Below are 115343 nucleotides of genomic sequence, written 5' to 3'. Positions count from 1 at the left end.
CCACGTCATCGACAACCACACGCACGTCGCCTCCGTCGTGCCGTTCGCACGCGCGATGAGCCACGAGGCCGTCGCCAAAGGACAGCCGGAAGTCCCCGTCTACGACGTCGACGAGCTGCTCGCGCAGGCGGCGGCGGTCGGCGTGACCGGCATCATCGACTGCGGCTGCGAATACCCGAACCTCGCCAAAGCGGTCACGATGGCCGTCGAACACCCCGGACAGGTCCACGCGGCCATCGCCATCCACCCGAACGAGGCCGTACGCCACGGCCATCGCGCCGTCGCCGGACCCGACGGACTCGACGTCACCTACAAGCCGTACCACGACGTGCCGTTCGACGAGGCCATGGCCGAAGTCGAACGCCTCGCACGCACGCACCCGGACCAGGTCGTCGCCATCGGCGAAACCGGCATGGACCTCTACCGTACCGGCGAAGGCGCGCTGGAACTGCAACGCGAAGCGTTCCGCGCGCACATCGCGCTCGCCAAGGAACTCGGCCTGCCGATGCAGATCCACGACCGCGACTCCCACCGGCAGGTCATCGAGACGCTGCTCGCCGACGGCGCCCCCGAACGCACCGTCTTCCACTCCTACTCCGGCGACGCCGAAATGGCCGAAATCGCGCGCGAGAACGGCTGGTACCTGAGCTTCTCCGGCACGGTGAGCTACAAGGGCAACGAGGGCATCCGCGAATCGCTGCGCATCGTCGGCCTCGACCACGCGATGGTCGAAACCGACGCGCCGTACCTCACGCCGATGCCGTACCGCGGCCGCACGAACGCGCCGTACATGATCCCGTACACGCTGCGCGCGATGGCCGACACGCTCGACCTGCCGCTCGCCGAGGTGGCACGCGGCACCCGCAGGACCACGAGGACCGTGTACGGGGTGTGAGCCGCAGGACGCGAAGCCGCGTGGCCATGCGCAGGGATAAGGTGGCCTTGAGAGAAGTTGTGACGATTTCGTCAAGGTGCTACCATGTCTTTTCGAAATCGCGAGTGTGACGCATAAGGAGACAACATCGAGGGCGGTCGGTGGGACGCCCCGCATGGAGGACTGAGCGCATGGCTGATTCGAATCCGAAGGGCGGACGCATCCGCAGATCGGGAGGGAAGACCACATCGGGCGAACAGGCGCGGCAGGCCGCAGCAGCCAAAGCCGCCGCGGCGAAGGCCAAGGAGGAACGGGCCAAGGAGGAGAAGGAGGCGCTGCTGCGCGCCGACACCTTCACCAACGCGCCGAAGGTCTCCCGCCGGACCCTCACCCGGGAGGAACGCGAAGAGCTCGTCAAACGGGCCGAAGCCCGCAACAAGGAGGCCGAAAAGCTCTCCACCGCCGCCGCCAAGGGACGGTTCGGGCGATGGTGGGCCAAACTGCAGTCCGGCCCCAACAAGATCACCTGGACGATGGCCATCGTGGCGCTCGGCGTGGTCTACGGCGACATCGGCACCTCGCCCCTGTACACCGCGCAGACGTTCCTGTCCGGACAGGGCGGCATCGCCAACGCCGACCGTGAGGCCGTGCTCGGCATGCTCTCCCTCGTCTTCTGGTCCATCACGCTCATCACCACCGTGAAATACGTGTTCATCGCCATGAGAATCGACAACAACGGCGAAGGCGGCATCTTCGCGCTGTACTCGCTCATCCGGCGCCGCGGGGCGTGGCTCGCCATCCCCGCCATGGTGGGAGGCGCCGCGTTCCTCGCCGACTCCGTGCTCACCCCGGCCGTGTCCATCAGCTCCGCCGTGGAAGGCCTGCAGACGCTGCCGCCGCTCGAGCACGTGTTCGACGAGAACCCGAGCCTGACCCTGATGATCACCGTATGCATCATCGTGGTGCTGTTCATGGTGCAGTCGCGCGGCACCGAAAGCATCGGCCGCGTGTTCGGCTCCATCGTGCTCATCTGGTTCACGTTCCTCGCCGTGGTGGGGATCGCCAACCTCTCCAACGACTGGACCGTGTTCGCCGCGCTCAACCCCGTGTACGGCGTGCGGTTCCTGTTCAGCCCGCACAACGCCGCCGGCATCGCGCTCATGGGCACCGTGTTCCTCTCCACCACCGGTGCCGAGGCGCTGTACTCGGACATGGGACACGTGGGGCGCGGCAATATCTACTTCACCTGGCCGTTCATCAAGATCGCGCTCGTCTGCAACTACTTCGGACAGGGGGCGTGGATCCTCGCCCACCACCATGACGCCCGCTACATGAAGATGGCGTCGCTCAACCCGTTCTTCCAGATGATGACGCCGAACGTGCGCTACGTGGCCGTGGTCCTGTCCGTCACCGCGGGCGTCATCGCCTCCCAGGCGCTCATCACCGGCGCGTTCACCATGGTGTCCGAGGCGACGCGCCTCAACTGGATGCCGCACCTCCAGGTGCGCTATCCGGCCCGCACGCGCGGCCAGCTGTACATCCCCGTCGTCAACGGCGTGCTGTGCGTGGCCACGCTGCTCGTGCTCGCCATGTTCAAGGACTCCGAACACATCTCCGCCGCCTACGGTCTGGCGTTGACGATCACCATGATCACCACCACCATCCTGCTCGCCGTATACATCTGGTACACGGGGCGGCGGCTCGGCGCGATCGTGTTCCTCCTGGTGTTCCTCGCCATCCAATGCATGTTCTTCATCGCCTCCATGGCGAAGTTCCTCCACGGCGGCTGGTTCACCATGCTGCTCACCGTGGCCATCCTGTTCGTCATGTACACGTGGGACGAGGGCACCAAGCTGGAACGCGCGCAACGCCGCCACATGCGCACGAAGGACTTCCTGCCCACCCTGGAGAAGCTGCACGGCGACTTCCGCATCCCCTACTTCGCGGACAACATCGTGTACCTGACGTCCGATAATGAGACCAAGCGCCTCGACACGGACATCTTCTTCTCCATCTTCGCCGACCATCCCAAACGCGCCCGCGCCTGGTGGGCGGTGAGCGTGGAGACCACCGACAACCCGTTCACCCGCGAATACGAGGTGGAGAACTTCGGCACCGACTTCCTGTTCCGCGTGCGCATCCGCCTCGGATTCAAGGTCTCCCAGTCCATCCCCGCCTACCTGCACCAGATCATGCACGACCTGTCCAAGAGCGGCGAACTGCCCCAGCAGAAATCCATCTACCCGAAGGTGGACGCGGATCCGAACATCGGCACCATCCGCTACGTGCTCATCCACAAGGCACTCATGCCGGAATCGAAGGTGTCCGCCCGCGGGGCGCTCTCGCTGCAGACCAAGTACGCCATCCGTCATCTGGCCGGCTCGCCGGTCAAATGGTTCGGACTGGCTCCGTACAATCCGCTCGTCGAGGTGCAGCCGCTGTTCGTCTCCACGCGTCGGCCTCCGCGGCTCAAGCGCATCGGCGAGCCCGTCGAGCTCTCGCCCGGGCGGGGCCGGGGCACCGGATTCGGCGGCGGGCGCGACGGGCGCAGTGGTCGCGATGGACGCGACGGGCGCGACGGGCAGCCGACCGGAGGCATCCCCGCCGTCACATTGTGAGGATCGGCGTCGGTCGTGGTGGTCGGTGTCGGCGGGAGCCGTCGGCAATCGTGGCGGTCGGCGTCGTCGCGCGGCTGTGCGTCGACAACCTGTGCGTCGAGGCGCTATAGGCAACACTTATAGCGAAAAAGGCGCGTCGCGACGAGACCGCATTATGGTAGCCAACTATGTGCAGATTACTGGGATACGCCACGGCCGGGTTCAACCTCAGTCTCGACGCCATCCTGGGCACCGAGGCCGTCGGCGACTACCGCGACATGAGCGAGATCCACAACGACGGGTGGGGTTGCGCCATGCTGTACGAGCCGGTGGAGACCCCCGGCACCGAGGACGGCGGCGCCCCCGCGCCGGAGACCGGCACCAAGCTGTACAAGACCACGGTGGCCGCGCGCTTCGACCCTGTGTTCCCTGAACTCGCCTCCGAACCGGCCCGCGGCGCCCTGTGGCACCTGCGCCTTGCCTCCTCGAACCTGCCGCTCATCCTGGAGAACCAGCAGCCGTTCTTCGCCAACGGCCTGAGCTTCATCCACAACGGCGACATCTCCGATTCGCACGGCCGCAACATCGTGACCAACAAGCAGTATCCGGTGAACCACAGCGTGTTCCTGTCCACCGGCGGTCGCTCCGACTCCGCCATCTTCTTCGCCGTGATCCTCGAATACATCGGCTTCGGTTACGACCTCGACGAGGCCGTGGCGCAGGCGGTACGCGAACTGCGCCAGGCCTACCCGCGCTCGAGCTACAACTGCATGATCCAGTCCCAGGATCAGTTCATCGCCCTGAACGCGGCCGGACGCGAACGCACTTCCTCGCGCATCGTCGAGATCTACGAGGAGTACGGTCAGGGGGAGAAGGCGCAGGACTACCGTGTGATGCGCTACCGCGCGCTCACCAACGAGGACGGTGCGCCTGCCGGCATCGTCGTCGCATCCTCCGGCTTCGAACAGGCCGAGGCCGACGGCTGGGAGGAGCTCGGCAACGACCAGATGATCGTCGCCTCCAACCGCACCGGCGAATGGTCCATCCGCTCCATCGACTGAGCGCCCAGCCTGGGAGTCGGCGCGTGCCGGCCGGAGCGTTCCGCGCCCGCCCTATGCGCGCCATACAATGGCGGTATGGTTCCCACGCTTGAGCAGATCGAAGAGCTCCACCACAAGATCGCGCCTTCCGAGGAGGCGTACAACCTAATCCACACGCATTGCGTGATCGTCGCGCGCATCGCCCGCATGCTCGCCCACCGCCAGAACATGCTGTTCGCCCGCCGTTGCACGCTGCCGAAGGATGCGGCGGAACTGGGTGCCCCGTCCGCGGCCGGTGCGGAGGCGGTGCTCGCCGGGCTTGGGACGGCTGCAGGACCGTCCGACTCGCCCGCAACAGCTACCCCTGCAACAGCCGCCCCTGCGACAGCTACCCCCGCCGCGGCCGCTCCTGCAACAGCCACCCCCGCGAACCTGCTCGCCGTGCCGCCGTCCGACGGCGTGACCGGCGGCCATGTGCCGCCGCGGCTCATCGACGAGCATCTCGTCACGATCGGCGGCCTGCTGCACGACATCGGCACGTACCGCGTGCTCAAGCACGACGGCACAGACGGCGAACCGTTGAAGTTCGCCGGCAAGAAGTACATCAAGCACGGGCTGCTCGGCTACGAGTACCTGCTGGAGAACGGCGTGGACGAGGAGATCGCCCAGTTCGCCCGCAACCACACCGGCGTGGGGCTCACGCGCGAGGATGTGATCCGTCAGGAGCTGCCGCTGCCCCCGGCCGACTACGTGCCGGTGAACCTCGAGCAGGAGACGGTGATGGTGGCCGACAAGTACAACAGCAAGTCGCTGCCGCCGAAGTTCGTCACCGCCGCCTCGTACACGAGGCGCGCCGCGCGTTTCGGCGAGGAGAACAAGCGCCGCTGGCTCGAACTGCTCGACCAGTACGGCGTGGTGGACGTGGAGCCGCTCGCCGCCGAATACCACATGGTCGTCATCTGACCGTCATCGCCGGATACGGTGAAGCCCCGGAGGGATTCTCCATCCCTCTGGGGCTTCACCATGCGATGCGTGCGGCGGCGCGTGCGCCGTTGTGCTCAATCCTCCAGCGCGTACACCTTGTCCGCTGCTTCGGCCACGTCGTCCTGCGCGGTGACGATGATGACCGCGCGCTTCGGATCGCGGCCGTGCGCGATGGTGCGCAGCAGCGCGAGGATGGCCTTCGCGTCCTGGTCGTCGAGGCCCTTGGTGGGCTCGTCGAGGATGAGCGTGTCCGCCTCGCAGCTGATGGCGCGGGCGATGGCGACGCGCTTCTGGTCCAGCGGGGACAGCTCGCCCACCTTCTTGCCGTTTGTGGCTTCGCCGAAGCCGGTGCGCGCGAGGAACTCGCGCGCCGCGATGGGCTTGGGCTTGAGGTAGGTGCGTCCGGACGCGTTCATGGCGTACAGCACGTTCGCTTCGGCGTCGAGGTCGCCGCGCACCGCGTAGCGCTGCGGCACGAGGCCCAGCCGGTGGCCGCGCAGCTCGTTGATCTCGAGTTCGGCGAGGTTGGAGCTCTTCGTCATCGCCGCGCCGGAGGTGGGGATGACGAAGCCGCCGAGCACCTGCATGAGGGTGACGCGCTGTTCGGGGTCGTCCTCGTCGTCCAGCACGCGGATGGCGTACAGGGAACCCGCGTAGAACGCCATCGACACGTTGTCCAGCACGTGACGGCCGGACTTGCGGTTCGTGGTGGTGGCGTGGTTGAGGGAGAAGTTCGGGTACGACTTGAGCAGGACGCGGTCGTCCACCTGGCGGCCGAGCCGTGCGTGCGACTGCGCGGCGGCCACGTGGATGTCATGCGTGGAAGTCGCGTTCGCCTTCGTCGCCGCGGGGATCTCGTTCGGGTCGGCCGGCTGTTTGTCGGCGAGATTGTCCGCCGCGAGGGCGATGGTCGCGTCGACGCGCTTCGCGTTCCGCTTGGCCGTCTCCACGCTGGTTTCCTGCGGGACGTGCGGTTCGTCGTCGGCCGATGCCGTGGTCTCCGACGCGTCCGTGTCGTCCTCCGTGTCGGCGGCCGTGTCGGCGTCCGCGTCGGCGTCCGCGTCCGAATCCGTCTCGTCCGTTTCGGCCTCGAGCGCGTCCTCAGGCAGGGCGACTGCGGGGTCGTCGTCGAAGACGACGCTGAAGGAGACCTGCTCGTCGGCCTGATCCTCGGCGGCAGCCTCCGTGGTGTCTTCGGCGGTGTCCGCCGCGACCTGTCCTTCGGCCTCGGCCGTCAGGTCCTCGGTGTTCTCGGTCTTGTCGGCGTCGCTCATGCCTGCTCCTCCTCGTGCTGTGCGTCCTTGTCGTCGGCCTCGTCCGCAGCGTCACCCGCGGACGGGCGTTCGGTCTTGTCGTCGCTTTCGGTGGTCTCGTCCGCGGAATCGGTCTTCCCGACGGAACCCTTGCCGGCGTCGGCCGCCTGGAACAGGGCCGCGTTGCGGAACGTCGCCGGACGCAGCATCGCCACCACGGCCAGCACCACGACCAAAGCGAGGCCGTCCCACACCATCGTCCACACGATGGACGACGTGACGGGCGTGGCGTGACCGGACGCCAGCGCCGAACCGATGGCCTTCGCGCCGAAGCCGCCGGCCAGCAGACCCACGGTCACCGGAATCACGGTGAGGATGAACGATTCGACCATGAACTGCCATCCGAGGCGCGGCTTGGTGACGCCGGAGACGAGCGCCATGCCGATCTCCTCGGTGCGGCCGAACCAGCTGCGCGCCACGGCCAGGGCCAGCAGGGCCACGCATCCGCCGATGGCCAGCACCCACAGGGCGGGGCGCACCTTGGCGGCGAGCGAGTCGAGCGGCGCGACGGACGCCTCATAGGATTCGAGGATCGGGGAGGTGAGCTCGTAGCCCTTCGGCAGCTTCGCCTTCTTCGCGAGCTTGACGAACTTGTTGTACGTGGCCACGTCGGTGAATTGGAAGATGACGTTGAGGTCGGGCTTGGACCAGCTGCCGTCCTTGACGTCCTGCGGGTCGAGGCCCTTGCCGTAGACGGCGGCGTACGTCGTGTAGATCACGTTCTCGCGGTTGTCCTTGGCGAGCTTGGGCAGTGCCTTGGAGTAGGTGCCGTTGCCGCCGTCGGAGTCGTCGTCGTACTCGTAGATGCCGCGGACGGTGAACTCGTAGGTCTTGGAGGAGTCGGAGGGGTCGCCCACCTTGAACTTGTCGCCGGGCTTGAGGTTGTTCTTCTCGGCCACGGCCTTGGAGATGAGCGCGCTCTGGGAGGTGGTGTCCTGGAAGCCGTTGAGCTTCTTGCCCTCAACCACGGTGTAGTTGCCGTACTCGTTGGCCTTCTTGGCCTGGCCGGTGTACATGCTGAGCAGCGTGAACTCGCCGCCGGTCTTGTCGGCGGATTCGTCCGCGCTGCCGGGGATGGCCTTGATGCTGCCGCTTTGACGGACCGGCACGCTCTGGGCGAGCGTGTACGTGAACGAGACGCCCTGCGTCTGTGCGGCGGTGGCGTAGGTGCCGTAGTCCTCGATGGTGAGGTACTTCGATGTGATGGAGGCGTCGTCGCCCTTCATGTCGGCCTTCGTGGCGGCGGTGGGCCTGATCACGGCGTTGGGGGTCTGTGCGTTGTAGTCGGTGCCGTGGGCGTCGGAGTGCTCCTGCAGCACGGACAGCGAGACGATGCTGCCGAACGAGACGAGGAGCGCGACCACCACGGTCAGCGCTGAGGTCACCCAGCGTCGCGTCACGGCGCGCCAGGCGTTGGTGAGAACGAACATGCGTTACTTCTCCAGTTCCCTAGTTCCGGTTCTCTGCATCCGCGGCTTCGCGCGCGCCTGATGCGGTGCGTATGGCGATGGCGGCGGGCACTGATGCAATCTTCAGTTCAACAGTAAGACACTACGTCGGCAATCGTGTGCGTTGTCTTGCCTGAAGCTGGGAGCATGCTGTGAAAACAGGACGATGCCGGCGGTCGTCGCGTCCGCCGGGAGCCGTTCTCCCGACTGGCGTCGCGTGACGTCGGCGTGGTCCAGTCCGCGAGCCGGGGAAGGGCGGCGGGAGGATGCCGTACCGGTTCGATGCGCGATAGAATGGCCGCAGAGAGAACCAGACGTTGGGACGACCAAGGAGCGAGCCATGTTGGAACCGTATGTGCGTCCGGGCATCGATGACAGGCCCGATTACGACAAGGCGCTGAGCAAGGAGGACAAGAGCGCCGTCGCCCGCTTGGCCGCCGACCCGAAGCGCCTGCCCCCGGAGGCCTCGGCCGACCAGCCGGGCGTTCAGACCGCCCGTCTCGCCGCCGACGGCACCGCGTCCGTCGCGGCCGCCGCCGCGGTCGACACCGCCGTGCCCGACTACGCCTCCTCCTTCCTCGACATGCGCGACCCGATGGTCGCCGCGGACGGCGAACGCCCCGACGCCGCGCAGGTGACGCGTCTCAAGTGGGCGTTCGCCGCGGGATCCATGCTCATCGCCGCGCCGTGGGCCGCCCTTAATCTGGTGGCCATCCCCAACCAGGTGGCGTTGGCGTTCGGCATCGACACCAAGGCCGCGTTGGCCGGCATTGTGTCCGGCGCGTCCAGTGTGTCCGGCGCATCCGGCCCGGCCGCCGTCTCGGCCGCCTCCGTCTCCGCCATTCATCTGGCGCCCGCGCTCGCCTCGATCGTGTGCCTCGGCGCCATCGCCTCCGTGTTCTTCACGCCGCTCGTGGCGGCCCTGTCCGACCGCACCCGAGTCCGGTTCGGACGCCGCACCCCGTATCTGGTGGTCGGCGGCGTGCTGAGCGCCCTGCTCACCCTGGCCCTCGGCGCACTGCAGAACGTGGCCGGCCTCATCGTCTTCTGGGTGGCGCTCCAGTTCTCGTACGCGATGCTCGTCGCACCGCTCGCCTCCGCGCTGTCCGAACGCGTGCCGGACAAGTTCCGCGACGTCATCGAACGTTGGAACGCGATCGGCGTGATCGCCGGACAGGCGGCCGGCGGCGTGATCGGCGGCCTGGCCATCGCGTTCGGCGCGTTCAACCCGTTCCTGTGCGCCGCCGTGCTGTTCGCCGTGGCCGGCTTCGCCACCGTGCTCGTCTGGCCGCGCGAACCCTCCAGCGAGGAGCAGCCGCACACCCCGTTCAGTTGGACGATGGCGCTCGCCGCCGTGCGCATGCCGTCCGGCCCGGAGTCGAAGCCGTTCCGCAGGCTCGTCTGGTCCCGCATGTTCATGATGGCCGCCGTGGGCATGACCGGCGCCTACCTGTGGTACATCGTGCGGTTCGCCGTCTACGGCGACGACCCCAAGCTCACGTCCGCCCCGATGACGCTGCCCGCCGGCATGCTCGTCGCGCTGATGGCGCTCGCCACGTTCGCCGGAGCGCTGCTCGCCACGTTCTCCGCCGGCGCCATCACCGACAAGCTCGAGGAGGGGTTCGGCGCATGGTGGCGCGATTCGCGCGTGGCCGTGATGATGGCCTGCGTGCTGTACGTGCTGGGATTGCTCGCCGGCCTCGCCATCGTGGCCGTCGGCGGGGAGCGCAGTCTTATGGTGTTCTCGTTCATCACCGGATTCGCGTTCGGCCTCATCGACGTGCTCGTCCAGCCGCTCGTGGTGGCCGCCCTGCCCGATCCGCGTGCCGCGGGCCGCGACCTGGGCGTCTACGCGGCCGCCAAGCCTTGGGGTCTGGCCTTCGGTGTGGTCGTCGGCGCCGTGGTGGTGATGCTGGTGCCGGCTTCGCTCGGATACGTGGCCCTGTTCCCGGCGGCCGCCGTGTGCGTCGCCGTCGCGGCGTTCCTTGCGCGCAAGTGAGGGCCGGCCGCCGTCCGATTCTTCAGTATCGGACGTTACGGGGGAGCTCAGGATCTCGGCAACGTCCGTTTCTTAAGAAAGGGACGGTTGCGGTCCGGCCTGAGGTCCAGGAACGTCCGATTCTTAAGAAAGGGGTGGTTGCGGTCCGGCCTGAGGTGCGGAAACGTCCGTTTCTATAGAATCGAGCGTTATGGGGCCGGCCCAGACCCCGCGAACGTCCGATTCTTAAGAAAGGGGTGGTTGCGGTCCGGCCTGAGGTGCGGAAACGTCCGATTCTTCAGGATGGGATGTTGCGGCGATGCTGTGAGGTCCGGAAACGTCCGTTTCTATAGAATCGGACGGTAAGACGGCGAGACGGCATCGACGGTGGAATACGCAGTGGGATGCATAGTGGGATGAAAGGCGGATTGCACCATGGTGGGAATGCGTGACGTGGCCAGGAAGGCCGGAGTCTCGTTGAGCACGGTGTCGCTCGTGGTGAACGGCACCGGATACGTGTCGGACGACATGCGCGCCAAAGTGCGGGAGGCCATGCGCGCGCTCGACTACATCCCCAACGAGCTCGCACGCAACCTCGCGCACAACCGCACCAACATGATCGGCGTGATCGTGCCGACCATCCGCCACCCGTTCTTCGCGACCCTCACCGCCGCGCTGCAGCGTGAATTCTCCGCGCGCGGCCTGCGCACCATGCTGTGCTCCACCGCAGACTCGGACAAGGGCGAGGCCGACTACGTCGACATGCTCCAACGGCACATGATGGACGGCATCGTCATGGCCGCGCACACCGCGCACCCCGCCGGCTACTGGACCGGCATCGGCCGTCCCGTCGTCGCGTTCGACCGCTACCTCGGCCCCGGCATCCCCGCGATCGGCTCCGACCACGAGCAGGGCGGCCGTCTCGTCGCGCGTGCGCTCATCGAATCCGGCGCGAGGCACGTCGTCATGGTGGGCGGCCCGCGCTCCCAGTTCCACGACCTCGACGCGGAAGGGGCGTTCGACGCCGGCGAACTCGCCGAGGCGGGCGTCACCACCTTCCCGACGGTCCGCTACTACCTGACCCTCGAGCACGAACTCGCCGAGGCGGGCGTGCGTTACGACTACGTCGAGGCGGGCGAGGTCTCCGATTTCACCGGGTACGGCGCCGCGATGCGCGAGGTGTTCGACCGGTACGACGACGTCGACGCCGTCGTCAGCTCCGACATCGGCGCCTCCCTGTGCGTGCAGGAGGCGGTCCGACGCGGCGTGACGATTCCGCGCGACCTGCAGGTCGTCGCCTACGACGGCACGTATCTGGCCGACATCGCCGGCGTGCGTCTCACCGCCGTCCGACAGGACGTCGACGCGCTCGCCGCCGCGGTGGCCGCGCGCATGACGGCCCTCATCGAAGGAACGAACGGGCGTGACGGGACGCGTACGCGGGACGCGGCCGCGTCGTCGGCCGCGGCATCGGAGACCATGACGGACCCGACGGCGGAACCCGCCGCATCGTCCGTCTCCGTCGGAGACGGACGCCTGCTCGGATCCGTCACCGAACTCGTCCCGCTCACGCTGCGCCAAGGCGACTCCACCCGCTGACCGGCGCGCGGCGGACGTCATCGGACGTCGCGCGGCGTCGGACGGGCGGGACCGGACCGGCGGAATGGAACGTAACGCGAAATCGACGGTCAGGTAAAACCGTTCACATAGTGAACCCCTGCTGGTTTGACGGAATGGGCGCTCCTAAGTTGTCTGCACAGATCGAGCGATACAAGCCCGATGGAAGACTTCGACATCGAAAGGAGGTTCGCCACGATGACTGGATACACTGCCTACACCACCGCCAACGGTTCCGTTCTGACCGCCGTTGACGTCGCTCTGCTGTCCGCACGAATTATTATCCCGTCTTCGCTGGCGGACTGATTCGAGCGTTCAAGCTTGAGCCCCGCCGGCGAAGGCAGGGCGGAGAGCGGATTCACGTTTCAAGCCCTGCGCAACCGCGGGGCTTTTTCATTGCCCGCCATAAGGTCCACAAGACCACGGCCGGTTGTGAATTCCGCAGTAAGAGAGAGAAAAACCCAACCCATTTGCAGGAGAACATCCCATGAGTGCAGTCGAGACAACGACTGAAACCGCAGCTGAAGGCAAGCTGCAGGCCATGGCCCGCGATTCCGTCAAGACCGTGATCGCCGCCTCCATGGTCGGAACCGCCATCGAATTCTACGACTTCTACGCCTACGGCACCGCCGCGGCCAACTACTTCCCGCACATCTTCTTCTCCGCGAAGGACAACCCCACTGTCGCGCTGCTGATGAGCCTCCTGACCTTCGCCATCGCGTTCATCGCCCGCCCGCTCGGCTCCCTCGTGTTCGGCCACTTCGGCGACCGCATGGGCCGCAAGACCACGCTGGTCGTCTCCCTGATGACCATGGGCGTCGGCACGTTCCTCATCGGCTGCCTGCCCACCTACGACCAGGCCGGCGTCTTCGCCGTCGCCATCCTGTGCCTCCTGCGCTTCATCCAGGGCATCGGCCTCGGCGGCGAATGGTCCGGTGCGGCCCTGGTCGCCACGGAGAACGCCCCGGAGAACAAGCGCGCCCTGTACGGCTCCTTCCCGGAGCTCGGCGCCCCGATCGGCTTCTTCCTGTCCAACGGCACCTACTTCCTGCTTGAGACGTTCAACGATTCCGACGCGATGCTCGCCTGGGGTTGGCGCGTGCCGTTCCTGCTTTCCGCCGTGCTCGTGATTGTCGGCCTCGTCGTGCGAGTCCACATGGAGGAGACCCCGATCTTCCGCATGGCCCAGGAGAAGAAGCAGGTCGTCAAGGCCCCGATCGTCGAGGTCTTCCGCAAGAGCTGGAAGCAGGTCCTGCAGGCCACCTTCCTCGTGGCCGTCACCTACACGCTGTTCTACACGCTCGCCACCTGGTCTCTCGCATGGGGCACCAAGGAGCAGGGCGAAGGCGGCGGCGGCCTCGGCTTCACCAACCAGGAGTACCTGCTCATGCTGATGATCGCCATCTGCGTGTTCGCCCTGTTCATCGTGATCTCCTGCGTCAACGCCGACAAGCTCGGCCGCAAGCGCGTCATCACCTTCTCCTCCTGCGCGCTCGTCGTGTTCGCCGCGCTGTTCCCGTTCCTGCTCAACGGCCAGATCGTCGGCCAGCGCAACTTCTTCGCCAACATGGTGTTCCTGTGCGTCGGCTTCGCCCTGATGGGCACCGCGTTCGGCCCGATCGGCGCGTTCCTGCCCGAGCTGTTCGACGCCAACGTCCGCTACTCCGGCTCCGGCATCGGCTACAACCTCGCCGCCATCGTCGGCGCGGCCTTCGTGCCGACCATCGCCACCTGGCTGAGCGCGCACTTCGGCGTGCACTCCGTGGGCCTGTACCTCGGCGTGATGGCCGTGTGCTGCCTCGTCGCCGTGCTGTCCTGCCGTGAGACGAAGGACGTCGATTTCACCAAGTGAAATCGACGGCAGGTTTCTGCCTCACCACTGTCGTGGTTCGGCCGAGCCTACGAACAGTCCACCGGACTGTTCGCTTCACGGCTCGGCGCGGACATCGATTTCACCAAGTGACGGCCTTCGAGCCGTCGCACCGACTACGGCTGGAACGTTCGAAGCGTCTGGGACATTCGGAACGCACGGAACGTGCGGAACGCTGGAAAACAGCCGAACCTTCCAGCCGTAGTCCCCTCGGATTTCATAACTGAAAAACGCAACTCAATATTTGGACGTGGAAGACCACGCCACCCACTGCGGGACTAGAAATAGACCCCAGTGATCGATGACTTTCAACGCCAAGGGACACAATCCTTTCCCGCCGAAGGCCGTCAGCAATCTCACCGATTGTCGGACGTGCAGTTTTCGTTCGGCATACCGAACAACATATAAGGAGTGCCAATCATGGCAGCAACTATCTGGTACGAGAAGGACGCCGATCTGTCCGTGTTCGATGGCAAGAAGGTCGCCATCCTCGGTTACGGCTCTCAGGGCCACGCCCACGCGCTGAACCTGCGCGATTCCGGCGTCGACGTCGTCGTCGGCCTGCGTCCGACCTCCAAGTCCGTCGAGTTCGCCAAGGAGCAGGGCCTCGAAGTCAAGTCCGTGCCGGAAGCCGTCGCCGAGGCCGACGTCGTCATGATCCTGCTGCCTGACCAGTACCAGGCCGCCGTGTACAAGAAGGACGTCGAGCCGAACCTGAAGCCGGGCGCCGCCCTGGCCTTCGCCCACGGCTTCAACATCCACTACGGCTACATCAAGCCGTCCGAGGACCACCCGGTCTTCATGGTCGCCCCGAAGGGCCCGGGCCACATCGTGCGTCGTGAGTACGCCGCCGGCCGTGGCGTCCCGGTCGTGGTGGCCGTCGAGCAGGATCCGGATGGCAAGACCTGGCCGCTGTGCCTCGCCTACGCGAAGGCTCTCGGCGCTCTGCGCGCCGGCGCCATCAAGACGACCTTCACCGAGGAGACCGAGACCGATCTCTTCGGCGAGCAGGACGTCCTCATGGGCGGCATCAACCACCTGTGCGACATGGGCTTCGACGTGCTGACCGAGGCCGGCTACCAGCCGGAGATCGCCTACTTCGAGGTGTTCCACGAGCTGAAGATGCTGGTCGACCTGGCCAACGAGGGTGGCCTGAACAAGGCCCGTTGGTCCTGCTCCGACACCGCCCAGTACGGCGACTACACCTCCACGGTCATCACCGAGGAGACCAAGAAGCGCATGCAGTACCAGCTCAAGCGCATCCAGGACGGCTCCTTCGCCAAGGAGTTCATGGATGATCAGGCCGCCGGCGCCCCGAAGTTCAAGAAGCTGCAGGAGGAGTTCTCCCACCCGCACCTCGAGACCGTCGGCCCGAAGCTGCGCGCCATGTTCTCCTGGAACAACGGCCCGGCCAAGGATCAGGACGAGGCCGAGTCCTTCAACGGCAAGATCGCTCGTACCCAGGTCCAGTGATGTGGGCGCGGTCCTGAGCTTGACCGCGTGAGCGACGATTGCATCGTTGTGCCGAAACCGCCATTCCGTTTCATTGCGGGATGGCGGTTTTCGTTTGTCTTTGTTCGGCCTCGTTCGTCTGAGACCGGCCGGTTTCGTTCGCCCTGGCCCGACCGGCTTCGGTCGCCCTGGCCCGACCGGCTTCGTTCGTCTGGGACCGACCGGCGCGTCCACGATTCGGTTCTCAGGAGCGGAATTCGGCCCACGTTATGGACGGACAGGCGGCGATGGGGGCATCATCTGTAGGATAAGTCACAGTTCCGAGGACACAATCCTCAACGCTGGGCGCCATCCCGCCGCCGCAAGGCAATCAATTGGAGCGGACGGAATAGGGCGCCAAACGCGCGCAATGCGCAACCACAACAACACCGTGTGCCGGCTCGTGCGGAACGTACGTCGCGGGCGGTACGCAAGTACAAGGAGTGCTACATGGCTGCACAGATCTGGTATGAAAACGACGGCGATCTCTCCGTGCTCGAAGGCAAGAAGGTCGCCATCATCGGCTACGGCTCCCAGGGCCACGCCCACGCGCTGAACCTGCGCGACTCCGGCGTCGACGTCGTCGTCGGCCTGCGTCCGACCTCCAAGTCCGTGGACTTCGCGAAGGAGCAGGGCCTTGAGGTCAAGTCCGTGCCGGAAGCCGCCGCCGAGGCCGACGTCATCATGATCCTCGCGCCCGACCAGTACCAGCGCAACATCTGGAAGGACGACATCGAGCCGAACATCAAGCCGGGCGCGGCCGTCGCGTTCGCCCACGGCTTCAACATCCACTACGGCTACATCAAGCCGTCCGAGGACCACCCGGTCTTCATGGTCGCCCCGAAGGGCCCGGGCCACATCGTGCGTCGTGAGTACGCCGCCGGCCGTGGCGTCCCGGTCGTGGTGGCCGTCGAGCAGGACCCGCGCGGCGACGGCTGGGCCCTGACCCTCGCCTACGCGAAGGCCCTCGGCGCTCTGCGCGCCGGCGCCATCAAGACCACCTTCAAGGAGGAGACCGAGACCGATCTCTTCGGCGAGCAGAACGTCCTCATGGGCGGCGTGAACAAGCTCGTCGAGATGGGCTTCGAGGTCCTCACCGACGCCGGCTACCAGCCGGAGATCGCCTACTTCGAGGTCTGCCACGAGCTCAAGATGCTCGTCGACCTCATGAACGAGGGCGGCCTGAACAAGGCCCGTTGGTCCTGCTCCGACACCGCCCAGTACGGCGACTACACCAACACCGTCATCAACGAGGACTGCCGCAAGCGCATGGAGTACCACCTGGGCCGTATCCAGGACGGCTCCTTCGCCAAGGAGTTCATCGACGATCAGGACGCCGGCGCCCCGCACTTCAAGGAGCTGCAGGAGAAGTACTCCAGCGAGCGCATCGAGACCGTCGGCCCGAAGCTGCGCGCCATGTTCTCCTGGAACAAGGACGGCGTCAAGGATGCCGACGAGGCCAACTCCTTCACCGGCAAGATCGCCCGCGCCCAGGTGCAGTGAGACGGTTTCGGGTTTGTTCCGGTTTCGGTTTCGGCTTCGACCGTGAGACCGCTGGACTGAGCTGAGCCCGTAACGTGAAAACCGCCGCCCGGATTCGTCCGGAGCGGCGGTTTTCGCATTCGTGGGCGATGTCGCCCGTGCGCAGGCCTTACTTCCGCGCCTGGGTGAGCTGATACGCGACGAACAGGATCGCCAGCCAGATTACGCCGGCAATCACGGCCACGCGGTAGCTGGGGGAGAAGCACATGAGCACCACCACCAGCGCCAGGAACGCGAGCACCACCCACGGGGTCACGCGTGCGAACGGCAGCTTGAAGTGGATGGCGTCCAGCGCCTCCGCGCCCGACAGCCCGGCCAGCGCCGTATCCGCGGGCGCCCCGCCGGCGGCGACCACGTGGCGGAACTTCATCTCGGTGATCATGATCATCGTCCAGTTGATGATGCCGGCGATCGTCGCGATGGACATCAGATAGTTGAACGCGAACTCGGGCCACACGAACACGACGACCACGGCGATCGCGGTGATCACCGCGGAGGTGAGCACGCCCGCCACCGGCACACCATGCTTGTTCAGGCGACCGAGGTACGCGGGCGCGTTGCCCTGCTTGGCCAGCGAGTACAGCATGCGGGAGTTGGCGTACAGGCCGGAGTTGTACACGCTCATCACGGCGGTGAGGCACACGAAGTTGAGGATGCCGGCGGCCGCGTGCACGCCCACGGAATCGAAGATCTGCACGAACGGGCTGGACTTGCCGTCGATCTGGTCCCACGGCACCACGGCCATGATTACGCCGAGCGCGCCGATGTAGAACACGAGGATACGCCAGATGATGTCGTTGGTGGCGCGCGGGATCGTGGTCTTCGGATCCTCGGTCTCGCCCGCGGTGATGCCGATGAGTTCGGTGCCGCCGAAGCTGAACATCACGACGACGAGCGCCATGAGCAGGCCGGTCCACGAGCCGTCGGACGCGCGTCCCATGAGCCCGTGCGGGAAGAAGCCGCCGTCCACGGCGAACCAGTTCGCGAAGGTCGCCTTCGCGCCGGAATCGGTGGGCAGGGCGAACACGATGACCGCGAGACCGCCGAGGATCATCGCGATGACGGCCACGATTTTGATGATCGCGAACCAGAATTCGAATTCGCCGAACTTGGAGACGCCCAGCAGGTTGGCCGCGCAGATCACCACGAGGAACACGGCCGCCGACACCCACGTCGGAATGGCCGGGAACCAGTAGTTCACGAACGAGCCGACCACGGCGAGCTCCACCATGGAGACGAGGATGTAGTTGAACCAGTAGTTCCATCCGGAGATGAACCCGGCGCGCTTCGACCAGTATCGCGTGGCGTAGTAGCTGAATGCGCCCGCCTTCGGGTCTTCGACCGACATTTCGGACAGTGCGCGCACGATCATGAAGATCGCGAGGCCGCCGATGAGGTAGGCGAGCAGGATGGACGGTCCGGCCAGCGCGATCGATTCGCTCGAGCCGTAGAACAGGCCCGTGCCGATGGCGCCGCCCAGTGCGATGAGCTGGATGTGGCGGTTCTTCAGCGATTTGCGCAACGTCGCCGGCACCGGCACGTCGTCGGTTTCGCGCGGCTTCTTGGCCGTGTTTTCGGAAGCCATGACTTCTCTCTCTTGTTCGTTCCGATATGACGCACGTCCGGCGGGAATCCCGTGCGGGCGCGATGGACGGTATTGTATGCCCGTCCGATTGCGGTTCGCGCGGTCGTCCCACGGTGAGGTGAGGGACGGCGTCCGATGCCGTCCGTCCGATGCCGTCCGATGACGCCGTGAGCGTTTCGCCCGTCCGATACCCAGCGAGATGGAGTTAAATGGGAGAAGGAGGCGATGGTTCGACGGCGAACCGTGTGGGCCGTGGACGGCAGGCCGATGGAACGGCCGCGAACCGTCGCGATGACAGATGCGATTGGCGAGGTGAGCGACATGGCGTATATCGAATTCGACGATGTGGTCAAAGAGTATCCAGCCGGCGGCGGCAAGCCGATCCGCGCGCTCGACGGCGCGAGCTTCACGGCCGACGAGGGCGAGCTGACCGTGATCCTCGGCCAGTCCGGCGCCGGCAAGACCACAGCCCTGAACATTCTGTGCGGTATGGATACGGCCACGTCGGGCCGTGTGGTGGTCGGCGGGCGCGACATCACGGACCTCAGGAAACGTGACCTCATCACGTACCGGCGCAACGACATCGGCTTCGTGTTCCAGTTCTACAATCTCGTGCCCAACCTGACGGCCTTGGAGAACGTGGAGTTGGCGAGCCAGATCTGCCCGGACCATTTCGACCCGGCGGAGACGCTGCGCAAGGTCGGGTTGGGGGAGCGGCTCGACAACTTCCCCGCCCAGTTGAGCGGCGGCGAGCAGCAGCGCGTGTCCATTGCCCGCGCGATCGCGAAGAAACCGAAGCTGCTGCTGTGCGACGAGCCGACCGGTGCGCTCGACTACGAGACCGGCAAGGAGGTGCTGACGCTCCTGCAGGACATCTGCCGCACACAAGGCATGACGGTCCTCATCATCACGCACAACTCCGCGCTCGCCCCGATGGCGCACAAGGTGGTCCACTTCCGTTCCGGACGCGTCACAAGCGCCGAGACGAACGCGCATCCCACGCCCATCGCCGACATCGAATGGTGAGGGGCGGTGCATGGCGATGTCCGGAAGACATTCGGTGAAGCACCAACGCCGCGAGGCGCGGCGGCTTGCGCGCGGGGCGGGGCGCACGTCCCGTGAGACGTTCCGCGCTGCCGCTGCAGGGACGACCTCGGACCCTGGCGGGTGGGAGACGGCGGAGTCCTCCCTCCGAGGGAAGCCGTCCGTGAAGCGGTCCGGGAGCGGCCTCTCCCGTGCGTTCGTCAAGGACATGACGCGCTGTTGGCTGCGTTCGTGGAAGCGGTTCGTCTCGATCGCGGTGATCTCGCTGTTGGGCGTGGCCGTGCTCACCGGCATCTATGCCGGGTGCCGCGACATGTTCCTTGGCGCCGACCGCTTCTACGATGCGCAAGGCCTGCGTGACATCCAGGTCGTTTCGACGCTCGGTCTGACCGACGACGACGTGGCCGCCCTGCGTGCGGTCGACGGTGTGGAGGCGGCGCAGGGTGTGCGCAGTCGTTCGGTCAAGGTGCCGATCGACGGCGCGGAGAAGACCGTGACGGTCACCGGAATCGCCGATGCGCCCGGTTCCGGTTCGTCCGGTTCGTCCGTCGCGTCCGATTCTGCAGGTTCGGTCGTTTTGCCGGGTTCCCGGAGTTCCGTGGCGTCCGATTCTATAGGTTCGGACGTTGCGTCCGTGTTGGAGGCCTTCGTTTCGTCCGATTCTATAGATTCGGGTGTTTCTCCCGTATCCGGTGCGTCTGTTTCGTCCGAAACTATAGGTTCGGACGTTTCGTCGGGTTCCAGCGGGTCCCCTGCATCCGATTCCACCGGTTCGGGTGCGCTCGACCGCCCGTATCTTGTGTCCGGCCGCATGCCCGCGAAGTCCGGCGAAATCGCCGTCACACGCAAGTTCCTGATGGACAGCGGCCGCAAGGTGGGCGACGCCCTCACCGTCACGCCCATCTCCTCGCCCGATTCTGTAGGTTCGGACGTTTCATCCGCGTCTGGTAGGTCCGTTTCGTCCGATTCTATAGAATCGGATGTCTCGTCGGGCCCTGATGAGTCCGGTTCATCCGAACCCGCCGTGAAGCTCACCATCACCGGTGAGGTGCTCGACCCGGACGACCTGAGCAACCCGGACGGCATCGGCAGCGAGGCGTTCCGGCAGAACGCGGCCGCCGACTACGTGTTCTTCACGCCGTCCGCCAGTCTGACCGACGGCGCGCTCGCCGACAGTTCGTCCGCCGACGTCTACACGTCCATCAGCCTGACCGTCGCCGGCGCCAAGGCCGAGGACACGTTCTCCGACCGGTATGACGACACCGTCAAGACCGTCGCCGACCGCATCGCGGACACCATCCAGGCCAAGCGGCAGAAGGCCCGTCGCCAACAGCTCGTCGACGAGGCGAAACAGAAGATCGAGGACGCCCGCAAGGAGGCGGACGCCAAGTTCGCCGAAGCCCAGACCCAGCTCGACCAACAGCGCGACCAGTTCAACCAACAGGTCGACGCCCTCGCCGCCCAAGCCCTGCGCTCACGGTCCGCCGCCGCGTCCGCCGCGACCGCGTCCGGAGCCTCCGCACCTGCAACCGCCGCAACCGCAACCACCGCCATCACCCCCGAACTCCGCCAGACCATCATCAGCCAAAGCCCGCAGCTCCAACAGGCGCAGACGCAACTCGACCAGGCGCAATCGGACCTCGACGCGCAGAAGGCCGAAACCACGCAACAGTTGGACGAACAGGCCGAACAGGTCGAAAAGAACATACCGCAGGCCCGCTGGTACGTGCGCACGCGCTCCGCGATCGGCGGCTTCAGCCAACTCAAATCGGACGTGAGCTCCATCGAATCGATCGGACGCGCGTTCCCGGTGGTGTTCCTCACCGTCGCCGTGCTCATGAGCCTGACCGCCATGACCCGCATGGTGGAGGAGGAACGCGGCCTCATCGGCACGTACGTGGGCCTCGGCTACGGGTCGGCCGCGATCGCCGCACGCTACGTGCTGTTCGCCGCGCTCGCATGCCTGATCGGCGGCGGGCTGGGCCTGCTCGCCGGATTCCTCGGCATCCCAGCGTTCCTGCTCGTCGTGCTCAACGGCCTGTACACGGTGCCGGGCGTCGGCCTCGAATACGACTGGCTGTACGGTTCGGCCGGCATCGCCCTGTTCGTCGTGGGCGTCACCGCCGCGACCGTCGTGGCATGCGCGGGCGAGCTCAGGCAGACGCCGGCCGCGCTGATGCGTCCGAAGGCGCCGAAGGCCGGCACGCGCGTCCTGCTGGAACGCATCCGCCCGCTGTGGCGACGCATGGGCTTCCTCAACAAGGTGACGGTGCGCAACATCATGCGCTTCAAGTCGCGTCTCGTCATGACGGTCGGCGGCGTGGCAGGCTGCACCGCGCTCATCGTGTGCGGCCTCGCGATCAACGACAGCGTCGACGCAATCCCCGCCCGCCAGTACCAGGACATCTACCAGTACGACCTGATGGTCGTCACCGACCACGACGACCTCGCCGCCGTCGAACAACGCCTGTGCGACGACGGCCGGCTCGCCGGCGACGTGACGTCCGCCCGCGTCGAAAGCGGCGAGATGACGAACGCCGACGACGAATCGACCACCGTGCAGCTCGTCACCGTGCCGCACGCGGCCGACGTGACGCACATCGCCGCGTTGCGCGACGTCGACGGCGGCAAGACGATCCGACTGACGGACGCGGACGACGCCGGCGTCGTCGTCTCGCGCAGCGCCGCCAACGCGTTGGGCGTCACGGCGGGCGACAAGGTCGAGTTGCGCAACGGCGATTCGGCGCGCGCCACGGCGCGCGTGCGGGCGGTCAGCGAGTCCGTCATCGGCTCCGACCTGTACCTGACGACCGCGTACTACCGTGCGCTGTTCGGCGAGGACGCGTCGGATGGCGCGGACGGTGCGGACGCGACCGAATCGGACGGCGAGGACGGCACCGAATCGGAGGGCGTCGGACTCAACGCGGTCTACGCGAACCTCAAAGGCTCGGCGGACGGCCAGATCGCCTACGCGGCGAAACTGGGGCGCGACGCGAAGATCCTGAGCGCCGTCAGCACCGCGAAACTCGAACGCAGCTTCGAATTCACACTCATGGGCGCGGTGGTCGCGCTCATCGTGGGGCTGGCCGGCGGGCTCGCACTCGTCGTGCTGTTCACGCTCGCGAACACGAACGTGTCCGAACGCGTACGTGAGATGGCCACGCTCAAGGTCCTCGGCTTCTACGACCGCGAAGTGCACGTCTACGTGAACAAGGAGATGCTCGTCCTCACGGGCGTCGGCATCCTGGCCGGACTGCCGCTCGGCAGGTGGGTGGGCGGACTGCTCACCGCCGCGCTCGCCATGCCCGGCATGTACTTCGAGGTCCACGTGCGTCCCACGAGCTATCTCATCGCCGCCGCCGTCACCCTCGCGTTCGCGCTGCTCGTCCAACTGCTCACCAACCCGGTGCTCGACCGCATCGACCCCGCGGTATCGCTGAAAAGTGTGGAGTAGGCGAAGCGGGAAGTGGACGTGGGGTGAGAAGTGGGCGTGGGTGTGGGTGTGGGCGTGGGTGTGGGTGTGGGCGTGGGTGTGGGCGTGGGTGTGGGTGTGGGCGTGGGCGTGGACGGGACAGCGTGGAAGTCGTCGCAAGCGGGAAGTCGCAAAGCATGAGGCAGCCTCTTCCCTACGAAACAAACGCAAGGTAAACTCGCCGACTATGTCTGACGAGAAGAGCACAAGCAGTATGGGCGCGGCCGGCGCGCCCAGCAGCAGTAACGCCGGCGATCCCGTCACCGCGGCATCCGCCACTGCCACCGCCACCTTGGAGTCCGTCGAGTCCCTCGACCAGGCCAACGAGATGGACCGTGGCCTCAACAACCGCCACGTGCAGTTCATCGCCATCGGCGGCACCATCGGCACCGGCCTGTTCCTGGGCTCCGGCAAGTCGATCGCGCTGACCGGACCGAGCATCGTGTTCGTGTACATCGGCGTCGGCCTCGTGATGTTCATGCTCATGCGCGCCATCGGCGAAATGATGTACCGCGACCCCAGCCAGCACACGTTCATCAACTTCATCACCCGGTATCTGGGCAACGGATGGGGCAAGTTCGCCGGATGGTCGTACTGGATCGTGCTCGTGCTCATCGGCATGACGGAGATCACCGCCGTGTCCACGTATTTCATCACGTTCTTCAACACGTTCGGCATCGACCTGACGCCATGGAAATGGCTCATCGAGCTGGTGTTCCTCGTGGCGCTCGCCACCATCAACCTGGTGGCGGTGAAGGCGTTCGGCGAGGCGGAATTCTGGTTCTCGATGATCAAGATCACGCTGATTTGCGCGATGATCGTCACCGCCGTGGTGATGGTGGTGATCGGCTACCACTACAACGCCGTGCAGATCCCCGGCCATGACGGCGTCTCGCCGGCCGGCTCCGCAAGCCTCGCCAACCTGTTCGACAACTTCTCGATTGCGCCGAACGGCTGGCTGGCGTTCCTGATGAGCTTCCAGATGGTGTTCTTCGCGTACGAGGCCATCGAGTTCGTGGGCGTGACCGTTTCCGAGACGCAGAACCCGCGCAAGGTGCTGCCGAAGGCGATCAACGAGATCATCATGCGCATCCTCATCTTCTACGTGGGTGCGCTGCTGGCCATCATGTGCATCGTGCCGTGGACGTCGTTCCAGCCGAACAAGGACGGCTCGTTCGCGTCTCCGTTCATCATGGTGTTCCAGTATGCGGGGCTGAACTGGGCGTCCGCGCTGGTGTTCTTCGTGGTGATCACGGCCGCGTCCTCGTCGCTCAACTCGCTGCTGTACTCCGCCGGCCGCCACCTCTACCAGCTGGCGAGCGAATCCGAATCGCCCGTGTTCTCGAAGATCGGCGTGGTGTCGAAGCGCCGCGTGCCGGCTCGCGCGATCCTCATCTCGGCGGCGTGCGTGCTCATGTCGCCCGTCATCAACGCGTTCCCGCAGGTGCACAGCGCGTTCGTGCTGTTCTCGTCCGCTTCGTCCGCGGTGATCATCTTCATCTACATCCTGACGATGCTCGCGCATCAGAAGTACCGTCGGTCCGCCGACTTCATCGGCGATGGCTTCATCATGCCCGCGTACAAGTTCACGAACACCTTCGCGATCGTGTTCTTCGTGTTCATCTATGTGACGTTGTTCCTCGCGGACGACACCATCGGCTCCGGCGTCGCCGGGCTGGTGTGGCTGGCGGTGTTCGGCGGATACTGCCTGCTCCACGACCGCTTCCAGAACCGCGATCTCAAGGCCGCGCTGCGCGGGTAGGCTGCGTTGGGCGCCGGTCGCTCGTCGTTGGGCTGACGGTTGGTGGTTGGCTGACGCGCGGTTGGTGGTTGGCTGACGCGCGGTTGGTGGTTGGCTGACGGTCGCGGTTGGTGGTTGGTGGCCGTTAGTCGCGGTGGGGTTGGCGCTGCTGCGACATTCGGCCTCTGGGGGTTGATCAGCGGCCGCTTGCCGCGGTGGGGGACTGTTGGCCACGACTTTCGGCCGCTGAGAGGTGCTGGGCGGCCGATAGTCGCGATGGCCTTGGTGCTGATGCGATATTCGGCCTCTGGGGACTTGTGAGCGGCCGTTTGTCGCGATGAGACACCTATGTTCGCGGTTTTCGGCTGCTGGGTAGTGGCTAGTGTCCGTTTGCCGCGGTGGGGGACTGTTGGCCGCGACTTTCGGCCGCTAAACGGTGCTGGGCGGCCGATTGCCGCGGTGGAGTTGTCTCTGTCGCGATATTCGGCCTTTGGGGGTTGCCCAGCGGTCGCTTGTCGCGGTGGCCGCGGTGTTGTCGCGATTATCGGCCGCTGCCTCCGCTGCCCCTGTTACACCTGTAAAGACACGAAAACCTAAGATCCCGCCGTGTGCGGGCATCTTAGGTTCCTTCGATGATGCGGCTCGCCGTGTTGCGCCGTGGCGTCCTGCGGCAGCCCGATGTTCGATTATGCGGCGTTCGACGTCGCCATGTACGTTGCCGGTGGCCTCGCTGAAGTCCCGGGACTCGCCTCCCGGCGTCGATGCCTCCGCGGTGTCCGCGTCGTCATTGCGTGGGCCGGCGAGATGGAACAGCGTCAGCAGGTGGCGAGGTGCCGTGCCGGGCGTGCGCTGGGTGTGACGTATTGCAGCGTGCCGTGCACGAGTGCCGATGTGAAGTGTGCGTTGCACATACCCGCCTCTTGGGCTTCGTGGGTGCATCCTGCTATGCAGCAAATATTCCGTTCCATGGTTCCCTTCCCCTCCTTGGGTACGTAGGCTTCCGTGCCGTACGTGGAATTCAGTGTACGCCGTTGGGGTCCTGAAGACTAGGGGCTGCAAGGGGGTTTCGAGGTTTTGTAAGGTAAATCACACCATTCTACGTGTGCCGCGCTGAAAAGTGTGCTCTTCTATGTGCTGAAACGCTCATGCCATGTTCAATTTCGGTTATTTGTGATTGTTTTCGCCGATTGTGATGCGATGGAGGGTTTCGGGTGTCGCGATCGGTCGAGGCGTCCGCCGGATAGGGGGAGGGCTGGTGGCGACGTGTCCGATGCGGGGCGGTGCATCGTACCTTTCGCGGCCCGGGGAGTGGTATGCAATCATGATTGCAGTGGTGAAGCCGTTGCGTACCAGGAATTCGTGGTATGTGATGCGGTTCCGGGCCCTTCTCCCGTCGTGTACCAATCGCTCTGCGAGGGGCGTGTCGCACTGGTTTTCCGGGAACGTTGGAATTTCAAGCTTTCCGAGGGGTCTGCGAATGGGTCGCAAGCGGATTGGGGGCGGTATTGGCGTTGAGTACCACGGGGACGCTGGTACGTAACCATGTGATTGGCCATTTCGACGTTGCGTACCGCCGATTCCTGTCATACAGCCGTGCGCTTGGCCGTTTTCGGTGTTGTGTACCACTGGCTTCCGGTATGCAGACGGGGTTGGGGGAGGTTCTGGTGTTGCGTACCGCGGGGCGCTGGCGCGCAACTGTGCGGCTGGGCGTTATGACGTTGCGTGCCACTGATTCCCGGTGCGTAGTTGGGTCGGAGTGTCTGGTTTCAGCGGATGGTCGACGCATGTCTCGGGGCACGGTTGACGGGTCGAAGGTGGTTTTGACGTTGTGCGCCACGGGGGCCGTGGTGTTGTTGCCGATGTGGCGTGATGTTGTAGATGCTTGCGTTGGTTGGGGTTGTGACGGTTGGGGTTGTGACGGTTGGGGTTGCGTTGGTTGGGGTTGTGCCGATGGGTGACGGCTGCATGGCGACGTTGCCGTCGCCGGGTGATGCGGTCGGCGGGGCGTATCGGTTGGAGTGGTTCTGGGTGATGTGGTCGGCGGGGCGTATCGGTTGGAGTGGTTTTGGGCGGTGTGGTCGGCGGAGCGCATCGGGCGGAGTGGTTTTGGGTGATGCGGTCGGCGGAGGGCCTCCGGTGGCACCGTAAGCGGTTTCATGGTATCCTTAATCGCTAACGGAATGTTTGCGTAAACATTCCAGTCCGCCGGATGAAGGAGCCGGCGGCATCGCCTTGGAGGACAGCGACGTCAACGCGCGATGTATCGGGACGGAGTTGCAGGAAAAGGCGACAGGAGAACAACTAAGGAGACACATGAAAGTCCTGGGCAAATCGCTCGCCGCAATGGTCGCGGCGGCAACGCTGCTAGGGGGAGGAACGCTCGCTGCGACCAGCACGGCCTACGCCGCTGATAACGCAACCGTCGTCACGCCGAACCCCTGGTATGCCAACTCGTTCGACGGCTGGGGCACCTCGCTCGCCTGGTTCGCCAACGCCACCGGCAATCTGGGCGAGGAAGGCTCGATCACCACCAACCTCGGCGACGACGCCTCCAAGGCCAAGGCCCTCGAATACGGCAAGCAGCTGCGCGAGCAGTTCTACCAGTCCATCTTCGGTTCCGACGGCCTCGACCTCAACATGGCCCGCTACAACGTGGGCGGCGGCAACGCCTCCGACGTGGCCTACGGCTATCCGTTCATGCGTCAGGGCGCCGCCGTGCCCGGCACATGGAAGGACGATGCCGACGGCTCGAAGAACGTCTACGGCAACGGCGTCACCACCAAGCAGGCCGACAAGGACAAGCTCGCCGCCGCCTTCGACCCGACCGACGACAGCCAGTACGACTTCAGCAAGTCCTCCGCCCAGGACTGGTGGATCACCCGCGGCGCCACCGGCGACAACCCGGACATCACCGACGTCGAGGCGTTCGCCAACTCCGCGCCGTGGTTCCTCACCAACAGCGGCTACGCCACCGGCGGTTACAACTCCGGCAGCAACAACCTCGCCAACCCGCAGAAGTTCGCCCAGTACATGGCCAAGAACGTCGAGCACCTCGAAAGCCTCGGCACGAACGTCGACACCGTCGAACCGTTCAACGAATCCGAGACCAGCTACTGGGGCACTCCGAGCAAGAAGGCCTCCGACTACACCGACGAGAGCAACGCCGACATCAAGCCCCACGCCCAGCTCATCAACAACCACTGGGACAAGTACTACTCCGACAAGGACAAGACCGTCACGCCGTACTCCAACGCGCTGAAGAAGCCGCAGGAGGGCATGCACGTCAACAACGCCGAGCAGCAGGCCACCATCAAGGCCCTGTCCGAGGCGCTCAAGGGCAATGCGGACACCATCATCTCCGCCACCGACGCCACCAACTCCTCCGACTTCGTCAAGTCGTACAACCAGTATCCGCAGGAAGTCAAGGACCTCATCGGCCAGTACAACGTGCACGCGTACTCCACCGGCAATCAGCTGCGCGCCCGCGACATCGCCCAGGCCGACGGCAAGAAGCTCTCCATGAGCGAGGTCGACGGCTCCTGGCAGTCCGGCTCCTACAACCCGTACGGCTTCGACAACGCGCTCGGCATGATGAGCTACATCAGCGCCAACGTGACCCGCCTGCAGTCCAAGGACTTCACCTTCTGGCAGGTCGTCGAAGACCTCTACAACATGCAGGAGGGATCCAACGTCAACCCGGCCGGCGAGAACACCAACTGGGGCACCGTGCTCATGGACTTCGACTGCACCGTGGCCGGCGCCGACGGCAAGCTCTACTCCGAGCGCCGCGTCAACAACAACGGCGGCAAGACCGACGGCCTCCAGCCCTGCACCGTCATCGCCAACGCGAAGTACAACGGAGTCAAGGCCATCACGCGCTTCATCCACGCCGGTGACAAGATCGTCGCCAACAACGACGAATACAACACGATGACCGCCACCGCCACCGGCGCCGACGGCGCCGAGACGCAGACCATCGTGCACCGCAACTCCGGCAAGACCGCCCAGACGTTCGTCATCGACCTCTCCAAGTACGGCGAAATCGCCGACGACGCCTCCGGCGACCTGTACCTGACCACCGAAACCTCCGACGCCGACAAGAGCGCCGGAGTCGACGCCGCCACGCCGGAAGTCTTCGCCAAGACCAGCAACGTCAAGCAGGCCGCGGGCTCCGTCGTCATCGACAAGGCCGCCAAGACCGCCACCGTGACGGTCCCGGCCCGCTCCATCGCCTCCATCCAGCTCAAGGGCGTCAGCGGCATCGCCAAGGACGCCGGCGTGCAGTCCGGCAAGACGTACCAGCTCGTCGGCACCCAGTCCGGCAAGACGCTGACCGCCACCGCCTCCGGCGACTCCGCCCTCTCCATCGCGGACACCGCCGAAACCCTCGCCGACGCGAAGAAGCAGACCTGGACGTTCACCCAGATCGACCAGACCGGCACCGAACGCCCCGACCTCAAGGCGTACGTCATCACCAACGGCGAAGGAAAGGTGCTCGTCTCCAAGAACGGCACCAACGCGTTCAGCGACGAATCGGTCGAAGACGCCAAGAGCGACCCGGCCGCCAAGTGGATCCTCAACACGTCCGACGGCTCCACCTACCAGCTGCTCAACGCGGCCGCCAAGCAGAACCTCGACGTCGACGGCTCGAGCACCAAGGCCGGGACCAAGGTGGGCCTGTACACCTCGGCGACCGGCGAAACCCCGTCCGCCAACCAGACGTGGACGCTGCGCGACGGCACGCCCACCGGCGCCAAGGCCGTCAACGTGCAGACCGCCGTCGGCGCCGCGCCCACCCTGCCCGGCGAAGTGACCCTCTACTACGCGTGGGGCGAAGGCAAGGCCTCCGTCTCCGACTGGGACACCTCCAAGGTGGACGTCGCCGTCGAAGGCACCTACGAGGCCACCGGCACCGCCACGGACCTGTTCGGCAACGAATACCCCGTCACCGCGAAGGTGTACGTCGGCCCCTACACCGTGACCGACCCCGTGTCCGCCACCGTGCTCGTCGGATCCGACGCCGTCACCGCCGAAACGGCCATCAACGCCGCCAAGGTGTACGCGCACGTCAAGGCATCGCCCGCCTTCCAGGTGGACGCCGCCAGCGTCAAGTGGGACTTCGCCGGCCTTGAAGCCAAACTCAAGGACGCCAAGGCGGGCGACGCCATCGCCATCGAAGGCACCGCCGCCGGACTCCCCGCCAAGGCCACCCTGTACGTCACCGGAGCCAACCCGGAGAACGTGGCCGACTCCGCCTCCAACCTGACCGTCACCGGCCAGCAGACGGAATACAACAAGGGCGACCAGTGGAAGAAGCTCACCGACGGCGACACGTCCGCCGAAGCGTGGATCACGTGGAACTCGAAGAACGACTGGTCGGTCCAACCCACCGCCACCGTGAACTTCGGTTCCGAGCGTGAGGTCACCGGACTCACCATCACCTACGGCGACCACGTCCCGGCCTCCGCCAAGGCGGAATACACCACCGACGGCACCACGTGGAAGCAGTTCGGCTCCGAAGTCAAGCCCGAAGCCGGCCAGACCGTCACGTTCACGCCCGAAGGCGGCTCCCTCAAGGCCACCCAGGTGCGCATCGTCAACACGCAAGGCAACGACTACATGGTCGCCACCGAACTCGAGGCCTACGTGGTCCCGGTCGTCGGCGGCGTCAAGAACATCGCGGCCGCAAGCGGCACGAACTTCAGCGTGAACTTCCAGGAGAAAGACTCCTCCTCCAAGGCCATCGACGGCAACACCAAGGACAAGGGCTGGAGCACGTGGGCATCCACCGCCTCCACTATCGACCCCGTCGCCACGTTCACCTTCGACAAGGCCCGCACCATCACCGAAGTGAAGACCTTCTTCTACCGTGACGACCGCGCCTCCTGGCCGAAGAGCCAGACGCTCGAATACCAGGACGAGACCGGCGCGTGGCAGAAGGTCGGCACCAAGGACGGCTGGTACGTGCAGAAGCAGGCCGCCGACAACGACAGCTCCACCGACGCCGACACCCCGACCGTCGACTTCGTCCTCGACACCCCGGTCACGGCCAAGGCCATCCGCCTCACCAACACGCTGCAGGACACCAAGGTGTACATCAACGTGGCCGAGATCCAGGTGTTCGCCAAGGACGACACCGTCCTCACCGCGAAGCCGGCCGCCGACGCCACGCTCGGCGACCTGCGCCTCGACGGCGAGACCATCGACGGCTTCGACCCGGCCAAGACCGACTACACCGTCGACCTGCCGTACGACGCCGAAACCAACCCGGTGCTCCAGGCCTTCGCCTCGGACAACGCCGCCACCGTCAAGGTGACCCACGAGGCCGCGTCCGCCGACGCCAAGGCCTCCGACGGCACCTCCGAACCCGGACAGCTCGGCGGCAAGGACGTCATCGACGTGACCTCCGCCGACGGCGCCGCCACGAAGACCTACACGGTCACGTACAACGCCGCCGCGCTCGCCGCCCTCAAGGTGACCGGGCCTGCGAAGACCACGTACGAGATTGGCGACAAGCTCGACCTCAAGGGCCTCACGGTCACCGCCGTCTACAAGATCGGCGACAAGACGGTCCACGAGGAGAAGCTCGCCCAGGCCACGGATGGAACGGACGGCTCGGACGGCGGCGCTGACGGCTACGTCGTCTCCGGCTTCGACTCCACCACCGCCGGCAAGAAGACCGTCACCGTCTCCTACCGCGGCGTGTCCGCCACGTTCGACGTGACCGTCAAGGCCGCGTCCGTCGCGCCCGGCCCCGAGCAGCAGCCCGGTGAGGGCGAGGGCGGTTCCGGCGACGGTTCCGGCGATGGCAAGCCGACCGCCGGCGGCAAGAAGCCCGGCTCCGGCAGTGGCGTGCTGTCCAAGACCGGTTCCGCCGTGGCGGCGTTCGCCGCCGTGGCCGCGGTCATGACGCTCGCCGGCGCCACCGTGCTCATGCTGCGCAAGCGTCGCAGCTGAGCCGCCCGGTCCGCGATGCTCTCGCATGGCGGAGGGGTGTCCGGTCGGACCGCTGCAATGAATCGTCGGGTGCGACATCTCCTTTCCGCATCCGGCACGGTTGAAGGGCCGTCGTCTCCGATTCGTTCGGAGGCGGCGGCCCTCGCCGTTTGTGCGGGGTGGGGTTGTTGTTGTGTGAGGGCCCGGAGTGTGGGTGAGGTGTGGTTCCGTGTTCCGGCCCGTGGGCGATTGGTCCGGAGTGTGTGAGAGGTCCGGTTCTGAGTTCCGGCCCGAGGTCGATTGGTCCGGAACATCTGTGAGGCTTGATTCCGTGTTCCGGTGGCGTGGTTCGTGAGCCCGGAGTGCGTGTGAGGCCTGTTTCGCGTTCCGGCCCACGACTGTGTGGTCCGGAGTGGCGTGGAGGTCCGTTTTCGCGTTCCGGTGGCATGGTTCGTGGTTTGGAGTGGCCCCGGAGTGTGTGTGGGCCCCGTTCCCGTGTTCAGGTCCACGACCGCGTGGTCCGGAACGGCTGGAAGGCCTGTTCTCGCGTTCCGGTGGCACGGTTCGGTTCCGTGTGCGGCTCCGGAACGTGTTGGTGGTCCGATTTTTCGTTCCGGTCCATGGGCGATTGGTCCGGAGTGTGGGTGTGCTCCGATTCCGCGTTCCGGTGGCATGGTTCGTGTCCCTGGAGTGTGGGGAAGGCCTGTTTTCGTGTTCCGGCCCAGGGCCGTGTGGTCCGGAATGATGGGGAGGTGCGATTCCGTGTTCCGGTGGCATCGGCTGTGGTTCGGAGTGTCCCTGGAGTGTGGGGAAGGCCTGTTTTCGTGTTCCGGTGGCGTGGTTCGTGGCCCCGGAGCGCGTGTGGGGTCTGTTCCCGTGTTCCGGTCCACGACCGCGTGGTCCGGAACGGCTGGAAGGCCTGTTCTCGCGTTCCGGTGGCACGGTTCGGTTCCGTGTGCGGCTCCGGAACGTGTTGGTGGTCCGATTTCGCGTTCCGGTCCACGACCGTGTGGTCCGGAGTCTGTGGACGGCCCGATTCTGTGTTCCGGTGGCATCGGCTGTGGCTGGAGTGCGCCGCTTGGTGTGTATTGCCGATGCGCAGACCGGCTGTACGGTTGGCTGATGCGGTTGGGGGCAGCGGCCCTGTTTGCGTTGACACGCATATTTCGTGGTTACCGATGAGGGTTTTGATGGTAGAATGAAGGGCAACATTATGTTTGCGATAACATCGCGAATATGATGCGGGCCGAGAAGGACGGCCCGAACGGAGGGGCATGTCGGCGACGGACGCCTGTAAGCAGTGATGCGACGTCATGCAACGGATGCAGGTCCCTCCACCCATCAAGGAAGGAATCACACAGCAATGACACAACCACAACCACATCGGGCAGGGGCGTTGCTCGCGGCCATCGCCGCGGCGGCGACGCTCCTGACCTGCGGATTGGCCGCCACGGGTGCCACCGCGGCGGGCGTCGACTATCTGCCCACCATCGATCAGGTGCCCACCTACACCAGCTTCCAGCCCACGGCCGATCCCGGCACCGGCTCAAACACCTACTTCCAGCCCTACTGGTACGCCAAGAACGCCGATGACAACGGCGGCACCCACATCCAGGCGCACGGCGGACAGGTCGTCAAGGTGGGCGACGCCTACTACTGGTACGGCGAAGACCGCTCCAACGGCTACGACAACAGCCCCGGCGTCCACGCCTACATGTCCAAGGACCTCTACAACTGGACCGACCTCGGCGTCGCCCTCAAGGCCGTCACCAGCAAGGCTCAGCTGACGGACAAGACCAACAAGGACTTCGCCTACTTCGACAAGGCGTACCATCTCACCAAGTCGGACGGCAGCGTCGACACCGCCAAGGCGGACGCCATCTTCCCCTACCTCAACACCAACCCTGACCAGGACGGCGACGGCGTGAAGGACAGCGTCCAGGCGATCTTCGAACGCCCGAAGATCATCTACAACAAGAAGAACAAGCAGTACGTGCTCTGGTGGCACTCCGACGGCAGCACCACGCCCGGCGGCTCCAACTACGCGCGCGCCCTCGCCGGCGTGGCCGTCTCCGACAATCCCGCCGGACCGTTCACCATGATCGGCGCCTACCGACTGCCCAACCAGAACAACTGGAAGGAGGCGGCCGGCAACCCCAGCTGGGGCGAGAACGGCGACAGCCGTGACATGACCGTCTTCGTCGACCCCAAGGACCAGAACGCCTACGTGGTGTACTCCACCGAGGCCAACCACTCGCTGTACGTCGCCAAACTCAACGACGACTACACCAACGTGGTCAAGACCACCACCGAGGACCAGTCCGAAGGCAAGAAGCAATACTCCGCCGACGGCCAATACCCGTACATCCTGGCCGACGGCAAGCCCGGCGCGCCCGTGCGCGGCGAGGACTTCCAGATCATCAGCCAGAACGGCAGCCTCGAGGCGTCGGCCGTCTTCCAATATGACGGACGCTACAACGTCATCGCCTCCGGCACCACCGGCTGGAGCCCCAACAAGCAGACCTACTACACCGCCAGCTCCATGCTCGGCACGTGGATCCGCGGCGTCGAAAAGAACGACGCCAACGAGACCACATGGTTCAACAGCATGCCCGAAGGCGCCGATGGACTCCTCTCGGTGAACGACGCCCGCGGCACCACGTTCGGATCGCAGACCGCCAGCGTGCTCGCCGTCGACCAGGCCAAAGGCCACTTCATCTACCTCGGCGACCGCTGGGACGACGGCAAGGCCGACTCCACGTACGTCTGGCTGCCGCTCACCATCGGCGAGAACGAGACCATCGAAATGCACAACCCGGCGCAGGAGGACCTGCCCAACGGATGGGGCCTCGACTACTGGGACAACCACGGCGGAACCAAGGGGAGCGTCGTCTACTGGAAGGTGAACGACGACCTGCCCGAAAGCGTCTCCACCAGCGGCACCGTCACCCTGCCCGCCGAAGTCGACGTGACCGAAGGCAAGGCGTCGGACGCCACGACCGCCAAGACCAAGGTGACGTGGAACGTCGAAGGCGGCACCGCCGTCGACGGCAAGGCGAACACCTACGCGTTCAACGTGCCCGGCACCTACACCCTCACCGGAACCCTCGCCGAGGACGCGAACTTCAACCCCGGACGCACGTTCCGCCGCCAGATCACCGTCTCCTGCTCCACCCCCGTCTCCGGCGCGTGGAAGGAAGCCCACTGGAAGGGCGGCAGCGCCTGCAAGGTCGCCGCCTCCAACGGCGCCTACGACTTCACCGTCACCGCCAACGCCGATCGCGGCGTGTGGACCGACCGCAACGAAGGCAGCACCGTCTACCAGCCCGACGCGCTCGAAACCGGCGACACGCTCGTCACCACCGTCAAGCCGCTCGACCTGGGCGGCAACGGCGATCCGCGCGCCGGCCTCATCGTGCGCAACAGCCTCGGCTCCGCCAACGGCGGCAAGGGCTACGCGACCCTCCTCGCCAGTCCGAGCGGCATCTACATGCAATACGACTCCAACGGCGACGGCTACATCGACACCGAAACCACGCACGTCGGCACCGACAACGGCTTCGACGCCACCCATCCGGTCCAGCTCAAGCTGGAACGCACCGGAGCCGACACCATCAAGGGCTACTGGCGTGCCGGTGACGCGGCCGCCGACGCCGCATGGAACGACGTCGCCACGGTGACCCTCACCGGCGCCGACGCCACCGGACTCGACGCCGGCGTGTTCGCCACCTCCAACAGCAACGTCGGACCGCTCACCGTCGCGTTCAACGGCACCGCGTTCGGCGCGCAGACCGCCGCCGTCAAATCCATCAAGGCCGAAGGCCCCGCCGGCACCATCGCCAAGGGCCAGAGCCTCGACACCAAGGACATGACCGTCACCGCCACGCTCGCCAACGGCAGGACCCGCGTGCTCGAACCGAGCGAATACACGCTCGAAGGCTTCGACACCGCCAAGCTCGGCAAGCAGGACGTCACCGTCAAACTCGCCGCCGACCCCACCATCACCACCACGGTGACCGTGACCGTCGAAAGCGACCTGGCGCGCCTCTACTGCTCCACCGCAGCGGCCTCCAAGTACGAGCCGGCCAGCAGCTGGGCCGCGGCCTCGCTGCCGAGCCTCACCTGCGACAATGACCCCGCCACCAACTGGTCCAACTGGGGCACCGGCGACACCACGCCGTGGCTCAGCTACACGTTCGGCGGCAAGGCCTACCAGCTCGGCACGCTCACGTTCACCGTCGACAAGGCCAAGGGCGAGGCCGCGCCGAAGAGCTTCACCGTCTCCTACCTGCCCGCCGACACCACGTCCGACGGCACGTCCGGTGACGCGTCCGCCGACGACGCATGGGTCGACGCGACCGACGCCCAGGTGCCGGCCGTGACCGTGGACACCGCCGCCGGGGCCTCCACCGAGGTGGACCTGAGCAACCTGCCCGCCGTCAAGGGCGTGCGCCTCAACCTCACCTACGCGGACGGCAACGACTACGCGAAGGTCGCCGAAGTGAAGATCGCCGAGCGTGAAAACGCCACGCCCGCGCCCTCCAGCAACGCCGACCTCGCCGACCTGACCGTCGACGGCACGACCGTGCCCGGCTTCACCGCCGGCACCACCGAGTATGACGGCTCCGCGCTGCTCGCCGGCGACGCCGTCGCCTACCCGAAGGTCGAAGCCAAGGCCGCCGACGCGGACAAGGCGAAGGTCACGGTCGAACAGGCCACCGCGGACAACGGCGGCAAGGCCACCGTGACCGTCACCGCCGAAGACGGCACCGCCAAGACGTACACGGTGACGTTCGGCGAACTGCCGAAGCTTGCCGCGCTCGACGTGGACGTCACCAAGACCACCTATCAGGAGGGCGACGCGTTCGACCCGACCGGCGTCAAGGTGACCGCCGTGTACAAGATCGGCGACAAGGAGACCGCGCGCAAGTTCATCGCCTCCGACGACAAGGACCTCGCGTTCACCGGCTTCGACTCCGCCGCTTCGGGCACGAAGACCGTCACCGTCTCCTACCGCGGCGTGTCCGCCACGTTCGACGTGACCGTCGTGGCCAAGGGCTCCGGCTCTGGTGAGGGGACGGGCGACGGCGGCAAGGGCGAGGGTACGGACAACGGCGGCAAGCCGGAGTCTAAGCCCGAAACCAAGCCGTCCGGCAAGAAGCCGGGCGCCGGCGTGGGCGCTGGTTCGGGTGCTCCGGGCGCGTTGTCCAGGACCGGCGCGTCCGTCGCCGGCGTCGCCGGTATGGTCGCGCTGCTCGCGGTCGCGGCCGGCGCGGTGGCCATCGCCCGTAAGCGCAGGGCGTGACGGTTTCGCATGATTGCGTGACCACCGCGTCCGACGGCGGACCGCCGCCGCAGTGAAACGTCGGGTGCGACATCTCCTTTCCGCATCCGGCACGGTTGAAGGGCCGTCGTCTCCGATTCGATTCGTTCGTTTCGTTCGGAGGCGGCGGCCCTCGCCGTTTGTGCGGGGTGGGGCTGCTGTTGTGTGAGGCTGCTGTTGTGTGGGTCTGCCGTTGTGCGTGGCCCTGGAGTGCGTGTGAGGCCTGTTTTCACGTTCCGGCCCATGGGTGGTTGGTCCGGAATGATGTGGAGGTCCGTTTTCACGTTCCGGTGGCGTGGTTCGTGAGCCCGGAGTGGCCCTGGAGTGCGTGTGGGGCCTGTTTTCGCGTTCCGGCCCATGGGTGGTTGGTCCGGAATGATGTGGAGGTGCGATTTCGCGTTCCGGTGGCATGGTTCGTGGTTCGGGGTGGCCCCGGAGTGTGTGTGAGGCCCGTTCTCTTGTTCCGGCCCATGGGTGGTTGGTCCGGAATGATGTGGAGGTGCGATTTCGCGTTCCGGTGGCACGGTTCGTGAGCCCGGAGTGGCCCCGGAGTGTGTTCGAGGCCTGTTTCCGCGTTCCGGCCCATGGACGATCGGTCCGGAATGATGTAGAGGCCCGTTCTCGTGTTTCGGTGGCACTGTTTGTGAGCCCGGAGTGCGTGGAAGACCCGGTCCTGCGTTCCGGCCCAAGGCTGCGCGTCCCGGAGCGTGTGTAAGGTCCGATCTTTCATTCCGGGCACAGTGGATACTGGAGGCATGGAAGCACAGGCACCCAGCAGCAATCAGCATCCCAACGTCGTACCGTTCGCGGGCAAGCCGCGCGTGCCTCGCCTCGGCATGGGCGCGATGGCGCTCGCCATCGAAGGCCGGCCGGATCGCGACACCGCCATCGGCACGATCCACGCGGCGCTCGACGCCGGCGTCCGCTACCTCGATACCGCGTGGTCGTATTATCTGCCCACCGCTCCCGGTATGGACGGCACCGGCGTCCCCGCCGATTTCGGATACGGCGAACTGCTGGTGCGCGACGCGCTCGCCAGCTGGGACGGCCCGCGCGACGAGGTGCTCGTCGCCACGAAGACCGGCTATCGCCGCACCATCGAGGTGGGGGAGGAGACATCGGAAGCCGGTGCGGGACATGCCGGTGCGGAAGCCCCCGGCATCGCGGCCGCTGACGGTTTGGCCGTCGGCGGCGGTTCCTCCGATACCGGTTCGGATGCTGGCGTCGGTGCGGACGCTGGCGCCGGTGTGCCCGCAGCCATTCCCCGTCGCCAGCATCTGCAGGCCGTAGGCAGCCGATACGGCTGGATGGCCGATGCCCGTCCCGAGACGATGATCCGCGACGCGAAGGAGTCCGCCCTGCGTCTCGGCGTGGACGCGCTCGACCTGCTGTACGCGCACGGTCCCGACCCGAACGTGCCGTACGAGGATACGGTGGGGGCATTGAAGACCCTCCTCGACGAGGGTGTGATCCGATATGCGGGCGTCTCCCGTGTGAACGACGCGCAGATCGACATGGCGCGCGGCATCCTCGGCGACGGATTGGTCGCCGTGCAGAACCAGTTCTCGCCGTCGCACCCCGATCCGGAGGGCACGATGGCGCATTGCGCGGCGCTCGGCCTCGATTTCGTCTGTTGGTCGCCGCTCGGCGGGTTCCTCGACCCGTTCGACATGCGAGCCTACGAGCCGTTCAAGCGGGTGGCCGCCGCTCGCGGCGTCTCCTATCAGCGTGCGGTGCTCGCGTGGGAGTTGAGCCGGTACGGTCGGTTGTTCACCATCCCCAGCGCGCGCAATCCGAGGGAGATCCGTGATTCCTTCGCCGCAGTCGATCTGCGGCTTACACCGGAGGAGGTCTCCCTGCTGCCGTAGGGGTTGTCGATGGTCTGCGACGGCGTCTGCGGTGTGGGGAATCGGGATGTCGGGTTCCGCGATGCGGTTTGGTTGGCTGGTGACGGCTTGCGTTGCTGGGTGGCTGTTCCGCGACGCGGGTTGGCCGGGCCGTGACGGATTGCGTCGCTGGGAGGTGGTTTGCGAGGCAGTTCGGTTGGGGTGTGTCGATTCGTTTCGCTGGGAAGGTGTTCCGCGAAGCGGTCCGATGGAGGTGCGCCGGCTTGCGTTGCTGGGTGGCTGTTCCGCGACGCGGGTTGGCCGGGCCGTGACGGATTGCGTCGCTGGGAGGTGGTTTGCGAGGCAGTTCGGTTGGGGTGTGTCGATTCGCTTCGCTGGGACATTGGTTGGTGAGGCGACGCGGTGGCTTTCTGCCGACTTGTTTCGCTGAGGGGGTCTTCTGCGACGTGGGGTGGCTGGGTTGTGACGGACCGTTTCGCTGGGAGGCTGTTCCGTGATGCACTTCGTCTGGGCCGTGACGGGTTGTTTCGCTGGGGAGGAGGGGTGTGTGACGTGGGTCGGCTGTTCTCGGCGTCCGCATATCGGACGGTGACATGTCATGGATGATTGCGATATCACCATGTGGGCGCTGTTCGTTCAGTGCTCGCGCAATGTCCGGATGATGGAGTCCGGCGGTTTCTGGTTTCGCGGTGTACCCTGTAACAACGCCGTTTTCGCAGATTCTTTCGCATTTTGTCAAGGTGTGTTGCAGACGGTTCCCAGCTAAAATGTCTGGTGTTGGGATGTTAACGCTACCATAAGTGGACATTTCGACGCCCGACGTGGGGCGTCCATGTCGGGGAGGCTGTCACGCTGGATGACAACCGGTTGCGCAGTGACGGTGCAGCCGGTTCGACCACCGGGGCGACGGGGCCGGAACGCGGTCTCCAGCCGGTGGCTGACGTGATGCCATCCGCCGGTTGGGCCGCCGTGAGGCGACGCGTCCGACGAGGATCGCCTTGGAGGTCGGCTTCGTGACGGGAGACCGGAATGGGGCGCATCCGACGGAGAGCAGCCTGAACGACCATCCGGCAACGGACGGCTGGCGACAAGGTCGTCCGGAAGAGCCCCGCGCGGCACCGCGCCGGGCAGCCGGAACGGGGCCGATCAAGGAGGGTCGGTCCGGGAAGGAATCGCCCGGAGAAGGGCGAGCAAGGAGGGAACACCCGCATGAACACCATCGGCAAATCCGTGGCGGCCATAGCCGCCGCGGCCACACTGCTCGGAGGAGGACTCGCCAGTACGGCCTATGCGGCCGGCGGCGCCGACGTCTCCACGGTCACCATCAACCCCTGGTACCAGAACGGCCCGTTCGAAGGCTGGGGCACCTCGCTGGCATGGTTCGCCAACGCCACCGGCGCCTACGGCAACCAGCAGAACTACACCGCCGACGGCAAGCCCGCCGACGCCGAGCTCAACGCCAAGGCCAACGCCAACGGCGCCAAGCTCCGCCAGGACTTCTACGACAGCATCTTCGGCTCCAACGGCCTCAACCTCAACAAGGCCCGCTACAACGTGGGCGGCGGCAACGCCTCCGACGTGGCCTACGGCTACCCGTTCATGCGTCAGGGCGCCGCCGTGCCCGGCTACTGGGCTCCGGATACGGACGGCTCCAAGGGACTGTACAAGGACGCCGACGGCAACGCCATCACCACCAAGCAGGCCGACCGCGACAAGCTCGACGCCGCCTACGACCCGAACAGCGACAGCTCCTACGTGTGGGGCGACGCCTCCAAGGACAGCGAGGCCGCCAAGAAGGTCGAATCGCAGGAATGGTGGATCCAGGAGGGCGTCAAGACCGGCGACATCACCCACTGGGAGGCGTTCGCCAACTCCGCGCCCTACTTCATGACCGGAAGCGGCTACGTGGCCGGCGGCCGCAACTCCTCCTGGGACAACAACCTCAAGGATCCGGAGAAGTTCGGCGTCTACATGGCCAAGGTCACCAAGCACCTCGAAGACAAGTACGGCGTCAACTTCAACACCGTCGAACCGTTCAACGAATCCGAGTCCGGCTCGTGGATCACCCCGTGGCAGAACGCCACCGACTTCACCAAGGACGCCTCCTCGGCCGACGCGCAGCTCATCAACCGCTACATGGCCACCGGCGACTACGACGGCGCCGACCTGTCCATCACCCCGTACTCCAACGCGGTGAAGAAGCCCCAGGAGGGCATGCACGTCTCCACCTCGGACGCCAACGGCGGCCGCATGCAGCAGCGCGCCGTGGAATCGCTGTCCAAGGCGCTGCAGGGCAACGACGGCACCGTCATCTCCTCCACCGACGCCCAGTTCCGTGACCAGTTCATGGAGGCGTACAACAACTACACCCCCGAGGAGCGCGCCAAGGTGGGCCAGTACAACGTGCACGGCTACGGCGGCGACCAGACCTACAACGAGCGCAACGTGCGCGACGTGGCCCAGCGCGACGGCAGGAAGCTCTCGATGAGCGAGGTGGACGGCTCCTGGCAGAACGGCGGCTTCAACCCGTTCGGCTTCGACAACGCCCTCGGCTTCACCTCCATGATCAACGGCTACGTCTACAAGCTGCAGTCCCAGGACTTCAACTTCTGGCAGGTCGTCGAGGACCTCTACAACATGGAGAAGGGCACCACCGACGAGAACGGCAACACGCTCAACCCCGGTGGCGAGAACACCAACTGGGGCACCATCTTCATCGACTTCGACTGCAACGTGACCGACGCGGACGGCAACCTGTACTCCAAGCGCCGCGTGGACAACAACGGCGGCAAGACCGAGGGCCTCCAGCCGTGCTCCGTGCTCGTCAACTCGAAGTACAACAGCATGCGCGCCTACACGCAGTTCATCGGCGAAGGCGACACCATCCTCGCCAACAGCGACACCGGCACCAACTTCTCCGCCCAGTCCAAGGACGGCAAGACCCAGACCGTGGTGCACACCAACAGCTCGAACAAGCCGCAGACGTTCGTCATCGACCTGTCCAACTACAAGGACATCGCGGCCGACGCCTCCGGCGACCTGTACCTGACCACCGAATCCGCCAAGGACGACGTGGACAAGGGCGCGTTCGCGGCCACCCCGGACACGATGAACAAGTCCAGCGACGTCAAGCAGCCCGCCGGCTCCGTGACGATCGACGCCAAGCACAAGACCGCCACGATGACCGTGCCCGCCCGCTCCATCGCCTCCGTGCAGCTGCACGGCGTGACCGGCGTGTCCGAGAACGCCCCGTCCGTCACGGACGGCAGCACGTACGCGCTCGTCAACCAGTGGTCCGGCAAGACCGTCTCCACGGACGCCGACGGCAACGTGACCCTGCAGGACCTCGCCGCCACCGGCGACGACGCCGCCACCGGCGACGACGCCGCCAAGCAGAACCTCACGTTCCACGAGCTGCCCGCCGAGGCCGCCCGTCCCACCGTCAAGCGCTACGTCATCGAGACCGCCGACGGCCGTGTGCTCGCCGCCGATACGTCCACCGGCTCCGCAAGCTCCGACGGCGCCGTCGACGCGAACAGTGTGAACGTAAAGCTCGTCTCCGAAAGCGTCGACCAGGCGAAGCAGGACCAATCGGCCATCTGGATCCTCAACACCGAGGACGGCACGCACTTCAACCTCGTCAACGCGGCCGCCGCGAAGACCCTCACCGCGAACAGCAACGCCGCCGGCAGCACGCCCACGCTGGACCTGTCCAAGGGCATGACCGGCCAGGGCTGGACCCTGCGCTCCACCACGCCCAGCGGCGTGCGTGACGTGCGCGTCCAGGTGCCCGTCGGCGCCTCCGCGGACGACGTGCGCAAGGCCCTCGGCACCACGGTGACCCCGTACTACACGTGGGGCGCCGGCGATCCGGCCGCCATCGAAGGCCAGTGGGACGTCAGCGGCGTGAACACCGCCGCCAAGGGCGCGTACACCGCCACCGCCACGGCCACCGACCTGTACGGCAACAAGCTGGACGTGAAGGCCACCGTGCACGTGGGCGACCTCACCGTGGCCGACCCGGCGTCCGTCACCGTGAAGACCGGTTCCGACGAGGCGTCCGTCAAGGCCGCCGCGCCCGCCGAGGTCGACGCGCACGTCGGCATGTCCGAGGCGATCAGGTCCGCCGTCACCTGGCAGTGGCCGTCCGACTTCGCCGACCGTCTCGCCAAGGCCAAGTCCGGCGACGCGATCCAGGTGCCCGGCGCGCTGACCGCGTACCCGGACATCCACGTGCGCCTCACCGTGTACGTCGAGGACGCGGAGACGCGCAACGTCGCCTCCGACACCTTCGGACCGACGTACACCGACGTCGACACGACCGACCCGTCCAAGACCATCAACGGCGACCTCACCGACAAGGGCTGGACCACGTGGAAGGCCGACGCCTCCCAGAAGGCCCAGACCCCGACCGCCACGTTCGGCTTCACCACCGACCAGACCGTCAGCGAGATCCGCGTCTACTACTACAAGGACGCCGGCTCCGCCACGTGGCCGGCCAGCGTGTCCGTGAACTATTGGAACGGCAGCGCCTACGTGCCGTTCGGCAGCGCGGTGAGCCTGCCCGACACCGCCGACGAGGCGCCGGTCGCGGTCATCAAGGTCGACAAGCCGATCACCGGCAACTGGTTCAACATCGTGAACACCGTGGGCGACGCCCACCCGTACATCTCCGTCTCCGAGATCGAGCTCATCTCGCCTACCGGCAAGCTGCTGCCCACCACGGACAGCGCGCTCGGCGAACTGCGCGCCGACGGCGTGCGCCTCGACGGCTTCGACCCGGACAAGCTGCCCGAGGACGGCACGTTCCACGGCACGCTCGCCGCGGACGCCGAGACCTACCCGCACATCGACGCCTACGCCGCCGACAACGCGGCCGACGTCAAGGTCGAGCAGGCCAGCGCGGAGAACGGCGGCAAGGCCACCATCGCCGTGACCCCGAACGACGGCGGCAAGGCCCGCACGTACGTCGTGGACTACGGCGCCCTGCCGAAGCTCACGCTGCGCGTCACCGCGCCCTCGAAGACCACGTACGAGATCGGTGACAAGCTCGACCTCAAGGGCCTCAAGGTGGACGCGGTCTGGACCAAGGACGGCAAGGAGACGGTGAAGTCCGTCAGCCTCGACGACCCGCAGCTGGCCGTGGGCGAAGGCTTCGACTCCGCCACCGCCGGCAGGAAGACCGTGCTGGTCTCCTACCGCGGCGCCACCGCCACGTTCGACGTGACGGTGAAGAAGGCCGCCGAGCCCGCGCCCGCGCCGCAGCCGGAGAAGCCCGGCAACGAGCAGGGCGGCAAGCCCGGTGCGAAGCCCGCGGCCAAGAAGCCCGGCACCGGACTGTCCAGGACCGGCGCGTCCGTGACCGTCGTGGCCATGGCCGCGGTGGCGCTCGCGGTGGCCGCCGGTGCGGCGGTCGCGCTGCGTCGCCGCCGCGCCTGACGCCTGACGGCATCGCCTGAACGGGGCGGTCTCCCTTGCGGAGGCCGCCCCGCTCGCGTCTGCGTCCGATGAGGATGCTGGTTCGTCGGGATGCGTCCGATGGCGAGGACTGGTTTGTCGGGTTGCGTCCGATGACGGGGTTGGTTCGTCCGACGGCGATGCGGGCGCGTCGGGTGCGGGCCGCGATGTGACTGCGATGTGTGTGACTGCGATGTGCGGTGTCCGTGATGTGCGGAATGCACGCCTTCCGCCGTCCGATGATTGTTTATAGTGCGAGATATTATCCGGTGTGAGATATTCTTGCGTCGTACTGTGCGGTGCGGCGGATGCGAAGGTCCGGTCATGGCGTCGGGAGACGAACGCCGCAGGCCGATGGGAGGAGTGGACGATGGGCTTCGAACAGGAAGCGGTGGACGAGCTGTGGACCAAGGTGTGGAGCCACAAGTCGGCCATGCAGCGCGATCTCAACCGCGGCGCCCACGGCGAGGTGTTCGTCCTGCGCCAGCTCATGGAGTTCGGGCAGATGACGCCCTCCCAGCTGGCCTCGGCGCTGCGCGTGAGCTCCGGCCGCGTCTCCACGCTGCTGTCCGCCTTGGAGAAGAAGGGGTACGTCACGCGCGAGAATGACCCCGACGACCGTCGCGTGGTGCGCGTGCGGCTTACGGATGTGGGGCGTGAGGCCGTGCGGCACGACGTCGACGCGATGCGTGACGCGGTGTGCTGGATCTTCTCGCAGATGGGGGAGCGACGCACCCGCGAGTTCGTCGATCTGACCCGCGAGTTCATGACCTACATGTCGATCTGCCGTCCCGGCAAGCCTCGCCCTACGGCCGAGGAGGTGCGCAAGGCGTTCGAGGAGGCCGATTCGTCGGATGGGTGGTCCTGTCCGGTCGCTGGGAATGCGGCCGCCGAGGGTTCCGACGACGCCGCGGGCGCCGGGTCCGGGCGTCGCTGAACCGCGGTCGCCCCGTCCGTTGGGGGCGGGTTTTCGCTTGGCGATGATTCGTCGCCGCCTGCTCTGTGTTCCGTATGTTTCGTGTGGGAAACGCCGTCGCATTGACAAATACCTCTGGGTGTAAGTAATTTAATACTGCAAGATAAATCACGTGGACATCCAATTGCCGACGGCGCGGATTGCGCCGGTCGACGCAACGCAAACCAACGCTTAAGGGGAATCAATGCTTCGCATCATGAAATACCTCTCCAAGGGGGAGGTCGGGCAGATGCTCATCGCCCTGGTCTCCATCGTCGGACAGGTCTTCCTCGACCTCAAACTGCCCGACTACATGTCCGACATCACCACGCTCGTCGAAACGCCCGGCAGCGAGATGGCCGACATCTGGATCGCCGGCGGCAAGATGTTGCTCGTCTCGCTCGGTTCCGTCGCCTGCGCCGTGGTCACCGGCTTCATCGCCGCCCGCGTGGGCGCTAGCTTCAGCCAGCGCCTGCGCTCGCTCGAATTCGCCAAGGTCGAATCGTTCGGCCCCGCCGAGATGGGCCGCTTCTCCACCGCCAGCCTCATCACCCGCTCCACCAACGACATCACGCAAATCCAGATGTTCATCACCGTGGGCCTGCAGCTCATCGTCAAATCGCCGATCATGGCCGTGTGGGCCATCATGAAGATCGCCGGCGACGGCCTCGAATGGACGCTCGCCACCGCCATCGCCACCGTCGTCCTGCTCGCCGCCATCGGCGTGCTCATGGCGCTCGTCATGCCGAAGTTCAAGGCCATGCAGCGGCTCACCGACGACATCAACCTCGTGGCCCGCGAGAACCTCACAGGCCTCAGGGTGGTGCGCGCGTACAACGCCGAGGACTACCAGGAGGCCAAGTTCACCAAGGCCAACACGAACCTCACCGAGACCCAGCTGTTCACCAACCGTGCCATGGCCGTCATGATGCCGCTCATGAACAGCGTGATGAACGGCCTCATGCTCGCCGTCTACTGGATCGGCGCCTACCTCATCGACGCCGCCGACCTCACCGACAAGCTCGACGTGTTCTCCAACATGGTGGTCTTCTCCAGCTACTCCGTGCAGGTCATCATGAGCTTCCTGCTCATGAGCATGGTGTTCGTGCTCTGGCCGCGCGCCGACGTCTCCGCCCAGCGCGTCATGGAGGTGCTCGACACCGACCCGCTCGTCAAGGACGGTCCCGGCGCGCCGGCCGTGTCCGACGCCCCGCGCGGCGAGGTCGAATTCCGCGACGTGAGCTTCACCTACCCCGATTCGCGCGAGCCGATGCTCGAACACGTCTCGTTCAAGGCGACCCGCGGCCAGACCGTCGCGTTCATCGGCTCCACCGGCTCCGGCAAATCGACCCTCGTCAACCTCGTGCCGCGCCTCTACGACGCGACCGAAGGCCAGGTGCTCGTCGACGGCGTCGACGTGCGCGACTACACGCTCCGGGACCTGCGCGACCGCATCGGCTACGTGCCGCAGAAATCCATCCTCTTCAAGGGCACCGTCGCAAGCAACGTCGCCTACGGCGACGAGCCGGACGGACGCGACGAGCCGGACGGACGCGACGCGACGGCCGGCGAGACCACGTGCATCCGCGAGGCGGCCGACGTCGCCCACGCCACCGAATTCGTCGACCGCATGGACGGCGGCTTCGACGCGCCCATCGCGCAAGGCGGCTCCAACGTGTCCGGCGGACAGAAGCAGCGCCTGTCCATCGCCCGCGCCGTCCACCGCGACCCGGAGATCCTCGTCTTCGACGACTCGTTCAGCGCACTCGACTTCAAGACCGACCGCGAAGTGCGTGACGCGCTCGCGTCGCACGCCAAGGACGCGACCAAACTCATCGTCGCCCAACGCATCGGCACCATCATGAGCGCCGACCTCATCGTCGTGCTCGACGACGGCAAGGTCGTGGGCGAAGGCACGCACAAGGAGCTGCTCGAGACGTGCGAGGTCTACCGCCAGATCGCCGAATCGCAGCTCAGCCAGACCGAACTCACCGCCTGACGGCGGACGTACGAGCCGACAGGCGAGCTGAAGACACCAATACACTTAACAGGAGGAATTCCTATGCCAGGACCAATGGGACACGGCGGACCGAACCGCGGCGCCGTCGAGAAACCGCAGAACTTCGGGGAGGTCATGGGCAAGCTCGTACGCTTCTGCCGCCGCTACATCCCCGTCATCGTCATCGCGCTCGTCCTGGGCGCGGCCGGCACCATCTTCCAAATCATCGGACCGGACAAACTCAAGGACATGACCAACGAGATCGTCAAGGGCCTGCCCGCGATGGTCCACGGCAGGCCCGTCATGGGCGCCGTCGACTTCGACGCGGTCACGCGCATCGGCCTCACGCTCGCCGCGCTCTACGTGGGCTACGCGGTGCTCAGCTACGTGCAGAGCTGGCTCATGGCCAACGTCACGCAGCGCACCGCGCAGCAGCTGCGCGAGGCGATCAGCGAGAAGATCAACAAACTGCCGCTGAGCTACTTCGACAAGGTGAGCTACGGCGACGTGCTCAGCCGCATCACCAACGACGTCGACGCGATCGGCCAGACCCTCGGGCAGAGCCTCGGCTCGCTCATCACGTCCGTCACGCTGTTCGTCGGCGCGCTCGTCATGATGTTCTACAACAACGTCATCATGACACTGTGCGCCATCGGCGCCAGCCTCGTCGGACTCGTGCTCATGATGGGCATCATGAAGGCCTCGCAGCGCTACTTCGCACGCCAGCAGGCCGCCCTCGGCGACGTCAACGGACACGTCGAGGAGATGTACTCCGGACACCTCATCGTCAAGACGTACAACGGCGAGGCCGACTCCATCAGACGCTTCGAGCAATACAACACGGACCTCTACGACTCCGGCTGGAAGAGCCAGTTCCTCTCCGGCCTCATGATGCCGCTCATGCAGTTCATCGGCAACTTCGGCTACGTGGTGGTGTGCGTGGTGGGCGCCGCGCTCGCCATGAACGGCGACATCGAATTCGGCGTCATCGTCGCGTTCATGATGTACATCCGCCTGTTCACCCAGCCGCTCAGCCAGTTCGCCCAGGCGTTCCAGAACCTCCAGCGCTGCGCCGCCGCGTCCGAACGCGTGTTCGGCTTCCTCGAGGAGCCGGAGATGGCGGACGAGACGGCCAAACCGGCCCTGCTTGGCGCCAAGTACGCGGGCGGGCGCGAAGTGCGCGGCGACGTCGAATTCGACCACGTGCGCTTCGAATACGAGCCCGGCAAGCCAATCATCCGCGACTTCTCCGCCGAAGTGAAGGCCGGCCAGAAGGTCGCGATCGTCGGCCCCACCGGCGCCGGCAAGACCACGATGGTGAACCTGCTCATGCGCTTCTACGACATCGCCGGCGGGCGCATCGCCATCGACGGCGTCGACACGGCGAGCGTGCCGCGCTGGAACGTCCACGAACAATTCTCGATGGTGCTGCAGGACACGTGGGTGTTCCACGGCACCGTGCGCGAGAACATCGCCTACGCCAAGACCGGCGTCACCGACGCGCAGATCGTGGAGGCGTGCAAGGCCGTGGGCCTGCACCACTACATCATGTCGCTGCCCCAGGGCTACGACACCGTGCTCGACGAGAACACGTCCCTGTCCGCCGGCCAGAAGCAGCTGCTCACCATCGCCCGCGCGATGGTCCAGGACGCGCCGATCCTCATCCTCGACGAGGCCACCTCCTCCGTGGACACGCGCACCGAGGAGCTCATCCAGAAGGCGATGGACGCGCTTACCGTCGGCCGTACGTCGTTCGTCATCGCCCACCGCCTCTCCACGATCCGCGACGCCGACATGATTCTCGTGATGGACCACGGCGACGTCATCGAACGTGGCACGCACGAGCAGCTGCTCGCCGTCGGCGGGTTCTATGCCGACCTCTACAACAGTCAGTTCGCGCTCGCCGGCTGATGGAGTGTCCGCGGCGTTGCGTCAGGCGGTGAAGAAGCCGCCGGGGAAGCCGGACGACTGTACGGCGGTGCGGTCCGCGTTGAGCACGGCGCACTCGAACGGGAGGCGTGCGCCGAGACGTTCGAGCCGCCCGTGGAGCGTGTTCGCCGGCGTGGTGAACAGGGCCGTCGCCAGGCCGTCCGCCACGGCCGTGGGGTAGCGGTCGGCGATGCGATGCATTCGGCCGGTATCGGCGTCGTCACCGCCGCCGACGGCGTGGATTGCGGCGTCTCCTGCCGCACCGGCCGGCACGTACACCCACGTGGCGGCCACGTCGTCCACGGGCAGTCCGTCGACGGCGTTGAGCAGGTGATGCAGCCGCCGTCCGGCCGCCTCCCAATGCCGCCGGCTCGGCGCGCTCGCGCAGAACGCGCCCGCGTCGACGGTCGCGGTGCCGACCGCGTTCGTCGCGTCCGCCGGATCCTCCATCGCGATGGACACCGGTTCGCCGGGCGATTGGATGCGCAGGTCGCCGCCCGCGTCGATGACGTAGCCGGAGGCGGCGTATGCGGTGAGCCGTTCGGCGAGCAGGTCGACGAGATATCCCTTGCCGCACGCGCCGAAATCAAGCGCGACCGGACGGCGGGTGACGAGCGTCGTGCCGTGGCGTTCCACGTCGTCGCGCCAGGTCGCACGCCCGTGGACGGCGCCGAGGTTCCAGCCTGACGGGTCGTCGCTGGACGTGGGGGATGCGGCGGAAGTGAGCACGTCGGGGGAGAGACGGAACGAATACTGCGCGTCGTAGCCCAGACGGATGAGGTCCTCGCCCACGCACGGATCGACGGCGCCTTCGGTGGCGTCGGACAGCAGGTCGTAGAGGTCGAACAGCGGCCCGGTCCAATCGGGGAAATCGAACGAGCCGCCGTGCGCGGCGGTGCGCATCGCGGACACGGTCGAATCAGGGCGGAAGCGGGAGAGCGCATGCTCGTACCGGTCGATGAACGCCTGGAGGAGGCCGTACGGGCCGGGGTCGACGGTGACGTCGGCGGAGGCGGGATTGCCGAGGAGCATCTCGAGGGCGTCGTCCTCGTCGAGACCGGCGGCTTCGAACCGTTCGAGCGCGCCGGGACGGATGTCCGCGGCGGTGACCCGCGCGTCGTCGATGTCATCGGTGGATTGCACGATGACGCCGGTGCCCAGCGCGTGCGGGAAGGCCATCGTGTGCGGCATGCGTTCGGTCAGTGTGGTCATGGGAGCCACTCTACGAAGCGTTTCCGGAGACCGCCGCATATGTTCCGGTTTCCGCCGTCGCCTGCGTGTCGCGGTGCTAGGATTGACGCAGTGTCAACTGCGACGTCGCCGCGACGATGCGGGGAGGTCGCGGGATGCGGGCATATGCTGGCAATCGGATATGCCGGACGGCACGTCAGCGGATGACGGGCCGCAAGACGGCACACCACAGGGATTACGTCACGGAGGTGCGGTGATGGACGGTACGGCGATGCAGGGCGCGGCGGCACGCGGGGCGAAGGTGAAGGACCTTCCCGGCCCCAAGATCTGGGCGTTCGCGGTCGGCCAGTTCGGCTGGGCGCTGCTCTCCGGCATCATCTCGAACTGGCTCGTGTACTTCTACCAGCCGGACAACGAGACCATCACCCAAGGCCAGACCGTGTTCGTGCCGCAGGGGCTCGCCGTCCTCGGCGTCGTCACCGTCGTCGGCGGCATCACCGCGTTCGCGCGCTTCTTTGACGCGTTCGTCGACCCGGCCGTCGCCTCCCTCTCCGACCGCTGCGACGCGAAGGCCGGCCGGCGCATGCCGTTCCTCAAGTACGCGGCCCTGCCGCTCGCGCTCGTCACCGTACTCGTCTTCTGGAGCCCGATCGGCACGGCCAGCTGGGTGAACGCCGCGTTCCTGTTCGTCACCGTCATCGGCTACTACATCGCCCTCACGTTCTACTGCACGCCGTACAACGCGCTCATCGCCGAGCTCGGCCACGACTCCAAACAGCAGCTCGCCATCTCCACCGCCATTTCGTTCACCTGGGTGTTCGGCACCGCCGTCGCCTACGTGGCGCCCGTCATCTGGGGCGGCTTCGTGCCGATGCTCGGCCGCGTGAACGCCATCCGCCTCACCTTCACCATCATGGCGGCCGTCGCGTTCGTGTGCATGCTCGTCCCGCCGCTCGCCATCCGCGAAAAGGACTACGTGAACTCGCAGCCCACCAGCGAATCCACGATGGAATCCCTCAAACAGACGTTCGGCGACGGCGAGTTCCGCAAGTTCGTCTGCTCCGACGTGGTCTACTGGGTGGCGATCACCACGTTCCAGACCGGCCTGCCGTTCTTCGTGACCTCGCTGCTCAAGCTCCCCGAGACCACCACGACCATCTACTTCGTGCTCATGACCGGCGTGTCCGTGCTGTTCTACATGCCCGTCAACATCCTCGCGAACCGCGTGGGCAAGAAACGTCTCCTGCTCGTCGCGTTCGTCATCTTCACCTGCGCGTTCGCGTTCGCCGGCGCGCTCGGCTCCGCCGCCGTCGCGTTCATCCCGCCGATGGCGCAGGGCGTGGCGCTGTCCATCGCCGGCGCGGTCCCGATGGCCGCGTTCGGCATCCTGCCGCAGGCGATCGTCGCCAACATCGCCGACGCCAGCTCCAAGACCACCGGACAGGACCGTCAGGGCATGTTCTATGCGGCGCGCACGTTCGCGATGAAGATGGGACAGTCCGTCGCGATGCTCCTGTTCACCGGCGTCTCCACCATCGGCATGGCCTCCGGCGCCGGCTACCGCATCGCCGCCGTGTGCGCGGCCGTGCTGTGCGCGATCGGCGGCATCGTGTTCGCGTTCTACGACGAACGCAAGGTGCTCGACGTGCTGCGGCGGTGACGATTCGCGACGTGCCGCACGTCCCGCGGCGTTCCGTGATGCGGACGCGACGTGGGCGTACGCCCGTCGCGTTCACATCGTGAGACGTGACGACTCGACATATCGGACGGTTTTCGGCGGAATCGCGCGAAACGTCGTGACGACAACGGCGTGTACCTCAGCATCGCCGAAAAATCAAGACTGTTGTTCCGGAATTTTTTTCTCTATCGTTCTGATGGATTGTGAAATAGAGAGGAAATTTCAGGATGTCCGCGAATGGGTTGCCCAAACGCGTCCTGGCGAAGCTCGTCGCGCTCGCCGGTGCGTTGCTGATGATCGTGGCGATGGCCGTGGCCCCCGTGGCCGCGTTCACGCCGGCCGCGTACGCCGCCGGCTCCTCGTCCTCCTCCGCCGCCGATTCCGCCACCGACTACGATACGTGGGCCGACGTCGCCAAGGCGATGGACAAGCAGCTGAACGAAGCCTACAAGGCCTATCAGGGCGGCGACACCTCCGGCGCCGCCTCCGACTTCAACGGCGCCTACAACTCGCTGTACGTGGCCTCCAACTTCACCGCCGTGGTGAGCTCCACCATCGGCTCCGACAAGCAGATCGCGCAGCAGCAGGCCTTCAACGAGCTCAGGCAGCTCTCCTATGCGCAGGGCAACGAGGCGACGCTCCAGGAGAAGGTCGCGGCCCTTTCCGCCGACCTCGACGCCACCGCGCAGCAGCTCGACGCCAACGCGCAGCTCGCCAAGCCGCGCGCCTACGCGAAGGCCCTGCAGGACCAGATCGCCAAGGAGCGCAAGGAACTCGACGCCAAGAAGAAGAAGAACCCCGGCAAGGGCAACCGCTCCTGGACCGACGTGGCCAACGAGATGACCCCGATCCTCGACAACGCCTACAAGGCGTACGAGAAGGGCGACGGTGCGAAGGGCGCCACCCTCGTCAACAACGTCTACTACCAGTACTACGAGAAGCTCGGCTTCGAGAAGAACGTGATGAATGCGATCAGCGGCAGTCGCGTCTCCCAGGTCGAATACCAGTTCAAGATGACCCGCTCGGCCATGAACAAGGGCAAGAGCCTCAAGGCCACGAAGAAGCTCGTCGACGACCTCAAGGCCATGCTCGTCAAGGACGCCGGCATCCTCGACGGCGGCGCCGCCGACAAGGAGGGCGGCTTCACCAAGTTCATCACCAGCGCGGTGGGCCAGGCGTTCCTCATCCTCATCCGCGAGGGGCTCGAGGCGCTGCTCGTCGTCGCCGCCGTAATCGCCTACCTCGTCAAGTCCGGCAACAAGCGCTTCACCAAGTGGATCTACGTGGGCGTGCTCGCCGGCCTCGCCGGCTCCGGCATCATCGCCGTGATCTTCACGCTCCTGTTCGGCGGCTCCGGCCCCCAGCAGGAGATCATGGAGGGCGTGTGCGCGCTCATCGCCATGGGCATGCTGCTGTGGACCAGCAACTGGATGCTCAACAAGTCCAGCGTGGAGGCGTGGAACCGCTACATCCGCACCAAGACCGAGGCGGCCGTCAAGTCCGTGTCCGAACAGGTCGAATCCGGCGAGAAGGTGGCGTTCGGCACGATCGTCTCCCTCGCCATGCTGAGCTTCCTCGCCGTGTTCCGCGAAGGCGCCGAGACTGTCATCTTCTACCAGTCCATCTACTCGATGAGCCAGGATTCGAAGGGCATGTGGACGGGCGGCATCGCCGCGGCAGTCGTGCTCGTCATCATCTTCCTCATTATCCGCTTCACCTCCGTGAAGATTCCGATCGGCCCGTTCTTCCTCATCACCTCGATCCTCATGTCCGTGCTGGTCGTCGTCTTCGCCGGCGGCGGCGTGCACGCGCTCATCGAAGGCGACTTGCTGCCCGCCATCTACCTGGACGGCGTGCCCACCAACGACTGGCTCGGCTTCTACCCGTACGTCGAATGCATCGTGGCGCAGGCGCTGGCCGCCGTCGCCGTGATCGCGCTGTTCGTCGTCGGCTTCGCCAAGCAGCGCCGGCTCAAGGCCAACGCGGCGAAGGCGACCGCGCAGGACGCCCCGGCCAAGGCCTGAGCGGAGCCGCGGCCAGCAGACAGACTTACCCCCGAACAACCAACAACCCCATCCGTGAATCTCATTCACTGATACAGAAAGAAGAGAAAATGATGAAGAACAAGAAGATCGCCGCCCTGCTCGGCGTGCTGCTCGCCGGCTCCATGGCCTTCTCCCTGGCCGCCTGCGGCTCCACCGACGTGAACTCCGGCTCCACCAAGTCGGACTCCTCCTCGCAGTCCTCCGACAAGTCCTCCGACACCTCCTCCGACGCCGGCACCGGCTTCGAAGAGGTCCCGGTGGGCCCGTCCGGCACCGCCGAGGAGCAGGATCAGGAGGTCGGCCCGCTGACCGTCGGCGCCGTCTACTTCCAGCCGATCGACATGGAGCCGTCCTCCATGGGCCTCAAGGCCGCGGACGCCTCCTTCCACCTCGAGGCCGACATCCACGCCAACAAGAAGGGCACCGAGCTCGGCTACGGCAAGGCCGACTTCGTCCCGGACCTGACCGTCCACTACGACATCATCGACAAGTCCACCGGCAAGACCGTCGAGGGCGGCACCGCCACCTCCGGCGTGTTCATGCAGATGAACGCCTCCGACGGCCCGCACTACGGCGCCAACGTCAAGCTCGACAAGGCCGGCACCTACCAGCTCAAGCTTTCCATCGAGTCCCCGGCCAAGAACGGCTGGATGCTGCACGTCGACCCGGAGACCGGCGTCAAGGGCCGCTTCTGGACCGAGCCGCTCGAGGTCACCTTCGACAACTGGGAGTACACTCCTCGCCAGTGGTGATCACTGTATGAAAGAAAGCCCCCTCACGTCGCGCACGTCACGAGGGGGCTTTCGCCGGTTTTGGAACTAGCGGGAAAGGGCGCGAATGCTGGAACAATTCGTTGCGGTGATGCCGGGGACGCTGGCCCCCGCATTGCTGGTCATGTGCCTGAGCGTGACGCTCACGGTGGGCGAGGGACGTGACAAGCCGGTCAGCCACCGGTGGCGCCTGTACGGCGTGCTGCTGGGCACCGTCGCGGCCATCGTGTTCGCAGCCCTGCGCGCCACCGCCGTCATCAACCAGCGCACCTTCGTCAACCAGCCGGTCCTCACGGTCGCCGTCGTCGTCGACCTGCTCGCGATCGCCGCGATGATCGCCTCGCCGTGGATCCTCAAGGACTGGCAGCGCCACAAGTGGCTCATGCATCTGGCGAACGGCGTCGGCGCCCTCGCCATCGCCCTGACCCTCTTCTACGCCCTGCCGGACGTCATCCTCCAGCTCACCATCTGGGTGGAACCCGGCGAAACCGCATTCACCTCCGCCATGCTGCTGCGCGCGCTCGGCTTCCTGCTGGGCATCGGCGCCTCCATGGTGGTGGCCGCCATCTTCCGCACCATGCGCGAGACGGCGGTGCGCGCTTCGTTCATCGCCGCCGCCGCGCTCATGACGTTCATCCTGTTCCTGCAGCACGCCACCGGCCTGCTGCAGATCATCCAGGCGCATTCCCTGTTCTTCCCGCACATCCTGTTCCAGCCGCTCGTCTGGTCCATCAACCACAACAACCAGATGATCCTGGCGCAGGCGTTCGTCTTCCTCATCCCCGCAATCGCCTCCATCGTGGCCGGCTTCCGCACGAAGACCAAGCCGCAGGCCGGCGAGAACGAGGCGACCGTGCGCCGCCACAAGGCGTTCCGTCGTCGCGCCGTCGCCTCCGCCGTATGGAGTCTCGTCGCGATGATCGGCGTGACCCTCACCCTCACCGTGGGCGAGGCGGCCATCAACCAGACGCCCACCCTGTCGCCGCCGGAAACCTACTCGCTGAAGGACGGCACGGCCACCATCCCGTTCAGCCAGGTCGAGGACGGCCATCTCCACCGCTTTGAATACAAGGCGAAGGACGGCACCGTCATGCGCTTCATCATCATCAAGAAGAACGGCGGCGCATACGGCATCGGACTCGACGCATGCGAGAACTGCGGCGACGCCGGCTACTACGAGAAGGACGGCAAGATCATCTGCAAGAGGTGCGAAGTGGCCATCAACCTCGCCACCATCGGCTTCAAGGGCGGATGCAACCCCATCCCGTTCCCGTACAAGACCGGCAACGGCAAGATCACCATCCACACCGCCGATCTGGACGCCCTGAGCGCCCACTTCCAGTGAGACCGGCGAGTCCGGTGAGTCGAAAGGACGGAAGGTAGGAACCATGTTCTTTCTGCGAATGATCGCGCGGTCGTTCACCCGCCAGCTGCGCCGGCGCCTGCTCATCGCGCTCACCGTGTGCCTGTCGGCCACGGTGTCGGTCGCGATGCTCGGCGTCGTCTTCGACGTGGGCGACAAACTCAACGCCGAACTGTCCACGTACGGTTCGAACATCACCGTGCAGCCGAAGGCCGACGCCGTCGTCTCCGACCTGTACAACACGGAGGCCGGCGCCGCGGCCGGCGACCAGACCGACCCGACCGCGTTCCTCAAGGAATCGGACGCCGTGAAGATCAAGACCATCTTCTGGGCGTTCAACATCACCAACTTCGCGCCGCAGCTCAACGTGCACGCCGACGTGAACGGCGTGAACGCGCCGATCGTCGGCACCTGGTTCAACAAGACGCTCAAGCTCCCCTCCGGCGAGACCACGGTGGTGGGCGTCGAAGGCATGCGCTCCTGGTGGACGCTCGACGGCCACTGGCCGAAGGACGACTCCGCGCAGGGCGTCATCGGCAAGACCCTCGCCGAACAGCTCGGCGTCAAGGCCGGCGACACCGTCACCCTGACCAAGAAGACCGCGTCCGGGAAGACCAACCAGCAGAAGATCGAACTCACCGGCGTCTATGATTCCGGCGACGACGAGAACGGCTCGATCTACCTGCCCTCGTCCACCACGCAGGTGCTCGCGGACCTGCCCGATTCGGTCGACAAGATCGAGGTCAAGGCCCTCACCACCCCGGAGAACGACCTCGCGCGCAAGGCCGCGAAGAACCCGGCCGCGCTGAGCCAGGACGAATGGGAGACGTGGTACTGCACCGCATACCCGAGCTCCATCGCCTACCAGATCGAGGAAGTCATCCCCGGGGCCGTCGCCAAGCAGGTGCGTCAGGTCGCCGCCCTGCAGGGCAACGTGCTGCAGAAGACGCAGGCCGTGATGATCCTCATGACCGCGCTGAGCCTCGTCGCGGCGGCCGTGGCTGTCGCGAACCTCATGGCCGCGTCGATCTCCGAACGTTCCAGCGAACTCGCGCTGCTCAAGGCCATCGGCGCGACCGACGGCGCCGTCTCGCGCCTTATGCTCGCCGAGACCGCCGCGATCTCGCTGGTGGGTGCGCTGGTGGGTGCGCTGGCCGGTTCCGGCGTCGCGCAGATCGTCGGGCAGGTGGTGTTCGGTTCGGGCATCACGATGCGTCCGATGGTGTTCGTACTCGTGTTCGTGCTGCTCGCGCTGACGGTGCTCGTCGCCGCGTCGTCGTCGATCCGCTCGATCCTGAGCCTCAAGCCCGCGGAGGTGCTCCATGGCCGCTGATCCGCATGACGCGCGCGGGGCGCGCAATCCGCAGCAGACGCATACGCACGGGGAGGGAAGACTGAAATGACCAATACCGGCATGTTCTTCCGCATGCTGTTCGGCGCGGTGTTCCGCCGCCGGTCGCGTGCGATCATGGCCGTCGTCGCGTCGCTCGTCGGCGCAGCCACGCTGTTCTGCCTCGCGGCGATCTGCATCGCCGTGCCGCAGCAGATGAACGACGAGATGCGCTCGTACGGCGCGAACCTCATCGTCACCCCCACCGGAACGGCGGAATCGTCGGACGAATCCGGCGCGGCCGCGTCGAAGACCGGCATCGACGCGGCGATGGTCAAGCACACCACCGAAATGGTGCGCGCCAAAGGCGCCGCCAAGTACGCGACCTACCGCTACGAGAACGTGCGCGTCAACGCGGCGCCGTACGTGATGGCCGGCGTCAACCCGAAGCAGGTCGAGAACCTCAACCACCACTGGAACGTCGAAGGCAAATGGCCGTCCGAAGGCCGCGTGCTCGTCGGACGCGACGTCGCCGACGCGATGGGCCTCGTCGTCGGCAACCCGATTACCATCGGATACCGCGCGTCGGACAACGCGGCGACGTCGGGCGCAAGCGCGACGTCGACGGAATCGTCGACGGACGGAACGTTGTCGGACGCCTCCACGCAGTCGTCCACGCAATCCGACGCACAATCGGGCGACACCGTCAACGGCGAGAACGCGCAATCGCAGGCCAACAGCCAGCAGATGCAGGACGGCCGCGTCTCCAGCGACATCATGGACACCAAAGGCACCGAATTCCGCGTGGCCGGCATCGTCGACACCGGCGGCAGCGAGGACTCCATCATCTACGCCACCGCGGCCGACGTCGACAAGCTCACCGGCGTCACGCGAGGCGTCGACGTCATCGAATACTCCGCCTCCGCCACCGGCAGCGACCTTGACGCCACCGTCACATCCATCAACGACATGACCTCCATGCACGTCAAAGCGCAGCAGGTCACCAAGATCACCTCGTCGGACACGCGCATCATCACGATGCTCCAGACCCTGTTCTGGATCGTCTCCATCGTCGTGCTCGTGCTCACGCTCGTCGGCGTCTCCACCACCATCAGCTCGATCGTCTCCCAACGCAGCTACGAGATCGGCCTGCGCAAGGCGCTGGGCGCCTCCAGCGCATCCATCGGCATGGAGTTCTACGTGGAAAGCGCGCTCTACGGCCTCATCGGCGGCCTCTTCGGCACGGCGATCGGCTACGGGCTTGCGCGTCTCCTCACCTCCGTGGTGTTCGAGCGATCGCTCGACGTCAACTGGCCGCTCGCCATCGGATCGGTGGTCTTCAGCGCGTTCGTCGCCGTGCTCGCCTCCATCCCGCCCGTCTCACGCGCCTCGCGCATCGACCCCGCCATCGTGCTGCGGGAAGAGTAGCCGCGAAGAACGGACGCGAAGAACGGGCGCGAGAACCAGCTGTGAAGAACGATTGCGAAGAACCAGCCGTGAAGAACCAGCCGTGAAGAACAAAGGAACCAACATGTTGCTTGAACTCGACCACATCTCGAAGATCTACGGCGACCTGCACGCCGTGGACGACCTCAACCTCACCGTGCCGCAGGGCGAATGGCTGGCCATCGTCGGCTCGTCCGGATCCGGCAAGACCACGCTGATGAACATGATCGGCTGCATGGACACCCCGTCCAAGGGCTCCGTCTCGCTGGAGGGACGCAAGCTCGAGGACCTCAACGCCGCGCAGCTCGCCGACGTGCGCAAGAACATGATCGGCCTCGTGTTCCAGAAGTTCTACCTCGTGCCGCACCTGACCGCCGTGGAGAACGTGATGGTCGCCCAGTACTACCACTCTGTGGTGGACGAGAAGCAGGCGTTGGAGGCGCTCGACCGCGTGGGATTGAAGGACCGCGCCCACCACCTGCCCGGACAGCTCTCCGGCGGCGAACAGCAGCGCGTGTGCATCGCCCGCGCGCTCATCAACGATCCCAAGCTCATCCTCGCCGACGAGCCCACCGGCAACCTCGACGAGAAGAACGAGAAGATCGTGCTCGACCTGTTCCGCCAGCTGCACGACCAGGGCACCACAATCATCGTCGTCACGCACGACGCCCTGGTGGCGAGCTGCGCCGAACGCGAGATCATGCTCAACCACGGCGTGCTCGTCGGCGAGAAATGGAACGACGAGAAGGCGCGGGCCGCGTACGAGGCGGCCGGCGGACGTCCGGCGTTCACCGGCTCCACCGAGGAGGGCGCCCAGCGCGAAGGCGACCTGCCCATTGGCTTCGCCGACCCCACCAAGGCGGCGAAGACCGGCGGCGAGGAGTGAGACGCCTGCCTATGCATGGCGTTTATGCATAGCGTTGATGCATGTGCGTTCCCTCCGGAGTGGACGAGTAGACGAATAGGATGGTGGATATGAGCGATATGAGTGACGACAAGGCGAAGACGGGCGTGACCAAGGCGATCGCCGTCACCGCCGCCGCGCTCGCCCTGGTGGGCGGTGTGGCCGGCTGCGGCGAATCGAAGGCCACCCCGATGGATGACCAGTACGCGGGCAACTCCGGTGAGACCGAGAAGTCGCAGGAGGAGCAGTCGCAGTCCACGGACGGGTCCTCGTCCACGTCCGGTTCGGGGGATTCGTCGTCCACGAGCGGTTCGTCCTCGGACGGTTCGTCCAAGGACACCGGCAACTACAAGGACGGCACGTATTCGATCAACGGCCAGTACGGTCCGGTGGGCGAGGACTCCATCGACGTCCACTTCACCATCAAGGACCAGAACGTCGAGACCGTCGAGGTGATCGGGCATCCGTTCACGCAGATCTCCAAGCAGCACCAGACCGACTTCGCCAATGCCATCAACGGTGTGGTGGACGGCAAGCCGTTGAAGGGTCTCAAGGTGGACAAGGTGGCCGGCGCCAGCTGGACCTCCGACGCCTTCAACAAGGCCCTCGACCTGTGCCGTCAGCAGGCTTCCGTGCAGGAGTAGCCGCAGCGGGCGAAGCGGTTTGGCGCGGGGTTGACGGGGCGTTACTCGTACGTAGCCGCCGCCAGCCGCGCGCGCCGCTCCTGATAGGCATCCAGCGTGGGGTTCCCGCGCAGCTCCCAGAACGAGAACCGCCGCGCCTCTCGTTCCGCGGCCGAAGGCAGCGGATGCTCCACACCGCGGATCAGCACCTTTGTCACCTGTTCCACCGCCGTGAAATCGGCGAGCGGATCGCCGTCCACCGCCACGACGTCCGCGGTATAGCCTTCGGCCAGCATGCCGGTGACGCCTGCGAGTCCCACGGCCTTGGCCGCGCGCGCGGTGGCGGCGACCAGCACCTCCTCGGCGGGCAGTCCGGCCTCGTGCATCTTCACCAGCGCGGGCAGATACGCCTCCGGCGGGAACCGTTCGATGCCGAGGTCATGTCCGGCCACGACCTTCACGCCATGCCGGTACAGGTCCACCGAACGTGCGAACCAGGGTTCGCCGCCTTCGGGCAGCGGGTAGGTGGAGACCGCGGCGACGTCCACGTAGATGCCCGCCGCGGCGATGCGTTCGGCGAGTTCGGGGACGAACCGCGTGAAGCCGTCGTCGGAGACGAACGAGGCGTGCGCGATGAGGTCGGCCCCCGCTTCGACCGCCTGCTCGATGCCGGCGGTGCCGTGCGCGTGCACGGCCACGGTCTTACCGAGCCGATGCGCCTCCTCCACGCCCGCACGCAGTTCCTCGAGCGTGAACTGAGGGCGCCATTGCGCCGATCCGGGGGAGAGGAATCCGCCGGTTCCGGCGAATTTGATGGTGTCCACGCCCGCCTTGTGGTGTTCGCGGACCGCGCGGCGGATATCCGGGATGGAGTCGACCTCCGAGCCGTTGCGCCAGCCGTGTCCGCCGGTGGGGGTGATGATCGCCCCGGCGGCCACGATGCGCGGCGCGCGCACCAGCCCGTGCTCCACGGCTTCGCGCAGGGCGACGTCCGTGTAGTCGAGCGCGCCCAGCGACTGCACGGTGGTGACGCCCTGATCCGCCAGCCGTTGCGCGGTGTGCAGCGATTGCAGCGTGTTCCACGGCACGGCGATGGCGTCCGGGTCGATGACGTTCGGCTGCGTGGGGTTCCGTCGCCATTCGGTGCCCAGGTGGGCGTGCGTCTCCACGAATCCGGGCAGGAGCGTCGATGTGGGATGGTTCTCCTGCGGCCATGTCCGGTAGGGTTCCGGCAGTGCGGCCGCCGGACCGACCCATGCGATGCGTGCGCCGTCGATCGCCACGGAGGCGTCCGCGATCCATTGGCCGGCTTTGCCGGTGAACGCCCGTGCCGCGTTGAGTACGCGCCTTCCGTCCGATTGCGTGTGCGATGGTGCGGCCGACGATGCGGCCGCCCGCGTCGTCTTCCCCTGTGCCGTGTTGTCGTTGGTCATTGGAATCCGTTCCCCCTGTTCGGATGCGCCGTGGCCGTCGTGGCCGTGGCGCGATGTCGATCGATGTGCGATGTCGGTTGTGTTGTCGTTCTGCGATGCGAAGGGCCGCGCCGCTGTGCGGCGCGGCCCTTGGGTGCCGTCGTCCGGCTGCGTTCAGCCGTGTCCGGTCAGGTTCAGCCGAGCCAGACGCCGGAGAAGTCGCCGAAGGAGTCGGCGGTGAAGCGCAGGCCGTGCACCTTCGCGGCGACGGCCGCGTCCTGCGTGCGCTCGTAGATCGGAATCACCAGTCGGTTGTCCTCGATGTACTTCTGGATCTCCTGGTAGGAGGTGGTCTTCTCCGATTCGCTGCTCGTGGCGACCGCCTTGTCGAACAGGGCCTTCAGCTCCTTGGCCTGGGCGTCGGTCTTGTTGTTCTTGGCGTCGGGCGCCCACTGGCTGGGCAGGTTGTCGACGACGGCCATCGCCGCCGGGTCGGCGCGCGTGAAGGTGACCTTCGCGAGGTCGTAGTCGCCGGACGCGGTACGCGACGCCACCTCGGACTGGGTGAGCACGTCGATCTGGTAGTCGATGCCGACCTTCTTGAGCTGGTCCTGCAGAAGCACGTCGCCGGTGGAGCTCTTCGTGGTGATGTAGTGGACGGTCAGCTTCTTGCCGTCCTTGTGACGGTATCCGTCGTCGCCCTTCTTCCAGCCGGCCTGATCGAGCAGCGTGGCGGCCTTCTTCGCGTCGTACTTGACGGCGTCGGCGTTGGCCTGGAAACCGGGCGTGGTCTTGTCGATGATGCCCTGCACCACCGGGTAGCCGGAGCGCAGCACGGTCTCGGCGTACGTCTTGCGGTCGATGCCGAGCGAGAACGCCTGCAGCACCTTCGGATCGGACAGCGGGCCGTCATAGCGCACGTTCGGGTACAGGATGGAGCTGGTGCCCGGCACGGAACGGGACTGGATGGAGTTGCCGGCCTGCTTGATCTGCGCGGAATCGTTCTCGTCGAACGAATCCTCGTTGCTCGGCCAGATCACGTCGATCTGCCCGCCGTTGAGGGAGCCGATCTGCACAGATTTCTCCGGCACGTAGCTCACCTCGATCTTGTCGAGGTAGGCGTCGCCCTTGAGCGTGGAGAACGGGGACGGGCTGTTGTAGCCGTCGCGGCGCACGAGCACGGTCTTGGTGCGGGTGTCGAACTTCTCCAGCGTGAACGGGCCGGTGCCCACCACCTTGCCGGCGGCGCAACGCTGCTGGAAGGGCACGTCCGCCAGATACTTCGGGGAGACGATGCCGAGGTTCGTGGTCGTCAGCGTCTGCAGGAACGAGGAGTTCGGGGCGGACAGGTGGAATTCAACGGTGGAGACGTCGGTCTTGGTGACGGATTCCAGGCCGGTGAGCGACTGGTTGCCGGTGCTCACCGGGTGGCTCGGGTCGAGATGGTCCTCGAAGTTCTTGACCACCGCGTCCGCGTCGAACTTCTCGCCGTCGGAGAACGTGATGCCGCTCTTCAGGTGGAGCGTGTAGGTCTTGCCGTCGGCGCTCGCCGTGTAGTCCTTGGCCAGCCACGGCTTGATCTCGCCGGTCTTCGGATCCTGGTCCAGCAGCGATTCGACGATGTTGCGCTGCAGCGTGCGCGTGGTGGTGATGCCCGTCTGGAACGGGTCGATGCAGCCCACGGTATCCGTCGGCTGCGCGATGCGCAGCGTGCCGCCCTTGACCGGCGTGCCGGCGTCCGCGCTCTGCGCGTTGCCGCCGGCCGCCTGGCCGCACGCCGAGGCGAGCAGGATCGCCGCCAGCGAGGCGCAGACCGCCGCGGCCCTGCCGATGTGTGCATGTGAACGGTTCATGAAAGACCCCCAGTCGATATGCGAATGACCCGTGCGGAACCTTGAAGGTTCCCGTGTCGTTGCTTCACGAACCTACAGGGATGGGGAATCCGACACAGTCGGGTTCGTATACCCGTTGCTTATGGGGCGTTCAAGCGCCTATCAGGCGAATTGATGACCGGTCATCGAAGCGTCGTACGGCGTGACGCGTGCGTCACGCGCGGCATGGGGCGTCGGCGAACGGCAGGGCGGCGAACAGCGGGAGGCTGAAGAACACCGGAATCGGGTACCAGAACAACGCTTCGGGGGAGGCGTACAGCGAGAGCACGGTGAAGAACAGGAGCGCGTACGCGGCGAGATGCGCGCCGGCGACGGAAGCGGCGCTTCCGGACGTCCGCCGGCGGCGCACCCATCGGACGGCCAGCGCGACGCCGATCGCCGACGGCATCCACGTGACGTACAACGCCATCGCGGTAAGGGGGTTCGAGGCCTGCGGATCGCGGGCCTGCGGACGTACCCAATCGCGGACGGCGCGCAACGCGTCCCGCTTCCACTCGGGCCTGTCCGACGTGCCCATCAGCGGCGTCAGGTCGCGTGTGATGGCCTTGAGACGCGCCTGCGGCGTCCGTGCCGTGGATGGGTCCACGAATGATGCCCATTGCCTGAGATAGCCGGGGCGCAGCAGGTAGTCGGAATCCGTGGGATAGGCGAAGTTCACGGTGGGATCCCACCATCCGCGGATGGGTCCGGCGTACGCCTTGACGTACTCGTCCGGATGCGCGAGGCCCAGCCGCGCCCACACGCCCAGCGCCGCGAGCTTGTCCGACGCGGACGGGGCCGCGTCGCCGGATGCGCCGGAGGAGGTGGCTTTGCCGTGTCCCGTCCGCAGCGTGGCGAACGTCTCGTTCGTGCGATGTCGATTGATGTTCGCCGCCGCCCTGTCGAGGTCCATCACCTTCTCCAGCGTGCGGCGCTGGTCCGGCGTGATGGCCGACGGGTCGTCGTGCGCCACCTGCGCCACCGGCTGCGTGACGAGCCCCCACACCTCGCGTCCCGGCGAGACGTTCGCGTGCGTCGCCGCCGTGGCCAGCGGCGCGAACACGCCTTGCGCGAGCACGATCGCCGCGACGAGGCAGACGGCCGGCTGATGCCGGTTCGCCCGCCCCGTCCCGCGGCATACGAACAGCATGCAGACGCCCGCGCACAGCACGATGACCAGGGCCGTGCGCTTCGAGGCGACCACCGCGAACAGCAGCAGCGTGAACGCCACCGCCACCGGCATGCGGCGCAGCACGCGCCCGCGCGTGCGGCACACCTCCGTGAACAGGACGGCCGCGGGCAGGAAGAACACCGTGTGCAGCGAATCCTTGCCCATCGTCGCGATCGACCCCACCACCACATAACTGGTGGCCAGATAGACGAGGCCGAGCGCCCGCAGCCACCGCGGCACGCCGATCTTGCGGATATAGCACAGCAGGAACGCGGAACCCGCGGCCAACGCCAGAACCTGCACGAGCGTATACAGCGCCTCGCCGGCGAGCGGCGAGCCGAACGCCGCGCCCGTCCTCCAGAACAAGCCGAAGACGAGCGTGTCGAACAACGGGTGCTGCGTGTAGTAGCGGTGGATGCCGGCCGACTGCAGATACTGGGCGAGCGTGTCGTCGCGCATCGAGCCCGGCCAGACGAGCACGAGCCACGGCGTCCACGCGGCCAGCAGCACGAGCATGTACGGCAGGAACCGTGCGCGCATCGCCCTGCCCATCGTCGAAGGGAAGGACCGGTTCAGGAATGCGAGAATCCGCGGCGCCGCAAGCGCGGCCGCCGTGCGGATGTTCGAAAGCGAGTGCCCCACAGGCGCCCAGTGTAGTGCGGCGGTGTGCGTGGTGCGTTCCACGATGGGACGCCGGGCGCACGCGCGGCGTGCGCCGCGTCGTACAATCCGGGGAAACGCACTGGCACGGAAGGGGACCATCATGCCGGAACATCAGACGAACCAAACGGGCATCGCATCGTACGCATCGAACGCGACGGGTGCAACGAACACGGGCACATCGCACGCATCGGACGCCGCGACCATCCACATCCCGGCGAACCCGCAACGGCTCGGACTCGCGCGCGTCACACGGAACGTCGCGTACAAGACCGGCGCCGACGACCTCGTCATGGACATCATCGCACCGCAGAACTCCGGCGACGCGGACGACCGCCGCTATCCCACCGTCGTGTTCGTGCAGGGCAGCGCGTGGACCACACCGGACCGCGACTACGAACTGCCGCAGCTCGCCGAACTCGCGCGCGCAGGCTACGTGGTGGCCACGGTGAACCATCGCAACGCCTCACGCAACCCGCAGCACGTGTTCCCCGCCTACCTCGAGGACGTGAAGGCCGCCATCCGCTACCTGCGCGCCAACGCCGCGCAATGGCACGTGGACCCGGAACGGCTCGGCATCTGGGGCACGTCCTCCGGCGGCAACACCGCGCTGCTGGTCGGCATGACCGCCGACGACCCCCGCTACGAGGACGGTACCTGGCCGCAGGCGGGCGACGCCGTCGACTTCGTGGTCGCCTGCTTCCCGCCCACGGACCTGACCGAGGCGATCGACGCGTTCGGGAACGAGGACGATCCGTTCCGTCTCTACTACTTCGGGCCGTTCGCGGCCGTGGTGGGCGCCACGCCCGCCACCGGGCTCGACGACGCGGTGCGCTCGCGGGCCGCGGAGATGAGCCCGTATCTGCACGTGGAGGACGGGCGCGGCTACCCGCCCATGCTGCTGTTGCACGGCACCGGCGACACCGTGGTGCCGTACCGGCAGTCGGTGAAGATGCGCGACCGACTGGTCGCCCACGGCTACGACGCGCGGCTGGTCCTCGTGGACGGCGCCGAGCACGAGCAGGACTTCTGGAGCCGGGCGGTGCTGGACGAGATCTTCGGGTTCATCCGCGAGCACAGCTGAGCGGGGAGACCCGGGTGAGGCGGCCGCCGAGCAGGACGGCCGCAACCGCATGCGCCGCTACGCCACCACCTTGGTGCTTTCCACCTTGGCCACATACCACTGGTTGAACCTGACCAGCGGCTTCCTGAGCACGAGCCCGACGAGCAGCAACGGCGGCACGAACAGGAACAGCTGCCCGAGGGCGCGCCAATAGTCCATGTCGTAGACGCCGGCGATGGCCGCACGGATCATCGTCACCGAATGCGTGACCGGCAGGAACGGGCTGATCGCCCCGATCCATCCGGGCAGCACCTGCAGCGGGTAGGCGGCGTTGGAGCCGGAGATCTGCACGATGAGCATGAGCACGCCGATCGCCTTGCCCACGTTGCCGAAGCTCACCACCATCGTGTACGCGAAGAACGAGAACAGCAGCGAGCTCGCCCAGCCGGTGAGCATGAACAGCAGCGGGTGCACGGCCTGCACGTGGATGAACAGCAGCGCGCCGCCGAAGGAGAACGTGCTCTGCGCCAGTGCGATGAGCGCGAACACCCCGTAATGCCCCAGATACATCTGATGCGGCTTCGGGTCGCCGAGTTCGCGGCGCACGCGGCGCGAGACGGTGGTCTTGAGCGTCACGGCCATGAGCAGCGCGCCCACCCACAGCGGGATGACGAGGTAGAGCGGCGCCAGCGAGGAACCGAAGTTGTCCACGGGGAACACGGCCTTGCGCTTGAGCGCCACGGGCGCGGCGAGCGTGGCGGCCAGGGTCTCGGGGTTGTTGCCGAGCACCTCCTTGACCATGCTCATGTCGCCGCTGTCGAGCGCCTTGGCGAGCTTGTCGTTGAACGTGCCGAGTTCGGTGCCGGCCTTGGTGAGCTTGTCGGCCACGCCGGTGAGCGTGTCGTGCACGTCCTTGAGGCTGGCGTTCGCGTCCTTCGCGGTGCCGTCGAGGTCCTTGAGCGTGGTCTTGAGCTTCGCGGCGCCGGAGTCGAGCACGCGCGTCGCGTCGTTCACTGAGGCGTTGAGCTTGGTGAGCTGCGGTTTCACGTTCGCATCGAAATCGGCCTTCACGCCGGCGATGCTGGCCTTGGCCTGCTTGGCGAGCTCCTTGACCTGCGTGTGCTGGTCCTGTGCGCTCGAGTTCTTGGCGCGTACGGCCGCCGCCGCGTCGTCGAGCCGCGACTTCACGTTGGCCTGCAGGTCGATGGCGGCGTCCAGCTGGGTGAGCATCGGGTCGAGCAGCGATTGCAGGTTGCCGGGCAGCTGCTGCTGCAGCGAGGCGATGTCGTCGCGGATCTTCCGGTATTCGTCGATCTGCGCCTGCACGTGCGACGACTGCGTGTCCAGCGCCTTGGCGGTGTCCTCGGCCTGCGTGCCGGCCGTGGAGTAGAGCCCGTCGATGGAGTCGGCCACGGCGCCGTAGCTGTCGGCGCTGGTGGACAGCGCCTGGGAGAGGGCTTCGGCCGCGTCGCCCATGGCTCCGGTGAGCCCGGTGGCGCTGGTCTTGGCGCTCTTGAGCTGCTTGCCCGCGTCCGTGGCGGCGCTGGAGGCCTGGCCGAGCAGCTGCGTGGAGTTGGTGAGCAGCGTGCCGGCGGCGTCGGTGAGCGAGGCGTAGTCGTTGAGGGTGGAGGCGCCGTCGGTGAGGCTGGTGGCGAAGTCGCCGATGTTGGCGCTGAACCGGCCGAGCGCGGCGGACGCCTTCGGGTCGGACAGGTCGTCGGCCAGCTGGGAGGCGATGGACAGCGCCGTGCCGGTGAGCGTCTCGGCGAACATCTCGTTGATCTGCGTGCTGACCTCGCTGGCGCCCTCGGTGGTGAGGTTCGGGGCGAGCGCGTTCTTCTTCTCGTTCTCGTAGTAGGCGATGTCCACGTTGGAGGCGTCGGCGGAGAAGAACGTCATCATCTTTTGGCTGAAGTCCTTGGGGATGACGATGGCCGCGTAGTATTTGCCGGATTTGGTGCCGTCGATCGCGTCGGTCTTGGTGGTGATGGTCCAGTCGAGCTGCGAGTTGGCGCGCAGCGTGTTGACGACGGTGTCGCCGATGGTGATCTTCACCGGGATGAGGTCGGACTGGTAGCCCTTGTCCACGCTGGCCACGGCGAACTTGAGGTTCTTGAGGTTGGCGAACGGGTCCCAGCTGGCGGTGATGTTGAACCAGGAGAACAGGCCGGGGATGACGGTCAGTCCAATGACGATGATGACGGAGACGATGTTGCTGAACAGCCGGCGCACGTCGCCGGTGAACAGGTGCCAGATGGTCCTCATTGCGCGTGCCTTCCTTCGTGTGCGTCGTGTGTGCCGTGTGTGGGGTCGATGATGTCGGTGAAGTCGATGTCGCCGGGGGTGATGGGGGCCATTCGCTGCGTGACGGCCTGATCCGTGCCGGTCGTGCCGGCCTTCGTGTGCGCCGCATGCGACGGCGCGGCCGCCGGGGCCAGCGGATTGGCGAGCTTCTCGCGCACCCGCTCGCGTTTGCGTGCCCGGGCGCGCGCCTTGGCGCGTTCGCGTCGCTGGATGTAGGCGCGGATGGCGTCGTCGTCCAGGTTGCCGAGCTCGCGCTGGCGGCGCAGGCTGTCGTGCATGTATTCGATGGTGATGAGGAACGCGATGATGATGAGGATCCAGATCAGCCAGGCGAGCATCGCCTCGAGCTTCGTGTTCGGTGTGAGCGAGAACGTGACCGCCAGGATGACGGGCACGACGAGCCCGGCGACGAGCGCGCCGCGCTTGAGGCGCGGGTAGTGCACGGCGAACTGGGCGGCGCGGCGTTCGAGGCCCTCGCGGTAGTCCTCGTGGTCGCTCAGGACGCGCAGCGCCGCGGAGACGCGGTATTCGGTGCCGGGCATGTGCACCTGCTCGCCGATGATGATGTCGCTCTCCTCGATTTCGCGCGCGAACAGTCGGTTCACGTTCGCCATGAGCGGCCGGATGAGCAGACCGAGCGCGAACGAGGCGATGACGAACAGCAGCAGGTGGCCGATCTTGTTGAGCCAGTGGCCGTCGTAGAAGCCGCCGATGGCCTCGCGGAACGCGTCGATGGAGTAGGTGAACGGGAAGAACGGGTACAGGTTGCGGAAGAAGTCCGGCATCATCTCGATGGGGTACAGGCCGGACGCGCCTGGGATCTGCAGGATGATGAGCGCCACGCAGATGCCCTTGCCCACGTGCAGGAACGTGGTGGAGAGCGCGTAGACGAGCGAGGCGTACACGAACGAGGTGATCATGCCGGTGAGGATGTACATGAACGCGTTCACGGTCTGCACGCCGATGACGAGGTTGCCTACCGTGGTGACGAATCCCTGCGCGAGCGCGAGGATGGCGTACAGGAGGAAGCGTCCCATGTAGCCCTGTGTGATGGTCATGTTCTCGATGCCCTCGTCGTCGGTCTCGAGTTTGAGGATCACGGCCAGCGCGAATGCGCCCACCCACAGCGCCATGTTGGTGAACAGCGGCGCCATGCCGGAGCCGTACGAGTTCACCGGGTAGAGGATCTGCGTGTCGAGCACGGTGGGGGAGAGCATGAACTTGGCGATGCGTTCGGTGTCGAGCTTGCCGTCCTCGCCGAACAGGCCGGAGAGCGCGCTGGAGGTGTCGAGCGCCTCGATGTCGGTGCGGACGGTGGCGATCTTGTCGGCGGTGCGTTCGAGCGCCTTGTCGGTGTCGGCCAGGGCCTTCTTCGTGTCGGCGGCGGCCTTGTCGAGCTGGTCGAGCACGGTGCCGGTCTGGTCGATGAGCGTGGATTGCGCGGTGAGTCCGCCGCCGAGCGTGCCGGCGGTGCCGGCGAGCGATCCCAGCGATGCGTTGAGTTTGGGCAGCGCGCCGGTGGTGAGGGCGGTGCGCGCGTCGCCGGTGGCGCCGAGCGTGGTTTGTGTGGCGTTGTTGAAGTTCGTGGCGAGCCCGTTCACGGAGGTGATGGTGTTCGCGGTGTCCTTGGTGAGGGTCTTCGCGTCGGCGAGGGTCTGCGCGGTGTTCGCGTTCTGTTTGTCGAGCCGGTCGACGATCTTCTGGAGCGCTTCGACGCCGTTGGTGCTGGGCAGCTGTCCGATGATGCCGTTGAGCTGGTCGATGACCTTCTTGTTGGCCGTGTTCACGGCGGTGAGCGTGGTGACCGCGTCGTCCGCCGCGCCGTTGGCGGCGGCGAGTCCGCCGGTCACCTTGCCGATGCTGTCGGTGGTCTGCTGCGAGGTCTGTGAAAGGAGCGTCGAGCCGGTGTCGAGCGCGCCGGACGTGTTGGTGACGAAGCCGTTGAGCGTGGTCTGCGTGCCGCCGATGATGTCGGAGACGCTGGTGAGTCCGTCGCTGGCGTCGGTGCCGAGGCGTTTGACGTCGTCGAGTGCGGTCCGCGCCTGTTTCGTCTTGTCCGGGGTCTCGTCGAGCTTGGCGCTGAGTTTGGCGATGGATGCGCGGGTCTTGGTGATGTCGCGTTCGGCGTTCTCCAGCGATTTCAGGGTTTTCGTCTGGATGGAGCCCGCGGTGAGGCCGGCCTGGTCGGTGGCCTTGTTCACCGCTTCGGAGAGCGTCTTGCTCACGGTGGAGACGAAGGTGCCGTTGACCTGGTTGTCCACGGTGCTCGCGCCCACGTCGGTGATCTTCGGCGCGATGGCGCTGGCCTTCTCGTTGACGTAGTACCTGAGTTCGGGCCGGCCTCCGCCGGTGACGACGCCGGCCAGGCGGTCGCTGAAGTCTTTGGGGATGACGATGGCCGCGTACGCCTGTCCGGATTCCACGCGGTTCAGGGCTTCGGTCTCGTCCGCGAACGTCCAGCCGAGCTGGTGGTTGGCCTTGAGCTGCGTGACGATCTGGTCGCCGAGGTTGGCCTTGCCGATGAGCGCGTTGGTGGTGCCCTTGTCGTTGTTGGCGATGACGACCTGAATGCCCTGCGTGTTGCCGTACGGGTTCCAGAATCCCACGATGTTGAACCACGCGTACAGCGGTGGTATGAATACCAGGCCGAAGGCGATCACCCACGCGGCCGGCACTCTGAGCATGCGGATGAGGTCGCGCTTGAGGATCGCGAGAACGTTGCCCATGCCTGTCTTCCCATTCCTTGCTTCGGTTGTTTCTCCGCGGGCCGCCGGCCCGTGCGCTCCGTGATGTCCGATGCCTGCGCCGCCGTGTGCGGTCCGTTGCGGCATCATGTCTTGACGTTCCGTCAATTTTGGGCCGACGGAAGGCCGCCATCCGCCACTGTAGCCGAGGGGAATGGAGGAATGGTGGGGATTGCCGTGTTGGTGGTCAATCTGTCTAATTAATGGATTCGGTAATCCGCATGACGAAGCCCCCGCATCGCGGTGCGCGATGCGGGGGCGGATGGGAACCGGCGGGAAGCCTCAGGAGGCGATGGAGTCGCCGGAGGAGGACGAGCCGTCATACGACGAGCTGGAGCCGCTGGAGGAGCCGGAGCCGCTGGACGAGCCGCTGGAGGAGCCGGACCCGTTGGAATCCGAGGAGCCGTCGGAGCCGGAGCTCTGGCCGCCGGGGCCGCCGCCGGGCATGCCCATGCCGCCGCCTTGGCCGCTCTGGCCGCCGGGCGCGAAGCCCTCGGACGAACCGCCGGACATCTGTCCCATCTGGCTGGTCTCCGGGGAGCTGGACTTGGTCAGCGCGCTCACCGTGTAGCCGCCGGCCACGCCGCCCAGCAGGCCGCACACCAGCGTCACGCCGGCGATGATGGCGATGGTCTTGCCGCCCAGCTTGCGCCCGCCGTCCTTGCCGTCCTTGACGGCCGTCGCCGCGCCGGAACCGTTCGCGGGAGCGCCCGGTGCCGCCGGCGCGTATCCGTAGCCGCCGTTGCCGGTGGGTGTTCCGGAGCCGTATCCGGCTCCGGCATAGCCGCCTTCGACCGGGGGCTGGTACGTCGGACGGTAGGTCTGCCCGGTGCGCGGGTCGACGCCGTACGCGGTGCCGAACGCGTTCTGCGCGCCGTACTGTTCGGTGCGGGGTTCGGTACGCGTCGCCTCCGCCGCCGTCGGTGCGGCGGGTTGTGCGGCGGCCGGCTCCTGGACCGGCGTGGCCGCCGCTTCCGCGGTGGGGCGCTGTTCGATGACCGTGGTCTCGGCCGCGCTCCGGCCGTCCGCCGTTGCTTCCGCGGGCGGGAGGGTGACGGTCGTGTCGTTGACGGGGTTGTTGGTGGAATCGTTGGTGGTGCTCATGATGATGCCTTTCGTGGGTGATGCAGTGTGATGAAACGGGAATCGTCGGAATCGGATGGGGTGGTGCCGCGGCCGTCACCGGCCGCGGCGGAACGATCTCACATCGACCAGGAGGTCGACGTGCCGAACCGGTTGTCGTACGCGGAACGGTCGATGAGGTCGCTGCTGAGCTCGGTGTCGTCGGACGTGGCCGCGTCGGGCAGCGACGTCGAGTAGTCGCCGCTCACCGTGACCGTTACGTCGGAATCGCCCTGCACGACGGTCTTGCCGCCGGACGTGATGGTGACGGTCCTGCCGGACGCGTCGACGACCTTGCCGCCGGACGCCACGTTGAGCGCGGAGACGGTGGTGTCGTCGGTCACCACCCACGTGGAGGAGCCGTCGACGTTCACCGTGATCGGGGCGTCGGTCTTCGCGTCGTCCGTCGCGCTCGCGTTCTCTGTGATCGAGGCGGAACCGGTCCACGTCGAGCCGTCCAGCAGGTTTAGCGTGACCGACGAGATCGTGTCCGCCGAAACCGTGCCCTCAAGCGTCTGGTTGCGCCCGGTGAACGTCACTGTCGCGCCGTTCGATCCGGCCGAACCCCAGTTGTTGGCGTCATTGCCGGCCGCCGTGATGAGCGCCGCCTTCGAGGAGTCGAAGTCGAGCGTGGTGTTCGAGAGGACCACGTCGGCCGTGGTGTTCGTGAAGTAGAACATCGAGCCGGACTGGATGGACGACTTCAGCGTGGAATCGGCCGTCTGGAACGTGGCGTGCTCGCCGGTCGTGGACTCGGCGTCGCCGGAGGTCGACTGGTAGATGATGACGCCGTTGGCCACCGGGTCGCTCGCCGTCTTGTCGGTGATCGTGCTGGTGAGCGTCGAATCCTTGATGAGGATCGTGTTGAGACCCTCCATGCCCGCGATCTGCGAGCCGGAGGAGGTGCCGGTCACGTTCGTCACCTGGATGTCGCCGGTGGAGTACAGCAGCGGGGAACCGGAGCCGGCCGTCGTGAGGTCGGCGTCGTTGAGGGAGATCGAGCCGCCGCCGCGGTCCGTGGCCACGGTGGCGGAATGGTCGCCCTGCGTGTCCGCCGTGACCTCGCCGGCAAGGATCGTGCCGCCGTAGGTGGCGTCCAGCGCTCGCGAGTTGTCGCCGGTCGTGGCGATCGTCGTGTCGTTGACGAGCGCGGTGCCGGAGTCCGTGGCGAACACGGCGTTCGAGCCGGACGAGTCGGCGGTGAGCTTCGAACCGGAGATCGCGGTGGTCGAGCCTTCTCCCACGGTCAGCGAGATGGAGTTCGTGCCGTAGAAGTTGTTGTTGTCCGCATTGTCCGAATCGCCCGATTTGGTGAGCGTGCCGTCCGTGATGGCGAGCGTGCCGCCGTTCTGCGCGAGGGCCGCGTTCTGGTCCGATGAGGTTGCGGACGTGGTCTCGCCGTCCGACGTGACCTCCTTGCCGTCGGCGGTGAGCGCCGCCGTGTACGTGCCGGTGTAGTCGTAGCTCATGGTGTCCGCGCCGCCCATGCCGCCCATCTGGTTGGTGATGGTGCCGTTGGCGCCGGATCCCGTGCTCGTGGCGCGCAGGACGGCCATGCCGGCTGCGCCGCCGCCGAAGCCGACGACCAGGGCGGCCGCCGCGGCGAAGCCGACGACCGCGCCGGTGGAGGAGGCGACGGCGCGGCCGCGCGCGTCGCGCCTCGCGTTGCGGGTGCCGTCCGCGGCCTTGAGGGCCGGGATCCGCCGCTTGCCGGATGCCTGATGCAGATGCTTCATGATGGTGCCTTTCCTCGCGCCCGTCTCGTGCTTGCGGTGACGGGCGTCTTCGTTGTTGATACCCAGTACACCGCCCGTTCCGGGGAGCGCCCTTGCGTGGACGTGCAGGTCGTCTTTGACCTTGCGAAGCGTGCTCTGCATGATTCTTGGACGTTTCCTGAAAGCGGTTCCGTCTGGCGTGGCCGATCGAAGAATATGGGCTGGAATACCCGTTATCTGCGGTTTGCAGAGCCGAATACCCGTTTGGGCACCATCGAATCGGGTGTTTGACGCTGCAAATCCCGGAGAACGGGGGTTTGGGCAGGGTGTGGAGGTCTCTTGGGAGCGCGGCTTACCCGCGGGGCTGGGGACATGCCAGCCGGTACAGCCGCTCGGCGTTGCCGTGGGCGAGGGCGTCGATGACCCTGCTGGCCTGCGCCGCGTCCCAGACGCCCTGCGCCGTCCAGTCGTCGGCCAGCGCGCCGACGGCGCGACGCCAGATGAGCGCGCCGAGCGCATGCGTCTCGGCCACACCGAACCCATCGGAGGCGTACAGCAGCTGGCCGAACGGACACCATTGCAGCGCGCGTTCCAGCAGCGCCCGGGCGCCCTGTACACCAGCATGCATGACGGCGAGACTCAGATCCATAACCACGTTCGGATGCGTGGCGCACATCCACGCGGCCTGACGTTCGTAGGGCGCGCAGTGCAGAAGATGGATCGGCGCGCCCGTGCGCACGAGCGGTTCGAGCAGCGTCGGATCGACGTCGTGCACGCGGGCCTCGGCGTCGCCGAACCCCACATGGAACTGGACGGGCAGACCGTAGCGCAGCGCCTCATGCACGATGAACGCTTCGACGGTCGGGTCCGCCAGCCGCGCGCGTCCGGACGCGTCGAGACGCGCGACGGCCTCGACCACGTGCGCATCGTCCGGACGGCTCCAGTCGATGGCGAATCCGGTGCGGTAGGCGGCGACGCTTTTGAATCCGACGACGGGCACGCCGTCGTCGCCCGCCGCCGACTCCGTACGGAGCGCGTCGCGGAACCGGCCGGGGAACGTCGCGTCGTCGCCGGCCTGCAGCACGCGTTCCGCGACGGTTTCCAACCGCACGACGCGTGCGGCGCGCGAGCCCGCAGCACGCGCGAGGAACCCGCGCGGCGTCTCCATGACATCGGCCGCGGCGCCGGTATCGAGCACCCACGTGCGCACGCCGCAGGCGCGCAACAGACGGTCCTCGTACCCGCGTCCGCCGCGCGTGCGCCAGTAGGCGCGCGCGTCGGCAGGGGAGGAGGTGCCGGAATCGGCGTCGTCGCCGTACGCTCGGGCGAGACGCACGAGCGCGCACCCGAGCCGGCCGTCGAGCAATCGCTCGAGACGACGCTCGTCCCGAGCGGCGTCGCCGCCCGAACCCGGCAGGTCGGCGAGGAACATCGCCTGCGTGAACAGACGGGCGTCGACGGGACCGCGGTACAGGGTGTGCGCGTGCGCGTCCACCAACGGCACGCGCATCGCATGGGCGGACGGCGCCGGGCCCGCGGCGCCGCCATCACGGCGGGCCGCGGGCCCGGACATGCCGTCACCCACGAGGGGATCCACTACGTGATTCACGACGGATGTCACCACACGTGGCGGAACAGGTAGGTGAGCTCGTCGTCGGGGGTGTCGCCGTACGTGGCCTTGACGAGGCCGCGGATCGCGACGACCGCATCGACGATGCCGTCGCCGTACCAACGACGCGTGGCCTTCGACTCGCCGAACAGGCGGGTGATCTCGTCGAAGTCGTTCGGGAACGGAACGAGGCCGCGCTCCCGCTTCTCCTCGTCGGAGAACGAGGCGGGAATGCCTTCGGTGGGCTTGAACAGCGGCTGGGACTGCTCGATGCCGTCGAGCGCGGCGGACAGCAGACCGGTCAACGCCAGATACGGGTTGGCGGCAGCGTCGCCGGTCTTGATCTCGATGTTCGCGCCGCGCGGGTTGCCGAGCGTGGCCGCCGCATAGCGGATTGCGACCTCGCGGTTCTCCAGACCCCAGCCGATGGCCGCGCCGGACCAGGTGTCCGGCTGCAGACGCAGCAGCGAGACTGGAGAGCCGGACAGGATCGCGGTGAGCTCGGCCAGATGCGCCTGCACGCCGGCGATTGCATGCCCGCCCTCGGCGGTCAGTCCGTACACGCCCTGGCCGCCGGAGAACAGGTGCTCGCCGTTCTCCAGACGGGTCAGGGAGAAGTGGATGTGGCCGCCGCTGCCGGCCTGATCCGGGAACGGCTTCGGGGAGAACACGGCCTTGAGCCCGTGACGGGCCGCCGTGCGCTTGACGAGCAGCTTGAACAGGACGGCCTTGTCCGCGGCCGCGACCGGCGTGTCCGGGGCGACGGACACCTCGTACTGGCGGGTGCCCCACTCCGTGTGCAGCTGCTCGAGCTCGATGCCGGCCGCATCCGCGGCGACGGTCAGGTCCGCGAAGAACGCGTCCTGCTCGATGAACGGCTGCGCGCCGTATCCGAGCCACGGGCGGGAGAAGATGTCCGGGCGCTTCTCGTCCGCGATCTCGTCCGGCAGCAGCAGGAACTCGAATTCGAAGCCGAACTGCGCGGAATAGCCGGCCTGTTCGGCGCGCTCCTCCACCTTGGCGAGCGTGGTGCGCGGATCGTACTCGCTGGGCGTGCCGTCCTGGTTCGCGAGGTTCGTCGGCCCCCACACGATGTGCTCGTCCAAGTGGCGCAGGGCCGCGGTGTCGAGGCGCAGGCGCAGGTCGCCGGTCACGTTGAACGTGTCGTTCTCCGCGAAGTTGTTGTCCGCGTTGAACACGACCCACACCTTCGGCGCGCCCAGGCCGTTCTTCGCGAACACCTCGCGGCGGCGGGCGGGCACGTTCTTCGCGCGGGTCACGCCCGCCAGGTCGACGAACGTGCCCTGCACGAGCTCCGGCGCGTGCGGCGCGGGGGCGGCCGCCGACGAGCCGCCGGCGATGTCGGTGGTGATGGAGGAGACGGCCGAGGCCGTGTGCTGCTGGATGGTCATGTGCGATGCCCTTTCGGATGATGTCGAGGTGTTGGTTGGGTTTCGTTGGATGAATCGGTTGTGTTGTGTTGGATGGTCGTGCCGGTCGCGTGGACGCGTCGGTCGCGTCAGGCGAAGTAGGCGGCGAGGTTCCCCTCCTTGCCGAGGTTCACGCGGAACCCGTGGGTGCGCACGGCGAGGATCAGCAGGCCGAACACGAGCCAGACCACGCCGATGCTCCACGAGAGGACGCCCAGGCCGGTGAAGATCCACAGGCTGACGGCGGCGCCGATCAGCGGGGACACGACGTGCGCGAGCACCGATTTCAGGCTCCTGTCATCGCTCTTCACGAACAGATGCCACACCACGGTGAGGTTCAGCAGGATGAAGCTGAACAGCGCACCGAAGCTCACGACGTTGCCGATCACATCGGTCGTGGTGGCGAGCGACAGCACCAAGGTGACCACGGAGACCACGACGGTGGCGAACAGCGGCGTGCGGAACCGTTCGTTCAGCTTGCCGAACGCGCCCGGCAGCAGGCCGTCGCGGCCCACCGCGTACAGGACGCGGGATACGGACGTGACGCACTCCTCGCCGGAGGCGAGCGAGAACGACAGGACGATCACGATGCTGGCGAACACCTGCAGCGGCTGGCCGCCGACGATGCCGAGGATGTCGAGGAACCCGGAATCCGGATCGACCTTCGTGTAGTCGGGCTGGATGGAGCCGGCGAGGAACGTGAGCACCACGAAGATCGTGCCGATGACGAGCAGCGAGGTGATGATGGCGCGGGGCACGTTGCGGCGCGGCTGCTCCGCCTCCTCGCTCAGCGTGCTGATCGCGTCGTAGCCGAGGAACGAGACGATGACCAGACCGGTGGCGCTCAGCACGTTCGCGAAGCTGAAATCGGACGGATTGTAGAAGGCGGCCGCGGAGAAATGGACCGTGCCGTTGCCGACGGCGACGAGCGTGGCCGCCACGAACCAGACGATGAGCACCAGCTGCAGCGCGAGGAACACCTTCGAGAACTTCGACAGGATGTTGACGCCCAGGCTGGAGATCGTGCCGATGATGGCGACGATGAGCACAGGCCATACCCATCCCGGCACCGCGGGCAGCAGCTGGCCGAGGAAGCCGGCGCCCACGAGCGTGGTCACCGCGGGCAGCAGCAGATAGTCGAGGATGATGCCCCAGCCGGCGATGAAGCCGAGACCGCCGTTGCCGGTCCCCTGACGCACGAAGTTGTAGACGGAGCCCGCATACGGGTAGAGCTTCGACAGGGAGATGTAGCTGAACGCGGTGAACAGCATCGCCACCAGACCGATCACGTACGCGGTGGCGACCAGGCCGTGCGCGCCGCCGACCTGCGAGCCGTAGAACGCGATGGGCGCGACCGGAATCATGAAGATCAGACCATAGACGGTCAGATCGGACAGTTTCAGCGAACGATGCAGCGTGGGCTGCACGGCCTGGGCCGTGGTGGCGCTGGTTGACGATGACATGGGATTCCCTCTCTTGGACAGGCGCATGCCTTGGCGGTATACGACGGATGGTCGCCGGTCCCCCGACCGGCGGTGCATCCATATACAACCAGCGCCGTGCCCCCGACACGCGCCGTGGAGTATCGGGCTTGGTTGGACGACGTCATAAGAAACCCCGATGATAGGAAAAACCGCATGCGGGCGCGAGGTTCCGCTGAGAACGGGAGCCGGGCGGCGTCGTTGGTAGCCTTGTCGTCAAACGGCTCCGGACGAGGAAGGGGAGTGGCATATGCGACGGACGGCGAAACCGGACGCGACGCGGCCGGACACGGCATCGGACGTCGGACGGTCGGACACCGGACGGTCGGACGTCGAAGGCGAGGAATCGGCCGTCGCGGCGCAACTCGTCGCGGCGCGGCTCGACGACGGGGAGACCGCGCTCGACGCGCGGCGTCTCCCGCTCGTCATCCGCGTGTACGGCGTGCTGGTCCTGCTCGACGGACTCGCCACCCTGCCCATCGTCGCGCTGTCATCCATCGCCGCCGTACGCGCCGTCATGCGCGGCGAACTCGCCTTCGACGCGATGAGCCTCACCGCGCTGCTCACCGCCGCGTACGCCGTCGTGCTCATCGTCGCCGCGGCCGCGCTCATCGTGTTCGGCGTCCTGCTGCTGCGCAACCGGCGGCGATACGCGGCCCGCTGGGCGTACGTGCTCATGCCCGTCACCCTCGCCGACGGCATGCTCTCGCTCGCGCTGGAAGGACTCGGCCCCAACCTCATCGCGCCCGCCATCCAGATGGTCCTGCTCGTGGCCGTATCCATCGCCTGCGATCCGGGGCTTGCGGAGGAGCGACGCCTGCAGCGCGCGCTCAAACGTATGGACGACCGCGACGCCTACGATGCGGCGGTACGTGCCGGCATGCTCGGACGCGACCCCTCCGGCAAAGGCTACATCGCGCTCGACTTCTTCAACATCTTCTGGCTGTTCACCGTGGCCTGCGTGTTCGGCCTCGCCATCGAGACCGTGTACCACTTCGCCATGTACCACGGCGAATGGCAGGATCGCGCGGGGCTCCTGTGGGGGCCGTTCTCGCCGATCTACGGCTGCGGCGCCGTGCTCGTCACCGTGGCGTTGAACCGTTTGTGGAAGTCGAACCCGTTCCTCATCTTCTGCGCGAGCGCGGTGATCGGCGGCGCGTTCGAATACGCCACCAGCTGGTTCATGGAGGTGGCGTTCGGCATCACCGCATGGGACTACACCGGCCAGTGGCTGTCCATCGACGGACGTACCTCCGGCAAATACATGGTGTTCTGGGGTCTGATCGGCGTGTTCTGGGTGCGGTGGATCCTGCCGTGGCTGCTGCGGTTCATCAACCGCATCCCGTGGAAGGTGCGCTACTCGCTCACGGCCGTGTGCGCGGTGCTCATGCTCGTCGACATCGTGTTCACATTGATGGCGCTCGACTGCTGGTACGGGCGCATGGCCGGGCTGCCGCAGGATTCGCCCGTCACCCGATGGTTCGCCACGCACTACGGCGACGAGTACATGGCGAACCGGTTCCAGACGATGACCATCGACCCGAGCAAGGCCGGGCGTGCGTGATCGGTGCGGTTGGTGTGGCTGGCGTGGCGTGGCGCATGGGGCGCATGGGGCGCGCCGACGGGAACGTCCTGTGCCGCCTTGGTCTCCGGAGTCCAGAGGCGGTCTCTCCCGTTCCCAATGGGGGTATCAAATACCCGGTATCTCCGATTGGCAGCGTCAAATGCCCGTTTCGATAGGGGTGAAACGGGTGTTCGGTGCTGCAAATTCAGGAGAACGGGTGATTGAGCCGGGGGTTTCATGGTGTCGGAATCTTCCCGCTGGGTCCCGCTCAGTCCCGCTTCGCGGACCAGCTTCCGCCAGCGGGACGGCGTTGGTGCGGCCGCCGGCGGAGCAGGAACATGGCGGATGGTCGGCGGGAATGGACGAAGGGGGAGGACCGGTGAAACGGTCCTCCCCCTTCGTCCCTATTCGGGCATCGTGTCCGGATGCCCTTACGGGCTGTGATGGCGTGTCACATGCGCGCCATCACGCCTTGTCACGTCATGTCGTCACGCAACGTCACGCGTGGCGACGGCGGAACGTGACGAGTCCCGCACCGGCGAGCAGCAACGCGGCCGCTGCGGTGGCGATCATGCCGGTCGCCGCGCCTGTGTTCGCCAGCTTCGCGCCGTTCGCGGCGCCGTTGGCGTCCGGAGCGGCCTTGCCGACCGTCACCGGCGCCCAGCCGAGCAGGTCGCCGGAATCGTCGTATACGGCGATCTTGTGCGCGCCCGTGTAGTCGGCGGGGATGGCGTATTCGACGTACGCCTTGTTGTTCTCGTCGACGCGCACCGCGGACGACTTGCCGTCCGCCGAGGCGAGACGCTTCGGGTCGGAGTAGATGTAGCCCGCCCAGTAGCAGTACTGGTTGTTCACGATGCTCGCCTTGCAGGAGGCCGTGTACTTGAGGCTGTCGACGTACAGGCGGTACGTGGAGCCGGCGGTCGCTTTGCCGTCGTTCGCGCCGATCACGCCGTTGCGGTTCGCGTCGGTGAGCTTGTCGGAGGATTCGGCGGCCTTGGCAGGCTGCGTGGTGAAGTCGGGCACGTTCTGCAGGGCCTTGTCTTCGGTGTGGTACCCGTTGCCCACGTACATCGATCCATCGCTGAACGTCAGCGCGAGACCGGAGTACATCATGGACATCGAATCGTCCGCCGTGGTCTGGGACTGGAGGAGACGGAACACGGCGACGCTATCGGATTCGTTGCCTTCGTAGCCCCAGTTGCCGTACTTGGTGCCGGAGTTCAGGCCGACGATGGTGCTCGTGATGTCACCGGACGCGGGGAGCGTCTCGCCCGCGTCAGGGGTCTTCCAAGAACCCCTGCTGAACCACTGGCCGGTCAGCGTCTGGGTGTTGTTGGCCCACGATGCCATGTTCATCACGCGATAGGCGGCGCCGGTCGTGTCGTCCGTGTCGTCGACGTAGCCGGTTTCGCAATCCCATGCTTCGCGCTCGCCGCCGGTGCCTACGTTCGCAGTGAACTTGCCGCGCAACGTGTACGCGCGGGCCACGGTGGTGGCCAGGCAGATCTTGGTCACGTCGCCGATGATCTTCGGGTCGATCGTGTAGGGGGCCTTGAGTCCAACCGTATGCTGGCCGACGTCCTCGACCTGCACCTTGCCGAGCGTGATGGCGCCCGGGAGGTTGACGATGTCCACCGTCCTGTCGACGACGCTTGTGTACACGCCTTCGACGGCGTTCGATTCGATGCCCTTGTCGCTTTCCAGCAGGGCGAACCATGCGGAGGCGATGTTCGCGCCCTCGTACGTGAGCTCGATGGTCGTGGTCGCGTCGGTGGCGGTGAACACGGTGCTAGCCCCGTCCCCGTAGGACTGGGTGTTGTACACGCGTCCCTGATCGCCGGCCTTCGGCTTCGTGGAGTCATAGCTGAGGTTGCTCGCCACACCGTAGGTTTTGCCGGCGGTCAGGCCGGTGAGGCTGACTTTGAACGTCGGCTTCGTGGTGGCGTTCTTGGACACGTTGGCCTTGAGCACGCCCTGCGGCGCGTCCACGGAGGCAATCGCGGCGCCGGATGCGGCGGCCTTGGCCTGGGACTGCGGCGTGGCCGCCTTCACGTCCGCCTTCGGCTGCTCGTCGGTCGTGCTGGTCGTGCCCGAGCCGTTCTGCTGCGTGGCGTCGGACTTGTCGTCCGTGCCGGCGGTCACCCCGGACTGGTCGGCGGCGGTGCCGGCATCGGTCTGTCCGGACTGTCCGTCCTGCTGCGTGGCGGCGGCCGGCGCATCGTTCACGCTCGTGGCGTCGTCGGCGTATGCGGTGCCGACGCCCGTGAGCAGCATGCTCGCCGCGGCGATGATGGCGGCGACCTTGCCCATGTACTTCATGGCTGTAACCCTTCCCGCGCATCACCTGACGATGCGCTTCTTCGGGGTCAAGCGTCCCCCCCCCCTAAGACATTGCTCAGGAAACGGACGTGTCGCGCGAAGATGTCGGTCGGGTGGAGCGGCCGGGTGGGTAGCTGTTGGCCGGAGTGTACGTTTTCGACGGGATTATCGTCCGCCGCCGTCGAGAACGTACGCTGAGGAATCGTCAGTGTACGTTCTCGACGAAGACTCCGGATATTGCCGTGCGGAACGTACGCCCGCGGAATGGGACGGAATGTAACGGGGTGCGGAATGGGACGAGGCGGGGGACAGGACGGCGAACGGCCGACCCGTGTGGACCGGCCGGTTCCGTATGGAAATCAGTTCAGGCCGTACTGCTCGTGGGCGAACTTCTCCAGCGCGGGAATCGAGCGCTTGACCTTCTCCGTGTCGATGCAGTAGGCCATGCGGAAGTAGCCGGGCACGCCGAAGCTCTCCGACGGCACGAGGATCAGGTCGTACTCCTTCGCCTTGAGGCAGAACGCGGTCGCGTCCTCCTCGAGCGCCTTCGGGAAGATGTAGAACGTGCCGCCGGGGCGCACCACGTCGAAGCCGATCGAGGTGAGCGCGTCGTACAGCAGGTTCATGTTCGTCTCGTACACGCTCAGGTCGGAGGTCTCGTCGAGCACCTTCGCGACGCCCAGCTGGATCGAGCTCGGCGGGCAGTTGTGGCCGGTGCCGCGCGAGATCTGGCCCATCATCGGCACGAGCAGGTCGGCGTCCGTGGCGGTCGGGTTCACCGCCACGTAGCCGATGCGCTCGCCCGGCAGGGACAGCGACTTCGACCACGAGTAGCAGGTGAGCGTGTTCGCGTAGAAGTTCGCCGGGTACGGCTGCGTGCCGCCGTCGAACACGATCTCGCGGTACGGTTCGTCGCTGATGAGGAAGATGTCGTGGCCGTATTCGGTCTGCTTGGCGGTGAGGATTGCGGCGAGACGCTTGAGCGTCTCGGCCGAGTAGACGGCGCCGGACGGGTTGTTCGGCGTGTTGATGAGCACGGCTTGCACGTTCGGGTTGAGTGCCGCCTCGAACGCGTCGAAATTGATCTGGAAGTTCGCGGTGTCCGCCGGGATGACGGTCAGGTGCGCGCCCGTGCCGTTCACGTACGGCTGGTATTCGGGGAAGTACGGCGCGAACGTGATGATTTCGTCGCCCGGCTTGGTGACGGCGCGCATCGCATGCGCGAGTGCGCCGGCCGCGCCGGTCGTCGGAAAGATGTGGTTGCCGGTGTAGCTGGTGCCGAAGCGACGGTTCAACGAGTCGGCGATCGCCTCCTTGACGGACGGGATGCCGAGTGACGGGGAGTAGCCGTGGATCGCGACCGGATCGCCGTGCTCGTACAGGTCGACCATCGTCTTCGCGAAGTCCGGCGGGGCGGGCACGCTCGGGTTGCCGAGCGAGTAGTCGAACACGTTCTCGTAGCCGATCTCCTTGCCGCGGGCGGTGGCGTACTCGCTCAGCTCGCGGATGACGGACTTGCCGCCCAGCATCGCCTTGTATCCCTCGTTGATCATGGAACCACTCCTTGTTCTTGGTCCGGACCGGAAGTCAGATACCCCTATTCAACCACCGTTGCGTCCGATTCGTGGTGCTCCCTCCACGTATCAGCATGACGCGTAATGAATCGGTCGAGCCCGCCAACGGCCCAAAGAGGCAAGTTGGCGACCCATGACTCATCACGGTAGTTGGCGAGACTGGTTCGTATGGCATGGACGATAGGGAATCGCGCATACGCCACTTTCAGACTTCTTGCCCGCAGATTCTGCTCCGCCTTCACCTCGATGGGATACACGGCGCCGTCTTTCTCGATGGAGAAGTCGATCTCCGCGTGACCCTGCGGATTCGACCAGTAGGTCGGCTCGTACCCTTGGGCCACCAGCTGTTGACAGACGTATTGCTCGGTCAGCGCCCCCTTGAATTCGGTGAACACGCGGCGGTTCTCGGTGACGACGGACGGGTCGAGACCGGCCAGCGCGCCGAGCAGGCCGATGTCCGACGTGAACATTTTGAACGTGGAGGCATCGATGTAGCCATTCAATGGCTCACGCAGCGCCGTGACGCAATGCACCTGTTGGATGATGCCATAATCCTTCAGCCACATGATGCTCTCCTCGAAGTCGCGTGCTCGCGCTCCGGGGCGTACCACGCCGTATACGAACTTGCGGTTCTCCTTGGCGAGTTGGGTCGGCAGGGTGCGCCATACCAATCGGATTCGTTCCAGCATTCGGGGTGGTGCGTGCTTGGAGAAATCCAGATCGTATGCGTCGAGAATCTCCTGTTGGATGGATCGGATTTCCTGCATCGGTGAACCTCCCAGATGAGCGGATACGGCGGCCGGCATGCCGCCGACCACCGTGTAGCGCTTCAACAGGTCGGTCAGGCGCGTGGTGAACGTCGGGTTGATGCGTTCGGGTTCTCCGTTTCTGATCAGATCCGCCAATCGTTGTTGCCCGGCGTTGTCCAGATACTCAAGAAAGGACAACGGACGGAGGGTCATCATATTGACCTTGCCTACGGGGAACGATGCGTCCGGATGCCTGGACACGCCCATATAGGAGCCGGTCGCGATGATGTGTTGCTCCGGAGTCTCCTCGCTCAGGTATTTCAATGCGGTGAGCGCTCGCGGACATTCCTGGATCTCGTCAAGGAAGATCAAGGTCCTGCCCGGCTGTATGTCCCTTCCGGCATAGATGGATAGATTGTCGAGGACGGTGTGAGGGTCGAGAGTGTGGTCGAACAGGCCGATGGCGTCGATGTCGCGCATGAAGTCGATGCGCAGGACGTCGTCGTAGAATCGTCTGCCGAATTCGTTGACGATCCATGTCTTTCCGGTTTGGCGGGCTCCCCGAAGCAGCAGGGGCTTGCGATTCGGCTGCTGCTTCCATGCCGACAAGTCGTTCATCAGGCCTCTGCTGAGTCGCTCACCCATGATTATCCTCCTGAAATGTGGCTGACTCCCACATTTTATCATCTAAAAATGTGGCTGACTCCCACATTTTTAGATGATAAAATGTGCGGCGCTCCGTGGTACACGATTCCCCGGGTGAAAATCGTGAACCGGAATCGGCCATCATCGAACATCGGAATCATTGGGGAACGGCGGAACGGCGCGGTTCCCCATGTTCATATGAACCGGACGCCTGTCGGTCACTTCGTCAGAAGTCCCAATCGTCGTCGTCGGTCTCCTCGGCCTTGCCCATCACGTAGGAGGAGCCGGAACCGGAGAAGAAGTCGTGGTTCTCGTCCGCGTTGGGGGAGAGGGACGCGATGATCGCCGGGTTCACGTCGCAGATCTCCGCCGGGAACAGGGCCGGGTAGCCGAGGTTCATCAGCGCCTTGTTGCCGTTGTAGCGCAGGAACTTCTCCACGTCCTCGGTCAGCCCCACGCCGCCGTACAACGACTCGGTGTACTCCACCTCGTTGTCGTACAACTCGTTCAGGAGGTCGTACGTGTATTCGCGCAGCTCCTCGCGCTTCGCTTCGCCCACCAGCTCCAACCCGCGCTGGTACTTGTAGCCGATGTAGTAGCCGTGCACGGCCTCGTCGCGGATGATGAGGCGGATCACGTCGGCCGTGTTCGTGAGCTTCGCATGGCTGGAGAAGTACATCGGCAGGTAGAATCCCGAGTAGAAGAGGAACGATTCGAGCAGCGTCGAGGCGACCTTGCGCTTCAGCGGGCTGTCGCCCTCGTAGTAGTCGAGCACGATCTGCGCCTTCTTCTGCAGGTACTCGTTCTCCTCGCTCCACGCGAACGCGGCGTCGATCTGCTCGGTCGAGCATAGCGTGGAGAAGATCGACGAGTACGACTTCGCGTGCACGGACTCCATGAACGCGATGTTCGTGTACACGGCCTCCTCGTGCGGGGTGAGCGCGTCCGGGATGAGCGACACCGCGCCGACGGTGCCCTGGATCGTGTCGAGCAGGGTGAGGCCGGTGAACACGCGCATCGTGAGCGTGTGCTCCTCCTCGCTCATCGCCTGCCATGAGGGGATGTCGTTCGAGACCGGCACCTTCTCCGGCAGCCAGAAGTTGCCGGTCAGACGGTCCCACACCTCAAGGTCCTTTTCGTCCTCGAGACGGTTCCAGTTGATCGCGGAGACGCGGTCGATGAGCTTCAGCGGTTTGCGCGGCACGGAAATCGGCGCCATGGTGTCTCTCCTTGTCAGTTGTCTTCGTCGTTGTCGTTGCGTTGTTCGGTGAATTCCTCCGGTGCCGTAAGGCGCAGGATCATCCGGTATACGGTTTTCGACATGATGTTCCCCTTCCATTCATGATCGTCGGTTGTGTGTGATGCGTGCGGCGTCAAGGCGCGGCGGGCGAAGGCGTACGTGGGGTACGTCGACCGAGGGGCAACGCAGACGACGCTCCATCACAGCATGCAGGAGACGCAGCCCTGCACTTCGGTGCCTTCAAGCGCCTGCTGCCGGATGCGGATGTAGTAGAGCGTCTTGATGCCTTTGCGCCAGGCGTAGATCTGGGCTTTGTTCACGTCACGCGTGGTGGCGGTGTCCGGGAAGAACAGCGTGAGCGAGAGGCCTTGGTCGACGTGCTGGGTGGCGGCCGCGTACGTGTCGACGATGGCCTGCCATCCGATTTCGTAGGCGTCCTTGAAGTATTCGAGGTTGTCGTTGGTCATGTACGGCGCGGGGTAGTACATGCGCCCGATCTTGCCTTCCTTGCGGATTTCGATTTTGGAGGCGATCGGGTGGATCGACGACGTGGAGTGGTTGATGTACGAGATCGATCCGGTGGGCGGCACGGCCTGCAGGTTCTGGTTGTACAGCCCGTCGCGCAGGATCGCGTCGCGCAGCGCCTCCCAATCGGCGACGCTCGGCACCGCGACGCCGTAGCGTGCGAACAGGTCGCGCACGCGCGCCGTGTGCGGTTCGATGGAGCGGTGGCCGTCGGTGTACTTGTCGAAGTAGTTGCCCTGGCCGGCCGGCTTGGCGTAGTCGGAACGTTCGAACCCGACGAACGCACGCCCGCGCTCGACCGCGAGGTCGTGCGACGCGCGGTAGGCGTGGTAGGCGACGGTCATGAAGTACATGTCGGTGAAGTCGAGCGCCTCGTCGGAGCCGTAGGCGAGGCCTTCGCGCGCGAGGAAGCCGTGCAGGTTCATCTGGCCGAGGCCGATGGCGTGGCCTTCCTCGTTGGCGCGTCGGATCGACGGCACCGCGTCGATGGACGTGTGCTCGGCGACGGCCGTCAGCGCGCGGATCGCGGTTTCGACGGTGTCGGCGAGGCCGCCGTCCATCGCCTTGGCGATGTTGAGCGAGCCGAGGTTGCAGGAGACGTCGCGGCCCACGTGCGCGTAGGTGAGGTCTTCGTTGTATGCGCTCGCTTCCTGCACCTGCAGGATTTCGGAGCACAGGTTCGACATGGTCACGCGGCCGTCGATCGGGTTTGCGCGGTTGACCGTGTCTTCGAACACGAGGTACGGGTAGCCGGATTCGAACTGGAGTTCGGCGAGCGTGGTGAAGAACTTGCGCGCGTCGATGTACGTCTTCTTGATGCGGTCGTCGGCCAGCATCTCGTCGTACTTCTCGGTGACGGAGATGTCGGCGAACGGCTTGCCGTACACGCGTTCCACGTCGTACGGGCTGAAGAGGGCCATCCGCTCCTTGCGTTTGGCGAGTTCGAACGTGATGTCCGGCACGACCACGCCCAGAGCGAGCGATTTGATGCGGATCTTCTCGTCCGCGTTCTCGCGCTTCGTGTCGAGGAAGCGCATGATGTCCGGATGATGCGCGTTGAGGTACACGGCGCCGGCGCCTTGGCGTGCGCCCAGCTGGTTCGCGTACGAGAACGAGTCCTCGAGCAGCTTCATGACCGGCACGACGCCGCTCGACTGGTTTTCGATGTGCTTGATCGGCGCGCCGAGTTCCCTGAGGTTGGAGAGCAGCAGCGCCACGCCGCCGCCGCGCTTGGAGAGCTGCAGCGCCGCGTTGATGCCGCGCGAGATCGATTCCATGTTGTCTTCGATGCGCACGAGGAAGCAGCTCACCGGCTCGCCGCGCTGCGCCTTGCCGAGGTTGAGGAACGTCGGCGTGGCCGGCTGGAAGCGGCCGGAGAGCATCTCCTCGAGGTAGCGTTCGGCGGCGTGTTCGTCGCCGGCGGCCAGGTCGAGGGCGACCGCCGCGCAACGCTGCGGGAAGTCCTCGAGGTACGTCTTGCCGTCGAACGACTTCAGCGCGTAGGAGCGGAAGAACTTGAACGCGCCGAGGAACGTCTCGAACTCGAAGCCGGCCGCGGCGGCCTTCGCGTAGAAGCGCTCGAGAAAATCGTCGTCGTATCGGGCGAACACGTCGCCGTCGTAGTAGTCGTGGTCGATGAGCCAGCGCAGGCGTTCGCCGGCCGTGGCGAAACGCTTCGTGTTCGGCTCGATCTCGTTCGCGACGTAGGCGCGTTCGGCCTCCTTGTCCTTGTCGAACTGGATGAGCCCGTGCTCGTCGTACAGGTTGAGCATCGCGTTGAGCGCGTGATAGTCGGTGGAGGGATCGTAGGTGGTGGTCATGGAATGCATCTTTCGATCGGTTGCCGTGTCGGCTATTTCGTGAAGAACTTGACGAGGCCCTCGCGCACCTTGCGCGCGTCCTCCCGCGTGCCCATGAGTTCGAAGCGGTACAGGTAGGGGACGCGGCATTTCGCGGCGATGATGTCGCCGGCGGCGCCGTAGGCGGTGCCGAAGTTCGTGTTGCCGGAGGCGATGACACCGCGGATCCATGCGCGGTTGCCGGCGTCGTTGAGGAAGCGTTTCACCTGCGGCGGCACGGCTTTGCGTGCGTCGCCGCCGCCGTAGGTGGGCACCATGACGACGTAGGGTTCGCGCACGTTGAGCGTGGGGCCGTTCGGTTTCAGCGGGATGCGGTACACGTTGATGCCCGCTTCGCCGAGTTTCAGTCCGGCGACGAAGCGCGCCGTGTTCTCCGAGGCTGACGAGAAGTACACGAGTGCGCCGATCGCCTTGCCTTGTCCGGCGGCCGATTCCGGTGCGCTCGGCGTCGTGGCGTCCTGCGCGGGCGCCTCGCCCATGCCGGTGAGGGCGATGGGTGCGCTGCGATGGGCCGGGGCCGTCGTGCGGGACGCCGAGGCCGGCCGGGCCGCGATGGCGGGGGATTCGGTTTCGGTCTTCAGCTTGCGTGAGACGGGTGCGGCGCCGGTCAGCGCGCCGATGTCGGCCGCTCCGGAGACGGTGCGTGCGTGCCGGCCGGCCCGGGTTCCAGACTGCGCGTGGCCGGTCAGATGCTCGAGGCCGGTGCCTCCCGGGGCGGTGCTGACTTTGGGGACGACGCTCATGCGGCGACCGTCTGCCCGGCGGTCTGTGTGCTCTTCGCGAGCTCGCGAATCAGGTCCGGGCGGTAGCCGGTCCAGGAGTTGTCCGGTGTGATGACGACCGGCGCCTGACGGAAGCCGGCCTGCTGCAGCTGTTCCAACGTGGACGGGTTCTCCGTCAGATCGACCGTCTCGAACGGGACGCCCAGCTTGGTGAGCTGACGCTTGGTGGCGTCGCACTGCGGGCAGCGTGGTTTGGTGAACACGGTGACGGTCATGGTGGTCTCCGATCGAGGTCCGGGGATGTGTGCGGACGCCAGATTACCGGGCGGTGGTTCCGAAGTAAACGCTATCCGTAGTGGCGTGTCGTCGACACCTTCGCTAGATGTAGTGCCGGGCAAATCGTTGCAATCGCAATGGACACGCCGGCCGCACGGACGGTCCGGCCGTGGCCGGAACCGTCGCAACACGAAAAATGTCGTCTTCGTCACATCGCGGGACCGTCCGCCGACGGCGATTCCCCCATCGCCGAAATCGTGAGCCGACGCTCGCGTGCCGGCGCATGCCGGGATAGACTTCTGCTCGGGAAAACATGCCCGCGGCGCGACGCGGGACGCCGGGACCGGCGGCCGCGCCGCAACGTGGGCGACGTCGACTGAAAGGCAAGCAAATGGCCGAAGCTACGGCAAACATCGGTGTCATCGGACTGGCCGCCATGGGCTCCAACCTGGCACGCAACCTCGCGCACCACGGCAACACGGTGGCCCTGTTCAACCGCCACTACTCCCGTACCGAGAAGCTCATGGAGGAGCACGGCTCCGAAGGCGCGTTCGTGCCCACCAAGACGCTCGAGGAGTTCGCCGCGTCCCTGAAGCGCCCGCGCACCGCCATCATCATGGTCAAGGCCGGCGCCCCGACCGACGCCGTCATCGAACAGCTCGAGGAGGTCTTCGAGCCGGGCGACATCATCGTCGACGGCGGCAACTCGTTCTTCAAGGACACCATCAAGCGTGAGAAGGCCGTGCGCGCGAAGGGCTTCCACTTCGTGGGCTGCGGCGTGTCCGGCGGCGAGGAGGGCGCGCTCAACGGCCCGTCCCTCATGCCCGGCGGCACCGCGGAATCCTGGAAGACCCTCGGCCCGATCCTCGAATCGATCGCCGCGAAGGTCAACGGCGAGCCGTGCGTGACCCACATCGGCACCGACGGCGCCGGCCACTTCGTCAAGATGGTCCACAACGGCATCGAATACGCGGACATGCAGGTCATCGGCGAGGCGTACGACATCCTGCGCCGTGGCCTGGGCATGGACGCCGAGGAGATCGCGAACGTGTTCGACGAGTGGAACAAGGGCGACCTCGACTCCTACCTCATCGAAATCACCGCCGAAGTGCTGCACCACAAGGACGCCGCCACCGGCAAGCCGTTCGTGGACGTGGTCGTCGACCACGCCGGCATGAAGGGCACCGGCACGTGGACCGTGCAGACCGGCCTCGAGTTCGGTTCGGCCGTGCCGGCCATCGGCGAGGCCGTGTTCGCGCGTGCGCTCTCCAGCCACGGCGAACTGCGCGAGGCCGCCCAGAAGGAGCAGCTCGCCGGCCCGAACAAGACCATCGATCTGGACGGCGAGGAGAAGGCCGCGTTCATCGAGGACGTGCGCCGCGCGCTGTTCGCCTCCAAGGTCGTCGCCTACGCCCAGGGCCTCAACGAGATTCAGGACGGTGCGAAGGAATACGGCTGGGACATCAACCTGTCCGAGGTGGCCCGCATCTGGCGCGGCGGCTGCATCATCCGCGCCCAGTTCCTGCTCGACCGCATCACCGAGGCGTTCAAGGGCGACAACCCGCCGGCCTCGCTGCTGTTCGACCCGTACTTCGAGAAGATCATCGGCGAATCGCAGGACGCGTGGCGCCGCGTGATCGTCAAGGCCATCGAGGCGGGCATCCCCACCCCGGTGTTCTCCAGCTCCCTGGCCTACTACGACGGCCTGCGCTCCAAGCGCCTGCCCACCGCCCTGACCCAGAGTCAGCGCGACCTGTTCGGCGCCCACACCTACGGCCGCGTCGACAAGCCGGGTGTGTTCCATACGTTGTGGGCCGAGCCGGGCAAGCCGGAAGAGCAGCAAAGCTGATCTTCCGGCTTGAGGAGAGCCCTGTGGGCTCTCCGACCGGCTCGGTGTGCGGCGGCTGTGCCGCCGCACCAGTATTGAGTCTCGCCGTCAGGCGAGTCCATAATTGCTGATCGAAGAGGGAAGCCCTGTGGGCTTCCCGGCCCTCTTCGGGGCCGGCGATAGCCGGCCAAGATAGAACGAAGCCGGAAATCGAGGCCTGAGGCCTTATCTCAGCACAAGAAATCCCGGAGAGCAGCGGTGTTCTCCGGGATTTGTTGTGCTGGCATCGTCGTAGTGCAATGATTCCCGGGGTGCGGCGGTGTTTTCCGGGAATCATTGCACTGACCTAGAGTCAGCACAACGATTCCCGGACGAAGCCGCCTATTTCCGGGATTCATTGTGCTTGGAAAGAAGGGGAAGCTCGAAGAGAAGCCTTGAAGCTCCGAGACTACAGCTTCGTCACCGTCTCGTCGGTGGAGAACCAGACGAACTCGTCCACACCGCCGGCGAACGACGACGGGTACTCCGGGTCGCCGCCCTTGTCGCCCGCCGCGAACACGTGGGCGAGCGAATCGGCCTTGCCTGCGCCAGCGGCGAAGAACCACGTATGGCGGGAACGGGCGATGAGCGGCGCGGTCAGGGAGACGCGCAGCGGCGGCATCTTGGGGGAGTGTGCCACGCCCACGGCCAAGCGGTCGCTGACCAGCACCTCGTGGTGCCCGGAGCTGGCGGGGAACAGCGAGGCGTAGTGGCCGTCCGGTCCCATACCGAGAATCATCAGGTCGATGACCGGCTCCGGTCCGAGCTCCCGAACCAGTTCGGATTCGTACGCGCGGGCGGCCTTGTCGAGCAGATCGCCGTTCTCCGCGTCGGCGGCCGAACGTACGAACTCGTCGGCGCTGTCCGCGTCGGCCGTGACCTTCGCGATCTCCGCGGCCGGGCGCACGTCGGGCGCAATCTCGTGGATGTTCGACTCCGGCAGCCTGCCGTCCGCGACCAGACGGTCGAGCAGCAGGCGACGCGCCACGAGCGCATTGCGGTCGGCGGAATCGGCGGGGACGAACCGCTCGTCGCTCCACCAGAAGTGGACGCGCGACCAGTCGATGTCGGCGGCGAGCGGGTCGTCGGCCACCAATCCCAGCGGCTGGGCGGCGGAACCGCCGGAAAGCGCCACGTCGACACGTGCACGACGGCCGCCGCCGGGCACGCGTTCGGACAGCAGGTCCAGCAGCGTCAGTGTGAGGCGGCGTGCACCGGCCCGGATCATCAGATCCTTGTCCGGGTAAACGATGAGCCTACGATTTGCCATGAGGCGCTCCTTCGATGTCTGGTCGGTCGATGTCTGGTCAGTGACGGATGAGGTCCCAGCCTTCGTTGATGACTTCGCCGTACACCTCGTCCGGGTCGATGCGGCGCAGCTCCTCGGTGAGGCAGTCCTCGATGGTGCGCACGGGCACGGAGATCGCCTGCGGGGTCTGCCCCGGCATGGAGATCAGCGCCTGGTCCTCGTGCGGGCGTTCCAGCGACACGACGCCGTCCTCGCGCGTGAGGTACACGCCGGTCACGGCCTCCGCGTCGTCCACGTACTCCACGTCGACGGTCACGCCGAGCTTGAGCCGCAGCCACGCGCACAGCATGTCCATCGGCAGGAAGTCGCGCGGGCCGGTGACCTTCGCGGCCGTGATCGGCAGGTGCGGCGGCTGGTCGAGCATCGAGGCGAGCATGGCGCGCCACACGGTCAGGCGCGTCCACGACAGGTCGATGTCCTCCGGCGTCCAGCTGCGGCGCAGGCGTTCGATGGTCGCCTCCGGGTTGTTGGAACGCAGCGCGTCGGTGATGCGGCTACGGGCCATCGCGCCCATGAGGTCCTTCGCCGGGTTCGACGGCGGGGTGGTGGGCCACCATGCCACGACCGGCACGTCCGGCACGAGCAGTGGGATGACGAGCGTGTCCGGATGGTCGATGAGCCCGTTGCGCGGGCGCAGGATGATGATCTCGCCTGCGCCGGCGTCCGCACCGAAGCGCACCTGCGCGTCGAGGTTCGATTCCGCGGGGCCGTCGGTCAGGTCGATGGCGGGATTGTCGGTCTTCTCCATAGCCTTCACGTCGTCGGCGTCCCCGTCGCGTCGCGACGTGTCCGGCACGATGGCGATGACGCGGCACGGGTGTTCACGGCTCGCCGCGTTGGCGACTTCCAGCGCGTGTTCGAGGTCGTCGTCTTGGGTGGCGATGAGCAGCGTGAGCACGCGGCCGGTGGCCGATTCGCCGCGCTCCTCGTGGAGCTCGTCGATCTTGTGCGCGATTTCGCGCGTGCGCGTATCCGGCATATCGATGATCATGGCATCCTCCAGTGGCGGCCTTCGCGCGCCAGCATCTCGTCGGCCTCGGCCGGACCCCACGTGCCCGCACGGTAGGGCTGCGGCTGGCCGAGCGTGGACCAGAAGTCTTCAATCGGATCGAGGATCTCCCAGCTGAGGTTCACCTCTTCGGTGGTCGGGAACAGCGGCGGGTCGCCGAGCAGCACGTCGAGGATGAGCTTCTCGTACGCTTCCGGCGAGTTCTCGGTGAAGGAACGGCCGTAGCTGAAGTCCATGTTGACGTCGCGGACCTCCATCGTGGTGCCGCCGGGCACCTTCGCGCCGAAGCGCATGGTGACGCCCTCGTCGGGCTGCACGCGGATGACGATCGCGTTCTTGCCGAGCTCGCGTACGGCCGTCTGTTCGAACGGCAGGTGCGGCGCGCGCTTGAACACGACGGCGATCTCCGTCACGCGCTTGCCGAGGCGCTTGCCGCAGCGCAGGTAGAACGGCACGCCGGCCCAACGGCGGGTGTCGATGTCGAGCTTGATCGCCGCGTACGTCTCGGTGGTGGACTTCGGGTCGATGCCCTTCTCCTCCAGATAGCCGACGACCTCGTGCGAGCCCTGCCAGCCCTTCGCATACTGGCCTCGCGCCGTGTTGGCGGCCAGGTCCTTCGGCAGGCGCACGGCGGACAGCACCTTGGTCTTTTCGGCCGTGAGGTCCTTGGCGGTGAAGCTCACCGGCTCCTCCATGGCGGTCAGGGCCATGAGCTGCAGCAGGTGGTTCTGGATGACGTCGCGTGCGGCGCCGATGCCGTCGTAGTAGCCGGCGCGGCCGCCGATGCCGATGTCCTCGGCCATCGTGATCTGCACGTGGTCCACATAGTTCGCGTTCCAGATCGGCTCGTACATCGCGTTGGCGAAGCGCAGCGCGAGCAGGTTCTGCACGGTCTCCTTGCCGAGGTAGTGGTCGATGCGGAACACCGAGCTCGGATCGAACACCTCGGAGACGACGCGGTCGAGATCCTTCGCGCTGGCGAGGTCATGGCCGAACGGCTTCTCGATGATGACGCGGCGCCACGCGCCTTCGCTGGAACGGGAGAGTCCGGACGCGGCCAGCTGCTTGGCGACGATCGGGAACGCGCGCGGCGGCACCGACATGTAGAACGCGTGGTTGCCGCGCGTGCCGCGGTCGCGGTCGAGCTCCTGCACGGTGGCACTGAGCCGCTCGAACGCCTCCGGGTCGTCGAACGTGCCCTGCACGAACCGGATGCCGGCCGCGAGGTTCTTCCACGTCGACTCTTTGAACGGGGTGCGGCAGCGCGCCTTGACGGCGGTCTTCACGAATTCGATGAAATGCTCCTGCGTCCAGTCGCGGCGCGCGAAGCCGGTCAGACCGAAGCTCGGCGGCAGCAGGCCGCGGTTGGCAAGGTCGTAGACGGCCGGCAGCAGCTTCTTCTGCGCCAGATCGCCGGTGACGCCGAAGATGACCAGACTGCACGGTCCGGCGATGCGCGGCAGGCGCAGGTCGCGCGGATCGCGCAACGGATTGGTCCAATTGTTATTCCCACTCATACCCGTACAGCGTAGTAGTGAGTGCCCATGGCGCGCCACCCCGGTCTCGCCCGTGGCGAAGCGGATGGGCCGAAGGTGACGCGCGTCACATGCGCGTCACCTTCGACGGGTGGGGATACGCCTCACAGGGCGATGCGCCGCGGCGTAAGCCACGGCGTCGGATGGACGCGCGTCACCGCACGCCGCGGCGCACGGTGACGCGGCACGGTCGTCACGCCCAGCGGTCGGACATCGCGAAGCTGTTGTGCATGAGATTGCTCGACGTGTACAGCACGTCGTTCAGCAGCGTCGTCGTGTGCTTGCGCAGGTAGGCGGCCATTTCGTCGTTGGCCGTCTCGAGCGCCGCCGTCACGTCGTCGGAACCGGACGGAACGGACGCCGCCGCATCGGCGGCGGACGCATCGGACGTCGCGCCATCGGACGCATCGGACACGCCGGACGCAGCCATCGCCGCGACCGCCTCGTCGGTGCGCTCCACCAGACGATGCCCGAACGCGCGCACGCCCTCCGCATACCCCTCCACCAGACGGTTCGTCTCGTAGAAGTGCGCGTCCGCGATCACCGCGATGAGACGGTTCGTCCAATACAGGTTGTCGGTCGAGACCTGCGGCGTCGTGTCACGCAGATAGGCGGGCGTATCCGTCACGTTCGCATAGAACGGCGCGACGCTCGTGAACGGGCCGGAACCGAACGACGTCCACAACACCGCGCGCGCCGCCTCCGGCACATACGGGCGCAACTGCACCGCCACCATGTGCCCCGTGCGGTTGATGCCGATCGGACGGTAGCGGTGACGCGACTCCGCCGTGCCGAGCGTGCCGTACGGGTCATACGGCGTGCCCTCGAAATGCGAGGAGAGGATCGCGTCCACGTCCTCGATCGTCACCTTGTTCTCCGGCACGCGGCACCACGGGATGTCGTCCGACGTGGGCGTGAAGCGCGCCGCCGGCGAATCCCAGTCCTCGCTCGGGTTCAGGCAACGCTGCATGTACCAGGCGCGCGGCGTGTTGTAGATATGGTCCTTCGCCGTGGCCGTGCCGAACGCGACGCGCGGGTTGAACCGGTCGGCCTGCTCCACCGAACCGTCCGAGGCGAAGCCCACGGCGGCGCGTGCGTCGCCGAACGCGCTCGCATGCGCCGGCATCGTCCGGTCCAGACGATGCCGTGCCATGAACTCGCGCAGGTCGGCGCTGCACATGAACTCGCGCTGCTTGCCGAACGCGTCCTTGAGGTCGAAGTCGTCGATGCCCAGCTGGTTCGGGATGGTCGCGTAGCAGTCGTCCGGCACGCGGCGGGCGATCCAGTGGTGGCCGCCAATCGTCTCCACGTACCAGATCTCGTCCACGTCGGAGATGATGACGCCGTTCGATTCGTACGTGCCGTAGCGTTCCAGCAGCGCACCGAGGCGTTCCACGCCCTCGCGCGCCGTGTGTACGTACGGCAGGACGAGCGTGATGATGTCCTCCTCGCCGATGCCGCCCGGCCGTTCCGGCGTGGTTTCGACGCCGTCGGCGTCGGTTTCCGCCGGAACGAGTTCGACGAGCGGATCCGCGGCGAGCACTCGCTCGTTCACCGCGATGGTCTCCGTCGCGCTCATCGCCACGTTGCGTTCGCTGGCGCCCGCCTCGGCGAGCACGCCGCGATTCGGCAGCACGTTCGGCGCGATCGTGTACCGGCACGGGTCGCCGGCGTCCGTCAGGTCGACTTCGACGTGCGAGAGGACCGAGCGGTAACGGCGCGGCTGGTCCTCGGGATGGACGGTGACGAGACGCTTCGGGTCGTAGCGGCCGGAACCGGAATCGTCGTCGCGGGCGATGATGGTCGAACCGTCGATGCTGGCGGCCTTTCCTACAAGCAGAGTGGTGCAAGACATGTCGCCCTACTCTAGGAGCGCGGCCGGGGGCGGGCAAGTCGCGCCCGGGGATGCGACCGTGATGTCGGACACGTGCGGGGATGTGGTGCCGGTGAGTGGTAGGCGTGCGGTGGGCGGCGTTGGAGAGGAACCGGGTCGAGACAGTACATCAGGGACTATCAGGGACGAAAGCGGATTAGCCGGAAAAGCAAAACCCTTGAAAACTCATTATTTCCAAGGGTTTACCGGTGCCCCCCGTGGGATTCGAACCCACAACCCACGACTTAAAAGGACGCTGCTCTAACCGTTGAGCTAGAGGGGCAACGTTTCTAAAATACACACCGCCGTTCGACAATGCAAGCCGCCTAAGTCTCTGCTGCGGCTTGGCGGGGCTTGGCGGGCTGCTCGGGCGGGACAAAAGAGAAAGCCCGGCGGGGACCGGGCTTGAGAGAGAAGAGAGAAGAAGGGATTCAGTTATTGCGGCTTTCCAACCGTGGTTCCCAGTAAACCCCGTACTCTTCAGCGTGTCGTGTGCAAATGCTGGGAAAACCATGGGAATCGGAATTCTCTGGGTGAGGTGACGGCCGCGTTGCTTCGCTGGCGAGCTGCCTCCGCGAAACGCGCCGGTCGGATGGTGGATGGCGGACGCTGGATGGCGAATGACGGTCGTCTCAGTTGAAACCGACCACGTGTTCGGCCACGCGGTACCCCCATCGAATCACCCATCGGCCCGCCGAACCGCGCAGGTTCAGCGCGCGCGACATGGGCTTGCGTCGCACATCGTGGTAGATCGGCTCGGAATGCTCGCGGATGTCGTCCCACAGACGCTGCTTCTTCGCGTAGTTCTCCTTGTCCCGCGAGAGGATGAGGAACACGCTCGCCACGGAGCTTTCGATGGCGAGGAAGTGGACCATGTATTTGTACAGTCCGTCCGGTACGTCGCCGCGTTCGGGCGTGGCCTCCACCATGCAGCGGTTGACGTGGATGAGCTGGTCGACGCGGCGGATCATCACGTCGGTCTGCACGCTCTGCCCTTCGCGGCCGATGTAGTAGTGGTAGAACGGCGTGTCCAGGTAGCGCAGGGTCTTCACCCACGGGAACGGCTGGTACGCGTAGATGAAGTCGACGTAGAACGTGTGCTCGGGCAGTCGCATGCCGGAGGCCCGCACCACGTCGGTGCGGAAGATGAGCGCGTGCATGAGGATGTATTCGGCGAGTCCGAAGTGTCCCAAGTCGTCCCAGGTGAGGGGTTCGCCGGCCTTCATGGCGTGGCGGAAGTTCACGACGTGCTTGCGTCGTTTGCCGACCTTGTCGTACACGTAGTTGGTGACGAGCATGTCGATGGGTTCGGCGTCGTTCCCGGCTCCGTCGTTCCCGGCAACTCCGGCAGCCCCGTTCCCGGACTTCGCGACCTCGTCGCGCAGCACGGCCATGACCTGTTCGAGCGATTCCGGTCCCACCCAGTCGTCGGCGTCCACGACCTTCACGTACATGCCGCGTGCGGCGGCGATGCCGGTGTTCACGGCTCCGCCGTGTCCTTTGTTCTCCTGGTGGATGGCGCGTACCACGCCGGGCATGCGCCGTTCGAAGTCCTGTGCGGCGGCGAGGGTGTCGTCCTTGGATCCGTCGTCGACGATGATGACCTCGATGTCGTCGGTGCGTCGTGCCGCGGTGAGCGAGTTGATGCACCGGTCGAGGTAGCCCTCCATGTTGTAGGCGGGTACGATGAAGGTGAGCGTCTTGCCTGTGCCGGTTGCGGGGGCCGTCGTCGGTGCCGGTTGCGTCATAAGCTGGTCGATCCCCTCGAAGGTCGCGTGCGGTCTGTGGTTCAACGCCACAGACTATCACTCATTCGCCGTCCGGAACGTTCCGTCGCACATCCTGCACATCCGGTTCATCTTCCGTGCGGCCGTCGCCGGCGGTCGTGCCGTCCGATGCCTCCGCGTCGGTCGACGTGTCCGATGCGTCCGCGGCTTTCGCCGCGTCCGGCTGCACGCCGCCGTGCCGTTCGGCCTTGGCTCGCGCCTTGGCGGCCTTGCCTCCTTCGAAGATGAGCTTCGGTTTGGAGTCGAGCCGGCTCAGGCCGTGCCAGGCGAGGTCGACGATGTACGCGGCGAGCTGCTCCTTGCTGACCTTCGGCCGGTCCGCCCAGTATTGGCCGGTGAAGACGGTCATACCGACGAGCATCTGCGCGTAGTACGGCACGCCTTTCACGGAGAGCTTCTGCCGTTTGAACGCCGCGATGAGCAGGTCTTCGACGCGCATCGAGATGTCGCCGAGAAGCGAACTGAACGATCCGGAGGGGTCGGTGCTCGGCGAATCGCGGGAGAGCACCTGGAACCCTTCGGCGTTCTCCTCGATGTAGGTGAGCAGTGCGAGGGCGGTGCGTTCCACGATCTGCCGCGGATGCATGTCCGGGTCTTTGAGCGCTTCGGTGAGCGTGGAGGTGAGGGCCTGCATCTCACGGTCGACGATCACCGCGTACAGCCCCTCCTTGCCGCCGAAATGCTCGTAGACGATGGGTTTGGAGACTTTCGCGTTGCTGGCGATCTCCTCCACGCTCACCGATTCGAACCCTTTCGCGGCGAACAGGGAGCGTCCGATGCGGATGAGCTGTTCGCGCCGCTGATACGACGTCATGCGTGAGGAGTTGGCCATGTCTTCCAGCTTAGCCGCCGCCGTGCGACGCGTCTGTGCGATGGAGGTTCGGATGGGTGCCGTGGCCGATGAGCCGCCGGCCGGTTTCGCGCCGGTTCCGGCGCATGCCCGCGTGACAATGGCGGACACTAGACTGGGGGCCATGGATAGCACTACTTTGTCGTATCTTGCGTTCGCGGCCGTCGCGATCGTCATCATCCTTCTGGGCGTATGGTTCGGCAGGTCCCGTCGCCGTGACCTGGACAAGACCATCGCGGAACGCGACATGCTGCGCGAGCAGCAGGCGCGCGAACAGGAGCAACAGAAGCAACAGGAGAGCGGGGAGAAGGACGTCGCCGAAGGCGCGTCCTCGTCCGCGGAATCCGGCGGGACCAAGAAACCCGAAGGCTCCGGGGAGCCCGGCGCCGCGGAATCGTCCGCATCGTCGGCCGCTTCGGCCTCCGTCGAACCGGAACCTGCCGCACAACCCGAAGCCTCCCCCGAACCGGCTGCCGCACCGGCGCCGAAGACGGAGAAGCCGGAATCGGTGGGCGGCCGACTCACCCGACTCAAGGCGAAGCTCGCCAAGTCGGGCAACCCGTTCGGCAAGGCCCTATTCAACATCCTCGCGAAGGACAACCTCACCGCCGCGGATTGGGAGGACGTCGAGGACACACTGCTGCTCGCCGACGTCGGCGCGGAGGCGTCCGAACAGCTCGTCGACGACCTGCGGACCGACGCGCGCGTCACCGGCAAGGCCGACCCCGCCGAAGTGCGTGCGGCGCTGAAGGAACGCCTGCTCGACCTCGTCGGCCGCGACACGGACCGTCGCCTCAACGTGGACAAGCCGGGGGCGCACAAGCCGGGCGTCATCATCATGGTGGGCGTCAACGGCACCGGCAAGACCACCACCGCCGGCAAACTGGCCCGACTGTTCGTCGCCGAAGGCAAGCAGGTGGTCATGGGCGCGGCCGACACGTTCCGCGCCGCCGCGGCCGACCAGCTCGAGACGTGGGGCGCGCGTGTGGACGTGCCGGTCGTGCGCTCGGACAAGGACGGCGCCGACCCGGCGTCCGTCGCGTTCGAAGCCAGCGCCCGCGCCAAGGAGGACAACGCCGACGTGCTCATCATCGACACCGCCGGCCGTCTCCAGAACAAGGCGAACCTCATGGACGAGCTCGGCAAGATCCGCCGCGTCACGGAGAAGAACCTGCCGGTGGACGAGGTGCTGCTCGTGCTCGACGCCACCACCGGCCAGAACGGCATGACCCAGGCGAAGGTGTTCGCCGAGGCCATCGGCATCACCGGCGTGGTGCTGTCGAAGCTCGACGGCTCCGCCAAGGGCGGCATCGTCATCTCCGTGCAGAAGGAGCTCGGCGTGCCGGTCAAGCTCGTCGGCCTCGGCGAAGGCCCCGACGACCTCGCCCCGTTCGATCCGGAGGGCTTCGTCGACGGCATCCTCGCCTGACCGTGCGAACCGTGCGGTCCGCCCGAACCGTGCGAACCGTGCGGTCCGCCCGAACCGTGCGAACCGTGCGGTCCGCCCGAACCGTGCGAACCGTGCGGTCCGCCCGAACCGTGCGAACCGTGCGGTCCGCCCGAACCGTGCGAACCGTGCGGTCAGTGCGGTCAGTCCGGTCCGCATCGTGAACCGTTTCCGGCGTGCAAACGCCGATGGGAGGGTCTCGAATCATGTTGGAAACATGATTCGAGACCCTCTCGTTTTCGGCGGAAAACCGCCTCGGGCCGACGCCGCGCCCGCCGGCGCAGACGCGTCATCGATTAACAATCGCGTAACCTGCCGTAACGAAACGAAAACCATCCGGGCGTTCACTGACGATCGTTAGCCCCCACAAGGGGGACGGCAATAACGAATGGCATCCCGCGGACCCTCCCGGTCCGTGAGAGAGACACATAAAGAGAGGGAGGTAGACATGGATTCCGGAAATGCCGCATGGATTTTGACTTCCGCGTCCCTGGTTTTCCTCATGACGCCGGGTGTGGCGTTCTTCTACGGAGGCATGGTCCGCGCGAAGGCCGTGCTGAACATGTTCATGCTTGAGGCGGCCGCGCTGTCGGTCACCATGATCATCTGGACCCTGTGGGGCTGGTCCATCGCCTACGCCGGCAACAGCATCGGCGGCATCTTCGGCGACCCGGCCTCCGGCTTCCTGCTGAAGGATTCGATGGTCTTCAAGGACGCCGCGTTCACGTCCACCGGACTGAACGACAACAAGTACCCGGTCTCCGTGGACGTGGCCTTCCAGGTGGCGTTCGCCATGATCACCGTCGGCCTGATCTGCGGCGCCATCGCCGAGCGCGTCAAGTACAGCACGTGGATGATCTTCGTGGCCCTGTGGATCACGTTCGACTACGCCCCGATGGCCCACATGGTCTGGAACGGCGGCCTGCTGTCCGGCGCCGGCGCGATTTCTACCGCCATCGGCGCCCAGGCCCACGATTTCGCAGGTGGTACGGTCGTCCACATCAACGCCGCAGTCGCGGCCCTGATCATCGTCCTCATCATCGGCAAGCGCAAGGGCTTCGGCACGCAGCCGTTCCGCCCGCACAACGTCCCGTTCGTGATGCTCGGCGCCTTCCTCCTGTGGTTCGGCTGGTTCGGCTTCAACGCCGGCTCCGCCTTCGCCGCCAACGGCACCGCCGGCTACGCCTGGGTCTCCACCTCCGCCGCGACCGCCGCCGCCATGCTCTCCTGGGGCTTCACCGAGAAGATCCGCACCGGCCACTACACCGCGATGGGTGCCGCCTCCGGTATCGTCGCCGGCCTGGTCGCCATCACCCCGGCCGCCGATGTGGTCTCCCCGCTGTGGTCCATCGTGCTCGGCGCCATCGCCGGTGTGCTCTGCTGCCTCGCCTGCAGCCTGAAGTTCAAGCTCGGCTACGATGACTCCCTCGACGTCGTCGGCGTCCACGGCGTCGGCGGTCTGACCGGCACCGTCCTCATCGGCTTCTTCGGCGAGGGCACCGGCCTGCTGGCCGGCGGCGACTGGAAGCAGCTGGTCGTTCAGATCCTCATCGCGCTGTGCGCCATCGTCTACTCCGCCGTGATCACCGGCATCATCGCCTTCGCGCTGGAGAAGACCATCGGCTGGCGCGTCACCGAAGCCCAGGAAGTCGGCGGCATCGACCTTGCCGACCAGGGTGAACGTGCCTACGATTTTGCTGGTACCGCCAGCTCCGTCCTCAAGGAGGTGAAGTGAGATGAAGCTCATCACTGCAATCATCCAGCCCCATAAGCTCGACGACGTCAAGGAGGCCCTCGCGGCCGCCGGCGTGCACGGTCTGACCGTCTCCGAGGCGAACGGCTACGGCCGCCAGCGCGGACACACCGAGGTCTACCGTGGCGCCGAGTACACCGTCGACCTGATCCCGAAGATTCGCGTCGAGGTCCTGTCCGATGACGCCGACGCCGAAACGCTCGTCGGTGTGATCGTCAAGGCCGCCGGCACCGGCACCATCGGCGACGGCAAGGTCTGGGTGGCCCCGCTCGATTCCGTCACCCGCGTGCGCACCGGCGAGTCCGGTTCCGCCGCAATCTGACGGTGACCAGACGTCCGTGCCGCTGATACAGGGTCCGGACCATTGATAGACAGGAATCCCCGCATGCCGCTCTCCGAGCCGTGCGGGGATTCTGTCATATGGAGGGCTGGCGCCGGCGTTTGTCGCTTCTTCGACCCCAATCCAGACGGCTGAACCGCCTATCCGCGTTACGAGGGGTGGAATTCGACCTTCGCGGATGTCCAACTGCGTTACGAGGGGTATCACCCTGTATATATCACCCCGGCAAACGGCTTGATGCCGTGGCCAGAACCCCGGATTCCTCGTTGCCTCCGACGCGAGGTACCCCTCGTAACGCGATTGGACGATCGCAACGTCCCGAAAGTACCCCTCACAACGCAGATACACCTCAGATACGCACTATCTGTCCCCAACGAACAACGAACAATCCCGGCGGTCCCGACGCCGGCAACGAAAGAGTCGACAATGACCTCAGCGGTGGATGGTTTGAAACAACGGTTCATGGACATGAGCCAGCCGGACGCGGACGGCGTGTACCGCGACGGGGCGGCCAAACGCAAGGCGCGCACCGCGCTGGCGATGGACTGCCTCACCAGGCTCTGGGCGGAGGCGACGCAGGGCGTCGGCTTCGACGTGCCCGAGCACGGTGTCGGATTCGCCGCTGTCGGTTCCCTCGCGCGCGGGCAGATCGGCCCCTCGTCCGACCTCGACCTCGTCATCATCTACGAGCCGCACGCGCTGACGGACCAGCAGCTCAACGAACTCGCCAACAAGCTCTGGTACCCGCTGTGGGACTCCGGCCTCGACCTGGACCATTCCGTGCGCACCCGCCAGCAGTGCGAGGCCGTGACCGACCACGACCTGCCCGCCGCCATGGGCTGGCTCGACGTCGAACCCGTGGCCGGCGACGTGCAGCTCATCCGCGACACCTCCAACTCCATCCTCGAACGCTGGCGCAGGGCCGCCCGCAAGCGCCTGCCCGAACTGCTCGACTCCGCGAAGTCACGTCTCGACGAGTTCGGCAGACTCCAATACATCAACCAGCCGGACGTCAAGGAGTCGCGCGGAGGCCTGCGCGACTCCGTCCTCGTGTCCGCGCTCGCCGCCTCATGGCTGGCCGACCGCCCGCACGGCATGTACGACGAGGCCGTTGAACGGCTGCTCGACGTGCGCGACTGCATCCATCTCGTCGCGAAGAAGGACACGAACCTGCTGCTCGCCGCCTATCAGGACAAAGTGGCGGCCATGCTGGGCCTGGCCGACCCCACCCTGCCCACGGGCGGCGAACGCGAGGCGAAATCCATCGACGACATGCAGACCATGCTCGCCCGGCTGGGCCGACGCATCGCGTTCGCGCTCGACTCCACCGCCTCCCGCGCCGAGCATTCCCTCACGCACGAGAAGCCGCGGTTCGCGTTCTTCCAGATGTTCTCCCAGCGCGCCGGCGGCCACCGCGAGGCGCCGACGTTCGAGACGGTCGCGCCCGGAGTGGCCGTTCATGAGGGCGAGATCGTGCTCGCTCCCGGCGCGGACCCGTCGAAGGACGCGAGCCTCGCGCTGCGCGTGGCCGTGGCCGCGGGCGAGCGCGGCCTGCCCATCAATCCGGCGACGTTGAACAATCTGCGGCGCTGCCCCATCCACTCCAACCAGTGGGACGATACGTCGCGCGCGCTGTTCGTGCGCCTGCTGGCCTGCGGCCCGAACCTGCTCGACGTGTGGGAGGAGATCGACTACGCCGACATCCCCGGCAAGTGGATGCCGGAATGGCTGGGCATCCGCAACCGTCCGTCGGTCTCGGCCGCGCACCGGTACACCATCGACCGTCACACCGTGGAGGTGGTGACGCGATTGGGGCGCGAATGCGGGTTCCCGGCGGGCGGTGTCCCGGGTGGCGTTCCGGGTGACATTTCCGGTGGCGTTTCGGCTGGCGTTCCGGGCGGTGTCTCGGCCGGCGCCCGCGGCGGCTCGCAGAGCGGATGGTCCGTGGTCCGCGGCGAGACGGTCGGCGAGGACGGCGTGACGCGCTACGACGACGCGCATTACGCGGCGCTGCTCATGGCCGGCATCCTGCATGACATCGGCAAGCGTTCCGGCGTGGCCGACCATGCGGCGGAGGGCGCGCGCCATGCGCCGGTCATCATGCGCCGCATGGGCTTCGACGAGGATGCGGTTCGCATGGTCACCCTGCTGGTGCGTGAGCATCTCACGTTGAGCGAGTTCGCGACCGGCCGCAATCCGAACGACCCGAACACGGGCGACGACCTGGCCGGCCGGTTGCGTCACGATCCGGTGCTGCTGGACATGCTCTATGACCTGACCCGCGCCGACGGCTCCTCGTTGGGCGCCACGCCCGAGGAGGCGATCACGAAGCGCTACGGGTGGAGCAAGTGGCGTGAGACGTTGGTCCGTCAGATGGTGACCGCCACCCGGTACCACATGTGAGGCGTCGCGTCCGCCGCGTCGTGGCGACGGTGGTGTGCGATGCGGCGACGTGCGATGCGGTGGTGTGGGGTGCGGTGGCGCCCTTGCCGCGTCGGGAGATGTGGTCCGGGAGGCGTGGTCCGGGAGTCCGCCCTATGCGTGCCGATGTATCCACGCGTCGCCGTGCGCGCGCAGGCCGTTGGCCAGTGCGCGGCCGCCCATGAGCACCACGTTGAAGACGGTCCAGACGAGCACGGTGCGGGCGACGTCGACCGCCATGCCGTCCGTTCGGCCGAAGACGCCGAAGCCCGCGAGGATTCCGGACGGTCCGGTCTGCCAGGATGCGGCCCATGCGCCCGCCGCCGCGAGCGCGACGACGTACGCCGCGGCCACGGCCGTGCAGGTGGCCGCGAGATAGCGGTGGTCGCGCGCGCCGATGAGGATGCCGTCCAACGCCATCATCCATCCCTGCAGCGGGAAGAACACGCCCATCGTGATCATGCCGGCGGCCACGAGCGTCTGTATTTCCGGGCTGGGGGAGAAGAAACGTCCGGCGAACAGGCCGACGGCCGCGAAGCCGAGGCCGGCCGCCGCGCCGATGGCCAGGCCCATCCGTCCGGTGGTCCGCGCGTCCCCGCGCGCCCGGTCGTATGCGCGCGCGCCGAGCGCGGATCCGACGAGCGTCTGCCCGGCGATGCCCACCGAGTCCAGCATGTTCGTGGCGAAGTTCCACGTGGAGTTCACGGCTTGGAAGCCGGCCAGCACGCCGGTGCCCATGTGCGCCGCGCACGCGACGGTCGCCACCATGGCCACGCGGATGGCCAGCGTGCGTATGAACAGCGGCAGTCCGTCGCCGCCGACGCGCAGGAGTCCCGCGGGCCGCGGCCGCAGGCTTGCGCCGTCCGCGCGCGCCCACAGCACGGCGGGGACGGCGAGGAACAGGCCCATGAACCATTGCGCCATGAGCGTGGCGACGCCGGATCCGGCGATGCCCCATCGGAACACGATGACGAACAGCACGTCCAGCACGGTGTTGAGCGCCGCGCCGGCCACCGCCGCGATCAGGGTGACTCGCACCTTCTGCAGGCCGCGGAAGATGCCGTTGGCCGCGTAGACGAGCAGCATGCCGGGCGCGCCCAGCACGACGGCGCGCGTGTAGGCCACGGCCTGCGTCAGCACTTCGCCGCGCCCGCCGAGCGCGCGGCAGAGCGGTTCGGCGCCGAGGAACAGCGCCGCGGCGAGGATGAGGCCGATGCCGAGCGCCAGCCACATCCCGTCGATGCCGGTCTGCATGCCCTCGCGCCGGCGTCCCGCGCCCAGCAGGTGCGCCACCCGTGCGGTGGTGGCGTAGGCGAGGAAGACGCACAGGCCCACGGCGGTGAGGATGATGGTCGATCCGATGGACAGGCCGGCCAGCGCCGCGTCGCCGAGATGGCCGACGATGGCGGTGTCGATGAGGATGAACGTGGGTTCGGCGATGAGCTGTCCGAACGTGGGCACGGCCAGCGCCATGATGCGACGTCTGGTGGCGGCGTCCGATGAGGCCGCGTCTGCGCCGTTCGCCGCGTCCTCGGTCCGCGCGGGGGCCGGTCGCGCCGCGTCGTCGGTCGTGTTCGCGTGTGTCACGGGTCGTCTCCCTCTCCGTCTCCGGCCGTCGCGTCGATGGGTTCCGCGCGCCGTTGTTCGTCCGATGCGCCGGCGCGTTCGACGCCGACGCGGCCGGTGGTCCGTGTCCACGATAGTGGTTCCCGATGGTCCGTGGGACCGGATCGCGCCGGGGCGTCGTGGACGTGTCGTCCGCCCGTTCACCTGCCGTTCAACTGCGATTACCACGACGTTGGTGGTTGCGCAAGCGCCTGCCGGTGCTCGGTGAAGTTATCCCCAAGTTATGCACAGAGTTATCCCCATATTGTGGATAACTCTGTGCGTTGTCCACATGGTTATCCCCTAAATGTGGATAACTCGTTTCGCTATCCACAATGAATTCCGCGCGTGTCGCGGGTTTGGGGCCCGTGGATGTGGATAACGCTGTGGATAACTCGGCGCATCGGCATATCTAGGTGTGGATAACCATGCCGGACCATATATCCATGGGTGTGCGGACCGTGTCGGGCGATATCTACCGGCCGCGCAATGGGGGAATCTATACTGTGGCCTATGGCAGAGGAAACATGGGATGACGAGGCGCCGGCCGGCGGATACGACGCCGGCGCCGACGAGTTCGGCGGGCAGGACGGCGGCTTCGGCGCCGACGAGGATCGGGCTCCTGGTCGGTCCGAGCGCGCCGGCCGTGGGGGAGCGCGTTCGCGCGGCGGCTCCGGCTACGTGCCGGGGGCCACCGGCACGCCGGTGCGTGACGCCCTGTTCGACCGAGTCCCCCCGCATGACGACGACGCGGAGATGGCCGTGCTCGGCGGCATGCTCATGAGCAAGGACGCCATCGGCGAGGTCTCGCAGATGATCGAGGTGACCGACTTCTACCAGCCGAAGCACCAGACCATCTACGAGGCGATCATCAACCTGTTCTCCGCCAGCCAGCCGGTGGACGCGGTGCTGGTGGCGAACGAGCTGCTCAAGCACGGCGACCTGGACAAGGTGGGCGGCGCCGACTACCTGCACTCCCTCGTGGCCTCGGTGCCGACGGCCGCGAACGCCACCTACTATGCGGAGATCGTGCACCAGCGCGCGATCCTCAGAAACGTGATCGCCGCGGGCACCAAGATCGCGCAGCTCGGCTACTCGGCCGAAGGCTCCCAGGCGGAGGACGTCGTCAACCTCGCCCAGGCCGAGGTGTACGAGATGAGCGTGGGCAAGGTGCGGCAGGACTATTCCGCCATCGGCCCCGTGGTGCATGACGCGCTGGACCAGCTCGACAAGCTCCAGCAGGGACTCGTCAACAAGGGCGTGCCCACCGGCTTCAGGGACATCGACGACCTCACCCAGGGCCTGCAGCCCGGTCAGATGGTCGTCGTCGCCGGCCGCCCGGCCATGGGCAAGTCCACGCTCGGCATCGACTTCGCGCGTGCCGCGGCCCTGCACCATCACATGACGACCATCGTGTTCAGCCTCGAGATGAGCAAGGTGGAGCTCGCGCAGCGCATCATCTCCGCCGAGACGAACATCCCACTGGGCGCGCTGCGTCGCGCCGACGAGATCACGCCGGAACGCTGGAACACGTTGAACGGCTTCTGGTCGAAGCTGGAGGACGCGCCGTTGTTCATCGACGATTCGCCCAACATGAGCCTCATGGAGATCCGCGCGAAATGCCGCCGGCTCAAGCAGACCAACGACTTGAAGCTCGTGGTCATCGACTACCTGCAGCTCATGACCTCCGGCAAGCAGGTCGAAAGCCGCCAGCAGGAGGTCTCCGAGTTCTCCCGCGCGCTGAAGCTCCTCGCCAAGGAGCTCGAGGTGCCGGTCGTGGCCCTCTCGCAGTTGAACCGTGGCCCGGAGATGCGCAACGACAAGAAGCCGCAGCTGTCCGACCTGCGTGAATCCGGCTCCATCGAGCAGGACGCCGACGTGGTGTTCCTCGTACATCGCCCGGACTTCTACGACAAGGAGGACCGGCCCGGCGAGGCGGACATCATCATGGCCAAGCACCGCAACGGTCCCACCGAGACCTTCCATCTGGCGTTCCTCGGCGCCACGTCCAAGTTCAAGGACATGCCGCAGGACTACAACGCCGGGCAGGGGGTGTGACATGGACCGCGAAGCGTATGGCAGTCCGCCGGCGTGGCCCGTCGGCGGCATGGATGGGCCGAGTGGGATGTTCTCCCGTGTTCCACGGCATGTTCCACGCGCCGGCGTCGATGTTTCACGCACTGTTCCACGCCTGCATGCCCCTGTTTCACAGGGTGTTTCACATTCGTCCACCGTATCCCACAGGAGGTTCCACGCACTATGACCCAGAAGGACCCCGCGACCCGCGCCCCCTGGAACGCGTTCGCCACGCCGCTCATCGGCAAGGGCGTGCGCTGGGCGTCGCGTCTGCTCCACCACGGCGGCTCCGCCTTCCCCGGCAAGATCGTCGAAGGCATCGACCCGACGTTCCTCGCACGCACGCTCGCGCAGCTGCCGCTCGGCGTCGTCCTCGTCTCCGGCACCAACGGCAAGACCACCACCACGCGCATGGTCGCCTCGATGCTCGCCGACCTGGGGCTCAAGGTGTTCACCAATCCCACCGGCTCCAACTTCACGCGCGGCGTGGCCTCCGCCCTGCTCGAACAGGTCAGCCTCTCCGGCCGTCTCGACGCCGACATCGCCGTCCTCGAACTCGACGAGGCGTACGCCGTGCACTTCGTGCGCCAGGTCCGTCCCCGCTACACGCTGCTGCTCAACGTGATGCGCGATCAGCTCGACCGCTTCGGCGAAATCGACAACACCGCACGCCTGCTCGGCCACGCGGCGGCGGCCACCACCGGCACCGTCGTGCTCAACCGTGAGGACCCGCGCATCGCCCGCCTCGCCGCGCTCGCGCCCGCCGGCACGGAGATCAGCTACTTCGGCCTCGTCGACGACCTCAAACGCTTCTTCCCGTCCGACGACGACATGGCCACCACCGTGAGCGCGGAGACGCACGACGCCGACGCGACGGACGGCGCCGACGCGTCGGACCGTCCGGCGTCGGACGCCACGACGCCGGACATGTCGACGGAACCCGACGCCGACGTCACGTTGACCGCCGTCGGCGACCACGCCGCGACCTTCCTGATGGACGGCGCGGAACACCACACCGACGTCCGTCTCGAAGGCGTCTACAACCTGTACAACGCGGCCGCCGCGCTCGCCGTCGTCCGCGCGGTCGTCGCCGACGCGCCGCGCGCACGCACCGCCGCCGCGCCCGCGGGCGGCGACGCGTTCCGCGAACGGCTCAAGCGGTTCGCCGCATCGGACGCCGACGCGCTCATCGCCGCCGTCTCCCACGTCACGCCCGCATTCGGCCGCGGCGAGGTCATCGACGTCAACGGCAGTCCCACCGAACTGCTGCTCGTCAAGAATCCGATGGGCTTCCGCCTGTCCCTCGCCAGCTTCCCGCCCGAAGGCGCCGACACGATGATCGTCATCAACGACGAATACGCCGACGGCCGCGACATGAGCTGGTTGTGGGACGTCGACTTCACGTCGCTGCGTGGCACCGGCGTCGCGCAGGTCTCCGGCGTGCGCGCGTGGGACATGGCGCTGCGCCTCGGCTACGACCAGGTGCCGGTCGCCGCCGTCGACACGGACATCGACGCCGCGCTCGCCGCGTTCGTCGCCCGCAACCCGGGCGGCCGCAAGCACATCTACTGCACGTACACCGCGATGCTCAAGGTGCGCGCCGCCCTGGGGCGCATCGCGAACGTCGCCGACGCCGGCGTGGGCAAATAAGGAGGTCCGAAGCAATGGACAAGACGATCGACGTGGTGTCCCTCTACCCGAAGGACATGAACATCTACGGCGACTCGGGCAACGTGCTCACCATCCGCCGTCGCCTCGAACTGTACGGCTACCGGCCGGTCATCCACGAGATCAACCAGGGCGACGCCTGGCCCGAACAGGTGGACATGATCCTCGGCGGCGGCGGGCAGGACAGCGGCCAGAGCAAGATCATCGACGACTTCTTCCGCCGTGCCGACCTGCTGCGCTCGCTCGCCGCGGACGGCATTCCCATGCTCATGATCTGCGGCATGTACCAGCTGTTCGGCGAATACTTCGAAACCTCCGAAGGCAAGCGTCTGGACGGCATCGGCGTGATCGGCGCCTACACCGTGGGACAGGACGTGCGCATGATCGGCAACCTCGTCGAGCATTCCGCCGAATTCGGCGACGTCATCGGCTACGAGAACCACTCCGGCCAGACGTTCCTGCGCGAAGGCGTCCAGCCGTTCGGCCACGTGGATGCGGAAGGGCGCGGCAACAACGGCGAGGACCATACGGAAGGCGCGCGCGTCGGCAACGTCATCGGCACGTACATGCACGGCTCGCTCCTGCCGAAGAACCCCGCCGTCTCCGACTTCCTCATCCGCGCCGCCGTGGAACGCCGTTACGGCGCGACGGCGTCGGGCGACGGCACGGACGGCCGCCTCGCCGCTGACGAACAGACGCCGGAACAGGCCGCCGAACTCGCGCGCCTCGACGAAGTCGCGGCGCAGGCCCGCAAGGTCGCCGCCGCCCGGCCGAGGTGAGCGTCCGGACGGGTCGGCAAGGTTCGGCGGCCCGTCATACGGACAGACCGCGCGGGTGTCGTCCAAGGCGGGCCCGCCGGTCCATGGAGTACGCTGGAAGGTACGAGCGCGCGGCATCAGGCCGCGCACCGGCCTCGACAAGGAGGGGACATCATGGCTGATTTCGATTTGGGTGACGGTCTGCGCAAGGTCGTGCTGGCGGGCATCGGCGCCCTCGCCACCGGATACGAGAAGGGCAGCGAGCTCGTCGACGACCTCGTGAAGAAGGGCGAGCTGACCGTCGAACAAGGCAAGAGCCTCAACACCGAACTCAAGCGCAAGGTGGGCGAATCGCTCGTCAACGACGCGAACAAGGACGACGAGAAGCGTGCCGCCGCCAAGGCGGACGCCGCTGTGGCGGAATCGGCGGAACCGTCCGCCGAAGCCGAGGACAAGCCGTCCGAGGACTGATCGCCGTACCGGTACGGACCGGTGCAGCGAATCGAACGAATCATATGGGAGCGGACCCCGAGCCGCGACGTCGGCGAGGGGACGCTCCCGTCGTGCGTAATGCCGTGGAACGCCCCACACGGCAGGGCGAGGACGCGGACGGCCCGAGAAGGACGGCCTGACACGGACGGCCTGAGAGGATGGAGGTCACGGGCATGACGACCGAAGACGCGACGCCGCGGCATCCCGCCGCCGACGAATCGGACGCATCGAGCGCGCCGCGCGAATCCCGCGTCCCCAACGAACCGGAAACGGCACACGCTGCGACGGACGCGCCGCACAAGACGACGGGGACGTCGGCGTCGGACGGAACGGAACCCGATGCGTCGCACATCGCCGCGCCGCCCATCTCCCCGGACATCCCCGTACCCGTGCCCGTGTGGGACACCGGCCGGGACGAAACCATCGGCCTGTTCGGTTCGCGGCGCGACGACTTCTCCCAGCGCTACCACCTGACCCGATGGGGCAAAGCCAAGCGCCTCGCCCAGATCACGCGCATCGTCAACCAGTTCGACGCGCTCAAAGGACTCACGCCCGTCAAGATGCGCCTCATGTTCGAGGCGCTCGGACCCACGTTCGTCAAAGTCGGCCAGATCCTCTCGATGCGCTCCGAGATCCTGCCGCAAAGCTTCTGCGACGAACTCGCCAAACTGCGCGCCGACGCCGACCCTATGCCGTACCAGACCGTCCTCGACGTGCTGACCGGCGAATACGGCCGGCCGATCGACACGATCTTCGAACACATCGACCCCAATCCGCTGGGATCCGCGTCCCTCGCGCAGGTCCACCGCGCCACGCTCACGACCGGCGAGGACGTGGCCGTCAAGGTGCAGCGCCCCGGCGTGCGCGAGACGATGGCGCAGGACGTATCCATCATGCGCTCCATCGCCAAGGCGGCGACCAAGGTGATCGGCTCCACGCAGATCGTCGACCTCAAAGGCGTGGTCGAGGAGCTGTGGGACACGTTCGAATCGGAGACCGACTTCCTGGTGGAGGCCCGCAACCTCGCCGAATTCAAACGGTTCGCCTCGCGCTTCAAGTACATGGACTGCCCGCGGCCATACCCGGACCTGTGCACCGAACACGTGGTGGTCATGGACTACGTGGACGGCATCTCCGTCTCCCATCCAGGCAAACTCGTCGCCGCCGGCTACGACCTCAAGGACATCGGCACCAAGCTCGTCGACAACTACGCCACGCAGATCCTCGACGACGGATTCTTCCACGCCGACCCGCACCCGGGCAACATCATCATCCGCGGCGGGCAGATCGTGCTCATCGACCTCGGCATGACCGGACGGCTCGACGCGAAGACCCGCGCGGTGATGAAGGACATGATCTTCGCCGTGGCCAAACGCGATTCGCCCGCACTGGCGGACGGGCTGCTGCGGTTCGCCGGCGCGGAGGCCGACCCGGCCGACTACCCCTCGCTGCTCGCCGACCTCGACGTGATCGTCAAGGAATACGGCACGGTGGAGCTGGCGGAGCTCGACATCGCCGCGTTCATCACGGCGCTGACCTCGCTGGCGCAGCGCCACGGCATCGAGGTGCCGAGCACGGTCACCACGGTGGGCCGCGCGCTCGTCACGCTCGAAGGGCTGCTCGACGAGTTCATCCCCGACGTGAACATGATCGAGATCATCTCCCGGCACATCGCCACGTCGCGCACCCCCAAGGAGATGGTCGAAGGCGAGCTCAAATCGTTGGGGGTCGAGGGGCATGCGGCGCTGCACAGCGCGCTCGACGCGATGAGCGAGCTCAACGTGGCCGCCCGCATGCTCACGCGCGGCCAGCTGCGCATGAACATGGAGCTCGTCGGCTCGCAGGAGCCGTTCCAGCTGCTGTCCGACATGGTCAACCGCCTCACGATGGCACTCATCGTGGTGGGGTTGTTCATCGGTTCGTCGATCGTCTACTACGCCGGCATGAAGCCGATCATCTTCGGCATCCCGATCGTCGGTTTCATGGGGTATGTGGTGGCGTTCGTGCTCGGGTGCTGGATCGTCGTGGACATCTATCTCAAGGGCCGCAAGACCAAGAAGCGGTAGCGGGTTTGCGTTGGGGCTCTGGGGGTCTCTGGGGGTC

67 protein-coding genes, 1 tRNA gene and 1 pseudogene (1 of these 69 running past the window's edge) are annotated in these 115343 nt (G+C 66.4%); 40 read left to right on the top strand and 29 right to left on the bottom strand.

What is annotated here, in order from left to right:
• The 4 genes from KIH78_RS06205 to KIH78_RS06190 all read left to right on the top strand — a co-directional run.
• Positions 1–895 carry the 3' portion of a TatD family hydrolase gene (locus KIH78_RS06205; RefSeq protein WP_219131682.1) on the top strand. 65 nt of this gene lie to the left of the window's left edge, so 895 of the gene's 960 nt are visible here — the last part of the coding sequence; its start codon lies beyond the left edge, outside the window; its stop codon occupies positions 893–895.
• 170 nt (positions 896–1065) lie between these two features.
• Positions 1066–3492, top strand: a complete 2427-nt coding sequence (locus KIH78_RS06200; RefSeq protein ID WP_219131681.1) for a KUP/HAK/KT family potassium transporter — start codon at positions 1066–1068, stop codon at positions 3490–3492.
• 167 nt (positions 3493–3659) lie between these two features.
• Positions 3660–4532, top strand: coding sequence for a class II glutamine amidotransferase (locus KIH78_RS06195; RefSeq protein WP_214313609.1), 873 nt, complete (start codon positions 3660–3662; stop codon positions 4530–4532).
• A 75-nt stretch (positions 4533–4607) separates the two neighbouring features.
• The gene (locus KIH78_RS06190; RefSeq protein WP_219131680.1) at positions 4608–5474 is read left to right on the top strand and encodes an HD domain-containing protein; all 867 of its coding nucleotides are present in this window, start codon (positions 4608–4610) and stop codon (positions 5472–5474) included.
• A 95-nt stretch (positions 5475–5569) separates the two neighbouring features.
• Here KIH78_RS06190 and KIH78_RS06185 read toward each other — a convergent pair whose 3' ends face one another.
• Both KIH78_RS06185 and KIH78_RS06180 read right to left on the bottom strand, forming a co-directional pair.
• Positions 5570–6769 (bottom strand): ATP-binding cassette domain-containing protein, encoded by a 1200-nt coding sequence (locus KIH78_RS06185; RefSeq protein WP_219131679.1) that lies wholly within the window; start codon positions 6767–6769, stop codon positions 5570–5572.
• Positions 6766–8238: an FtsX-like permease family protein gene (locus KIH78_RS06180; protein WP_236034466.1), complete on the bottom strand. Its 1473-nt coding sequence runs from the start codon at positions 8236–8238 to the stop codon at positions 6766–6768. The genes KIH78_RS06185 and KIH78_RS06180 overlap by 4 nt, the downstream gene beginning before the upstream one ends.
• Before the next feature lie 358 nt (positions 8239–8596).
• Between KIH78_RS06180 and KIH78_RS06175 the strand changes: the two genes are divergently transcribed.
• The 5 genes from KIH78_RS06175 (at position 8597) to ilvC (KIH78_RS06155) (ending at position 16715) form a co-directional block, all read left to right on the top strand.
• The gene (locus KIH78_RS06175; protein ID WP_219131678.1) at positions 8597–10255 is read left to right on the top strand and encodes an MFS transporter; all 1659 of its coding nucleotides are present in this window, start codon (positions 8597–8599) and stop codon (positions 10253–10255) included.
• Between the two features lie 414 nt (positions 10256–10669).
• Positions 10670–11833, top strand: a complete 1164-nt coding sequence (locus KIH78_RS06170) for a LacI family DNA-binding transcriptional regulator (RefSeq protein ID WP_219131677.1) — start codon at positions 10670–10672, stop codon at positions 11831–11833.
• 505 nt (positions 11834–12338) lie between these two features.
• Positions 12339–13703, top strand: a complete 1365-nt coding sequence (locus KIH78_RS06165) for an MFS transporter (RefSeq protein WP_219131676.1) — start codon at positions 12339–12341, stop codon at positions 13701–13703.
• A gap of 438 nt (positions 13704–14141) precedes the next feature.
• Entirely contained in the window at positions 14142–15194 is a 1053-nt protein-coding gene (gene ilvC / locus KIH78_RS06160) for a ketol-acid reductoisomerase (protein ID WP_140445274.1), read from the top strand.
• A gap of 411 nt (positions 15195–15605) precedes the next feature.
• Positions 15606–16715 carry a ketol-acid reductoisomerase gene (gene ilvC / locus KIH78_RS06155; RefSeq protein WP_420830130.1) on the top strand — a complete coding sequence of 370 codons (1110 nt, stop codon included), beginning with the start codon at positions 15606–15608 and terminating at the stop codon, positions 16713–16715.
• Positions 16716–16863: 148 nt separating this feature from the next.
• Here the strand turns inward: ilvC (KIH78_RS06155) and KIH78_RS06150 are convergent, their stop codons facing one another.
• The gene (locus tag KIH78_RS06150; protein ID WP_219131674.1) at positions 16864–18339 is read right to left on the bottom strand and encodes an amino acid permease; all 1476 of its coding nucleotides are present in this window, start codon (positions 18337–18339) and stop codon (positions 16864–16866) included.
• Positions 18340–18660: 321 nt separating this feature from the next.
• Between KIH78_RS06150 and KIH78_RS06145 the strand changes: the two genes are divergently transcribed.
• The 10 genes from KIH78_RS06145 (at position 18661) to KIH78_RS06100 (ending at position 49024) form a co-directional block, all read left to right on the top strand.
• Positions 18661–19365, top strand: coding sequence for an ABC transporter ATP-binding protein (locus KIH78_RS06145; RefSeq protein ID WP_219131673.1), 705 nt, complete (start codon positions 18661–18663; stop codon positions 19363–19365).
• Between the two features lie 226 nt (positions 19366–19591).
• Entirely contained in the window at positions 19592–22837 is a 3246-nt protein-coding gene (locus tag KIH78_RS06140) for an FtsX-like permease family protein (RefSeq protein ID WP_236034471.1), read from the top strand.
• 232 nt (positions 22838–23069) lie between these two features.
• Complete coding sequence (locus KIH78_RS06135; protein ID WP_219131698.1) at positions 23070–24617, top strand: amino acid permease; 1548 nt, start codon at positions 23070–23072, stop codon at positions 24615–24617.
• 2292 nt (positions 24618–26909) lie between these two features.
• Positions 26910–31553 carry a discoidin domain-containing protein gene (locus KIH78_RS06130; protein ID WP_219131671.1) on the top strand — a complete coding sequence of 1548 codons (4644 nt, stop codon included), beginning with the start codon at positions 26910–26912 and terminating at the stop codon, positions 31551–31553.
• Between the two features lie 1342 nt (positions 31554–32895).
• Positions 32896–36837 carry a galactan 1,3-beta-galactosidase gene (locus tag KIH78_RS06125; RefSeq protein WP_219131670.1) on the top strand — a complete coding sequence of 1314 codons (3942 nt, stop codon included), beginning with the start codon at positions 32896–32898 and terminating at the stop codon, positions 36835–36837.
• Between the two features lie 854 nt (positions 36838–37691).
• Positions 37692–38723: an aldo/keto reductase gene (locus tag KIH78_RS06120; RefSeq protein ID WP_236034470.1), complete on the top strand. Its 1032-nt coding sequence runs from the start codon at positions 37692–37694 to the stop codon at positions 38721–38723.
• Positions 38724–39911: 1188 nt separating this feature from the next.
• A complete protein-coding gene (locus KIH78_RS06115; RefSeq protein WP_219131668.1) occupies positions 39912–44141 on the top strand; it encodes a bacterial Ig-like domain-containing protein in 4230 nt (1409 codons plus the stop codon).
• Positions 44142–44529: 388 nt separating this feature from the next.
• Positions 44530–45096, top strand: a complete 567-nt coding sequence (locus KIH78_RS06110) for a MarR family winged helix-turn-helix transcriptional regulator (RefSeq protein WP_219131667.1) — start codon at positions 44530–44532, stop codon at positions 45094–45096.
• Between the two features lie 223 nt (positions 45097–45319).
• Positions 45320–47113, top strand: coding sequence for an ABC transporter ATP-binding protein (locus KIH78_RS06105; protein ID WP_219131666.1), 1794 nt, complete (start codon positions 45320–45322; stop codon positions 47111–47113).
• 63 nt (positions 47114–47176) lie between these two features.
• Complete coding sequence (locus KIH78_RS06100) at positions 47177–49024, top strand: ABC transporter ATP-binding protein (RefSeq protein WP_219131665.1); 1848 nt, start codon at positions 47177–47179, stop codon at positions 49022–49024.
• A gap of 21 nt (positions 49025–49045) precedes the next feature.
• Here the strand turns inward: KIH78_RS06100 and KIH78_RS06095 are convergent, their stop codons facing one another.
• Positions 49046–50074, bottom strand: coding sequence for an FAD:protein FMN transferase (locus tag KIH78_RS06095; protein ID WP_219131697.1), 1029 nt, complete (start codon positions 50072–50074; stop codon positions 49046–49048).
• Between the two features lie 430 nt (positions 50075–50504).
• Here KIH78_RS06095 and KIH78_RS06090 point away from each other — a divergent pair, with 430 nt between their 5' ends.
• The 8 genes from KIH78_RS06090 (at position 50505) to KIH78_RS06055 (ending at position 60413) form a co-directional block, all read left to right on the top strand.
• The gene (locus KIH78_RS06090) at positions 50505–51893 is read left to right on the top strand and encodes an MFS transporter (RefSeq protein WP_219131696.1); all 1389 of its coding nucleotides are present in this window, start codon (positions 50505–50507) and stop codon (positions 51891–51893) included.
• A 245-nt stretch (positions 51894–52138) separates the two neighbouring features.
• A complete protein-coding gene (locus tag KIH78_RS06085; protein WP_420830129.1) occupies positions 52139–53935 on the top strand; it encodes an FTR1 family protein in 1797 nt (598 codons plus the stop codon).
• An 89-nt stretch (positions 53936–54024) separates the two neighbouring features.
• On the top strand, positions 54025–54708 hold the full coding sequence (locus tag KIH78_RS06080) for an iron transporter (protein WP_219131664.1): 684 nt from the start codon (positions 54025–54027) through the stop codon (positions 54706–54708).
• An 85-nt stretch (positions 54709–54793) separates the two neighbouring features.
• On the top strand, positions 54794–56071 hold the full coding sequence (locus KIH78_RS06075; RefSeq protein WP_219131663.1) for a DUF2318 domain-containing protein: 1278 nt from the start codon (positions 54794–54796) through the stop codon (positions 56069–56071).
• A 43-nt stretch (positions 56072–56114) separates the two neighbouring features.
• On the top strand, positions 56115–57422 hold the full coding sequence (locus KIH78_RS06070; RefSeq protein ID WP_219131662.1) for an ABC transporter permease: 1308 nt from the start codon (positions 56115–56117) through the stop codon (positions 57420–57422).
• 66 nt (positions 57423–57488) lie between these two features.
• Positions 57489–58847 (top strand): ABC transporter permease, encoded by a 1359-nt coding sequence (locus KIH78_RS06065; RefSeq protein WP_219131661.1) that lies wholly within the window; start codon positions 57489–57491, stop codon positions 58845–58847.
• A 103-nt stretch (positions 58848–58950) separates the two neighbouring features.
• Entirely contained in the window at positions 58951–59751 is an 801-nt protein-coding gene (locus KIH78_RS06060) for an ABC transporter ATP-binding protein (RefSeq protein ID WP_219131660.1), read from the top strand.
• Positions 59752–59831: 80 nt separating this feature from the next.
• Positions 59832–60413 (top strand): FMN-binding protein, encoded by a 582-nt coding sequence (locus tag KIH78_RS06055; protein WP_420830128.1) that lies wholly within the window; start codon positions 59832–59834, stop codon positions 60411–60413.
• Between the two features lie 41 nt (positions 60414–60454).
• Here the strand turns inward: KIH78_RS06055 and KIH78_RS06050 are convergent, their stop codons facing one another.
• The 3 genes from KIH78_RS06050 to KIH78_RS06040 form a co-directional block, all read right to left on the bottom strand.
• Positions 60455–61825 carry an amidohydrolase family protein gene (locus KIH78_RS06050; protein WP_219131659.1) on the bottom strand — a complete coding sequence of 457 codons (1371 nt, stop codon included), beginning with the start codon at positions 61823–61825 and terminating at the stop codon, positions 60455–60457.
• Between the two features lie 173 nt (positions 61826–61998).
• Entirely contained in the window at positions 61999–63657 is a 1659-nt protein-coding gene (locus KIH78_RS06045) for an ABC transporter substrate-binding protein (protein WP_219131658.1), read from the bottom strand.
• A gap of 193 nt (positions 63658–63850) precedes the next feature.
• Entirely contained in the window at positions 63851–65386 is a 1536-nt protein-coding gene (locus KIH78_RS06040; protein WP_236034464.1) for a DUF6020 family protein, read from the bottom strand.
• A 223-nt stretch (positions 65387–65609) separates the two neighbouring features.
• Between KIH78_RS06040 and KIH78_RS06035 the strand changes: the two genes are divergently transcribed.
• Entirely contained in the window at positions 65610–66590 is a 981-nt protein-coding gene (locus KIH78_RS06035; protein WP_219131657.1) for an alpha/beta hydrolase, read from the top strand.
• Positions 66591–66647: 57 nt separating this feature from the next.
• Here the strand turns inward: KIH78_RS06035 and KIH78_RS06030 are convergent, their stop codons facing one another.
• The 4 genes from KIH78_RS06030 to KIH78_RS06015 form a co-directional block, all read right to left on the bottom strand.
• Positions 66648–68834, bottom strand: a complete 2187-nt coding sequence (locus KIH78_RS06030; protein WP_219131656.1) for a YhgE/Pip domain-containing protein — start codon at positions 68832–68834, stop codon at positions 66648–66650.
• Positions 68831–71599, bottom strand: a complete 2769-nt coding sequence (locus KIH78_RS06025) for a YhgE/Pip domain-containing protein (protein ID WP_219131655.1) — start codon at positions 71597–71599, stop codon at positions 68831–68833. The genes KIH78_RS06030 and KIH78_RS06025 overlap by 4 nt, the downstream gene beginning before the upstream one ends.
• Before the next feature lie 300 nt (positions 71600–71899).
• A complete protein-coding gene (locus KIH78_RS06020) occupies positions 71900–72721 on the bottom strand; it encodes a hypothetical protein (RefSeq protein ID WP_219131654.1) in 822 nt (273 codons plus the stop codon).
• Positions 72722–72819: 98 nt separating this feature from the next.
• Positions 72820–74475: a beta strand repeat-containing protein gene (locus tag KIH78_RS06015; protein WP_236034463.1), complete on the bottom strand. Its 1656-nt coding sequence runs from the start codon at positions 74473–74475 to the stop codon at positions 72820–72822.
• On the opposite strand from KIH78_RS06015, the gene KIH78_RS06010 reads away from it, so the two are divergent.
• On the top strand, positions 74461–74745 hold the full coding sequence (locus tag KIH78_RS06010) for a hypothetical protein (RefSeq protein ID WP_219131653.1): 285 nt from the start codon (positions 74461–74463) through the stop codon (positions 74743–74745). The two genes, KIH78_RS06015 and KIH78_RS06010, sit on opposite strands and share 15 nt — an antisense overlap.
• Positions 74746–74806: 61 nt before the next feature.
• On the opposite strand, the gene KIH78_RS06005 is transcribed toward KIH78_RS06010, so the two are convergent.
• The 3 genes from KIH78_RS06005 to KIH78_RS05995 all read right to left on the bottom strand — a co-directional run bounded on the left by KIH78_RS06005 (position 74807) and on the right by KIH78_RS05995 (position 78956).
• A complete protein-coding gene (locus tag KIH78_RS06005; protein ID WP_219131652.1) occupies positions 74807–76039 on the bottom strand; it encodes an amidohydrolase family protein in 1233 nt (410 codons plus the stop codon).
• A gap of 32 nt (positions 76040–76071) precedes the next feature.
• On the bottom strand, positions 76072–77475 hold the full coding sequence (locus tag KIH78_RS06000; RefSeq protein WP_214313698.1) for a type I glutamate--ammonia ligase: 1404 nt from the start codon (positions 77473–77475) through the stop codon (positions 76072–76074).
• A 107-nt stretch (positions 77476–77582) separates the two neighbouring features.
• Positions 77583–78956, bottom strand: coding sequence for an APC family permease (locus KIH78_RS05995; protein ID WP_219131651.1), 1374 nt, complete (start codon positions 78954–78956; stop codon positions 77583–77585).
• A 268-nt stretch (positions 78957–79224) separates the two neighbouring features.
• On the opposite strand from KIH78_RS05995, the gene KIH78_RS05990 reads away from it, so the two are divergent.
• Positions 79225–80538, top strand: coding sequence for a putative ABC transporter permease (locus tag KIH78_RS05990; protein ID WP_219131650.1), 1314 nt, complete (start codon positions 79225–79227; stop codon positions 80536–80538).
• Between the two features lie 498 nt (positions 80539–81036).
• On the opposite strand, the gene KIH78_RS05985 is transcribed toward KIH78_RS05990, so the two are convergent.
• The 7 genes from KIH78_RS05985 to KIH78_RS05955 all read right to left on the bottom strand — a co-directional run bounded on the left by KIH78_RS05985 (position 81037) and on the right by KIH78_RS05955 (position 90449).
• Positions 81037–82860, bottom strand: coding sequence for an LPXTG cell wall anchor domain-containing protein (locus KIH78_RS05985; protein ID WP_219131649.1), 1824 nt, complete (start codon positions 82858–82860; stop codon positions 81037–81039).
• 359 nt (positions 82861–83219) lie between these two features.
• Complete coding sequence (locus KIH78_RS05980; protein WP_219131648.1) at positions 83220–84413, bottom strand: pyridoxal phosphate-dependent aminotransferase; 1194 nt, start codon at positions 84411–84413, stop codon at positions 83220–83222.
• A 44-nt stretch (positions 84414–84457) separates the two neighbouring features.
• Entirely contained in the window at positions 84458–85828 is a 1371-nt protein-coding gene (locus KIH78_RS05975) for an ATP-binding protein (protein WP_219131647.1), read from the bottom strand.
• Positions 85829–86054: 226 nt separating this feature from the next.
• Entirely contained in the window at positions 86055–87047 is a 993-nt protein-coding gene (nrdF, locus tag KIH78_RS05970) for a class 1b ribonucleoside-diphosphate reductase subunit beta (RefSeq protein WP_214313705.1), read from the bottom strand.
• Between the two features lie 221 nt (positions 87048–87268).
• Entirely contained in the window at positions 87269–89413 is a 2145-nt protein-coding gene (gene nrdE / locus KIH78_RS05965; protein WP_236034462.1) for a class 1b ribonucleoside-diphosphate reductase subunit alpha, read from the bottom strand.
• 32 nt (positions 89414–89445) lie between these two features.
• A complete protein-coding gene (gene nrdI / locus KIH78_RS05960; RefSeq protein ID WP_219131693.1) occupies positions 89446–89931 on the bottom strand; it encodes a class Ib ribonucleoside-diphosphate reductase assembly flavoprotein NrdI in 486 nt (161 codons plus the stop codon).
• A gap of 260 nt (positions 89932–90191) precedes the next feature.
• The gene (locus KIH78_RS05955) at positions 90192–90449 is read right to left on the bottom strand and encodes a glutaredoxin family protein (protein ID WP_214313709.1); all 258 of its coding nucleotides are present in this window, start codon (positions 90447–90449) and stop codon (positions 90192–90194) included.
• 392 nt (positions 90450–90841) lie between these two features.
• On the opposite strand from KIH78_RS05955, the gene gndA reads away from it, so the two are divergent.
• Positions 90842–92299, top strand: coding sequence for an NADP-dependent phosphogluconate dehydrogenase (gene gndA, locus KIH78_RS05950; RefSeq protein ID WP_214313711.1), 1458 nt, complete (start codon positions 90842–90844; stop codon positions 92297–92299).
• 427 nt (positions 92300–92726) lie between these two features.
• Here the strand turns inward: gndA and pgl are convergent, their stop codons facing one another.
• The 7 genes from pgl to KIH78_RS05915 all read right to left on the bottom strand — a co-directional run bounded on the left by pgl (position 92727) and on the right by KIH78_RS05915 (position 100644).
• Entirely contained in the window at positions 92727–93587 is an 861-nt protein-coding gene (gene pgl, locus KIH78_RS05945) for a 6-phosphogluconolactonase (RefSeq protein ID WP_219131645.1), read from the bottom strand.
• Positions 93588–93624: 37 nt separating this feature from the next.
• Positions 93625–94617 (bottom strand): glucose-6-phosphate dehydrogenase assembly protein OpcA, encoded by a 993-nt coding sequence (locus KIH78_RS05940; protein WP_214313715.1) that lies wholly within the window; start codon positions 94615–94617, stop codon positions 93625–93627.
• A complete protein-coding gene (zwf, locus tag KIH78_RS05935) occupies positions 94614–96152 on the bottom strand; it encodes a glucose-6-phosphate dehydrogenase (protein WP_219131644.1) in 1539 nt (512 codons plus the stop codon). The genes KIH78_RS05940 and zwf overlap by 4 nt, the downstream gene beginning before the upstream one ends.
• Before the next feature lie 211 nt (positions 96153–96363).
• A complete protein-coding gene (locus KIH78_RS05930; RefSeq protein WP_219131643.1) occupies positions 96364–98025 on the bottom strand; it encodes a C69 family dipeptidase in 1662 nt (553 codons plus the stop codon).
• Positions 98026–98253: 228 nt separating this feature from the next.
• Positions 98254–98326, bottom strand: a tRNA-Lys gene (locus tag KIH78_RS05925).
• Between the two features lie 349 nt (positions 98327–98675).
• Positions 98676–99791, bottom strand: a complete 1116-nt coding sequence (locus KIH78_RS05920) for a glycosyltransferase family 2 protein (protein WP_219131642.1) — start codon at positions 99789–99791, stop codon at positions 98676–98678.
• Between the two features lie 61 nt (positions 99792–99852).
• Positions 99853–100644 (bottom strand): TetR/AcrR family transcriptional regulator, encoded by a 792-nt coding sequence (locus tag KIH78_RS05915; RefSeq protein WP_219131692.1) that lies wholly within the window; start codon positions 100642–100644, stop codon positions 99853–99855.
• Positions 100645–101098: 454 nt separating this feature from the next.
• Here KIH78_RS05915 and ftsY point away from each other — a divergent pair.
• From ftsY to KIH78_RS05895, 4 genes and pseudogenes are all read left to right on the top strand, one after another.
• A pseudogene (gene ftsY / locus KIH78_RS05910) lies at positions 101099–102109 on the top strand (signal recognition particle-docking protein FtsY); the annotation flags it as partial.
• A gap of 466 nt (positions 102110–102575) precedes the next feature.
• Positions 102576–103862, top strand: a complete 1287-nt coding sequence (locus tag KIH78_RS05905; RefSeq protein ID WP_214313814.1) for an ammonium transporter — start codon at positions 102576–102578, stop codon at positions 103860–103862.
• A 1-nt stretch (position 103863) separates the two neighbouring features.
• Positions 103864–104202, top strand: coding sequence for a P-II family nitrogen regulator (locus tag KIH78_RS05900; protein ID WP_034529718.1), 339 nt, complete (start codon positions 103864–103866; stop codon positions 104200–104202).
• Between the two features lie 444 nt (positions 104203–104646).
• On the top strand, positions 104647–106623 hold the full coding sequence (locus KIH78_RS05895; RefSeq protein WP_236034461.1) for a [protein-PII] uridylyltransferase family protein: 1977 nt from the start codon (positions 104647–104649) through the stop codon (positions 106621–106623).
• Between the two features lie 132 nt (positions 106624–106755).
• On the opposite strand, the gene KIH78_RS05885 is transcribed toward KIH78_RS05895, so the two are convergent.
• Positions 106756–108114, bottom strand: coding sequence for an MATE family efflux transporter (locus KIH78_RS05885; protein ID WP_219131691.1), 1359 nt, complete (start codon positions 108112–108114; stop codon positions 106756–106758).
• Positions 108115–108735: 621 nt separating this feature from the next.
• On the opposite strand from KIH78_RS05885, the gene dnaB reads away from it, so the two are divergent.
• The 5 genes from dnaB (at position 108736) to KIH78_RS05860 (ending at position 115306) form a co-directional block, all read left to right on the top strand.
• On the top strand, positions 108736–110304 hold the full coding sequence (gene dnaB, locus KIH78_RS05880; protein WP_420830127.1) for a replicative DNA helicase: 1569 nt from the start codon (positions 108736–108738) through the stop codon (positions 110302–110304).
• 201 nt (positions 110305–110505) lie between these two features.
• On the top strand, positions 110506–111972 hold the full coding sequence (locus tag KIH78_RS05875) for a Mur ligase family protein (RefSeq protein ID WP_219131640.1): 1467 nt from the start codon (positions 110506–110508) through the stop codon (positions 111970–111972).
• A gap of 14 nt (positions 111973–111986) precedes the next feature.
• Complete coding sequence (locus KIH78_RS05870; RefSeq protein WP_219131639.1) at positions 111987–112769, top strand: type 1 glutamine amidotransferase; 783 nt, start codon at positions 111987–111989, stop codon at positions 112767–112769.
• A gap of 153 nt (positions 112770–112922) precedes the next feature.
• Positions 112923–113219 carry a phasin family protein gene (locus tag KIH78_RS05865; RefSeq protein ID WP_214313820.1) on the top strand — a complete coding sequence of 99 codons (297 nt, stop codon included), beginning with the start codon at positions 112923–112925 and terminating at the stop codon, positions 113217–113219.
• A 194-nt stretch (positions 113220–113413) separates the two neighbouring features.
• On the top strand, positions 113414–115306 hold the full coding sequence (locus KIH78_RS05860) for an AarF/UbiB family protein (RefSeq protein WP_236034459.1): 1893 nt from the start codon (positions 113414–113416) through the stop codon (positions 115304–115306).
• Positions 115307–115343 lie beyond the last annotated feature (37 nt).

The sequence above is a fragment of the Bifidobacterium saguinibicoloris genome (assembly GCF_019331725.1).
Lineage (GTDB): Bacteria > Actinomycetota > Actinomycetes > Actinomycetales > Bifidobacteriaceae > Bifidobacterium > Bifidobacterium saguinibicoloris.
This window is presented reverse-complemented; position numbering and strand designations above follow the sequence as displayed.

Coding starts and splice junctions, on each gene's coding strand:
- KIH78_RS06200 (WP_219131681.1), top strand. CDS start 1,066: ATGGCTGATTCGAATCCGAAGGGCGGACGCATCCGCAGATCGGGAGGG.
- KIH78_RS06195 (WP_214313609.1), top strand. CDS start 3,660: ATGTGCAGATTACTGGGATACGCCACGGCCGGGTTCAACCTCAGTCTC.
- KIH78_RS06190 (WP_219131680.1), top strand. CDS start 4,608: ATGGTTCCCACGCTTGAGCAGATCGAAGAGCTCCACCACAAGATCGCG.
- KIH78_RS06185 (WP_219131679.1), bottom strand. CDS start 6,769: ATGAGCGACGCCGACAAGACCGAGAACACCGAGGACCTGACGGCCGAG.
- KIH78_RS06180 (WP_236034466.1), bottom strand. CDS start 8,238: ATGTTCGTTCTCACCAACGCCTGGCGCGCCGTGACGCGACGCTGGGTG.
- KIH78_RS06175 (WP_219131678.1), top strand. CDS start 8,597: ATGTTGGAACCGTATGTGCGTCCGGGCATCGATGACAGGCCCGATTAC.
- KIH78_RS06170 (WP_219131677.1), top strand. CDS start 10,670: ATGGTGGGAATGCGTGACGTGGCCAGGAAGGCCGGAGTCTCGTTGAGC.
- KIH78_RS06165 (WP_219131676.1), top strand. CDS start 12,339: ATGAGTGCAGTCGAGACAACGACTGAAACCGCAGCTGAAGGCAAGCTG.
- ilvC (WP_140445274.1), top strand. CDS start 14,142: ATGGCAGCAACTATCTGGTACGAGAAGGACGCCGATCTGTCCGTGTTC.
- KIH78_RS06150 (WP_219131674.1), bottom strand. CDS start 18,339: ATGGCTTCCGAAAACACGGCCAAGAAGCCGCGCGAAACCGACGACGTG.
- KIH78_RS06145 (WP_219131673.1), top strand. CDS start 18,661: ATGGCGTATATCGAATTCGACGATGTGGTCAAAGAGTATCCAGCCGGC.
- KIH78_RS06140 (WP_236034471.1), top strand. CDS start 19,592: ATGACGCGCTGTTGGCTGCGTTCGTGGAAGCGGTTCGTCTCGATCGCG.
- KIH78_RS06135 (WP_219131698.1), top strand. CDS start 23,070: ATGGGCGCGGCCGGCGCGCCCAGCAGCAGTAACGCCGGCGATCCCGTC.
- KIH78_RS06130 (WP_219131671.1), top strand. CDS start 26,910: ATGAAAGTCCTGGGCAAATCGCTCGCCGCAATGGTCGCGGCGGCAACG.
- KIH78_RS06125 (WP_219131670.1), top strand. CDS start 32,896: ATGACACAACCACAACCACATCGGGCAGGGGCGTTGCTCGCGGCCATC.
- KIH78_RS06120 (WP_236034470.1), top strand. CDS start 37,692: ATGGGCGCGATGGCGCTCGCCATCGAAGGCCGGCCGGATCGCGACACC.
- KIH78_RS06115 (WP_219131668.1), top strand. CDS start 39,912: ATGAACACCATCGGCAAATCCGTGGCGGCCATAGCCGCCGCGGCCACA.
- KIH78_RS06110 (WP_219131667.1), top strand. CDS start 44,530: ATGGGCTTCGAACAGGAAGCGGTGGACGAGCTGTGGACCAAGGTGTGG.
- KIH78_RS06105 (WP_219131666.1), top strand. CDS start 45,320: ATGCTTCGCATCATGAAATACCTCTCCAAGGGGGAGGTCGGGCAGATG.
- KIH78_RS06100 (WP_219131665.1), top strand. CDS start 47,177: ATGCCAGGACCAATGGGACACGGCGGACCGAACCGCGGCGCCGTCGAG.
- KIH78_RS06095 (WP_219131697.1), bottom strand. CDS start 50,074: ATGCTCCTCGGCAATCCCGCCTCCGCCGACGTCACCGTCGACCCCGGC.
- KIH78_RS06090 (WP_219131696.1), top strand. CDS start 50,505: ATGCAGGGCGCGGCGGCACGCGGGGCGAAGGTGAAGGACCTTCCCGGC.
- KIH78_RS06085 (WP_420830129.1), top strand. CDS start 52,139: ATGTCCGCGAATGGGTTGCCCAAACGCGTCCTGGCGAAGCTCGTCGCG.
- KIH78_RS06080 (WP_219131664.1), top strand. CDS start 54,025: ATGATGAAGAACAAGAAGATCGCCGCCCTGCTCGGCGTGCTGCTCGCC.
- KIH78_RS06075 (WP_219131663.1), top strand. CDS start 54,794: ATGCTGGAACAATTCGTTGCGGTGATGCCGGGGACGCTGGCCCCCGCA.
- KIH78_RS06070 (WP_219131662.1), top strand. CDS start 56,115: ATGTTCTTTCTGCGAATGATCGCGCGGTCGTTCACCCGCCAGCTGCGC.
- KIH78_RS06065 (WP_219131661.1), top strand. CDS start 57,489: ATGACCAATACCGGCATGTTCTTCCGCATGCTGTTCGGCGCGGTGTTC.
- KIH78_RS06060 (WP_219131660.1), top strand. CDS start 58,951: ATGTTGCTTGAACTCGACCACATCTCGAAGATCTACGGCGACCTGCAC.
- KIH78_RS06055 (WP_420830128.1), top strand. CDS start 59,832: ATGGTGGATATGAGCGATATGAGTGACGACAAGGCGAAGACGGGCGTG.
- KIH78_RS06050 (WP_219131659.1), bottom strand. CDS start 61,825: ATGACCAACGACAACACGGCACAGGGGAAGACGACGCGGGCGGCCGCA.
- KIH78_RS06045 (WP_219131658.1), bottom strand. CDS start 63,657: ATGAACCGTTCACATGCACACATCGGCAGGGCCGCGGCGGTCTGCGCC.
- KIH78_RS06040 (WP_236034464.1), bottom strand. CDS start 65,386: ATGCGCGCACGGTTCCTGCCGTACATGCTCGTGCTGCTGGCCGCGTGG.
- KIH78_RS06035 (WP_219131657.1), top strand. CDS start 65,610: ATGCCGGAACATCAGACGAACCAAACGGGCATCGCATCGTACGCATCG.
- KIH78_RS06030 (WP_219131656.1), bottom strand. CDS start 68,834: ATGAGGACCATCTGGCACCTGTTCACCGGCGACGTGCGCCGGCTGTTC.
- KIH78_RS06025 (WP_219131655.1), bottom strand. CDS start 71,599: ATGGGCAACGTTCTCGCGATCCTCAAGCGCGACCTCATCCGCATGCTC.
- KIH78_RS06020 (WP_219131654.1), bottom strand. CDS start 72,721: ATGAGCACCACCAACGATTCCACCAACAACCCCGTCAACGACACGACC.
- KIH78_RS06010 (WP_219131653.1), top strand. CDS start 74,461: ATGCAGATGCTTCATGATGGTGCCTTTCCTCGCGCCCGTCTCGTGCTT.
- KIH78_RS06015 (WP_236034463.1), bottom strand. CDS start 74,475: ATGAAGCATCTGCATCAGGCATCCGGCAAGCGGCGGATCCCGGCCCTC.
- KIH78_RS06000 (WP_214313698.1), bottom strand. CDS start 77,475: ATGACCATCCAGCAGCACACGGCCTCGGCCGTCTCCTCCATCACCACC.
- KIH78_RS05995 (WP_219131651.1), bottom strand. CDS start 78,956: ATGTCATCGTCAACCAGCGCCACCACGGCCCAGGCCGTGCAGCCCACG.
- KIH78_RS05990 (WP_219131650.1), top strand. CDS start 79,225: ATGCGACGGACGGCGAAACCGGACGCGACGCGGCCGGACACGGCATCG.
- KIH78_RS05985 (WP_219131649.1), bottom strand. CDS start 82,860: ATGAAGTACATGGGCAAGGTCGCCGCCATCATCGCCGCGGCGAGCATG.
- KIH78_RS05980 (WP_219131648.1), bottom strand. CDS start 84,413: ATGATCAACGAGGGATACAAGGCGATGCTGGGCGGCAAGTCCGTCATC.
- KIH78_RS05975 (WP_219131647.1), bottom strand. CDS start 85,828: ATGGGTGAGCGACTCAGCAGAGGCCTGATGAACGACTTGTCGGCATGG.
- nrdF (WP_214313705.1), bottom strand. CDS start 87,047: ATGGCGCCGATTTCCGTGCCGCGCAAACCGCTGAAGCTCATCGACCGC.
- nrdE (WP_236034462.1), bottom strand. CDS start 89,413: ATGACCACCACCTACGATCCCTCCACCGACTATCACGCGCTCAACGCG.
- nrdI (WP_219131693.1), bottom strand. CDS start 89,931: ATGGGCGAGGCGCCCGCGCAGGACGCCACGACGCCGAGCGCACCGGAA.
- KIH78_RS05955 (WP_214313709.1), bottom strand. CDS start 90,449: ATGACCGTCACCGTGTTCACCAAACCACGCTGCCCGCAGTGCGACGCC.
- gndA (WP_214313711.1), top strand. CDS start 90,842: ATGGCCGAAGCTACGGCAAACATCGGTGTCATCGGACTGGCCGCCATG.
- pgl (WP_219131645.1), bottom strand. CDS start 93,587: ATGGCAAATCGTAGGCTCATCGTTTACCCGGACAAGGATCTGATGATC.
- KIH78_RS05940 (WP_214313715.1), bottom strand. CDS start 94,617: ATGATCATCGATATGCCGGATACGCGCACGCGCGAAATCGCGCACAAG.
- zwf (WP_219131644.1), bottom strand. CDS start 96,152: ATGAGTGGGAATAACAATTGGACCAATCCGTTGCGCGATCCGCGCGAC.
- KIH78_RS05930 (WP_219131643.1), bottom strand. CDS start 98,025: ATGTCTTGCACCACTCTGCTTGTAGGAAAGGCCGCCAGCATCGACGGT.
- KIH78_RS05920 (WP_219131642.1), bottom strand. CDS start 99,791: ATGACGCAACCGGCACCGACGACGGCCCCCGCAACCGGCACAGGCAAG.
- KIH78_RS05915 (WP_219131692.1), bottom strand. CDS start 100,644: ATGACGTCGTATCAGCGGCGCGAACAGCTCATCCGCATCGGACGCTCC.
- KIH78_RS05905 (WP_214313814.1), top strand. CDS start 102,576: ATGGATTCCGGAAATGCCGCATGGATTTTGACTTCCGCGTCCCTGGTT.
- KIH78_RS05900 (WP_034529718.1), top strand. CDS start 103,864: ATGAAGCTCATCACTGCAATCATCCAGCCCCATAAGCTCGACGACGTC.
- KIH78_RS05895 (WP_236034461.1), top strand. CDS start 104,647: ATGACCTCAGCGGTGGATGGTTTGAAACAACGGTTCATGGACATGAGC.
- KIH78_RS05885 (WP_219131691.1), bottom strand. CDS start 108,114: ATGGCGCTGGCCGTGCCCACGTTCGGACAGCTCATCGCCGAACCCACG.
- dnaB (WP_420830127.1), top strand. CDS start 108,736: ATGGGGGAATCTATACTGTGGCCTATGGCAGAGGAAACATGGGATGAC.
- KIH78_RS05875 (WP_219131640.1), top strand. CDS start 110,506: ATGACCCAGAAGGACCCCGCGACCCGCGCCCCCTGGAACGCGTTCGCC.
- KIH78_RS05870 (WP_219131639.1), top strand. CDS start 111,987: ATGGACAAGACGATCGACGTGGTGTCCCTCTACCCGAAGGACATGAAC.
- KIH78_RS05865 (WP_214313820.1), top strand. CDS start 112,923: ATGGCTGATTTCGATTTGGGTGACGGTCTGCGCAAGGTCGTGCTGGCG.
- KIH78_RS05860 (WP_236034459.1), top strand. CDS start 113,414: ATGACGACCGAAGACGCGACGCCGCGGCATCCCGCCGCCGACGAATCG.